The 115343-nt window shown below is 70.4% G+C and carries 87 protein-coding genes, 4 pseudogenes and 1 riboswitch (2 of these 92 only partly in view); of the genes and pseudogenes, 49 read left to right on the top strand and 42 right to left on the bottom strand.

Annotation, left to right across the window (positions count from 1 at the left end; translation table 11 throughout):
• From ACIP6N_RS10110 to ACIP6N_RS10100, 3 genes are all read right to left on the bottom strand, one after another.
• A protein-coding gene (locus ACIP6N_RS10110; RefSeq protein WP_401814351.1) for a DUF2637 domain-containing protein crosses the window boundary here: on the bottom strand, window positions 1-1208 show its 5' portion. Its footprint begins 355 nt before the window's first position; the window shows 1208 of its 1563 coding nt (coding positions 1-1208); the start codon lies at window positions 1206-1208; its stop codon lies beyond the left edge, outside the window.
• Between the two features lie 208 nt (window positions 1209-1416).
• Window positions 1417-2274, bottom strand: a complete 858-nt coding sequence (locus ACIP6N_RS10105) for a DUF3558 domain-containing protein (RefSeq protein ID WP_401814350.1) — start codon at window positions 2272-2274, stop codon at window positions 1417-1419.
• 123 nt (window positions 2275-2397) lie between these two features.
• A complete protein-coding gene (locus ACIP6N_RS10100) occupies window positions 2398-3363 on the bottom strand; it encodes a DUF3558 domain-containing protein (protein WP_401814348.1) in 966 nt (321 codons plus the stop codon).
• A 250-nt stretch (window positions 3364-3613) separates the two neighbouring features.
• On the opposite strand from ACIP6N_RS10100, the gene ACIP6N_RS10095 reads away from it, so the two are divergent.
• Entirely contained in the window at window positions 3614-4807 is a 1194-nt protein-coding gene (locus tag ACIP6N_RS10095) for an RtcB family protein (RefSeq protein ID WP_401814347.1), read from the top strand.
• A gap of 68 nt (window positions 4808-4875) precedes the next feature.
• Here ACIP6N_RS10095 and ACIP6N_RS10090 read toward each other — a convergent pair whose 3' ends face one another.
• From ACIP6N_RS10090 to ACIP6N_RS10080, 3 genes are all read right to left on the bottom strand, one after another.
• Window positions 4876-5091 carry a DUF397 domain-containing protein gene (locus ACIP6N_RS10090; RefSeq protein ID WP_401814346.1) on the bottom strand — a complete coding sequence of 72 codons (216 nt, stop codon included), beginning with the start codon at window positions 5089-5091 and terminating at the stop codon, window positions 4876-4878.
• A gap of 234 nt (window positions 5092-5325) precedes the next feature.
• Window positions 5326-6099 carry an SDR family NAD(P)-dependent oxidoreductase gene (locus ACIP6N_RS10085; protein WP_401814345.1) on the bottom strand — a complete coding sequence of 258 codons (774 nt, stop codon included), beginning with the start codon at window positions 6097-6099 and terminating at the stop codon, window positions 5326-5328.
• A 93-nt stretch (window positions 6100-6192) separates the two neighbouring features.
• Window positions 6193-6543, bottom strand: coding sequence for a YnfA family protein (locus tag ACIP6N_RS10080; protein WP_401814343.1), 351 nt, complete (start codon window positions 6541-6543; stop codon window positions 6193-6195).
• Between the two features lie 180 nt (window positions 6544-6723).
• Between ACIP6N_RS10080 and ACIP6N_RS10075 the strand changes: the two genes are divergently transcribed.
• Complete coding sequence (locus tag ACIP6N_RS10075) at window positions 6724-7317, top strand: DinB family protein (protein ID WP_401814342.1); 594 nt, start codon at window positions 6724-6726, stop codon at window positions 7315-7317.
• Between the two features lie 379 nt (window positions 7318-7696).
• On the opposite strand, the gene ACIP6N_RS10070 is transcribed toward ACIP6N_RS10075, so the two are convergent.
• The 6 genes from ACIP6N_RS10070 to ACIP6N_RS10045 all read right to left on the bottom strand — a co-directional run bounded on the left by ACIP6N_RS10070 (window position 7697) and on the right by ACIP6N_RS10045 (window position 33475).
• Window positions 7697-8887 carry a cytochrome P450 gene (locus ACIP6N_RS10070; protein WP_401814341.1) on the bottom strand — a complete coding sequence of 397 codons (1191 nt, stop codon included), beginning with the start codon at window positions 8885-8887 and terminating at the stop codon, window positions 7697-7699.
• Window positions 8888-9036: 149 nt separating this feature from the next.
• The gene (locus ACIP6N_RS10065; protein WP_401814339.1) at window positions 9037-15150 is read right to left on the bottom strand and encodes a type I polyketide synthase; all 6114 of its coding nucleotides are present in this window, start codon (window positions 15148-15150) and stop codon (window positions 9037-9039) included.
• 47 nt (window positions 15151-15197) lie between these two features.
• A complete protein-coding gene (locus tag ACIP6N_RS10060) occupies window positions 15198-32081 on the bottom strand; it encodes an SDR family NAD(P)-dependent oxidoreductase (RefSeq protein WP_401814338.1) in 16884 nt (5627 codons plus the stop codon).
• The gene (locus ACIP6N_RS10055; RefSeq protein ID WP_401814337.1) at window positions 32053-32583 is read right to left on the bottom strand and encodes an acyl carrier protein; all 531 of its coding nucleotides are present in this window, start codon (window positions 32581-32583) and stop codon (window positions 32053-32055) included. Before ACIP6N_RS10055 ends, ACIP6N_RS10060 begins: the two co-directional genes overlap by 29 nt.
• A gap of 171 nt (window positions 32584-32754) precedes the next feature.
• Complete coding sequence (locus ACIP6N_RS10050) at window positions 32755-33024, bottom strand: GDP-mannose 4,6-dehydratase (RefSeq protein ID WP_401814336.1); 270 nt, start codon at window positions 33022-33024, stop codon at window positions 32755-32757.
• On the bottom strand, window positions 32930-33475 hold the full coding sequence (locus ACIP6N_RS10045) for a GDP-mannose 4,6-dehydratase (RefSeq protein ID WP_401814335.1): 546 nt from the start codon (window positions 33473-33475) through the stop codon (window positions 32930-32932). Before ACIP6N_RS10045 ends, ACIP6N_RS10050 begins: the two co-directional genes overlap by 95 nt.
• A gap of 545 nt (window positions 33476-34020) precedes the next feature.
• On the opposite strand from ACIP6N_RS10045, the gene ACIP6N_RS10040 reads away from it, so the two are divergent.
• The 4 genes from ACIP6N_RS10040 (at window position 34021) to ACIP6N_RS10025 (ending at window position 38195) form a co-directional block, all read left to right on the top strand.
• The gene (locus ACIP6N_RS10040; RefSeq protein WP_401814333.1) at window positions 34021-35769 is read left to right on the top strand and encodes an ABC transporter ATP-binding protein; all 1749 of its coding nucleotides are present in this window, start codon (window positions 34021-34023) and stop codon (window positions 35767-35769) included.
• Window positions 35750-37558: an ABC transporter ATP-binding protein gene (locus ACIP6N_RS10035; protein ID WP_401814331.1), complete on the top strand. Its 1809-nt coding sequence runs from the start codon at window positions 35750-35752 to the stop codon at window positions 37556-37558. The genes ACIP6N_RS10040 and ACIP6N_RS10035 overlap by 20 nt, the downstream gene beginning before the upstream one ends.
• 69 nt (window positions 37559-37627) lie before the next feature.
• Entirely contained in the window at window positions 37628-37885 is a 258-nt protein-coding gene (locus ACIP6N_RS10030) for a hypothetical protein (RefSeq protein WP_401814329.1), read from the top strand.
• A gap of 43 nt (window positions 37886-37928) precedes the next feature.
• On the top strand, window positions 37929-38195 hold the full coding sequence (locus ACIP6N_RS10025) for a hypothetical protein (RefSeq protein ID WP_401814328.1): 267 nt from the start codon (window positions 37929-37931) through the stop codon (window positions 38193-38195).
• A gap of 233 nt (window positions 38196-38428) precedes the next feature.
• Here ACIP6N_RS10025 and ACIP6N_RS10020 read toward each other — a convergent pair.
• A pseudogene (locus ACIP6N_RS10020) lies at window positions 38429-38629 on the bottom strand (nuclear transport factor 2 family protein); the annotation flags it as partial.
• A 454-nt stretch (window positions 38630-39083) separates the two neighbouring features.
• Window positions 39084-39173: pseudogene (locus ACIP6N_RS10015) on the bottom strand (MBL fold metallo-hydrolase); the annotation flags it as partial.
• A gap of 233 nt (window positions 39174-39406) precedes the next feature.
• On the opposite strand from ACIP6N_RS10015, the gene ACIP6N_RS10010 reads away from it, so the two are divergent.
• Complete coding sequence (locus ACIP6N_RS10010) at window positions 39407-39670, top strand: GlsB/YeaQ/YmgE family stress response membrane protein (protein WP_401814326.1); 264 nt, start codon at window positions 39407-39409, stop codon at window positions 39668-39670.
• Window positions 39671-39824: 154 nt separating this feature from the next.
• Here the strand turns inward: ACIP6N_RS10010 and ACIP6N_RS10005 are convergent, their stop codons facing one another.
• A complete protein-coding gene (locus tag ACIP6N_RS10005; protein WP_401814325.1) occupies window positions 39825-40490 on the bottom strand; it encodes a histidine phosphatase family protein in 666 nt (221 codons plus the stop codon).
• Window positions 40491-40728: 238 nt separating this feature from the next.
• Between ACIP6N_RS10005 and cbiE the strand changes: the two genes are divergently transcribed.
• Entirely contained in the window at window positions 40729-41979 is a 1251-nt protein-coding gene (gene cbiE / locus ACIP6N_RS10000; RefSeq protein ID WP_401814324.1) for a precorrin-6y C5,15-methyltransferase (decarboxylating) subunit CbiE, read from the top strand.
• On the top strand, window positions 41976-42740 hold the full coding sequence (cobM, locus tag ACIP6N_RS09995) for a precorrin-4 C(11)-methyltransferase (protein WP_401814323.1): 765 nt from the start codon (window positions 41976-41978) through the stop codon (window positions 42738-42740). Before cbiE ends, cobM begins: the two co-directional genes overlap by 4 nt.
• Before the next feature lie 172 nt (window positions 42741-42912).
• On the opposite strand, the gene ACIP6N_RS09990 is transcribed toward cobM, so the two are convergent.
• Window positions 42913-44079 (bottom strand): cobalt-precorrin-5B (C(1))-methyltransferase, encoded by a 1167-nt coding sequence (locus ACIP6N_RS09990; RefSeq protein ID WP_401814321.1) that lies wholly within the window; start codon window positions 44077-44079, stop codon window positions 42913-42915.
• 20 nt (window positions 44080-44099) lie between these two features.
• Here ACIP6N_RS09990 and ACIP6N_RS09985 point away from each other — a divergent pair, with 20 nt between their 5' ends.
• Window positions 44100-44861: a cobalt-precorrin-6A reductase gene (locus tag ACIP6N_RS09985; RefSeq protein WP_401814320.1), complete on the top strand. Its 762-nt coding sequence runs from the start codon at window positions 44100-44102 to the stop codon at window positions 44859-44861.
• A 25-nt stretch (window positions 44862-44886) separates the two neighbouring features.
• On the opposite strand, the gene cobJ is transcribed toward ACIP6N_RS09985, so the two are convergent.
• From cobJ to ACIP6N_RS09970, 3 genes are all read right to left on the bottom strand, one after another.
• Entirely contained in the window at window positions 44887-46464 is a 1578-nt protein-coding gene (gene cobJ / locus ACIP6N_RS09980) for a precorrin-3B C(17)-methyltransferase (RefSeq protein ID WP_401814438.1), read from the bottom strand.
• Between the two features lie 188 nt (window positions 46465-46652).
• Window positions 46653-47303: a precorrin-8X methylmutase gene (locus ACIP6N_RS09975; RefSeq protein WP_401814318.1), complete on the bottom strand. Its 651-nt coding sequence runs from the start codon at window positions 47301-47303 to the stop codon at window positions 46653-46655.
• Window positions 47300-48781: a cobalamin biosynthesis protein CobG gene (locus tag ACIP6N_RS09970; RefSeq protein WP_401814316.1), complete on the bottom strand. Its 1482-nt coding sequence runs from the start codon at window positions 48779-48781 to the stop codon at window positions 47300-47302. Before ACIP6N_RS09970 ends, ACIP6N_RS09975 begins: the two co-directional genes overlap by 4 nt.
• A gap of 150 nt (window positions 48782-48931) precedes the next feature.
• A riboswitch (cobalamin riboswitch) is annotated at window positions 48932-49055 on the top strand.
• 32 nt (window positions 49056-49087) lie between these two features.
• Between ACIP6N_RS09970 and cobN the strand changes: the two genes are divergently transcribed.
• A complete protein-coding gene (gene cobN / locus ACIP6N_RS09965; protein WP_401814315.1) occupies window positions 49088-52699 on the top strand; it encodes a cobaltochelatase subunit CobN in 3612 nt (1203 codons plus the stop codon).
• A gap of 125 nt (window positions 52700-52824) precedes the next feature.
• Here the strand turns inward: cobN and ACIP6N_RS09960 are convergent, their stop codons facing one another.
• Window positions 52825-53907: a PucR family transcriptional regulator gene (locus ACIP6N_RS09960; RefSeq protein ID WP_401814314.1), complete on the bottom strand. Its 1083-nt coding sequence runs from the start codon at window positions 53905-53907 to the stop codon at window positions 52825-52827.
• 224 nt (window positions 53908-54131) lie between these two features.
• On the opposite strand from ACIP6N_RS09960, the gene ACIP6N_RS09955 reads away from it, so the two are divergent.
• From ACIP6N_RS09955 to ACIP6N_RS09945, 3 genes are all read left to right on the top strand, one after another.
• A complete protein-coding gene (locus tag ACIP6N_RS09955; protein ID WP_401814312.1) occupies window positions 54132-54743 on the top strand; it encodes a hypothetical protein in 612 nt (203 codons plus the stop codon).
• Between the two features lie 64 nt (window positions 54744-54807).
• Entirely contained in the window at window positions 54808-56886 is a 2079-nt protein-coding gene (locus tag ACIP6N_RS09950) for a flotillin family protein (RefSeq protein WP_401814310.1), read from the top strand.
• Window positions 56887-57142: 256 nt separating this feature from the next.
• On the top strand, window positions 57143-62074 hold the full coding sequence (locus ACIP6N_RS09945) for a DNA repair ATPase (protein ID WP_401814308.1): 4932 nt from the start codon (window positions 57143-57145) through the stop codon (window positions 62072-62074).
• A 58-nt stretch (window positions 62075-62132) separates the two neighbouring features.
• On the opposite strand, the gene ACIP6N_RS09940 is transcribed toward ACIP6N_RS09945, so the two are convergent.
• Window positions 62133-62708, bottom strand: a complete 576-nt coding sequence (locus ACIP6N_RS09940) for a hypothetical protein (RefSeq protein WP_401814436.1) — start codon at window positions 62706-62708, stop codon at window positions 62133-62135.
• A 117-nt stretch (window positions 62709-62825) separates the two neighbouring features.
• On the opposite strand from ACIP6N_RS09940, the gene hemL reads away from it, so the two are divergent.
• From hemL to ccsB, 7 genes are all read left to right on the top strand, one after another.
• On the top strand, window positions 62826-64157 hold the full coding sequence (gene hemL, locus ACIP6N_RS09935) for a glutamate-1-semialdehyde 2,1-aminomutase (RefSeq protein ID WP_401814307.1): 1332 nt from the start codon (window positions 62826-62828) through the stop codon (window positions 64155-64157).
• Window positions 64154-64837 (top strand): histidine phosphatase family protein, encoded by a 684-nt coding sequence (locus ACIP6N_RS09930; RefSeq protein ID WP_401814305.1) that lies wholly within the window; start codon window positions 64154-64156, stop codon window positions 64835-64837. Before hemL ends, ACIP6N_RS09930 begins: the two co-directional genes overlap by 4 nt.
• A 125-nt stretch (window positions 64838-64962) precedes the next feature.
• On the top strand, window positions 64963-66210 hold the full coding sequence (locus tag ACIP6N_RS09925; RefSeq protein ID WP_401814303.1) for a hypothetical protein: 1248 nt from the start codon (window positions 64963-64965) through the stop codon (window positions 66208-66210).
• A 96-nt stretch (window positions 66211-66306) separates the two neighbouring features.
• Window positions 66307-66924, top strand: a complete 618-nt coding sequence (locus ACIP6N_RS09920) for a TlpA family protein disulfide reductase (RefSeq protein ID WP_401814301.1) — start codon at window positions 66307-66309, stop codon at window positions 66922-66924.
• A gap of 4 nt (window positions 66925-66928) precedes the next feature.
• A complete protein-coding gene (locus ACIP6N_RS09915) occupies window positions 66929-67693 on the top strand; it encodes a cytochrome c biogenesis CcdA family protein (RefSeq protein WP_401814299.1) in 765 nt (254 codons plus the stop codon).
• 4 nt (window positions 67694-67697) lie between these two features.
• The gene (locus tag ACIP6N_RS09910; RefSeq protein WP_401814297.1) at window positions 67698-69461 is read left to right on the top strand and encodes a cytochrome c biogenesis protein ResB; all 1764 of its coding nucleotides are present in this window, start codon (window positions 67698-67700) and stop codon (window positions 69459-69461) included.
• Entirely contained in the window at window positions 69458-70549 is a 1092-nt protein-coding gene (gene ccsB / locus ACIP6N_RS09905; RefSeq protein ID WP_401814295.1) for a c-type cytochrome biogenesis protein CcsB, read from the top strand. Before ACIP6N_RS09910 ends, ccsB begins: the two co-directional genes overlap by 4 nt.
• 13 nt (window positions 70550-70562) lie before the next feature.
• On the opposite strand, the gene ACIP6N_RS09900 is transcribed toward ccsB, so the two are convergent.
• Window positions 70563-71630: a hypothetical protein gene (locus ACIP6N_RS09900; protein ID WP_401814293.1), complete on the bottom strand. Its 1068-nt coding sequence runs from the start codon at window positions 71628-71630 to the stop codon at window positions 70563-70565.
• A gap of 427 nt (window positions 71631-72057) precedes the next feature.
• On the opposite strand from ACIP6N_RS09900, the gene ACIP6N_RS09895 reads away from it, so the two are divergent.
• The 4 genes and pseudogenes from ACIP6N_RS09895 to ACIP6N_RS09880 form a co-directional block, all read left to right on the top strand.
• On the top strand, window positions 72058-72576 hold the full coding sequence (locus ACIP6N_RS09895) for an SMI1/KNR4 family protein (RefSeq protein WP_401814291.1): 519 nt from the start codon (window positions 72058-72060) through the stop codon (window positions 72574-72576).
• Between the two features lie 202 nt (window positions 72577-72778).
• Window positions 72779-73027, top strand: a complete 249-nt coding sequence (locus tag ACIP6N_RS09890) for a hypothetical protein (RefSeq protein WP_401814289.1) — start codon at window positions 72779-72781, stop codon at window positions 73025-73027.
• Window positions 73024-73140 carry a pyridoxamine 5'-phosphate oxidase family protein gene (locus ACIP6N_RS09885; RefSeq protein WP_401814287.1) on the top strand — a complete coding sequence of 39 codons (117 nt, stop codon included), beginning with the start codon at window positions 73024-73026 and terminating at the stop codon, window positions 73138-73140. Before ACIP6N_RS09890 ends, ACIP6N_RS09885 begins: the two co-directional genes overlap by 4 nt.
• A gap of 24 nt (window positions 73141-73164) precedes the next feature.
• Window positions 73165-73416 (top strand): annotated as a pseudogene (locus ACIP6N_RS09880) (pyridoxamine 5'-phosphate oxidase family protein); the annotation flags it as partial.
• A gap of 48 nt (window positions 73417-73464) precedes the next feature.
• On the opposite strand, the pseudogene ACIP6N_RS09875 reads toward ACIP6N_RS09880, so the two are convergent.
• Window positions 73465-73788: pseudogene (locus tag ACIP6N_RS09875) on the bottom strand (cysteine hydrolase family protein); the annotation flags it as partial.
• A 58-nt stretch (window positions 73789-73846) separates the two neighbouring features.
• Window positions 73847-74107 carry a PLDc N-terminal domain-containing protein gene (locus tag ACIP6N_RS09870; protein ID WP_401814285.1) on the bottom strand — a complete coding sequence of 87 codons (261 nt, stop codon included), beginning with the start codon at window positions 74105-74107 and terminating at the stop codon, window positions 73847-73849.
• A gap of 86 nt (window positions 74108-74193) precedes the next feature.
• Between ACIP6N_RS09870 and ACIP6N_RS09865 the strand changes: the two genes are divergently transcribed.
• Window positions 74194-75645 (top strand): menaquinone biosynthesis decarboxylase, encoded by a 1452-nt coding sequence (locus ACIP6N_RS09865; RefSeq protein WP_401814283.1) that lies wholly within the window; start codon window positions 74194-74196, stop codon window positions 75643-75645.
• Window positions 75642-76544: a menaquinone biosynthesis prenyltransferase MqnP gene (mqnP, locus tag ACIP6N_RS09860; RefSeq protein WP_401814281.1), complete on the top strand. Its 903-nt coding sequence runs from the start codon at window positions 75642-75644 to the stop codon at window positions 76542-76544. Before ACIP6N_RS09865 ends, mqnP begins: the two co-directional genes overlap by 4 nt.
• On the opposite strand, the gene ACIP6N_RS09855 is transcribed toward mqnP, so the two are convergent.
• A complete protein-coding gene (locus ACIP6N_RS09855; protein WP_401814435.1) occupies window positions 76534-77091 on the bottom strand; it encodes a rhomboid family intramembrane serine protease in 558 nt (185 codons plus the stop codon). The two genes, mqnP and ACIP6N_RS09855, sit on opposite strands and share 11 nt — an antisense overlap.
• Before the next feature lie 257 nt (window positions 77092-77348).
• Between ACIP6N_RS09855 and ACIP6N_RS09850 the strand changes: the two genes are divergently transcribed.
• From ACIP6N_RS09850 to ACIP6N_RS09820, 7 genes are all read left to right on the top strand, one after another.
• A complete protein-coding gene (locus tag ACIP6N_RS09850; RefSeq protein WP_401814434.1) occupies window positions 77349-77987 on the top strand; it encodes a UbiX family flavin prenyltransferase in 639 nt (212 codons plus the stop codon).
• Window positions 77988-78307: 320 nt separating this feature from the next.
• Window positions 78308-78760: an Lrp/AsnC family transcriptional regulator gene (locus ACIP6N_RS09845; protein ID WP_401814279.1), complete on the top strand. Its 453-nt coding sequence runs from the start codon at window positions 78308-78310 to the stop codon at window positions 78758-78760.
• 208 nt (window positions 78761-78968) lie between these two features.
• A complete protein-coding gene (gene mqnE / locus ACIP6N_RS09840) occupies window positions 78969-80147 on the top strand; it encodes an aminofutalosine synthase MqnE (RefSeq protein ID WP_401814277.1) in 1179 nt (392 codons plus the stop codon).
• Window positions 80148-80158: 11 nt separating this feature from the next.
• Window positions 80159-80695, top strand: a complete 537-nt coding sequence (locus ACIP6N_RS09835) for a GNAT family N-acetyltransferase (protein WP_401814275.1) — start codon at window positions 80159-80161, stop codon at window positions 80693-80695.
• A 67-nt stretch (window positions 80696-80762) separates the two neighbouring features.
• Window positions 80763-81059: a DUF4229 domain-containing protein gene (locus tag ACIP6N_RS09830; RefSeq protein WP_401814273.1), complete on the top strand. Its 297-nt coding sequence runs from the start codon at window positions 80763-80765 to the stop codon at window positions 81057-81059.
• 376 nt (window positions 81060-81435) lie between these two features.
• Entirely contained in the window at window positions 81436-82812 is a 1377-nt protein-coding gene (locus ACIP6N_RS09825; RefSeq protein ID WP_401814271.1) for a dicarboxylate/amino acid:cation symporter, read from the top strand.
• A 476-nt stretch (window positions 82813-83288) separates the two neighbouring features.
• On the top strand, window positions 83289-85259 hold the full coding sequence (locus tag ACIP6N_RS09820; RefSeq protein WP_401814269.1) for an AMP-dependent synthetase/ligase: 1971 nt from the start codon (window positions 83289-83291) through the stop codon (window positions 85257-85259).
• 316 nt (window positions 85260-85575) lie between these two features.
• Here the strand turns inward: ACIP6N_RS09820 and ACIP6N_RS09815 are convergent, their stop codons facing one another.
• The gene (locus tag ACIP6N_RS09815) at window positions 85576-85779 is read right to left on the bottom strand and encodes a cold-shock protein (RefSeq protein ID WP_003967102.1); all 204 of its coding nucleotides are present in this window, start codon (window positions 85777-85779) and stop codon (window positions 85576-85578) included.
• 628 nt (window positions 85780-86407) lie between these two features.
• On the opposite strand from ACIP6N_RS09815, the gene ACIP6N_RS09810 reads away from it, so the two are divergent.
• Window positions 86408-87220 (top strand): menaquinone biosynthetic enzyme MqnA/MqnD family protein, encoded by an 813-nt coding sequence (locus tag ACIP6N_RS09810; RefSeq protein ID WP_401814432.1) that lies wholly within the window; start codon window positions 86408-86410, stop codon window positions 87218-87220.
• Window positions 87221-87398: 178 nt separating this feature from the next.
• Entirely contained in the window at window positions 87399-88199 is an 801-nt protein-coding gene (locus ACIP6N_RS09805) for a putative protein N(5)-glutamine methyltransferase (protein WP_401814267.1), read from the top strand.
• A gap of 86 nt (window positions 88200-88285) precedes the next feature.
• Here ACIP6N_RS09805 and ACIP6N_RS09800 read toward each other — a convergent pair whose 3' ends face one another.
• The 3 genes from ACIP6N_RS09800 to ACIP6N_RS09790 all read right to left on the bottom strand — a co-directional run bounded on the left by ACIP6N_RS09800 (window position 88286) and on the right by ACIP6N_RS09790 (window position 90559).
• On the bottom strand, window positions 88286-89341 hold the full coding sequence (locus ACIP6N_RS09800; RefSeq protein WP_401814265.1) for a hypothetical protein: 1056 nt from the start codon (window positions 89339-89341) through the stop codon (window positions 88286-88288).
• Between the two features lie 26 nt (window positions 89342-89367).
• Window positions 89368-90003 (bottom strand): hypothetical protein, encoded by a 636-nt coding sequence (locus ACIP6N_RS09795; protein ID WP_401814263.1) that lies wholly within the window; start codon window positions 90001-90003, stop codon window positions 89368-89370.
• Window positions 90004-90205: 202 nt separating this feature from the next.
• The gene (locus tag ACIP6N_RS09790) at window positions 90206-90559 is read right to left on the bottom strand and encodes a hypothetical protein (protein ID WP_401814261.1); all 354 of its coding nucleotides are present in this window, start codon (window positions 90557-90559) and stop codon (window positions 90206-90208) included.
• A 109-nt stretch (window positions 90560-90668) separates the two neighbouring features.
• Between ACIP6N_RS09790 and ACIP6N_RS09785 the strand changes: the two genes are divergently transcribed.
• On the top strand, window positions 90669-90920 hold the full coding sequence (locus ACIP6N_RS09785) for a hypothetical protein (RefSeq protein ID WP_401814259.1): 252 nt from the start codon (window positions 90669-90671) through the stop codon (window positions 90918-90920).
• A 44-nt stretch (window positions 90921-90964) separates the two neighbouring features.
• Here the strand turns inward: ACIP6N_RS09785 and ACIP6N_RS09780 are convergent, their stop codons facing one another.
• Window positions 90965-95557 carry an FtsK/SpoIIIE domain-containing protein gene (locus tag ACIP6N_RS09780; RefSeq protein WP_401814257.1) on the bottom strand — a complete coding sequence of 1531 codons (4593 nt, stop codon included), beginning with the start codon at window positions 95555-95557 and terminating at the stop codon, window positions 90965-90967.
• 253 nt (window positions 95558-95810) lie between these two features.
• On the opposite strand from ACIP6N_RS09780, the gene ACIP6N_RS09775 reads away from it, so the two are divergent.
• On the top strand, window positions 95811-96110 hold the full coding sequence (locus ACIP6N_RS09775; protein WP_401814255.1) for a WXG100 family type VII secretion target: 300 nt from the start codon (window positions 95811-95813) through the stop codon (window positions 96108-96110).
• Between the two features lie 96 nt (window positions 96111-96206).
• On the opposite strand, the gene ACIP6N_RS09770 is transcribed toward ACIP6N_RS09775, so the two are convergent.
• The 7 genes from ACIP6N_RS09770 to ACIP6N_RS09740 form a co-directional block, all read right to left on the bottom strand.
• Window positions 96207-97166, bottom strand: a complete 960-nt coding sequence (locus ACIP6N_RS09770; protein WP_401814253.1) for a hypothetical protein — start codon at window positions 97164-97166, stop codon at window positions 96207-96209.
• A gap of 68 nt (window positions 97167-97234) precedes the next feature.
• Complete coding sequence (locus ACIP6N_RS09765) at window positions 97235-97897, bottom strand: hypothetical protein (protein ID WP_401814251.1); 663 nt, start codon at window positions 97895-97897, stop codon at window positions 97235-97237.
• Between the two features lie 331 nt (window positions 97898-98228).
• Window positions 98229-98783, bottom strand: coding sequence for a hypothetical protein (locus ACIP6N_RS09760; RefSeq protein WP_401814249.1), 555 nt, complete (start codon window positions 98781-98783; stop codon window positions 98229-98231).
• Window positions 98780-99448: a hypothetical protein gene (locus tag ACIP6N_RS09755; protein ID WP_401814247.1), complete on the bottom strand. Its 669-nt coding sequence runs from the start codon at window positions 99446-99448 to the stop codon at window positions 98780-98782. Before ACIP6N_RS09755 ends, ACIP6N_RS09760 begins: the two co-directional genes overlap by 4 nt.
• Window positions 99445-100020, bottom strand: coding sequence for a hypothetical protein (locus ACIP6N_RS09750; RefSeq protein WP_401814245.1), 576 nt, complete (start codon window positions 100018-100020; stop codon window positions 99445-99447). Before ACIP6N_RS09750 ends, ACIP6N_RS09755 begins: the two co-directional genes overlap by 4 nt.
• Before the next feature lie 38 nt (window positions 100021-100058).
• A complete protein-coding gene (locus ACIP6N_RS09745) occupies window positions 100059-101312 on the bottom strand; it encodes a putative T7SS-secreted protein (protein WP_401814243.1) in 1254 nt (417 codons plus the stop codon).
• Window positions 101309-101620 (bottom strand): hypothetical protein, encoded by a 312-nt coding sequence (locus tag ACIP6N_RS09740; protein WP_401814241.1) that lies wholly within the window; start codon window positions 101618-101620, stop codon window positions 101309-101311. The genes ACIP6N_RS09745 and ACIP6N_RS09740 overlap by 4 nt, the downstream gene beginning before the upstream one ends.
• 263 nt (window positions 101621-101883) lie before the next feature.
• On the opposite strand from ACIP6N_RS09740, the gene ACIP6N_RS09735 reads away from it, so the two are divergent.
• The gene (locus ACIP6N_RS09735; RefSeq protein ID WP_401814239.1) at window positions 101884-102525 is read left to right on the top strand and encodes a hypothetical protein; all 642 of its coding nucleotides are present in this window, start codon (window positions 101884-101886) and stop codon (window positions 102523-102525) included.
• Window positions 102526-102643: 118 nt separating this feature from the next.
• Here ACIP6N_RS09735 and ACIP6N_RS09730 read toward each other — a convergent pair whose 3' ends face one another.
• The 5 genes from ACIP6N_RS09730 to ACIP6N_RS09710 all read right to left on the bottom strand — a co-directional run bounded on the left by ACIP6N_RS09730 (window position 102644) and on the right by ACIP6N_RS09710 (window position 106860).
• Window positions 102644-103687, bottom strand: coding sequence for a hypothetical protein (locus tag ACIP6N_RS09730; protein WP_401814237.1), 1044 nt, complete (start codon window positions 103685-103687; stop codon window positions 102644-102646).
• A complete protein-coding gene (locus ACIP6N_RS09725) occupies window positions 103675-104331 on the bottom strand; it encodes a hypothetical protein (RefSeq protein WP_401814235.1) in 657 nt (218 codons plus the stop codon). The genes ACIP6N_RS09730 and ACIP6N_RS09725 overlap by 13 nt, the downstream gene beginning before the upstream one ends.
• Before the next feature lie 161 nt (window positions 104332-104492).
• On the bottom strand, window positions 104493-105068 hold the full coding sequence (locus ACIP6N_RS09720) for a hypothetical protein (protein ID WP_401814233.1): 576 nt from the start codon (window positions 105066-105068) through the stop codon (window positions 104493-104495).
• Window positions 105069-105172: 104 nt separating this feature from the next.
• Window positions 105173-106210 (bottom strand): hypothetical protein, encoded by a 1038-nt coding sequence (locus ACIP6N_RS09715; protein ID WP_401814231.1) that lies wholly within the window; start codon window positions 106208-106210, stop codon window positions 105173-105175.
• Window positions 106198-106860 carry a hypothetical protein gene (locus ACIP6N_RS09710; protein WP_401814229.1) on the bottom strand — a complete coding sequence of 221 codons (663 nt, stop codon included), beginning with the start codon at window positions 106858-106860 and terminating at the stop codon, window positions 106198-106200. The genes ACIP6N_RS09715 and ACIP6N_RS09710 overlap by 13 nt, the downstream gene beginning before the upstream one ends.
• Before the next feature lie 607 nt (window positions 106861-107467).
• On the opposite strand from ACIP6N_RS09710, the gene ACIP6N_RS09705 reads away from it, so the two are divergent.
• From ACIP6N_RS09705 to ACIP6N_RS09660, 10 genes are all read left to right on the top strand, one after another.
• Window positions 107468-108184 carry a hypothetical protein gene (locus tag ACIP6N_RS09705; RefSeq protein WP_401814227.1) on the top strand — a complete coding sequence of 239 codons (717 nt, stop codon included), beginning with the start codon at window positions 107468-107470 and terminating at the stop codon, window positions 108182-108184.
• Window positions 108185-108214: 30 nt separating this feature from the next.
• Entirely contained in the window at window positions 108215-109048 is an 834-nt protein-coding gene (locus tag ACIP6N_RS09700) for a hypothetical protein (RefSeq protein ID WP_401814225.1), read from the top strand.
• Window positions 109045-110352: a CpaF family protein gene (locus tag ACIP6N_RS09695; RefSeq protein ID WP_401814223.1), complete on the top strand. Its 1308-nt coding sequence runs from the start codon at window positions 109045-109047 to the stop codon at window positions 110350-110352. Before ACIP6N_RS09700 ends, ACIP6N_RS09695 begins: the two co-directional genes overlap by 4 nt.
• Window positions 110353-110362: 10 nt before the next feature.
• The gene (locus ACIP6N_RS09690; RefSeq protein ID WP_401814221.1) at window positions 110363-111346 is read left to right on the top strand and encodes a type II secretion system F family protein; all 984 of its coding nucleotides are present in this window, start codon (window positions 110363-110365) and stop codon (window positions 111344-111346) included.
• The gene (locus ACIP6N_RS09685) at window positions 111343-112272 is read left to right on the top strand and encodes a type II secretion system F family protein (RefSeq protein WP_401814219.1); all 930 of its coding nucleotides are present in this window, start codon (window positions 111343-111345) and stop codon (window positions 112270-112272) included. Before ACIP6N_RS09690 ends, ACIP6N_RS09685 begins: the two co-directional genes overlap by 4 nt.
• Window positions 112273-112310: 38 nt before the next feature.
• On the top strand, window positions 112311-112556 hold the full coding sequence (locus ACIP6N_RS09680; RefSeq protein WP_401814217.1) for a hypothetical protein: 246 nt from the start codon (window positions 112311-112313) through the stop codon (window positions 112554-112556).
• An 8-nt stretch (window positions 112557-112564) separates the two neighbouring features.
• Window positions 112565-113011 carry a TadE family protein gene (locus tag ACIP6N_RS09675; protein WP_401814215.1) on the top strand — a complete coding sequence of 149 codons (447 nt, stop codon included), beginning with the start codon at window positions 112565-112567 and terminating at the stop codon, window positions 113009-113011.
• A 137-nt stretch (window positions 113012-113148) separates the two neighbouring features.
• A complete protein-coding gene (locus ACIP6N_RS09670; RefSeq protein WP_401814430.1) occupies window positions 113149-113580 on the top strand; it encodes a TadE/TadG family type IV pilus assembly protein in 432 nt (143 codons plus the stop codon).
• Entirely contained in the window at window positions 113577-114056 is a 480-nt protein-coding gene (locus ACIP6N_RS09665) for a pilus assembly protein TadG-related protein (protein WP_401814213.1), read from the top strand. The genes ACIP6N_RS09670 and ACIP6N_RS09665 overlap by 4 nt, the downstream gene beginning before the upstream one ends.
• A gap of 38 nt (window positions 114057-114094) precedes the next feature.
• On the top strand, window positions 114095-115343 hold the 5' portion of the coding sequence (locus tag ACIP6N_RS09660; RefSeq protein ID WP_401814211.1) for a BTAD domain-containing putative transcriptional regulator. It continues 1691 nt past the right edge of the window; the window shows 1249 of its 2940 coding nt (coding positions 1-1249); the start codon lies at window positions 114095-114097; its stop codon lies beyond the right edge, outside the window.

The following is a 115343-nucleotide window of genomic DNA, read 5'->3' as shown; positions in this document are numbered from 1 at the left end:
TACGGGCCCTCCCTGCGCGGACCCTGCACGCCGATGGGCGCTCCGCCGAGCGGGCGGGTGCGGCCTCCGGCGCCGTAGGGCACCGTCACGGGACCCGGCTCCAGGCCCTCGTCGTACGCGGGGTTGTACGAGCCTTCGTACGGGGCCTCGGGCGCGACGTGCGGCGTCGCGAACCAGGGGCTTCCCGAGTTCGCCGGGGCCGCCTGGGCGGGGTCCTGGGGGTTGTTCCGGGGCGGGCCTTGCTGCTGGCCCTGCTGTCCTTGAGGACCTTGCTGACTCTGCTGCGGGCCGGGCGGGCCCTGCGGCCCTTGCTGCTGGCCCTGTTGCTGCTGGTGGCCCTGGTGCTGGGGCTGCTGCTGCGCGTTCTGCCCCTGGCCGTTCCCCTGGTCCTGCTGCTGTCCCTGCTGGTCCTGCTGGTCCTGCTGGTCCTGCGGCTGGCGCGTCGCGTCGGCTGCGGGTATCCCGCCCTGTCCTGGCGGGAGTTCGGCCGTGACCACCGGCGCGGGCGGCAGCAGCATCGGCTCGACGCCCGCGGCCGCGAGACCGGCGGGAGCGGTGTCCGCGAGCGGTACGCCGTACTTCGCGAGCCGCAGCGGCATCATCGACTCGACGGGCGCCTTGCGCCGCCAGTTGCGGCCGAACCTGGCCTGGAGACGCGACTGGTAGATCAGCCGGTCCTGTTCGAGCTTGATGACCTGCTCGTAGGAACGCAGCTCCCACAGCTTCATCCGGCGCCACAGCATGAAGGTCGGTACGGGCGAGAGCAGCCAGCGGGTGACCCGCACGCCCTCCATGTGCTTGTCGGCGGTGATGTCCGCGATCCGGCCGACCGCGTGGCGCGCGGCCTCGACGGCGACGATGAAGAGGAGCGGGATGACCGCGTGCATGCCGACGCCGAGCGGATCGGGCCAGGCAGCCGCGCCGTTGAAGGCGATGGTGGCGGCCGTCAGGATCCAGGCGGACTGGCGGAGCAGCGGAAAGGGGATGCGCATCCAGGTGAGCAGCAGGTCCAGAGCGAGCAGCACACAGATGCCCGCGTCGATGCCGATCGGGAAGACGTACGCGAAGTTCCCGAAGCCCTTCTTCAGGGCGAGTTCGCGTACGGCGGAGTAGGACCCCGCGAAACCGATCGCGGCGATGACCACCGCTCCGGTGATCACGACCCCGATGAGTATCCGGTGCGTGCGTGTGAGCTGCATCGCGGCCACCCGCGGTCCCCTCCCGTAGTGGGTCTCAGGTACTCGACTGCTCGACATCTGGCGGGCACAGCCTGGCACATGTGTGCGGGCGGCGTGTCGTGGGGAGGCTGGACCGGGGTATGTGCTGCGGTATGTGCCGGTGGCCGGGCGCGCGGGAGACGCGGGCAAACCGCGCGTAAAGCGCGCCCGTGGTCCAGCTCGTCCTGGCCGCGGCCGGTTATGCGGCCTTGGTGGCGCTCTCCTTGGGAGCGGGCGACTTCGTGGAGCTGTTGTCCGGTGCCGCGCCGGCTCCCGAGTCCGCGTCGGAATCCGAGCCGGAAGGCGAAGCGGAGCCGGAACCGGAGTCCGAGCCGGAGGCGGATCCGGAGCCGGAGCCCGGGCCGGCCTTCGTGACCGCTGCGACGGCTTCCTTGGCCGCCGACACCGCGTCCGCCGTCAGGTCGGAGACGCTGGGGGATTTGGCGCCCGCGTATCCCGCGCCGTTGTAGTTCAGCGTGATGACGACGTTCTCCGTACGGGCCACGACCGTGGCGTAGGAGAAGTCCGCGCCCGTCTTCTTGAGCGTGTACGAGACGACGGTCGCCTGGTCGCCGATGCCGCTCGACGGGGTCGTCTTGACCGACGCGGCACCCTCCGTGCCCTTGGCGTCCGTGACCTCGTCCGCGTAGTGCTTCCCGGCTCGCGCGGCGCCGCTGCCGAGCGCCTGGTCGGAGTCGTAGCGCATGAGGGAGATGTCCAGCCAGCGGTACTGCGAGCCCTTGACGCCCTGGTCCTGCAGGCCGTTCCAGGAGCAGCTGCCACGGGTGGAGATGTCGGCGGAGTTGCCGGGCGTGCCGTTCTTGGACTTGGCCTTCGGCACGAGCTTGCCGGTCGTCTTGCCGTCGAGCGCCTTGCACGCTTCGGGCAGGTCGATGTACTTGGCGGGCTCGACGGTCGGCTGCGCCGGGGCGCTGGGCTCGGCGGTGGCCGTGTCCTTCTTGTCGTCGGAGCCGGACGAGCAGCCGGCCACGACGAGCATGACCGGAACGGCTGCGCAGGCGAGGAGGCGGGGGAGTCGCGAGGCTGATCGGTGCATGGTTCCTTCAGTAGCTTGTCGTACGGTCCGATCGGCCACGGTAACCGCCTCGCTCGGCTCGCGGACCCGCGATCCGTACTCCCGCCCCCGCGCGCGCACCATCGCCGGCGGGGGCGGGACACGTCATTCGTTCAGCCGCTCGGCGAGCTTCTGGGCCAGACCCTGTGCCTTTTCCTGCAGTTCTTTGCTGTCGGGGATCACGGAGGAGACGGAGGGCTGCTCGGTGTACCGGACGGTCACGATCACATTCGATGTGCGGAAGACCACGCTCACGGTGCGGTTCTGGGTGGCGGAACCGGGGCCGGAGAGGACATCGTTCAGGAACGCGGCGTTGCCGAGGCCGTTGAGCAGACGTGGGTCGAGGCCGGGATCGGACGAGTCGCCGGACGGCGTGCCCGGCGAGGCGCTCGTGCTGGGGGACGCGCCGGTCGACGGTGGGGCCGCCGGGGCGCCGGACCGCCGCGCCGGGGGGCCGGATCCGGCGGCCGCGTTGGAGTGCGCCGACTTGGCCGCGTCCTTGGCGGGGTCGTCGGCGGGGTCCTCCGGGGAACCCTTCGAGGGGTCCTTCGCCGGGTCGGACGCGGCAGAGCCCGAGGGGGCGGACACGGGTCCGCTCGGCGGCGCCGTCACCGTCCCCGAGGGGGCGGGGGAGGGCAGGTCCGCGGCCTTCTCCTTCTGCGCGTAGACCTCCTGCGCCTGGCTGTCGTCGCTCACCGCCGCGTCGTACGACACGACGCGCTCGACGTCGATCGCCAGCTGGTGCGACGCGTCGGAGCCGTCTGCGCGCCAACTGCAGCCGACCCGCCGGTCGGTGTCGTACGTGACGGCCGGGGTGCCCCGGTACACCGTCTCCTGCTGGTCCCTCGGCAGCGTCTCCACGCCCGGCAGCAGCTCCTTCAGGGCGGAGCGCGGTACGGAGCCGCAGGGCTCGGGCAGTGTGCGGTACCTGCCCGGCAATGGGGCCGACGCGGTGGGGCTGCCGGGCTTGGCGTCGGCGGTGGAACCGTCCTCGCCGCCGCCGGCCGTGCAGCCGGGGACGAGCGCTACGAGAAGCACCGCCAGGCCGGGTACGTACGCCTTTCGCGCCATTCGCTGCACAGTCCCGGGCTCCCTTCGTCACAGGTGGTCTTGGGTGATCGCGGGTGATCACGGGTGGTCACAGACGGTTGCAGGGGATTCCACGCGGGGGTTCACGCGCGAAAACCGCTTGCCGCCGTATGACGGTCGCTGGACACAATGTCTATCGCACACGCAGCCGTTGACGCTGGTCCGCTGTCTCTTATGACGGCACCGGTTCCGGCTTTTGCGTTTTCATACTTCATGGGGGAATAGAGGGGTTATGTCGTACGTCGAGATACCGGGCGCGCAGGTCCCGATCCGTATGTGGGCCGATCCCGCGACGGTCGAGGGCGCGGCGATGCAGCAGTTGCGCAACGTGGCCACCCTGCCGTGGATCAGGGGCCTCGCCGTGATGCCGGACGTGCATTACGGCAAGGGTGCGACGGTCGGTTCGGTGATCGCGATGCAGGGCGCGGTCTGCCCGGCGGCGGTGGGCGTGGACATCGGCTGCGGAATGTCGGCCGTGAAAACCTCGCTCACGGCGAACGATCTCCCGGGCGATCTCTCCCGGCTGCGCTCCAAGATCGAGCAGATGATTCCGGTGGGCCGCGGGATGCACGACGAACCCGTCGATCCGCGCCGGCTGCACGGCTTCGGCACGGCGGGCTGGGACGATTTCTGGGCGCGGTTCGACGGCATCGCCGATGCGGTCAAATTCCGTCAGGACCGTGCGACGAAGCAGCTGGGAACGCTCGGCGGAGGAAATCATTTCATTGAATTCTGCCTCGACCAGTCGGATTCCGTCTGGCTGATGCTGCACTCCGGCTCCAGGAACATCGGCAAGGAACTGGCCGAGCATCACATCGGCGAGGCCCAGAAGCTCCCGCACAATCAGGGTCTCGTGGACCGTGACCTGGCAGTCTTCATCGCGGACACTCCGCAGATGGGCGCGTACAGAAACGATCTCTTCTGGGCGCAGGAGTATGCCTCGCACAACCGCGCGATCATGATGAAACTCTTCCAGGATGTGGTCAGCAAGGAGTTCAAGAAGGCCAGGGTGACGTTCGACCCGGTCATCTCGTGCCACCACAACTACGTCTCGGAAGAGCGTTACGACGGAATGGATCTGCTCGTCACGCGAAAAGGCGCGATCCGCGCGGGTGGCGGCGATTTCGGGATCATCCCGGGGTCGATGGGCACGGGTTCGTACATCGTGAAGGGCCTCGGAAACGAGGCGTCATTCAACTCCGCGTCGCACGGAGCGGGCCGCAAGATGAGCCGTGGCGCGGCGAAGCGCCAGTTCACGACGCGGGACCTGGAGGAACAGACGCGGGGCGTGGAGTGCCGGAAGGACTCCGGCGTGGTGGACGAGATCCCGGGCGCCTACAAGCCGATCGAGAAGGTCATCGATCAGCAGCGGGATCTGGTCGAGGTGGTGGCGAAGCTGAAGCAGATCGTGTGCGTGAAGGGCTGAAGCGTTTTCGCGCGGCGACGCGGGCCCCGCTGCCGATCGGGCAGTGGGGCCTTCTGCGCGTGAGTGGGTCAGGCGGCCGGGAACTCGTGTGTCCTGGCGGCGGAGACGAATGAGGTCCAGGCGTTCGCGGAGAAGATGGTGGCGGGGCCTTCTGGGGTTTTGCTGTCGCGTACGGCGGCGATTCCAGGGAGGCTGTCCGCTATCTGGACGCAGTCTCCGTTGTTGCCGCCGCTGTAGCTGCTCTTGCGGCATGATGCGGCGCGCGGGTTGCGTTCAGTCGGCATGTGCGAACTCCTTCGCCGCTGCCTCGATCCAGAGTGAGCGACGCCTCGCGCGGCAGCGCGGCGGGCCCTGAGGAGGCCGTAAGACCACTGGCACTTCGCGACCGTGGCCGGATCATCCAAGAGCTGCCCGGCGTGAGGGGCTTCGGCCTCGATGCACCGGTGGAGCGTGGAGGCCGAAGGAGCCTACGACCTGTCGCGGGGCGACTCGGGGATCCGCTGAAGAAGGCGGGAGGTTCAAAGCTCCCTGTGGACCTTGGAGTTGGAGGCCTGGGCGCGGGGCCTGACCACCAGCAGGTCGATGTTGACGTGGCTGGGGCGGGTGACGGCCCAGGTGATGGTGTCGGCGACGTCGTCGGCGGTGAGGGGTTCGGCGACGCCCTCGTACACCTTCGCCGCCTTCTCGGTGTCGCCGCGGAAGCGGGTGGTCGCGAAGCCCTCGGTCTTGACCATGCCGGGCGCGATCTCGATCACCCGGACCGGGGTGCCGACGATCTCCAGCCGCAGGGTCTCGGCGAGGACATGGGCACCGTGCTTGGCGGCCACGTATCCCGCGCCGCCCTCGTACGTGGCGTGCCCGGCCGTGGAGGAGAGAACGAGGACCGTGCCGTCGCCGCTCGCGGTGAGCGCGGGGAGCAGGGCCTGCGTGAGGTTGAGCGTGCCGATGACGTTGGTCTCGTACATCTGGCGCCAGTCCTCGGGGGAGCCGGTGGCCACGGGGTCGGCGCCCAGGGCGCCTCCGGCGTTGTTGATCAGGACATCGACCGACGGGAAGCTGTCGAGGTGCGCGGCGAAGGCGTCGACGGCCTGGCGGTCGGTGACGTCGAGCGCGTACGCGGTGGCCCGGTGTCCCGCGTCGGTGATCTCCGCGGCGAGCGCCTTGACGCGGTCCTCGCGGCGGGCGGTGACGACGACGTGGAAGCCCGCGGCGGCGAGCCGGCGCGCGGTGGCCGCGCCGATGCCGCTGCTCGCTCCGGTGACGACGGCGATGGGGGTGTCGGCGGCGGTCATGGCGTACTCCTCGCGCGGGTGATCGAACGTCCGCCCAGGATAGGCGTGGCTCGTGGGGTTACGAGTGGGAGGAGGGACCTGAGGGGCCCGGATTCAGTGGCCGCGCGGGCCGTACACGATCACGGCCATACCGGCCAGGCAGACGAGGGCGCCCGTGATGTCCCAGCGGTCCGGGCGGAAGCCGTCGGCGACCATGCCCCACACGATCGACCCGGCGACGAACACCCCGCCGTACGCGGCGAGAACGCGGCCGAACTGCCCGTCGGGCTGGAGCGTCGCGACGAATCCGTACACGCCGAGCGCGATGACCCCGGCGCCGATCCAGATCCAGTTGCGGCTGCTGTTCGCCGCGTCGCCGCGCACGCCCTGCCAGACGAGCCAGGCGCCGCCGATCTCGAAGAAGGCGGCGAGGATGAAGAGGGCTGCGGAGCGGAGAACGAGCATGAGTACAGCCTGCCATGCAGGTGAGAGGGGGTTTGGTGGGGTTGGTGACGGGGGTGAGGTGGCCGCGTGGGACGGCCGCGAGGGAGCGGGGGCGCGCCCCGCCGGCACGCGCTACGCGCTACGCGTTGTCGACGGTAAACCCACGCGACACTGTCAGCAGGCGATGCGAGACTCGGCCCCATGAAGCCCGACGATCCTAAGGACGACCTGCACCGCTACCTCAAAGCGGCCCGCGAAGCCATCATCTGGAAGCTGGCCGGATTGTCCGAGTACGATATCCGCCGCCCTCTGACGCCGACCGGCACCAACCTCCTCGGCCTCGTCAAGCACCTCGCCGGCGTCGAGCTCGGGTACTTCGGCCCGACCTTCGGCCGCCCGCACAACGAGTCCCTCCCCTGGCACGAGGAGGGAGCCGAGCCCAACTCGGACATGTGGGCACCCGCCGACGAGTCGCGCGAGGACATCCTCGGCCTTTACCACCGCGCCTGGGCACACGCGGACGCGACGATCGAGGCACTGCCGCTCGATGCGATGGGCCACGTCGCGTGGTGGGGCGACAACGGCCACGTGACGCTTCAGCGGATCATGCTGCATATGACGGCCGAGACGAACCGGCACGCCGGCCACGCCGACATCGTCCGCGAGCTGATCGACGGCAAGGTCGGCATGCGGGATACCAACAGCAACATGGACGGCGGTGACGAGGCCTGGTACCAGGAGTACTGGAACAGGCTGGAGGCGTCCGCCAAGGAGGCCCAGGCCGAGCCGAGTTGAGCTGAGCTGAGTTGAGTTCGTTCGGAGAGGTGGGGGCTTGCCCTGGTAGCCCGCGTTGTTGCGTACCTCCCCGCCCCCATCGCATGAGGGTGCCGTCCGTTCCGCACGTTGATGACGCGAGCAGCGCGTCATGACGGCGTGGTCCCCGTCTGCTGCCGATCGGAGCGGCGTGCGATGGCGGCGGCGCAGGCGGCCCGGTATCCGGCGGGCGCCTTCTGCCACGTGACGGCGACTTGGAGGTGGATGCCGGGCACGCGGGCCGGGACCGCGGCCGGGACTTCCTTGGCTGAGCCTTCTCGTTCGGCCCCGCGTACGGGAAAAGCGGCGGCCCCCACTCGTCAGGCAGTGGGGGCCGTCGCCGGTCTCGGGTGGCGGGGTCTCACCAGGTGACGAGGAGTTCGGTGAGGCCGCCGTTGAGCTGGCCGGACGTCACCTGGAGCTCCTCCACCGGGCGTGCCAGCTTCAGGCCGGGCAGCTTGGTGAACAGCTGCGTGTAAGCGGTCTTCAGCATCATCCGGGCCAGCGGCGCCCCGACGCAGTGCCAGATACCGTGCCCGAACGTCAGGTGCTCGTTGGGCGAGCGGCGGATGTCGAAGACCTCCGGCTCGTCGAAGACCGCCTCGTCGAAGTTGACCAGCGTGAAGTCGAGCAGCACCAGGTCGCCGGTGTGCATGGTGACGTCGCCGATGGTGATGTCGTCGGTGGCGTAGCGAGGCAGCGCGGCACCCGAGCCGCCGGCCTTCGCGGCCCGGAGGATCTCCTCGACGCCGCTCCTCATCAGCTTCTCGTCGGCAAGCGCGTCCTGCAGCTGGTCCGGGTACAGCGTGAACATCACGACGCCCAGGTCGACATGGCTGGCGACGCTGTCCAGTCCGGCGAAGAGCAGGGCCGCGGCGATGGGGCCGACGCGCTCGTCCTCCGGAAGCACCTGGCACAGCTGGGAGATCACGTCCTCCTGCGGCTCGGCCCGCCTGCGGCCGGCCAGTTCGGCCAGCATCCCGTACAGCTCCGCCTGGCTCTTGGCGACGCCCTCCGCGTCGTTCAGCGTGCCCATCGCGCCCAGCGCCGCCAGCAGTCGGCCCTGCTCCTCCACCGGGATGCCGATCAGGGCGCACAGCACGGTCAGCGCGTACGGCAGCGAGAAATTGGCGCGCAGGTCGGCGGGGCGCTCCTGGGCCGCGAGGCCGTCCAGCATCTGCCCGGCGATCTCCTCCACCACGGGCATCATGTTCAGCACCCGGCGGGCGGAGAACTGCGGAGTGAGCACGGACCGCAGCTCGGCGTGCGCGGCGCGGGACGCCTCGATGTCGTCCGAGATGAGCAGGTCCATCAGCGGGCTCTTGACGAAGCGGGGCGCGTTGGCCGGGTCGGCGTGCGCGCGGGCCAGGCGTTCGTCGTGCAGCAGCTGCTTCAGTTCCGCGTGCCGGGTCACCAGCCAGCCCTCGTCACCGGCCGGGGTCGTGATCTTGGTGATCGGAGCGCGCATCTGGAGCTCGCGGAGCAGCGGGCTGAGACGGAGCACCGAGGACTCGCCGCCCTCAAGAGAGGTGGGGAGAGTGGGGTTGACCATAAAGCTGCAGCTCCTTGGGGGTAGTGGTGTGCGCGGCCCCGGCTGAGGGGCCGCTGCCGCCTCCGGGGCGACGCCGTGGTGCGAGGCGGCGCCCCGGAGGGGAGGGAGGAGGGCCCCGGCCGGGCGGGCACGCACCGGCCGGGCCCTGCTCAGGAGTCGCCGGCCGGCAGTTCGGCGAGCCAGTTCTCGATGGCGTCGGCGGTCAGCTCCGAGTGCTCCTTGGCCAGGGACAGGTGGTCTGCCTCGATGTCGCGTACCACGTCGGCCGGCACCGCGGCGGTGTCGAGTTTGAAGCCGTTGTGGGTCTTCGTGGCGCGCAGGAGCAGGACGGGGGCGGTCGTGGGGGGTGCCTCGATGTCCGTCATCGCCATGAACCAGTGCGCCATCGCGGACAGCCGGGCGCTGTTGAGCGTCACGGACGGCGAGTCGATGTCGGCCAGGTAGAACTGGGTCGTCTCCTCGAGGTTGTTTCCTTCCGAGGGGTCGTACCGGATGGACCCCGTGTCGAGCAGGACGACGCCCTCCGGCTTCACGCCCCAGGTGTCCTCCAGGACACCTGTCGCGAGGTAGGCGAGGGATCCACCGGTGGAGTGGCCGACTATCACGAACGGTTCGCCGTCGCTCGCCAGCAGGACGCTCTCGGCGACGATCCGGGCCGCCGCCTCACTGGTGGCCGGCAGCAGCTCGCCGGGGGCGAACCCCATCAGCGGCAGCGCCGACACGTGACGCTTGCCCCGGAAGTGGGCGGCGATGCGGGCGTACTGGTGGACGCCGCCGGTTGCGCCGGGCGCGCTGACGAAGATCAGCCGCGGGGAGCCGGGACCGGTGGCCAGGGTGACGGGCTCGGACAGCTCCTCCAGGTCCGCGGGTGTTTCGAAGGTGGGCCGGGTGTTGGCGACCGCCTTCAGCATCCGCATCGCCTCGACGAGCTTGCCGCCGCGCACCGCGTTGTCGAACAGGCCGACCAGCGTGTCGTCGGGGTGCACCGTGGTGCCGGCGACGGCGGTGCCGGACGCCTTGCCGGGACCGGAAAGCTCCCCCAGTTCCTCGTTGAGGTGGCGGGCCAGCTTCACCGGCGTCTTGCTGTCGAAGACCACCGACGTCGGCAGGCGCAGCCCGAGGAGTTCGCCGAGCTGGTTGCGCAGGCTGACCGAGACCAGCGAGTCGAAGCCCAGTTCCAGGAAGCCCCGCTCGGGGTCGACGGCGGCCGGGTCGGCGTGGCCGAGCAGGCCCGCGGTGAAGCCGACGACCAGCTCGGTGAGCAGCCGCTCCCGGCCGCTGGTGTCGAGCGTGCGCAGCCCGTCGATCACGGTCTTCGGCGAGCGGTCCGCGGCGGCGGCGCGCCGGGTGCGCGGCACCAGGTCGCGCCAGAGGGCGGGCAGCGTCTGCTGGACCTGGAGTCCGGCGACGTTGATCCGCGTGGGTACGAGCACCGGCTCGGAGCGGTCGAGGGCGGCGTCGAACAGGGCGAGGCCGTCCTCGACGCTCATCGGCGGGGTGCCGCCGCGCTCCATCCGCCCCAGGTCGGTGTCGCTGACCTGGCTGGTCATGCCGCTGCCCCGGCCCCAGGGGCCCCAGGCGAGGGACACACCGGGCAGACCGGACGTCCTGCGCCGGTGCGCGAGCGCGTCGAGGAAGGCGTTGGCGGCGGCGTAGTTGCCCTGGCCGGGGCCGCCGATGACGCCGGAGAGCGAGGAGTACATCACGAAGGCGGCGAGTTCCTGGCCGAGGGTCGCCTCGTGCAGGTACAGGGCCGCGTCGGCCTTGGGACGCAGCACACCGGCCAGTTGTTCCGGGGTGAGCGAGCCGATCAGGGCGTCGTCCAGGACACCCGCGGTGTGCACGACGGCGGTCAGCGGGTGCTCCGCCGGCACCGAGGCGACGAGCGCGTCGACCGCGCTGCGGTCGCCGACGTCGCAGGCCGAGACGGTCACCTGGGCTCCCAGGCCGGTCAGCTCGGCGACCAGTTCGGCCGCGCCGGGCGCCTGCGACCCGCGACGGCCGGCCAGCAGCAGGTGCCGGGCACCCCGGGCGGTGACCAGGTGACGGGCGAGCGCGGCTCCGAGACCACCGGTGCCGCCGGTGATCAGGACGGTGCCGTCGGGGTTCCAGGCGGCGGGGGTGTCGTGAGCGGTGCGCGGCAGACGGGCGAGCCGGGCGGCGCGCACCTTGTGGTCGCGGACCACGAGCTGCTGCTCGTCGAGCGTCAGGATGTCGGGCAGCACTCCGGCGGACAGGAACGTGTCGTCGAGGTCGACGAGCAGCAGGCTGCCGGGGTTCTCGGTCTGCGCGGAGCGGACCAGGCCCCAGACGGCCGCGCCGGCCGGGTCGAGAATGTCCTCGTCGCCGAGGGCGACGGCGCGGCGGGTGACGAAGACGAGACGCGAGCCCGCGAGCTGCGGCTCGGACAGCCACTCCTGGAGATAGCCGAGAACCCGGGCGGTGAGGGCGTGCACGCCGTCCGCTCCGGCGTCCTCCTCCCCCGCGAGCGGGATCAGGAACACGTCGGGCGCGACACCGCTGTCGCCGATGGCACCGCCCAGGGTCTCCGCATAGGCGGTGACGGCCTCGTCCGCGCGGTGCATGGCGTAGCCGAGGTCGAGTTCGTCGGCGCCGACGACCGCCCAGCGGGTGCCGGTGGCGCGGGAGGACGCCGTGACGGGCGTCCACTTCAGCGCGAACAGGTCGCCCTTGCCGATGGCGGCCGGGGCTCCGGCGGCGCCGTCCGGAGTGCCCAGACGCACGGTCTCGGCGGTCAGGACGGGGTTGCCCGCGAGGTCGGCGGCGGTGAGGGTGAGCGTGTCGGGCCCGGTGGTGCTCAGCCGTACGTGCAGCGCGGTGGCGCCGGTGGCGTGCAGCGTGAGCCCGTCGAAGCCGGTCGGCTCGGGCACCGGGGCGCCGTCGAGGGCGGTGGCGCGCAGGGCAGTGCTCAGCAGCGCGGGGTGCAGTCCGAAGCCGCTGTCCGCTCCCGCGGGCAGCTCGATTTCGGCGAACACCTCGCCCTCGCGCCGCCACACCTCGGTCAGGCCGCTGAACAGCGGACCGAGGGTGCGCCCGTCGGCGGCGGCCTGCTTCGCCAGCTCCTCGACCGGGACGGGCTGTGCGCCGGCGGGCGGCCACTCCACGAGTCCCCCGGTGGTGTCCTCGGCGCCCTCGTCGGGGGAGAGGAGACCACGGGCGTACGTGGTCCAGGGGGCGGCGTCGCCCGCGGACGCGGGACGAGCGTGCACGGAGAGCGTACGGTTCCTGGAGTCGTCCGCGGGGCCGACGCGTACCTGGAGCTGGACCGCGTCGCGGTCGCCGATGGTCAGCGGGGCGAGCAGGTCGAGCCGTTCCAGGCGCGGAGTGCCGCTCTCGTCGCCCGCCCGGATCGCGATCTCCACGAGGGCGGTGCCGGGGACGGTGATCCTGCCGCCGACGCGGTGCTCGGCGAGCCAGGGGTGGCTCAGCGCCGAGAGGCGGCCGGTGAGGACGGACTCGTCGGCGTCGGCGAGGGCGACGGTGGCGCCCACCAGCGGATGCGCTGCGGCGCCGAGGCCCAGTCCCGCGGGGTCGACGGAGCCGGCGCGGACGTTGGGCCAGTACCGGTTGCGCTGGAAGGCGTACGTAGGCAGGTCCACGGAGTCCGGACGTCCGGGGAGGGTGCCCTCGAATACGGCGTCCCAGTCGGTCCGGGTGCCCCGGGTCCACAGGGTGCCGAGCGCGGCGAGCGCGGCGGCCTCCTCCGGCTGGTTCTTGCGCAGTGCGGGCACGGCGCAGACGTCGGCGTCCTGCGTGCTCTCGCCGACGAGCGCGGACAGCACGCCGTCCGGGCCGAGTTCGAGGAAGGTCCGCGCGCCTTCGCCGACGAGTGTGCTCACGGCGTCGGCGAAACGGACGGCCTGCCGGGCGTGGCACACCCAGTAGTGCGGCGTGGCCAGTTCCTCGGCGGTGACGACGGTGCCCGTGAAGGTGGAGACGACGGGGACCGACGGCTCACCGAAGGTGAGTTTCGCGACGACGTCCCGGAACGCGTCGAGCATCGGGTCGACGAGCGGCGAGTGGAAGGCGTGGCTCACGGAGAGCCGGTTGGTGCGCCGTCCCTCCTGGCGGAAGCGCTCGGCGATGGCGAGGACGGCGTCCTCGTCGCCGGAGATCACCACCGACTCGGGGCCGTTGACCGCGGCGAGCGAGACCCGCTCGTCCAGCAGCGGCCGCACCTCGGCCTCGGTGGCGCGCAGCGCGACCATGGCTCCGCCGGCCGGCAGGTCCCGCATGAGGCCGGCGCGGGCGGCGACCAGCGTGCAGGCGTCCTCCAGGGACAGTGCGCCGGCCACGTGCACGGCGGCGATCTCACCGATGGAGTGTCCGGCGAGGTGGCCGGGGCGCAGACCCCAGGAGGCGAACAGGCGGTAGAGGGCGACCTCGACGGCGAACAGAGCGGGCTGGGTGTGGCCGGTGTCGTCGAGGGCCGCCTGGTCGTCGCCCCACATGACGTCGCGCAGCGAGTGGCCGAGGCGCTCGTCGAGCAGGGCGAGGGTCTCGTCCAGGGCGGCGGCGAACACGGGGAAGCGGGCGTGGAGTTCACGGCCCATGCCGAGGCGCTGGGCGCCCTGGCCGGAGAAGAGGACGGCGAGGCCGGGGCGGTCGCCGGAGGGGACAGTGCCTCGGGCCGCCTCGGTGAGCCCGCCGTCCGCGGCGACGAGCAGGGCCCGGTGCTCGAAGGGGGTGCGGGTGACGGCCAGCGCGTGGCCGACGGCGACGGGAGCGGCGCCGGCCTCGGCGAGCGGCCGCACCCGCTCCAGCTGGGCGTCGAGGGCGGTGGCGGTACGGGCCGACACGGGCCAGGGCACGGCGCGCGGGACGACCGGCGCGGGCTGCGGCTCGGCGTCGGTGTCCTCCTCGGCCGCGGGGGCCTCTTCGAGGATGACGTGGGCGTTGGTGCCGCTGATGCCGAAGGACGACACACCGGCCCGGCGCACCTGCTGGCCCTCGGGCCAGGGGGTGGCCTCGGTGAGCAGGCTGACGTGGCCGGATTCCCAGTCGACGTGCGTGGAGGGCGCGTCGACGTGCAAGGTGCGGGGCATCAGCCCGTGGCGCAGGGCCAGGACCATCTTGATGACGCCCGCGGCACCGGCGGCGGCCTGGGTGTGGCCGATGTTGGACTTCACCGTGCCGAGGCGCAGCGGGCGGCCCGCGTCGCGGTCCTGCCCGTAGGTGGCGAGCAGGGCCTGTGCCTCGATGGGGTCGCCGAGGGTGGTGCCGGTGCCGTGCGCCTCGACGGCGTCGACGTCGGCGGGCGAGAGCCCGGCGGAGGCCAGCGCGTCGCGGATGACGCGCTGCTGGGCGGGCCCGTTGGGGGCGCTGAGACCGTTGGAGGCGCCGTCCTGGTTCACGGCGGAGCCACGCAGCACGGCAAGCACCGGGTGGCCCTTGCGCCGGGCCTCGGAGAGCCGCTCCACGAGGATCATGCCGGCGCCCTCGGACCAGCCGGTGCCGTCGGCGGAGTCGGCGAACGCCTTGCAGCGGCCGTCCGCGGCGAGGCCGCCCTGGAGGCTGAAGCCCGCGAAGCTGGACGAGGTGGTCATGACGGTGACACCGCCGGCCAGCGCGAGGTCGGTTTCGCCGGAGCGCACGGACTGTGCGGCCAGGTGCAGGGCGACCAGGGCCGAGGAACACGCGGTGTCGAGGGTGACGGCGGGTCCTTCGAAGCCGAGTGCGAAGGACAGCCGGCCGGACATCACGCTGGCGGCCAGGCCGTTGCCCGCGTAGCCGCCCATGTCGTCGTCGGAGGCGAGGACGAGATGGGCGTAGTCCTGCGAGTTGGTGCCGACGAAGACACCGGTGCGGCTGCCGCGCAGGCTGCCGGGGGCAATCCCGGCGCGTTCCACGGCCTCCCACGCGGTTTCCAGCAGGAGCCGCTGCTGCGGGTCCATGGCCAGCGCCTCGCGCGGCGAGATGTCGAAGAAGCCCGGGTCGAAGTCGGCGACGTCGTGCAGGAATCCTCCCTGCTGCGTGCTGCTGCGGCCCTCTCCGTCACCGGCGAGCGTCTCCAGGTCCCAGCCGCGGTCGGCCGGGAACCCGGAGATGGCGTCGCGGCCGTCGCTGAGCATCTCCCAGAGGTCCTCAGGGGATCGCACACCGCCCGGGAAGCGGCACGCCATGCCCACGATCGCCACGGGCTCGTGGTGGCCCGCTTCGGCTTCCTGGAGGCGTCTGCGGGTCTGGTGGAGATCCGCCGTGACCCACTTCAGGTAATCGACGAGCTTGCTTTCGTCCGGCATCGTCCGTGACCTTCCTCTGTTTCGCGCGTGGGTGGGGTGGGCCTGGGTCAGGAGTCCGACGACCGGCCGAGTTCGTTGTCGATGAAGGCGAAGATCTCCTCGGCGCTCGCCGCCTCGATCTGTTCGCCGACGGCCGGTTCGTCACCGTCCGAACCGGTGGCGTCCCAGGCGGCCAGCAGCCCCCGCAGCCGGCCGGCGACGCCGCGGCGGGTGGCCTTGTCCATGCCGTCGGCGGACAGTTCCGCCTCCAGACGGTCGAGCGCCGCCAGCGGGGACGCGGCGGTGCCGCTCTGGTCCCCGCCCGCCAGGGAGTCGGCCAGGTGCCGGGCGACGGCGGTGGGCGTCGGGTGGTCGAACACGAGGGTGGACGGCAGCCGCACGCTGGTGGCCGCGGAGAGCCTGGTGCGCAGTTCCACCGCCATCAGCGAGTCGAAGCCCAGCCGGCTGAAGTCCCGGTCGGCGGGGACCGCGTCGGCACCGGAGTGGCCGAGCACGCCGGCCGTCTCCTGGCGGACCAGGTCGACGAGGGCTTCGTGCCGCTGCTCGGCGCCGAGGCCGGCCAGCCGGCGGGTGAGCCCGTCGGCACCGGCCGTGGCCGCCGCGCGGCGCCGGGTGCGGACCAGCGAACGCAGCAGCGCGGGAACCGCGTCGGCGTCGGGGGCCGTGGCGGACCGGGAGACCCGGACCGCCACGGCGAGTGCCCCGCCGTCGCCGTTCGCCGCGTCGAACAGGGCGAGGCCCTGGCGTTCGGTGAGCGGCGGCATCCCGGAGCGCTCCATGCGCTCGATGTCGGCGTCGGTGAGCGTGCCGGTCATGCCGGCCCCCTGACCCCAGGGTCCCCAGGCGAGCGACAGGGCGGGCAGGCCCTGGGCCGCACGGTGCGCGGCGAGCGCGTCGAGGAACGTGTTGGCGGCGGCGTAGTTGCCCTGTCCGGGGCCGCCGGTGATGCCGGCCACGGAGGAGTACAGGACGAATCCGGCCAGCGGCAGAGCCCGGGTCGCCTCGTGCAGGTGCCAGGCGGCGTCCGCCTTGGGCCGCAGCACGGTCTCGAGCCGGTCGGCGGTGAGGGTGCCGATCGTGGCGTCGTCGAGGACACCCGCCGTGTGCACGACCGCGGTCAGCGGATGCTCGGGCGGCAGTCCGGCGAGCAGCGCGTCGACGGCGGACCGGTCGGAGACGTCGCACGCCCGTACGGTGACCTCGGCCCCGAGCGCGGAGAGTTCCTCGCGCAGGGCGGTGGCGCCGGGTGCGTCGGGTCCGCGGCGGCCGGCCAGCAGCAGGTGCTTGATGCCGTGGCCGGTGACAAGGTGGCGGGCGAGCAGGGCCGCGAGGCCGCCGGTGCCGCCGGTGATCAGTACGGTGCCGTCGCGGTCCCAGGCACTGACCTGGTCCGCGGCCGGGGCGGTCTCGGCCTCGGCGCGGGTGAGGCGGGCGACGGTGAGCGCCCCGCCCCGGACCGCGGCCTGCGTCTCGCCCGCGTCCAGCAGGGCGGGCAGGGAGGCCAGGACGTCGGCGTCGGTCGCGTCGGCGCCGACGGCCGGGTCGAGATCCAGGAGCAGGAAGCTGCCCGGGTTCTCGGACTGGGCGGAGCGGACCAGGCCCCAGACGGCCGCCGCCGCCAGGTCGGTCACGTCCTCCCGGCCGGCCGCGACGGCGCCGCGGGTGACGATCACGAGGCGGGAGTCCGTGGTGCGGGTGTCGGAGGTCCAAAGGCGCAGCACGTCGAGCACCGGCAGGGTGGCGGCGCGGACCGCTGCGGGCAGATCGTCCCCGGCGGCGGGGTCGCCCTCGACCGGCAGGAGCATCAGGGGCGGCAGCGGTGCCTCGCTGTCCAGCAGCGCGGTGAGCGCGGAGTCGCGGGTGGCGAGGACGGTGTCCGCCGCGGCGAGCGCGGTGTCCAGGTCGGGCAGCCGGTCGCCGAGCACCGTCCACGGGATGTCACCGCCGGCGCGCGGGGCCGGGGCGGGCGCCACCCAGTCCACGGTGAGCAGTGCGGCGTCGTCCGCGGCGGTGGCGTCGGCGCCGTGTTCGGAGGCGGTGGCGCCCAGGGTGAGCGAGGCCACCGAGAGGACGGGGCCGCCCTGCGGGTCGCTCGCCTCCAGCGCCCAGGTGTCGTCGCCGGTGGCGGTGAGCCGTACCCGCAGAAGGGCGGGGTGCGCGGCGTGCAGGACGAGCCCGTCCCAGGCGACGGCGTCGAGGGTGTCGTCGCCGTCGACGAGGGCGGCGGCGCGGACCGCGGTGTCCAGGAGCGCCGGGTGCAGGGCGTACGCCTGCTCGGCCGTGCTCTGTTCGGTGATCTCGACCTCGGCGAAGAAGTCGCCGCCGCGCCGCCAGGCGGCGCGCAGCACGGCGGCGCCGGAGGGTTCGGGCAGGTCCTCGACCGGGGTGGCGTCCGCGGGCGGCCACGCGGTGCCGGCCGCGGCGGGGGCGGCGGGCGCGTCGGTGAGCGCCGCGGTGGCCCGCTCGATCCACGGGGCGCCGTCGTCGCCGTCCGCGCGGGTGTGCACGGTGAGGGTGCGCCGGCCGGTCCCGTCGGGAGCGGCCACCAGTACCTGGAGGCGCTGGGGGCGCTTCCCGGTGAGCACCAGGGGTGCGTGGACGGTGAGGTTCTCGACGGTGGTGCGGTCGCAGGCGTCGGCGGCGTGCAGCGCGAGTTCGGCGAGGACCGCGGTGGGCAGGGTGGTGGTGCCGTCGTTCCCGCGGCCGGCGAGCCAGGGCTGCGCGGCGGCGGACAGGCGTCCGCTGAGCAGCGTCTCGTCAGAGCCCGCGACCGCCGTGGCGGCAGCGAGCAGCGGGTGCCCTCCCGCGTCCAGGCCCAGTCCGCCCGCGTCGCTGGGGGCGGCGGTGGTGTCGGGCCAGAAGCGGGTGCCCTGGAAGGCGTACGTGGGCAGCGGCACCCGGCGGGCGCCGGTGCCGTCGAAGACGGCGCTCCAGTCGGCGTCGGCGCCGGTGGTGTGCAGCCGGGCCAGGGCGGTGAGGGCGGAGGCGGTCTCGTCGCGGTCCTTGCGCAGTGCCGGTACGACGACCGTGCCGGTGTCGGGCAGGGATGCGGCGGCGAGGGCGGAGAGTACGCCGTCGGGGCCGATCTCCAGGAAGGCGGTGACGCCCCGGTCGGCGAGTGCGCGGATTCCGTCGGCGAACCGTACGGCCTCGCGGACATGACGTACCCAGTACTCCGGGTCGGTCAGCTGTCCGTCGGCGGCGACGGAACCGGTCAGGTTGGACACGACGGGGATGCGCGGCTCGTGGTGAGTGATGTTCTCGGCGACGGTGCGGAACTCGGCCAGCATCGGCTCCATCAGGTCCGAGTGGAAGGCGTGGCTCACCCGCAGCCGGGAGACCCGGCGGCCGGCCGACTCCAGGCGGGCGACGACCTCGCCGACACCGTCCTGCGGGCCGGAGACGACCACGGAGGTGGGGCCGTTGACGGCGGCGACGGCGACGCCGTCGGTGAGCAGCGGCAGGACCTCTTCCTCGGTGGCCTCGACGGCGGCCATGGCGCCGCCCTCGGGCAGCTCGTCCATGAGACGGGCGCGGGCGGCGACCAGCCGGCAGGCGTCCTCCAGCGAGAACACCCCGGCGACGTGCGCGGCGGCTATCTCACCGATGGAGTGACCGGCCACGTAGTCCGGTGTGACGCCCCAGGACTCCACCAGGCGGAACAGGGCGACCTCGACCGCGAACAGCGCGGGCTGGGTGCAGCGGGTGCGGTTGAGCTGTTCGGGGTCCTCGCCCCACATGATCTCCCGCAGCGAGAAGCCGAGTTCGGCGTCGAACAGGTCCAGCACGGTGTCCAGGGCTTCGGCGAACACCGGGAATCCGGCGTGCAGTTCACGTCCCATGCCGAGGCGCTGGGCGCCCTGCCCGGAGAAGAGGAACGCCGCTGTACGGGCGCCTGCCTCGGCGCGCGCGGCCTCGGTGACACCGTCGGGGCCCGCCAGCAGCACGGCCCGGTGCTCGAAGGAGGGCCGGCTCGTCACGAGGGACAGGCCGATGTCGGCGCCGGACGCCTCCGGGTGTGCGGCGGCGTGGGCGCGCAGCCGCTCCAGCTGGGCGTCGAGCGCCTGCTCGGAGCGGGCCGAGACGACCCACGGGATGACGGCGGGGGCCGCGGTGTTCTCGGCGGGGCGCTCGTCCGCGGCGGACTCGGCGGCGTTCTCGAGAATGACGTGGGCGTTGGTGCCGCTGATACCGAACGACGACACACCGGCCCGGCGGACCCGTCCCGTCTCCGGCCAGACGGTCTCCTCGGTGAGCAGCCGGACGGCGCCCGTGGACCAGTCGACGTGCGAGGACGGCTCGGTGACGTGCAGGGTCCGCGGGAGCAGGCCCTTGCTCATCGCCATGACCATCTTGATGAGGCCGGCGGCGCCGGCGGCGGACTGGGTGTGGCCGATGTTGGACTTCACGGAGCCGAGCAGCAGCGGCTGCTGCGGGTCACGGTCGGAGCCGTACGTGGCGAGCAGGGCCTGCGCCTCGATCGGGTCGCCGAGCGGGGTGCCGGTGCCGTGCGCCTCGACCGCGTCGACGTCGCCGGGCCGCAGGCCCGCGTTGGCCAGCGCCTGGCGGACCACGCGCTGCTGGGAGGGGCCGTTGGGGGCGGTCAGGCCGTTGGAGGCGCCGTCCTGGTTGACGGCGGAGCCCCGTACGACGGCGAGGACGCGGTGTCCGGCGCGGCGGGCGTCGGAGAGGCGCTCCAGGACGAGTACCGCCGCGCCCTCGGACCAGCCGGTGCCGTCGGCGGAGTCGGAGAACGCCTTGCAGCGGCCGTTCTGGGCGAGACCGCCCATCCGGGAGAACCCCGCGAAGTTGGCGGGGGTGGTCATGACGGTGACACCGCCGGCCAGCGCCATCGTGCACTCGCCGGACCGCAGTGCCTGGGCGGCGAGGTGCAGGGACACCAGCGAGGAGGAGCAGGCCGTGTCGACCGAGAGGGCCGGACCTTCGAGGCCGAGCGTGTAGGAGAGGCGGCCGGAGACGACGCTGACGGCGAGCCCGGTGGTGGCGTGGCTCGCGATGTCGTCACGGGAGCGCATGACCAGTCCGGAGTAGTCCTGGCCGCTGACGCCCATGAAGACACCGGTGTGGGTGCCGCGCAGGGCGGTCGGGTCCAGACCCGCGCGCTCCACCGCCTCCCAGGCCACTTCGAGCAGGATGCGCTGCTGCGGGTCCATGGCGACGGCCTCGCGCGGCGCGATGCCGAAGAACCCGGCGTCGAAGGAGGCGATGTCACGCAGGAATCCGCCCTGTCCGGACAGGTCGCCCGGCTCGCCTCCGATCATCGACGATTCCCACTCGCGGTCGGCGGGGAAACCGGTGATGGCATCGGTGCCCGACGCCACCAGGTCCCACAGTTCCTCGGGCGACTCGACACCGCCCGGGAAGCGGCAGCTCATCCCGACGATGACCACGGGGTCGTCGTCGGACGCGGCGGCGGTCTGCGGGGCGGTGAAGGCCTCCGCCGCGTCGGCGCCGAGCAGTTCGTCCAGGAGGTGCTCGGCGAGCTGCTGGGGCGTCGGGTAGTCGAAGACGAGCGTGGCGGTCAGGGTGAGGCCGGAGGCCTTGCCGAGCCGGTTGCGCAGCTCGATCGCGGTGAGCGAGTCGAATCCGATGCCGCGGAACTCGCGGCGAGCGTCCACGGCGTCGGCGGACCCGTGCCCGAGGACCGAGGCGGCCTCGGCACGGACCAGGTCGACCAGGAACGGCAGGCGCTGCTCCTCGGGCAGGACCGCGAGACGCTCGGCGAGTCCGGCGCGCGAGACCGCGGCGGCGCCGGCCCGTGCCCGGCGTCCGCCGGTGCGGACCAGTCCGCGCAGGATCGCGGGGACGCTCATGCCGGAGGGCAGCGCGCCGCCACCGCCGAGGTCCAGGGGCACGACGAGCGGTTCGTCGGCGAGCGTGGCGGCGTCGTACAGGGCGAGGCCGCGCTCGACGGACAGCAGCGGCATGCCGCTGTTGTCGTTGATCCGGCGCATGTCCTGGTCGCTGAGGCCGCTCGTCATCCCGCCGCTCTGCTCCCAGGCGTTCCAGGCGAGCGAGGTGGCGGGCAGGCCGAGGGCCTGGCGGTGGGCGGCGAGGGCGTCGAGGAAGGTGTTGCCCGCGGCGTAGTTGGCCTGTCCGGGGCTGCCGAAGACGCCGGAGGTCGAGGAGTACAGGACGAAGGCGGCGAGGTCGAGGTCGCGGGTGAGGTCGTGCAGGTGCCAGGCGGCGTCGACCTTCGGCCGCATGACGGAGTCGAGGCGGTCGGGGGTGAGGGAGGCGAGGATGCCGTCGTCGAGGACGCCCGCCGTGTGGACGACGGCGGTCAGCGGGTGTTCGGCGGGGACGGAGGAGAGCAGTGCGGCGACGGCGGACCGGTCGGAGACGTCGCAGGCGGCGACGCCGGCCTCGGCGCCGAGATCGGTCAGTGCCTGTACGAGGTCGGCGGCGCCGGGGGCGTCGGGTCCGCGGCGGCTGGTCAGCAGCAGGCGGCGGACGCCGTGCTCGGTGACCAGGTGGCGGGCCAGTTCGGAGGCGAGACCACCGGTGCCGCCGGTGACCAGGACGGTGCCCTCCGGATCCAGCGGCCGGGGCATGGACAGCACGATCTTGCCGATGTGCTTGGCCATGCTCATGAAGCGGAAGGCCTCACGGGAGCGGCGGACGTCCCAGGCACGGACCGGCAGCGGGGACAGCGCGTCCTGTTCGAAGAGGCCGACGAGGTCGAGCAGCATCTGCTGGATGCGGCCGGGATCGACCATGCCCAGGTCGAAGGACTGGTAGGTGACCCCGTCCGGCGCGGAACCGGTGTCCCGGATATCGGTCTTGCCCATCTCCAGGAACCGGCCGCCCGCACCCAGCAACCGCATCGACGCGTCGATGAAGTCCCCGGCCAGGGCGTTCAGGACGACGTCAAGACCGCCCTCACCCGCGACCTCGGCGAAGGCCGCCTCGAAGTCGAGGGAGCGCGAGGAGGCGATGTGGTCGTCGGCGACCCCGAGGGAGCGGAGTACATCCCACTTGCCCTCACTGGCCGTCGCGAAGACCTCCGCACCGAAGTGCCGGGCGACCTGGATCGCCGCCATACCGACACCGCCGGCACCGGCATGGATCAGGACCTTCTCTCCCGCCTTCAGCCCGGCGAGATCCTTCAGCGCGTAGTAAGCGGTGAGGAACACCAGCGGCACGGACGACGCGGTCTCCCAGGACCAGTCGTCGGGGATGCGCGTCAGCAGACGCTCATCGGCGGCGCCCAACGGTCCGAACCCGCCGAACACCATGCCCATGACGCGGTCGCCGGGGGCGAGCCCGGTGACGTCCGGGCCGACCTCGGTGACGACGCCCGCGCCCTCGGATCCGAACAGACCCGCCTCGCCGGGGTACATACCGAGAGCGTTGAGGACATCGCGGAAGTTGAGGCCCGCGGCGCGAATCCCGATGCGCACCTGCCGTCCGGCCAGCGGCTCCGCCACCTCCGGATACGGCAGCAGGGCGAGACCGTCGAGGCTCCCCTTGACGCGGCTGCCCAACCGCCACGGTGTCCCGGCCGGCGGAACGAGAGAGACACCGGACTCCAGCCGGGCGAGACGGGCGACACGCACAGTGCCCTGACGGACCTGCGCCTGCGGCTCATCCGCATCGAACAGCCCGGCCAGCAAAGGCAGTCGGGCCATGGACTCGGCCGTGTCATCGACATCGGCGAGCAGCAGCCGGCCGGGGTTCTCGGACTGGGCGGAGCGGACCAGACCCCAGACCGGGGCCGCCACGAGATCGAGCGGGCCACGCTCGCCGTCGGCGACAGCGTCCCGGGTGACCAGGACAAGCCGGGAAGAGGTGAAGGCGGGTTCGGCCAGCCACCCCTGCACCAGAGCGAGCACCTCGCGGGCCACCTCGTGGGCGGCTTCGGGTCGCTGGTCGGCCTCACCGCGGATCGTCACGGCGACCATGTCCGGTGCGGCGCCGCTCCGTGCGGCCAGCTCTTCGAGCGTGGCGGCCGGGGGGTGCACGCCCGCGACGGCCTCGGAGTCCGCGGCGAGCACGGCGGTCAGACCGAACGGGTCCTCGCCCAGCACGGCCCAGGTGGCAGGGGCGGCGGGGGCGGCGACCGTACGAGGGGTCCAGTCGACACGGAGCAGGGAGTCGGCGTCATTGCGGAGCGGCTCGGCACCGGCTTCCGGGCCCGCGGCACGCACCGTCAGCGACGCGACGGAGACAACGGGCTGGCCCTGCGGGTCGACTGCGGCGATCTGCACCGCGTCCTCACCGCACGAGGTGATGCGCACCCGCAGGGAGGCGGCCCCGTCCGCGTGCAGGGACACGCCCTGCCAGGCGAACGGCAGCATGCTGCGGTTGTCGCCCTCGGCGGACAGGAAGACCGTGGAGTGCAGGGCGGCGTCGAAGAGCGCCGGGTGCAGACCGAAGGCGCCGGCGTCCTCGACGGAGTCGGGCAGCGCGACCTCGGCGTAGACGGTGTCGTCCTGGCGCCATACGGCACGCAGCCCGCGGAACACCGGGCCGTACTCCAGGCCGTCGGAGGCGTAGCGCTCGAAGAGGCCGTCGATGTCGACGGCGTCCGCGTCGCGCGGCGGCCACACGGTGGTGTCGAAACCCAGGACCGGCTGCTCGCCGGCTCCGATGCGGCCGGTGGCGTGCTGGCTCCACTCGGCGTCCTGGTCCTCCCCGGACCGCGCGAAGAAGCGCAGGTCGCGGGAGCCGTCCTCGTCGGCGGCGCCGACGGCGATCTGCACCTGGACGGCGCCCGTGGGCGGCAGCACGAGCGGCGCGGCGATCATCAGTTCCTCGACCCGGTCACAGCCGGCCTGGTCGGCGGCGCGCACGGCCAGCTCCAGGAATCCGGTGCCGGGGAAGAAGATCATGCCGCCCACCACGTGGTCGGCGAGCCACGGGTGGGTGGCAGCCGACAGGGCGCCGGTCAGCAGGAGTTCGTCCGACCCGGCCACCGACATGGCGGCGCCGAGCAACGGGTGGTCCGCCGAGGTCAGCCCGAGTCCGGCGGCGTCCAGGGCGGCAGGGGCCGCCTTGGGCCAGTAGCGCTCGTGCTGGAAGGCGTAGGTGGGCAGTTCCACGATGCGGGCGCCGGTACCGGACAGGGGGGCCGACCAGTCGGCGTCGGCGCCGGTGGTGTGCAGCCGGGCCAGGGCGGTGAGGGCGGAGGCGGTCTCGTCGCGGTCCTTGCGCAGTGCCGGTACGACGACCGTGCCGGTGTCGGGCAGGGATGCGGCGGCGAGGGCGGAGAGTACGCCGTCGGGGCCGATCTCCAGGAAGGCGGTGACGCCCCGGTCGGCGAGTGCGCGGATTCCGTCGGCGAACCGTACGGCCTCGCGGACATGACGTACCCAGTACTCCGGGTCGGTCAGCTGTCCGTCGGCGGCGACGGAGCCGGTCAGGTTGGACACGACGGGGATGCGCGGCTCGTGGTAGGAGAGGGTCTCCGTGACCGCCCGGAACTCCTCCAGCATGGGGTCCATCAGCGGCGAGTGGAAGGCGTGGCTCACTCGCAGGCGGGTGGTGCGGCGGCCCTGCGCGGCGAGCTGTTCGGCGACCGCGAGGGTGGCCTGCTCGTCGCCGGAAACCACGACGGAGGTGGGGCCGTTGACGGCGGCGATGGCGACGCCGTCGGTGAGCAGCGGCAGGACCTCGTCCTCGGTGGCCTCGACGGCGACCATGGCACCGCCGGGCGGCAGCGCCTGCATCAGTCCGGCGCGGGCGGTGACCAGCCGGCAGGCGTCCTCCAGCGAGAACACCCCGGCGACGTGCGCGGCGGCTATCTCACCGATGGAGTGACCGGCGACGAAGTCGGGGATGACACCCCAGGACTCCACCAGGCGGAACAGGGCGACCTCGATCGCGAACAGCGCGGGCTGGGTGAACGCGGTGGCGTTCAGGGCCGCTTCGTCGGTGCCCCACATCACGTCGCGCACGGACGTACCGTGCCCGGTCTCCAGGAGGGCGGCGACGGAGTCGAACGCCTCGGCGAACACCGGGAATCCGGCGTGGAGTTCACGTCCCATACCGAGGCGCTGAGCCCCCTGCCCGGAGAACAGGAAGGCGGTACGGCGCGGTTCGGCCACACCCCGGGCGACCTCGGTGAGGGTGCCGTCGGCGGCGAGCAGGACGGCCCGGTGCTCGAAGCTGGAGCGGCCGGTGGCCAGGGTGTACGCGGTGTCGAGGGCGGGCAGCGTGTCGGCGGACTCCCGCAGCCGCGCCAGCTGGTCGTCGAGTGCGTCCGCGGACTTCGCCGAGACGGGCCAGGCGACCACCCCGGGCACCGGCCGGGCAGCAGCCGGCGCGGGCACCGGCTCCTCGGGAGCGCCTTCGAGAATGACGTGGGCGTTGGTGCCGCTGATACCGAACGACGACACACCGGCCCGGGGCGCCCGTCCCGTCTCCGGCCAGACGGTCTCGTCGGTGAGCAACTGGACGGCGCCCGTGGACCAGTCGACGTGCGAGGACGGCTCGGTGACGTGCAGGGTGGGCGGGAGCACCCCCTTGCTCATCGCCATGACCATCTTGACGAGGCCGGCGGCACCCGCCGCGGCCTGGGTGTGGCCGATGTTGGATTTCACCGAGCCGAGCAGCAGCGGCTGCTGCGGGTCACGGTCGGAGCCGTACGTGGCGAGCAGGGCCTGGGCCTCGATCGGGTCGCCGAGCGGGGTGCCGGTGCCGTGCGCCTCGACCGCGTCGACGTCACTCGTGCTCAGGCCCGCGTTGGCCAGCGCCTGCCGGATGACACGCTGCTGGGAGGGGCCGTTGGGGGCGGTCAGGCCGTTGGAGGCGCCGTCCTGGTTGACGGCGGAGCCCCGCACGACGGCGAGGACGCGGTGTCCGGCGCGGCGGGCGTCGGAGAGGCGCTCCACCACGAACACGGCCGCGCCCTCGGACCAGCCGGTGCCGTCGGCGGAGTCGGAGAACGCCTTGCAGAGGCCGTCCTGGGCGAGACCGCCCATCCGGGAGAACCCCGCGAAGTTGGCGGGGGTGGTCATCACGGTGACACCACCGACCAGCGCCATCGTGCACTCGCCCGACCGCAGTGCCTGGGCGGCGAGGTGCAGGGACACCAGCGAGGAGGAGCAGGCCGTGTCGACCGAGAGGGCCGGACCTTCGAGGCCGAGCGCGTAGGAGAGACGGCCGGAGACGACGCTGACGGCCAGGCCTGCCGTGGCGTGGCCCGCGACGTCGTCACGGGAGCGCATGACCAGACTGGAGTAGTCCTGGCCGTTGACGCCCATGAAGACACCCGTGCGGCTTCCGCGCAGGGCGGCCGGGTCGACGCCGGCGCGCTCGACGGCCTCCCAGGCCACCTCGAGCAGGATGCGCTGCTGCGGGTCCATGGCGAGGGCCTCGCGCGGCGAGATGCCGAAGAACCCGGCATCGAAACCGGTGATGTCACGCAGGAATCCGCCCCGCCCGGACAGGGCGCCCAGCTCGCCTCCGAGCGTCGACGATTCCCACTCGCGGTCGGCGGGGAAACCGGTGATGGCATCGGTGCCCGACGCCACCAGGTCCCACAGCTCCTCGGGCGATCCGACGCCACCCGGGAAGCGGCAGCCCATCCCGACGATCACGACGGGATCGTCGGCTGCCTCGGCAGCGGTCTGCGGGGCGGCGAAGACCTCGACGGCGTCGGCGCCCAGCAGTTCGTCCAGGAGGTGCTCGGCGAGCTGCTCGGGTGTCGGGTAGTCGAAGACGAGCGTGGCAGGCAGGGTGAGGCCGGTTGCCATGGCGAGCCGGTTGCGCAGCTCGATCGCGGTGAGCGAGTCGAAACCGATGCCGCGGAACTCGCGGCGGGCATCGACGGCATCCGCCGAACCGTGTCCCAGAACCGTGGCGGCCTCGGCACGGACCAGATCGACGGCGAACGGCAGGCGCTGCTCCTCGGGCAGAACGGCGAGACGCTCGGCCAGTCCGGCACTGGCGACCGCGGCGGTGGCTGCCCTGACCCGGCGTCCACCGGTACGGACCAGTCCGCGCAGCAGAGCGGGAACCCCGGCACCGGCAGGCAGCGCGCCACCGCTGCCCAGGCCCAGGGGCACGACGAGCGGTTCGCCGGTGAGCGTGGCGGCGTCGTACAGGGCGAGGCCCCGCTCGACGGACAGCAGCGGCATCCCGCCGGCATCACTGATCCGGCGCGCGTCCTGGCCGTTCAACTGGCCGGTCATGCCGACGCCCTGCTCCCACGCACCCCAGGCGAGCGAGGTGGCGGGCAGGCCGAGGGCCTGGCGGTGGGCGGCGAGGGCGTCGAGGAAGGTGTTGCCCGCGGCGTAGTTGGCCTGTCCGGGGCTGCCCATGACACCGGCCGTCGAGGAGTACAGGACGAAGGCGGCGAGGTCGAGGTCGCGGGTGAGGTCGTGCAGGTGCCAGGCGGCGTCGACCTTCGGCCGCATGACGGAGTCGAGGCGGTCGGGGGTGAGGGAGGCGAGGATGCCGTCGTCGAGGACGCCCGCCGTGTGGACGACGGCGGTCAGCGGGTGTTCGGCGGGGACGGAGGAGAGCAGTGCGGCGACGGCGTCGCGGTCGGAGACGTCGCAGGCGGCGACGCCGGCCTCGGCGCCGAGATCGGTCAGTGCCTGTACGAGGTCGGCGGCGCCGGGGGCGTCGGGTCCGCGGCGGCTGGTCAGCAGCAGCCGGCGGACGCCGTGCTCGGTGACCAGGTGGCGGGCCAGTTCGGAGGCGAGACCACCGGTGCCACCGGTGACCAGGACAGTGCCCTCCGGATCCAGCGGCCGGACGTGGGACTCACCGGACTCCAGCCGGGCGAGCCGGGCGACACGGACCGTGCCCTCGCGGACGACCGCCTGCGGCTCATCCGCATCGAACAGCCCGGCCAGCAAAGGCAGTCGGGCCTGCGAGTCGGCCGCGTCGTCAATATCTGCGAGCAGCAGCCGGCCGGGGTTCTCGGACTGGGCGGAGCGGACCAGACCCCACACGGGGGCGGCGGCCAGATCGAGCGGGCCACGCTCGCCGTCGGCGACAGCGTCGCGGGTGACCAGAACCAGCCGGGAGGAGGCGAAGGCGGGTTCGGCCAGCCACTCCTGCACCAGAGCGAGCACCTCACGCGTCAGCGCACGAGCAGCCTCGGGGCCCTCATGAGCGTCGCCGCACACCGTCACGGCGACCATGTCCGGTGCGGCGCCGCTCCGGGCGGCCAGCTCTTCGAGCGTGGCGGCCGGGGGGTGCACGCCCGCGACGGCCTCGGAGTCGGCGGCGAGCACGGCGGTCAGACCGAACGGGTCCTCGCCCAGCACGGCCCAGGTGGCGGGGGCGGCGGGGGCGGCGACCGTACGAGGGGTCCAGTCGATGCGGAACAGTGAGTTGGCGTCGGCGGAGCGCGACGCGGCACCGGCTTCCGCGGCACGCAGCGTCAGCGACGCGACGGAGATGACCGGCTGACCCGCCGGGTCCACGGCGGCGATCCGCACCGCGTCCTCGCCGCAGGAGTCGATCCGCACCCACAGGGTGCTCGCCCCGTCGGCGTGCAGGGACACGCCGTTCCAGGCGAAGGGCAACAGGGGTCCGCCGTCGCCGTCGCCGGGCAGGAAGACGGTGCCGTGCAGGGCGGCGTGGAGGAGCGCCGGGTGCAGACCGAAGGCGCCGGTGTCCTCGACGGAGTCGGGCAGTGCGACCTCGGCGTAGACGGTGTCGTCCTGGCGCCATACGGCACGCAGCCCGCGGAACACCGGGCCGTACTCCAGGCCGTCGGAGGCGTAGCGCTCGAAGAGGCCGTCGATGTCGACGGCGTCCGCGTCGCGCGGCGGCCACACGGTGGTGTCGAAGTCAAGAGCCGGCTGCTCGCCGGCTCCGATGCGGCCGGTGGCGTGCTGGGTCCACTCGGCGTCCTGGTCCTCCCCGGAGCGGGTGAAGAAGCGCAGGTCGCGGGAGCCGTCCTCGTCGGCGGCGCCGACGGAGATCTGCATCTGCACGGCGCCCGTGGGCGGCAGCACGAGCGGCGCGGCGATCGTCAGTTCCTCGACCCGGTCACAGCCGGCCTGGTCGGCGGCGCGCACGGCCAGCTCCAGGAATCCGGTGCCGGGGAAGAAGATCCTGCCGTCGACGCTGTGGTCGGCGAGCCACGGGTGGGTGGCGAGCGACAGGGTGCCGGTGAGCAGGAGTTCGTCCGACCCGGCCACCGACATGGCGGCGCCGAGCAACGGGTGGTCGGCGGAGGCGAGGCCGAGGCCGGTGGCATCGACGGCGATCGCGGTCGCCTTGGGCCAGTAGCGCTCGTTCTGGAAGGCGTAGGTGGGCAGTTCGGCGGTGGTGGCGCCGGTGCCGGCGTGGAACGCCGCCCAGTCGACGGTGACGCCCGCGGTGTGCAGCCGGGCCAGCGCGGTGACGGCGCTGTGCTCCTCGGGGCGGTCCTTGCGCAGGAACGGGACGGTGACGGCGGTGGCGCTCTGCTGGGCCAGGGCCGCGAGCACGCCGTCGGGGCCGATCTCCAGCAGGACGTCGGCCCCGGCGTCGGCGAGCGCGCGCACGCCGTCGGCGAACCGCACGGCCTCGCGGACATGGCGCACCCAGTAGTCGGGGGTGGTCAGTTGTCCGTCGGCGGCGAGGGTGCCGGTGAGGTTGGAGACGACCGGGATCTGCGGCTCGTGGTAGGAGAGTGTCTCGGCGACCGTGCGGAAGTCGTCGAGCATGGGGTCCATCAGCGGCGAGTGGAAGGCGTGGCTGACGCGCAGGCGGGTGGTGCGGCGGCCCTGCGCGGCGAGCTGTTCGGCGACCGCGAGGGTGGCCTGCTCCTCGCCGGAGATGACGACGGAGGTGGGGCCGTTGACGGCGGCGACGGCGACGCCGTCGGTGAGCAGCGGCAGGACCTCGTCCTCGGTGGCCTCGACGGCGACCATGGCACCGCCGGGCGGCAGTGCCTGCATCAGTCCGGCGCGGGCGGCGACCAGCCGGCAGGCGTCCTCCAGCGAGAACACCCCGGCGACGTGCGCGGCAGCTATCTCACCGATGGAGTGACCGGCGACGAAGTCGGGGATGACGCCCCAGGACTCCACCAGGCGGAACAGGGCGACCTCGATCGCGAACAGGGCGGGCTGGGTGAAGCCCGTCTCGTTCAGCGGGGCTTCCTCGTCGCCCCAGATGATGTCGGCGAGGGAGGCGCCGAGTTCCTCGTCGAGCAGGTTCAGGACGCGGTCGAGAGCCTCGGCGAACACCGGGAAGCGGGCGTGGAGTTCACGGCCCATGCCGAGACGCTGGGCGCCCTGCCCGGAGAACAGGAGGGCGCTGCGGGTGCGGCCGGCGGGCTGGCCCTCGTGGGCGTCCGGGGCGGTGCCGCTCGCCAGCCAGGAGGCGAGCGTCTCGCGGCCGGCGGCGCCGTCCGCGCCGGTGACGACGGCGAGCCGGTGCTCCAGGGAGGCGCGGGTGGTGGCCAGCGAGAGCGAGGTGTCCAGTGCGCTCGGGGCGCCGGCGGTGTCCAGGTGGGCGAGGAGGGCGGCGGCCTGATCGCGCAGGGCGGCGGCGGAGCGTGCCGAGAGCAGCCACGGCAGGACACCGGCGGTGCGGGGCGCGGCCGGTGTCTCCTCCGGCTGGGCGGCCGGGGTTTCGGGTGCCTGCTCGACGATGACGTGCGCGTTGGTGCCGCTGACGCCGAAGGAGGAAACGCCGGTGCGCCGGGGGCGGTCGGGCGAGGTGGGCCAGGGGCGGCTCTCGGTGAGCAGCTCGACCTTGCCCTGGGTCCAGTCGACGTGGCTGGAGGGCCGGTCGACGTGCAGGGTCTCGGGCAGCACCCCGTTGCGCATCGCCATGACCATCTTCATGATCCCGGCGACGCCGGAGGCGGCCTGGGTGTGACCCATGTTGGACTTGATCGAGCCCAGCAGCAGGGGCTGTTCGCGGTCCTGGCCGTAGGTGGCGAGGATGCTCTGGGCCTCGATGGGGTCGCCGAGCGGCGTGCCGGTGCCGTGCGCCTCGACCACGTCGACGTCGCCGGCGTTCAGGCCCGCGTTGGCCAGGGCCTGCCTGATGACACGCTGCTGGGAGGGGCCGTTGGGCGCGGTGAAGCCGTTGGAGGCGCCGTCCTGGTTGACGGCGGAGCCGCGCACCACGGCGAGCACGGGGTGGCCGTTGCGCTGGGCGTCGGAGAGGCGCTCCAGGACGAGCACGCCTGCGCCCTCGGACCAGCCGGTGCCGTCGGCGGAGTCGGAGAACGCCTTGCAGCGGCCGTCGCTGGCGAGACCGCCCTGCCGGCTGAACTCGACGAGGGAGCCCGGCGTCGACATCACGTTGACGCCGCCGGCCAGAGCCAGGGTGCACTCGCCGTTGCGCAGCGACTGCACCGCGAGGTGCAGCGCCACCAGCGAGGAGGAGCAGGCGGTGTCGACGGTGATCGCCGGCCCCTCCAGGCCGAAGGTGTACGACAGCCGGCCGGAGGCGGCACTTGCGGCGATGCCGGTGCCGACGTCGCCGGTGGCGTCGTCCAGCGACCGCACCAGCAGGTAGGCGTAGTCCTGGCCGTTGGTCCCGATGAACGTGCCGGTACGGGTGGAGCGCAACTCGGTGATGTCGATGCGGGCGCGCTCGATCGCTTCCCAGGAGGTCTCCAGCAGCAGGCGCTGCTGCGGGTCCATGGTGACGGCCTCGCGCGGCGAGATCCCGAAGAAGCCGGGGTCGAAGTCGGCGATGCAGTCGAGGAACCCGCCGCGCTGGCTGACGGAGGTGTCCCGGGCGTCGGTGCCGCTGTTACGCAGCGCCTCCAGGTCCCAGCCGCGGTCATCGGGGAAGCCGGAGATCACATCGGTGCCGCCGGCGACCATGTCCCACAGGGCCTGCGGGGAGTCGACGCCGCCGGGGAAGCGGCAGCCCATGCCGACCACGGCGATCGGCTCCCGGGCCGCGGCCACGATCATCCGGTTGCGCCGGCGCAGCCGTTCGGTCTCCTTGACCGCTGCGCGCAGTGCCTCAACTACGTTCTCGGTGGGGGCGTTCATGGTCTGCTCCATCACACTTCACGCACATCGCGGTTACAGGTCGTCGGACTGGCCGTTGAGCGCGGCCCGCATCAGGTCTGCCACTGTCATCGAGCGACGGACTCGTCTTCTTCGTCGTCGGCCCCACCGCCCCGTCCGGCGAGCTGGAGAAGTGGCTCCAGAACACCGATCTCACGCAGCTGGCCGAGTGGTACTGAGGCCAGTACGGCCCTGATCTCGGTCTCCTCGCCGGACACTTCCGGCTCGTCGGGGACGAGCCGGCGAGGACGAACTCACCCAGCGCCGGCGGCGTCCGGTGGTCGGAGACCCGTGTCGCGGGCAGGCTCGGACCGGTCACGGCACCGAGCTGGTTGCGCAGCCCGACCGCACCGAGCGAGTCCACCCCGAGGTCCCGGAAGGACCGTTCGGCGCCGGCGGCGTCGCTGTCCGGATAGCCGAGCACCTGCGGTGCACGGGTGCGCACCAGGTCCACGACGGTGTCCGGCCGGCGGGCCGGTGCCATGGCCGCCAGCCGGTCGGCCCTTGCGGGGAGAAGCCATGGGGCGAGTTTGGCCGGAACTCCGGCAGGAAATCCCTAGTCCTTGGGGGGCTTTCGCCCGTAACCAGCTGTGCGTCAGCAAAAGGTCGCAGAGTTCATTTTCACGCGAGACCTGCGCGAGGCCGGCGTCGGCCGTCATCCGCATGAGCGCGGAGAAATCGACGTCGGGCTTCCGGCCGAGCTCTGCCCGTGCCTTGGAGCTGACGGCGCACAGCACCTCGGCCTCGGCGGGCCGGGCACCTCGACCCCGGCGGGCCGCACGGGCCCGGAGTGGATGAAGACGTGGTCCTCCCGGTCGAGGCCCGCGTGGTCAAAGGCGCAGCGGACCGCGTCGCGCACCGAGTGCGTCCGGCCGGTGCCGATCACGCAGTCGTCGGCCTCGTCCTGCTGGAGCATCAGACGCATGGCGCGGACGTAGTCGCCCGCGCAGCCCCGGTCGCGGAGCGCGTCCATGGTGCCTGGGGCCTGTCTGGAGACCGAGCTTGATGCGGGTCACCGCGAGAGAGATCTTGCGGGTCGTGAACTCCTGGCCGCGACGCGGCGATTCGTGGGCGCACAGCGTTCCGGAGACCGCGGCATGCCAAACGACTCGCGGTAGTTGCGGGTGATGAAGTGACCGTACGTCTTGGCCCGTGCCATAGGGGCTGCGCGGGTGGAAGAGCGTGATCTCCCGCTGCGGCGTCTCGGCGGCCTTGCCGGAGATCTCCGAGGAGGACGCCTGGTAGAAACGGCCCCTCGGGGCCCGCCGTGCGGGCGTGCTCAACCCGCTCGCCATGCGGATGGCCTCCAGGACGCGCTGCACGCCCATGCCGTTCACTTCGGTGACCAACCCGGCCTGCTGCCAGGACCGAGGCATGAAGGAGATCGCGCCGAGTTTTGTACACCTCGTCGGGCTGCACCGTGTCGATGGCGGAGACCGGGCTGCGCTCGTCCATGAGGTGCCGTCCACAGAGGACGGGCCGGAGGCGAGCCGGCTCACCGGGACTCGAGCGGGTTGGCCGGGCCACGGATGAGGCCCCATACCTGTCACCCCTGCGACAGCAGGTGTTCCGCCGGACAGGACCGTCCTGACCGGTAATTCCGGTGATCAGTGCGCGCTTGGGAATTCATCCCCATCTCGACCGCAAAGAGACCGTCCAAACGCTGTGCTCAGTCGATGACCTGGCGTGGAGAAAGCAGTCCGGACGATAGTCACCGGAACGCTCGCAAACCGCAGAAGTCGATGTCAGCGCTTTCCGGGCTTAGTGGGGGATTCCCGAATCCTGGGCGGCTCAAGACGACCGAGAAGGCCGAACTTTAGGGAAATCCGGGTGTCGTGTACGGTCCACTGATTCTGTCGGCGTGCTGGCCGGCTCCATTCCAACGGGCGGCTGCGGCCGTCGTCAACCGGGGTGTCCTTCCGTGCTGTTGAGACTCCTACGCATACAACTGCGCCCTTATGCCGGCTCCGTTGTCGCGCTGATCGTCCTGCACCTGGTGCAGATCCTCGGCACGCTGCTGCTGCCGACACTGGGGGCCACACTCATCAACGAGGTGGTTGTCCGCGAAGACAGTGGTCGCGTCGGCAGCATCGGCGTGGCGATGGCGGTGATCGCGGTGGTGCAGATCGCCGCCTCGCTCGGTGCCGCGGCACTCGGCGCGCGCACCTCCACCGCCGTCGGCCGGGACCTCCGGTCCGCCGTCTTCCGCCGCGTGCTGGACTTCTCCGCCCGCGAAATAGGCCGCTTCGGCACCCCGTCGCTGCTGACCCGCTCGGTGAACGATGTGCAGCAGGTGCAGAACCTCACCCAGTCCGGGCTCGGCATCTTCGTCGCGGCCCCCCTGATGTGCCTGGGCAGTGTGGTGCTCGCGCTGCGCCAGGACGTGGTGCTGGCCCTGATCCTCATCCCCATGGTGGCGGTGGTGGGCATCTACTTCAGTCTGCTGCTGGCCCGCATGGCCGCCTTGTACGCCCGGCTCCAGCAGACGCTGGACCGTGTCGGGCGGCTGCTGCGCGAGCGGATCACCGGGGTGCGCGTGGTGCGCTCCTTCGCCCGCGACTCCTACGAGGGCGAGCGCTTCACCCGCACCAACGAGGAGCTCTTCGGCCTGTCCATGGGGGTGGGGCGGCTCATCGCGGTGATGCTGCCGACGGTCCTGCTGCTGATGAACCTCTTCACCCTGGTTCTGCTGTGGGTGGGGGCCCGGCGGATCACCTCGAGCAGCATGCAGATCGGCGCGCTCAGCGCCTTCCTCAGCTATCTGTCGCTCATCCTGATGTCCGTAGTGATGCTCGCCTTCGTGTTCCTGAACGTGCCGCGGGCCCGGGTGTGCGCGGAGCGGATCAGGGAGGTCCTCGACGCGGAGACCAGCGTCGTCCCGCCCGCCGAGCCGCGTCCCATGGCGGCTCCCGCCGGGCAGATCGAGCTGCTGGGCGCCGAGTTCCGCTACCCGGGCGCCGAGAACGCCGTGCTGCAGGACGTGTCGCTGACGCTGCGGCCCGGTGAGCGGGTGGCCGTCCTCGGCAGCACCGGCTCCGGCAAGACCACGCTGCTGCATCTGGTGCTGCGGTTGGTCGACGCGACCGCGGGCGAGGTACGGATCGGCGGCACGGATGTGCGCGAACTGGACCCGTCGGTGCTGGCCGCCGCCGTGGGCTACGTACCGCAGCGGGCGTATCTGTTCGCAGGGACCGTCGCGACCAATCTGCGCTTCGGGCGGCCGGACGCCACGGACGAGGAGCTGTGGGAGGTGTTGCGGGTCGCTCAGGCGGACGGCTTCGTGACCCAGCTCGGCGGCCTCGACGCGGAGATCTCCCAGGGCGGCACCACCGTCTCCGGCGGCCAGCGCCAGCGGCTGGCGATCGCACGGGCGCTGCTGCGCCGCCCCGCGATCTTCCTCTTCGACGACTCCTTCTCGGCGCTCGACCAGAGCACGGAGGCGGCACTGCGGGAAGCCCTCGTGCCCTACCTGGCGGACGCCACCGTGATCACCGTGACGCAGCGCGTGGCCTCCGTACACGACGCCGACCGGATCGTCGTCCTGGACCAGGGGGGCATCGCGGTCACCGGTTCCCATGACGCGCTGCTGCGCGACAGTCCCACCTACCGCGAGATCGCGCTCTCGCAGCGCACCCGAGAGGAAGCCACTCATGGCGCCGGACAATCCTGAGGAGCACGCAACGGACCGGCCGGTCCGCCGGCTCGCCGGACTGATGCGCCCGCACCGCCTATCCGTCATCCTTGCCCTGGCAGCGGGCGTCGTCGGCAGTTTCCTCAACGGTTTCGGTCCGCTGCTGCTGGGCCGCGTCACCGACCTGATCGCCGACGGGGTCCTCGGCAAGGGCGGACCGGCCCCCGGCATCGACTTCGGGTCACTCGGCAGGCTGCTGCTGATCCTGCTGGTCCTCTACCTCGCGGCCTCGGCGTTCATGCTGATCCAGAACTGGCGGGTGGCCTCGGTGGTCCGCCTGATCATCCATGACCTGCGGCACCGGACCCAGGAGAAACTGGCGCGGCTGCCGCTGCGCCACTTCGACCGGCAGCCGGCCGGCGAGACGCTCAGCCGCGCCACGGACGACGTCGACAACCTCCAGCAGACACTCCAGCAGACCCTGACCGATCTGATCAGCTCCATACTCTCGCTGGTCGTCATGCTGACCCTGATGCTGAGCATCTCGCCTTCGCTGGCCGGGGTGATGCTGCTGAGCGTCCCGGTGTCGGGGCTGCTCTCCGCCTGGATCGCCAAGCGGGCCCAGCCGCGGTACGCCGCCCAGTGGGACGCGAGCGGCAAGCTCACCGGGCACGTCGAGGAGATGTACGCCGGGCACGCGCTGGTGAAGGCGTTCGACCGGCGCGCGGAGGCCGAGCAGCGCTTCGACGAACGCAACGAGGCGGTGTACCGGGCCGGTGCCGGAGCGCAGTTCTCGTCCGGCGCGATCGAGCCCGTGATGATGTTCGTCGCCAACCTCGGCTATGTCGCGGTCGCCGTCTTCGGTGCCTGGAAGATCGTGGACGGCGCCCTGACCCTGGGCGAGTTGCAGGCGTTCATCCTGTACGCGCGCGGGTTCAGCCAGCCGATCGTGGAGATCGCCTCGGTCGCGGGCCGCCTCCAGTCCGGGGTGGCCTCCGCGAAGCGGGTGTTCACGCTGCTCGACACGCCGGAGCAGGACCCCGAACCGCGCCGGCCGCTCACCCTGGAGCGCGCCGAGGGCCGGGTGGAGTTCCAGGACGTGTCGTTCCGCTACTCCCCCGACGTGCCGCTCATCGAGGGGATGTCCCTGTCCGTGGAACCCGGCAGCACGGTGGCGATCGTCGGCCAGAGCGGCGCCGGCAAGACCACGGTCGCCAACCTGCTGATGCGCTTCTACGAGATCGACTCGGGCCGAATCCTCCTGGACGGCACCGACACCGCCGGGATGAACCGCGACGACCTGCGCTCCCGCTTCGGCCTCGTCCTCCAGGACACCTGGCTGTTCAACGGGACGATCGCCGAGAACATCGCGTACGGCGTCCCCGGCGCCTCCCGCGAGGAGGTCGTGGAGGCAGCCCGCGCGACCTGCGCCGACCGCTTCATACGCACCCTGCCCCAGGGCTACGACACGGTCCTGGACGACGAGTCCGGCAGTGTCAGCGCCGGGGAGAAGCAGCTCATCACGGTGGCGCGGGCGTTCCTCGCCAGGCCGAGCGTCCTCATCCTGGACGAGGCGACCAGCTCCGTGGACACCCGCACCGAGCTGCTCATCCAGCGCGCCATGAACACCCTGCGGGGGGACCGGACGAGCTTCGTCATCGCCCACCGCCTGTCCACCATCCGGGACGCGGATCTCATAGTCGTCATGGATTCCGGCCGGATCATCGAGCAGGGCACCCACGACCAGCTCATCGCGGCGGACGGCGCCTATGCCCGGTTGTACGCCGCCCGCGTCAACGCGCCCTCCGCCGACGTGGCGGTCGGCTGACCGGCGGAGCCAGCTCCCCGCGCACGCGGGGGATGGACCTGCCCCAGAAGTGACAGAAGGAGCCGCGCAGTGAGTGCCCAGCCCGACTATTCAACGGATCCCCGGATTCACGCGATCCCGCATACGATCGACGCCGTAGCCGCGGTTCTCGTCGGCGCCAAGCGGATGGCGTTCTACGCGGAGATCGGCCAGGCGGAGGAGGGGGAGCAGATCAACTCGGTTCTGCGCAAGTGGTGGATGGAGGCCATGTTCGACAGCCGCCCAGGCCGTGAACAGCGCCTCGCCGACACTGACGCGGGACACCGGCTGGTCTCCCTGCCGAGCTGACAAGCGGTGAGCAGTGAGCAGCCCCGGTCCCCGAGGGTGGACCATGGTCTGCAACGAGGACTCGGCGAACGTCCTGGAAGCGATGCGTCGCACCGGTAATCCCGAACTTCACGACCAAATCGTGTTCTTCCTCCGGGCACTCGCCATCGAGGCCGGCGCAGCTTTCGACGCCGACAAACCCTTACCTGGCTTACCCATGGGAGACGGGCGCTACAACGTCGAGGTCCCCCGGCTGCCCGTCCTGATCAGCTACACCCACTACCCAGGCTTGCGGGAGTTCCGCGTGACGGATCTCCTCTGGCTGGGCTGACTGAACTGATGCCCGCGAACGACCTCCGGCAGGGAAAGCGCCGGGGGTCGTTCGCGTCTGAGAGTACTGCCCGTTCCTCCTGCGGTGTCTCGACTCCGGTGGTGGCCGTCAGGTCCGCCCGCATGCTGGTCAGCGTGAATGCGGCCCGGTGGAGCGGCTGTTACCTGCGCCCCCGGGGATACGCCCCTGATCCCAGGCAGTGACAGAACGAGCGGACGAGATCGGCCCCCAGGTCACGCCGTCATCGCCTCGCGGACCTTCGCCGTGTCCACGAATTGTTCAAAGCGGACGATGCGGCCCGCTCGGACGGTGAAGTGGTGGGCGGCGCGGACGTTGATGTCCTTGGCGGTGGCCTTGTTGGTGGCGGTATAGCGGGCCAGGACCACGGCGTTCTCGCCGTCGACTCTTCGGCGGGCGGCAGAGGAACGGGTGGTGGATGGGCGGGCGTGTGCCCGGCTCCGCCGGAGGCTGTTGCAGTTGGTGGAGCCCCGCTCCGGACCGAGGGGGAAGGGAGGGGCGGAAGAGGTAGGGGCGGCCGGGCAGGTATTCCGTACTCAAGCCAGAAGGGTGGCGGCGGCTGGCCGTTCCGGGCGAACGCCGGCTGGGTGGCGGTCGGTTGCGGCTCGGCCCCGGGCCAGGCCGCCCCTTATCGATCCGGCGCAACGCCGGGGGAGGCAGCGTGAGCCGCAGGTGAGGGCAGCCGACCGCTGGATGCCCCCGCGTTCCCGACGGCCGCCCCCCAATGCGGTCACGACTGTGAACGGCAGCCACAGGAGGGCTCGTTCACGCGTCGCTCCTCGCACTATTCATCGGGCTCGCTCTCGCGAGGAGCACGGGCCGGGCGGTGCCGAGCGGTAGGGGCGCCCGTTACCGGCCCGTGTGGGCAGTTCAGCCCCAGGTCATTTCGCCCTTGGCAACCTTCGCGCCGAGCTGCGCGGCGATGGGTATCCCCGCGTCCGGGTAACGGACGACCAGTGCCACCTGTTCGGGGTGAAGCCGCTCGACATCGACGAGATCGTGCGCGACTGGAGCGAGCGGCGGGCGGGCTGACCGCCCCCGAATTCGCTTCCCGCTGCCCTCAACCGGCCCCCAACCAACCTTTCCCGAAACGTGACTGGCGACCTGTCGCCATACCGGACTGAACCGGTGTTCGAGCGGGCAACTTCTCGATACGCCGACAGCGCGACCGATGCGGCGAAGAAGGAGCGGACATGGAAATCTCCGGTGTCATCACGGCCATCGTGATCGGCATTGTCATCGGCATTCTGGGGCGGCTCGTCGTGCCCGGGCGCCAGCACATCGGTGTGTTCTGGACGATCGTCGTCGGCATCGTCGCGGCGCTGATCGGTACGGCGATCGCGGCGGCGTTCGGTGTCGCCGACACCAGCGGTCCCGACTGGGTCGAGTGGGGCATTCAGATAGTCCTGGCGGCGATAGGTGTCGCCGCGCTGGACCGCGCGAAGACTTCGCGCTGAGGGCTGGGCTTCGCCTGGAGGCCTCGTCGGACGCCTCGCCGGGGCGGGTCCTGCGCCGGGCGGGTCTCGCGCGGCGCGGGCGTGCCCGGAGGGCTCGGGCTTCAGGGAGCACGCGGCTACGTGTCGCCAGGTATCGGTAGGCGTCGCCGTGTGGCTATACCCCGCTGTGCAGAGGACGGCCGCTGAGCAGGTTCCAGCGACCGTCCCTGCCGCTCAACTCCGTGACGGAAAGCGGTCGTACGTCGATCCGCCAGAACGCCTGAGGCCCCGCGCCGAGCGCGTGTACGGCGGCGGCGCGGACGATGTCCGGTTCCGCGACGGCGACGACGCGACCCTTCGCCGGGGTGGCGCGGGTCGCCTGGCCGGAGGTCAGTCCGTCGAGCCATTCGCCTGCGCGGGCGAGCAGCGCGAGCAGCGGTTCTCCGCCGTGCGGTGCGGAAGCGGGGTCCGAGAGCCAGGCAGCCACCGACTCCGGTTCCGCTGCGGCCACTTCGTCCAGCGTCCTGCCCTGCCAGCGGCCCATCGCGCACGGAGCGAGACCGGGCAGCGACTCGGCTTGCAGACCGAGCGCTTCTGCGGTCTCGCGGCAGCGCCGGGAGGGGGAGACGTACAGGGTGGCGGTCGGCGCGACCATCGCCTGGGCACTGCCCCGTGCCGCTTCGGCCTGCCGCAGTCCGGCGGAGTCGAGCCCGCCGCGTGGGCCGACGGGTCGGTCCGCTGAGGCGTCGAGCCCATGGTCTGCGGCGTCGGGTTCGCCGAAGCGGGCTTCGCGCAGGGCGGGGCCGAGAGCCGGCGCGATGAACAGCACCCGGGTGGTCATTCGGCGTTCCTCGCTGTGCGGTGGCTTTCGCCTCACGGTACGTGCCAGTCCGGTGCCGGTGGCAGCGGCGGTCGTCCGGGGGAGCGAGGACAGGCCCGGGAGGTGGGGACCGGTCGGGGCGGTGGGGACCGGTCGACCGACGCGGGCGTTCTCGGAGAGCTGTCGCCCGACGCGGGCCGGGCGCGGGCCGCGAAGTAGAGTTCGGTTTGTCCTTTCCCCAGCTCAGAGGTGTACGACAGTGAGTCAAGGACCCCCCGATCCCGCGCTGACCGTCGTCGGGATCGGTGCCGACGGCTGGCAGGGGCTGGCGGAACCGTCGCGTGACGCCCTGCGCGACGCCGAGGTGGTGATCGGCGGGCGCCGGCAGTTGGAACTGCTCCCGCACGAGTGCGCGGGCGAGCGCGTGGCATGGCCGTCGCCGCTGCGGCCCGCCGTGCCGGGGCTGCTCGCGGCTCACGCCGGGCGCCGGGTCTGCGTGCTGGCGAGCGGGGACCCGATGTTCTACGGCATCGGGCGCGCGCTGTTCGAGGAGACGGGCGCCGGGGCGCTGCGCGTGCTGCCGCATCCGTCCTCCGTGTCGTACGCCTGTGCCCGGCTGGGCTGGCCGTTGGAGGACACCGAGGTGGTCACGCTGGTCGGCCGCCCGGTCGGCCGGCTCGCCGCCGTGTTGTACGACGGCCGCCGGGTCCTCGTACTCAGCGCGGGCGCCACGACGCCCGGCGACGTGGCGGCGCTGCTGCGCGAGCGCGGGTACGGGCCGAGCCCGGTGTCCGTACTCGAACAGCTCGGCGCGGAGGGTGAACGGCGTGTCGACGGTACAGCGGAGACGTGGGACGTGCCTGCGGGCGACCCGTTGAACGTGGTCGCGGTGGAGTGCCGCCGGGCGGCGGACGCGTTGCGGCTCGGAGCCGTACCGGGGCTGCCGGACGCCGCGTACGAACACGACGGCCAGCTCACCAAGCGCCACGTACGCGCCGCCACGCTCTCCGCGCTCGCGCCCGCGCCGGGGGAACTGCTGTGGGACATCGGGGGCGGGTCGGGTTCGATCGCGGTCGAGTGGCTGCGGACGCACCGTACGTGCCGGGCAGTGTCGGTCGAGCGCGACCCGGTGCGCGCGGAGCGGATCGGCCGCAACGCGCACGCGCTCGGCGTCCCCGGCCTGCGCGTCGTCACCGGCGCCGCGCCCGCTGCCCTGGCGGAACTGCCGGTGCCGGACGCGGTGTTCATCGGCGGCGGCCTGACGGTCCCGGGGCTGCTTGCGGCGTGCTGGGAGGCGTTGCCGGTGGGCGGGCGACTGGTCGCCAACACGGTGACGCTGGAGTCCGAGGCGCTGCTGGCCGACTGGTACCGCCGCTTCGGCGGTGAGCTGGTACGACTGTCGGTCGCGCACGCGGTGCCGGTCGGCGGCTTCACCGGCTGGCGGCAGGCGATGCCCGTCACGCAGTGGTCGGTCACCAAAACCAACTCAGCCTCTGGAGAAGAACGATGACCGTGTACTTCATCGGCGCAGGACCCGGCGCCGCCGACCTGATCACGCTGCGGGGCGCGCGCAGGCTGGCGGAGAGCCGGGTGTGCCTGTACGCGGGCAGCCTGGTGCCGCGCGAACTGCTCGCCGAATGCCCCGCGGACGCGCGGCTGATCGACACCGCGCGGATGGATCTGGACGGCATCACGGCGGAACTGGTCCGCGCACACGAGGAGGGCCACGACGTCGCACGGCTGCACTCGGGCGACCCGTCGGTCTTCAGCGCCGTCGCGGAACAGATGCGACGGCTGGACGCGGCGGGCGTGCCGTACGAAATGGTCCCGGGCGTACCGGCGTTCGCAGCGGCGGCGGCCGCACTGAACCGCGAACTGACGGTACCGACGGTCGGCCAGACGGTCATCCTCACACGCGTCGCCCAGCAGGCGACACCGATGCCGGAGGGCGAAGACCTGGCCACCCTGGGCAGAAGCGGCGCGCTGCTGGTGCTGCACCTGGCGGCGAGGTACGTGGACCGCGTGGTGGACGAACTGCTCCCGCACTACGGCGCGGACTGCCCGGCAGCGGTAGTGGCGATGGCCAGCCGCCCGGACGAACTGGTGCTGCGCGGCACCCTGGCCGACATCGCGTCCCAGGTAAAGGCGGCGGGCGTGGTCCGCACGGCGGTCATCATGGTCGGCCGCACGCTGGGAGCGGAACAGTTCCGCGACAGCCACTTGTACTCGTCGGAACGGGAACGGGGGGATGGTGGGGCGCGGGTTGCGTAGGGACGCCGAGCACGGGCCGGGTGTTATGAGTGATATGCCGGAGTCGGCGAAAGTTGCTGAAAACGGCGAGGGTTGCTCGTAAACTCCCAGGTCGGAGAGTCTGCTCCCCGCGCGTGCGGGGATGGACCCCACGACGGCCAGACGCTCACCGACCCGCACGCCTGCTCCCCGCTCACGCGGCCCCCCGCACCCCGCTGCGCCCCACCACCGTCCCCGCCCTGTCGATGCAGATCACGTCCACCGCCACCGGCGCCCCCCGCAGCACGCTCAGCGCCTGGTCGCGGGCCGTCGTTGCCACCGCGTCGCCCAGGGGGATGGCCCCGGCCTGGCACAACTGGAGTGCTGCCAGGCCCGTGTTGGCCTCCGCCACTTCGGCCGTCAGAGACGCGTTCGCGCCTGCTTTCGCGGCCAGGCCGGCCAGGAACGCCTTGTCCACCTGGGAGCGGGCCGAGTGGAGGTCCAGGTGGCCCGCCGCGAGTTTGGAGAGTTTGGCGAAGCCGCCGCAGATCGTCAGGCGGTCCACCGGGTGGCGGCGTACGTATTTCAGTACCGCGCCCGCGAAGTCGCCCATGTCCAGCAGCGCGTCCTCGGGCAGCCCGTAGGTCGCCACCACGGTCTTCTCCGACGTCGAGCCCGTGCAGCCCGCCACATGCGTACGGCCCGCCGCGCGGGCCACGTCCACGCCTCTGCGGATCGAGTCGATCCAGGCCGAGCAGGAGTACGGGACCACGATGCCCGTCGTGCCGAGGATCGAGAGACCGCCGAGGATGCCCAGGCGCGGGTTCCACGTCGAGCGGGCGATCTCCTCGCCGTTGTCGACCGAGATCGTGATCTCCACGTCTCCCGTGCCGCCGTGCCGCTCCGCCACCTCCGCCACATGGGAACGCATCAGCCGGCGCGGTACGGGGTTGATCGCCGGTTCGCCGACGTCCAGCGGGAGTCCGGGGCGGGTGACCGTCCCCACGCCGGGGCCCGCGCGGAAGACCACGCCCGCGCCCGGCGGCAGCAGGCGTACCGTCGCGCGGACCAGGGCGCCGTGGGTGACGTCCGGGTCGTCGCCCGCGTCCTTGACCACCGCGGCCATGGCCCGGTCGGGGGACCGTTCCTCCATCGCCAGCGCGAACGCCGGGGTGTGGCCCTTGGGGAGCGTGATGGTGACCGGGTCCGGGAAGTCGCCGGTGAGCAGCGCCGTGTACGCGGCTGTCGTCGCGGCCGTCGCGCACGCACCGGTCGTCCAGCCGGAGCGGAGGCCGGTGTGCTTGAGTTGGGCGTCGCGGCCACCCGCGCCGCCCCCCGTACGGCCGCCTCCGGCGCCCGTGCCCGTACCCGGCTCAGTCATGGGAAGACCTGGAAGATTCGATGGACGAGATGTCCCATGTGCTGATCCTCGGCGGGACCACCGAAGCCCGCCGCCTCGCCGAAGCCCTCGCGGAGGCTCCGTACGGAACGTTCCGCGTCACGACCTCCCTCGCCGGACGCGTCGCGCGCCCCGTGCTGCCGCCCGGTGAGGTGCGGATCGGCGGGTTCGGGGGCGCGGACGGGCTGGCCCGATGGCTGTACGAGCACCGTGTGGACGCGCTCATCGACGCCACCCATCCCTTCGCCGGAACGATCAGTTTCAACGCGGCACACGCGGCCGCCCGTGCCCATGTTCCTCTGCTGGCGCTCCGCCGGCCTTCCTGGGTCCCGGCCGACGGCGACGACTGGCACCCGGTCGGCTCACTGGACGAGGCGGCCGCCGCGCTGCCCGCGCTGGGCCGGCGGGTGTTCCTGACCACCGGGCGCATGGCGCTCGCGGCCTTCGCGCGGGTCGACGCGTGGTTTCTCGTACGGTCCGTGGACGCGCCCGAGCCGCCGTACCCCGACCGCATGGAGACGCTGCTCGACCGCGGCCCCTTCACCCTGGACGGCGAGCGGGAGCTGCTGCGCCGCCATCGCATCGACGTCGTCGTGACGAAGGACAGCGGCGGGGCCGCCACCGCTCCCAAGCTCACCGCCGCGAGGGAGGCGGGGCTGCCGGTCGTGGTCGTACGCCGGCCGCCCGTGCCCGAGGGTGTCGCGGTCGCGGCCACGGTCGCGGAGGCGGTCGCCTGGCTCGGCGACCGCGGCCAACGTCCCTGACACCGCCCGCACGCGAGTGAGGAGGTCAGGCCCCGGGTGCCGGGACCGACCCGGACCCCGCCACGGACCCGGCCCCCGGAGCCGACCCGGCCTCGGGCACGGGCGCCTCCGGGTAGCGCCTCGGCGTCCACACCACCTGCTCGCCGTCGCCCCTGCGTACCGTCACCGTCTGCGTCGACCCGACCAGCAGGATCGTGCGCATGTCCACCTGCGACGGGTCCAGGTCCGCGAGCCGGACGATCCGTACGCGCTCCTCCGGGCCGCCGACATCGCGCGCGAGCACGACGGGCGTGTCCGGCGTGCGGTGTTCCAGCAGCAGTTCGCGGGCCTTGCCCACCTGCCACGTACGGCTGCGCGAGCCCGGGTTGTAGAGCGCGAGGACCAGGTCGGCCGCGGCGGCCGCGTGCAGCCGGGCCGAGATGACCTCCCATGACTTGAGCCGGTCGGAGAGGGATATCACCGCGTAGTCGTGGCCGAGCGGCGCGCCCGCGCGTGAGGCCGCCGCGTTGGCGGCGGTGAGGCCCGGGAGGATCCGTACCGGCACGTCGCGGTACGGATCGGCCGACGCCACTTCCAGGACAGCCGTGGCCATCGCGAAGACGCCCGGATCGCCGGACGAGACCACCGCCACCCGGTGCCCGCGCCGCGCCAGGTCGAGGGCGAATTCCGCGCGCTCCGACTCGACCTTGTTGTCCGAGGGGTGGCGGCGCTGGCCCGGACGTACCGGAACGCGGTCCAGATAGGTGGTGTAGCCGACGAGGTCCTCGGCGGCGGCCAGTTCACCGCGCGCCTCCGGCGTCAGCCAGAGCGGTCCCGCAGGGCCGGTGCCGATGACGACCACTTCGCCGTGACCACCGGGGCCGCTCACATCACCGTGGTCGGCGGACGATACGGCCTCGGGCACCGGCACCGACGTAGACGCAGGCACCGGCAGCGCGGCGACGCGGCTCGGCAGCACCGCCACCGAGAAGTACGGCACCGACTCCGGGTCCGTGTCGGCGAGGGCGCCGGTGCGCTCGCCGCTCATCGTCGCGCGTTCGACATAGCGCGCGTCCGCGAGCCGTCCCGAGCGCTCGATCGCGCGCCGCACCGTGGGGAACGTACGGCCGAGCTTCATCACCACGGCGGAGTCCGTGGACGCCAGGCGGGCCGTCAGTTCCTCCTCGGGCAGCGTGCCCGGCAGGATCGTCAGCACCTCCTCGCCCTCCACCAGCGGCGCGCCGAGCCGGGCCGCGGCCGCGCTCACCGACGTGACGCCCGGTATGACCTCCGTCGGATAGCGGCCGGCGAGCCGCTTGTGCATGTGCATGTAGGAGCCGTAGAAGAGCGGGTCGCCCTCGGCGAGCACGGCGACCGTGCGCCCGGCGTCCAGGTGCGCGGCGAGCCGGGCCGCCGACTCGGCGTAGAACTCGTCCATCGCGCCCTGGTAGCCGCCGGGGTGGTCGGTGGTGCCCGTCGTGACCGGGTAGACCAGCGGTTCTTCGATGTGGTCGGCGCGCAGGTACTCCGCCGCGATGGAACGGGCGATGGAACGGCCGTGCCCGGCGCTGTGATAGGCGATGACCTGGGCTTCCGTGATGATCCGCACGGCCCGTACGGTCATCAGCGCGGGGTCGCCGGGACCGAGGCCGACGCCGTACAGCCGGCCGACACCCGCGAGATCGCCCGCGCCCGCAGCAGAGTCCACGCCCGCGCCCGGAGCCGAGTCCACGCCCGCAGCCGGGCCCGCACCCGCGCCCGCATCCCCGTTCACACCGGCACTCACACTCACCGTGTTGCTGTTCTCGCTCACTACTCTTCCTCGCTCGCGATCGCGTTGACGGCCGCCGCCGCCAGGGCGCTGCCGCCGCGGCGGCCCCGTACCACCAGGTGGTCGAGGGCGGCGGGGTGCGCGGCCAGCGCGTCCTTGGACTCGGCGGCGCCGATGAAACCGACCGGCACGCCGATGATGGCCGCCGGGCGCGGGGCGCCGTCCTCGATCATTTCCAGCAGGCGGAAGAGAGCGGTCGGCGCGTTGCCCACGGCGACCACCGCGCCGCCCATCCGCTCGCGCCACAGCTCAAGGGCGGCCGCGCTGCGGGTCGTTCCCATCTCGGCGGCCAGCGCGGGCACCGAAGGGTCGGAGAGGGTGCATATGACCTCGTTGTCCGCGGGCAGCCGCTTGCGGGTCACACCGCTGGCGACCATGGCGACATCGCACAGGATCGGCGCGCCGGCGCGCAGGGCCTCGCGGGCGCGGGCCACCACACCGGTGGTGAAACCGAGGTCGCGCACGAGGTCGACCATGCCGCAGGCGTGGATCATGCGGACCGCGACCTGCGAGACGTCTGCGGGCAGGCCGGAGAGGTCCGCCTCCGCACGGATGGTGGCGAAGGACTGGCGGTAGATCGACGCACCGTCCTTCTCGTACTCGAACGCTGTGGACACTGAGGTCTCGCTCATCTCGTCATCGTGGTGGTCCGTGCCGTCGCGACCGCGTCGGCGAGTTCTGTTCGTGTGTGGGTGCGCGCGATGGGCGCCGATCCCCGTACGGCCCGTACACCCCGTACGGATATCTCGTAGCCCCCCTCGCCCGTCGCGACCACGTCGACATGATCCCCCTGGGGACGGCCGCAGCGCCGTTCGCAGCCCGACCAGTAGACGGGCAGCAGCCCTACCGGTCCGCCCGCCGACGGCACGTCCGACGACACCGCCGCCGCGTCCGCCCGTACGTCCGAGAGCGACTTCGCGCACCCCGGCCGTCCCGTGCAGGCGCCGACACCTTGCCAGACGGAGTCGGGGGCGGTGACCAGGCCGGCCGTACGGAACCGGTCCAGCAGGTCGCGGGCCGCGCCGGGGTCCAGGCCGGGAACGAGGACGATCACCCCGCGCCACGGAGTCACCCGAAGCGTGGCGTCCTCCATGGCGAGCATCCGCCACTGCGCCACGCTCAGCCGCCCCAGCGGCGCGTAGACGGAAAGGGCCGCCGTCCGGCCGTCGGGGGAGTGGACCAGCCCCGGAGCGGGACCGCCTGCCTCCGGGCCGTCCTCCAGGCCGGTTTCCGGGCCGCCTTCCGAGTCCGTTTCACGTTCGCGGTCCGGCGGTACGGACTCCGCCGCGATCCCCGCCCCGGCCAACGCGGACGCGATCGCGGCCTCCAAGCCGCCCCCGGACCCGTCCGTGAACCCGGACCCGTCCGTGAACCCGGACCCGTCCGTGAACCCTGCCCCGTCCGTGAACCCGGCCCCGTCCGTGAACCCGGACCCCGCAGGAAGCTCCCGCACCCGCCACGCGCCGGTCCCGCACGCCGCCGCCACCGTGAGAAACGTCTCCGCCGCCAGCAGCGCCGCGCGCGGTGCGTCGGCCGCGGACACCCGCAGACCCGGGCGATTCGCCCCGGTACGCAACTCCGCCGTCCCCGCGCTCCGTGCGAGCAACGTCACATCCGCGCCCAGCCCCGCCACATCCCCGCGGCCGTCGTCCAGCGCGAACAGGAACCGGCCGGAAAGTGCCGTCGCCTCCGGGCTCGCGCACAGCAGCGCGTCCAACTCCCGCGCCCACGCCTGCACCTCGCCGAACCCGCGACCGTCAAGGCCCGCCAGGGGCGACGCCACCACATTGCGGACCCGCTCGTGCTCCTCCGACGGCAGCAGGCCCGCGCCGTGCAGCAGCGCGGCCAGCTCGCCCCCGCAGCTCTCGCCGAGGCCGCGCAGCTGCACATTGCCGCGCGAGGTGATGTCCAGCCGCCCGTCCCCCAGGCGCTCGGCCGCGTCCGCGAGCACCCGGGCCTGCCGGGACGTCAGCACCCCGGCCGGCAGCCGCAGTCGGGCCAGCCGGCCGTCGTCGGCGGCATGCAGCCGCAGCGCGCCGGGGCAGGCGTCGCCGCGCTCGCGGACGGGAGCTTCGTCCCGGTTCACGGGCGTTGGCGAAGTGGGTGACATGGCGGCGAGCATACCCACGTACGTTCGACCTCCCACCAGACTGGCGAGCACTCGCCACGGCCGTTTCCGGCAGCTCGCCGCGGGCAGCCTCCGGGCGTCCTCCCCGCCCGTGACCTGCAGCACCTACTATGCAGACGGCGGTCCGACAGGTCCGTCATCGCCAGCGACGGCGTCTCGGGGAGGAAGCCGGTGAGAATCCGGCGCGGTCCCGCCACTGTGAGCCCGGCACCTGCCGGGTGAGTCAGGAACTCCCGCCGTCCCACATCACCGCCCGGGGCGCGGACCCCGAGGAAGGCCAGACGCCGCATGATCCTGCTCCTGTCGACGTCCGACACCGACCTGCTCAGCGCCCGTGCGGCGCAGGGCCCGGTGCCGTACCGCTTCGCCAACCCGTCCCGGCTCGCACTCGACGACCTGCCCGCGCTGCTCGACGGCGCCGACCTCGTGGTCGTACGCCTCCTCGGCGGCCTGCGCGCCTGGCAGGACGGCATCGATCACCTCCTGGGCGACGGCTCCTCCGGCACGCCCGTCGTGGTGCTCACCGGTGAACAGGCCCCCGACGCGCAGCTGATGGAGGCGTCCACCGTCCCCATAGGCATCGCGGCGGAAGCGCACGCCTATCTGGCACACGGAGGCCCCGCAAACCTCGAACAGCTGGCGCGTTTCCTGTCCGACACGGTGCTCCTCACCGGCCACGGCTTCGAGCCGCCCGCCGCCGCGCCCACCTGGGGCCCGCTGGAGCGCACCGCGCGCGCCGACGCCTCCGGGCCGCTGATCGCCGTCCTCTACTACCGCGCGCATCACATGAGCGGCAACACCGCGTTCGTGGACGCCCTGTGCTCGGCGATCGAGGACGCGGGCGGCCGGGCCCTCCCGCTGTACGTGGCCTCCCTGCGCGCCCCCGAGGCCGAGTTGTTGGACGCGCTGGGCGCGGCCGACGCACTGGTCACCACCGTCCTCGCCGCGGGCGGCACGAAGCCCGCCGAAGCGTCGGCCGGCGGTGACGACGAGTCGTGGGACGCGGGCGCGCTCGCCGCCCTGGGTGTGCCGATCCTCCAGGCCCTGTGCCTCACCAGCTCGCGCGCCGACTGGGAGGAGAACGACGAAGGGCTCTCGCCGCTGGACGCGGCGGGCCAGGTGGCCGTGCCCGAGTTCGACGGCCGCCTCATCACCGTCCCGTTCTCCTTCAAGGAGATCGACGAGGACGGCCTCCCCTCGTACGCCGCTGACGCCGAGCGCGCCGCGCGCGTCGGCGGGATCGCCGTGCGCCACGCCCGCCTGCGGCACATCCCGAACCCCGACAAGCGCCTCGCCCTGGTGCTCTCCGCGTACCCGACCAAGCACTCCCGGATCGGTAACGCGGTGGGGCTCGACACCCCCGCGAGCGCCGTCGCGCTGCTGCGCCGCCTCCTTGCGGAGGGCTACGACTTCGGTACGGAAGAGGTCCCGGGCCTGGAGTCGGGCGACGGGGACGAGCTGATCTACGCCCTGATCGAGGCCGGCGGCCACGATCAGGAGTGGCTCACCGAGGAGCAGTTGGCCCGTAATCCGGTCCGTATCCCGGCCGCCGACTACCGCCGCTGGTACGCGCAGCTCCCCGCCGACCTGCGCGAGTCGGTCGAGCGGCACTGGGGCCCGCCGCCCGGCGAGATGTTCGTGGACCGCAGCCGCAACCCCGAGGGCGACATCGTCCTGGCGGCGCTGCGCCGGGGCAATCTGCTGATCCTCATCCAGCCGCCGCGCGGCTTCGGCGAGAACCCCATCGCGATCTACCACGACCCCGATCTGCCGCCCTCGCACCACTACCTGGCCGCGTACCGCTGGATCCAGGCGACCCGCGAGGACGGCGGGTTCGGCGCCGACGCCATGATCCACCTCGGCAAGCACGGCAATCTGGAGTGGCTGCCGGGGAAGAACGCGGGGCTTTCCGCCTCCTGCGCCCCGGACGCGGCGCTCGGCGACCTGCCGCTGATCTACCCCTTCCTCGTCAATGACCCCGGCGAGGGCACGCAGGCCAAGCGGCGTGTGCACGCCACGCTCGTGGACCACCTCGTACCGCCGATGGCGCGCGCCGAGTCGTACGGCGACATCGCGCGCCTCGAACAGCTTCTGGACGAGCACGCGGCGATCGCCTCCATGGACCCGGCGAAGCTGCCCGCGATCCGCGCGCAGATCTGGACGCTGATCCAGGCGGCCAAGCTCGACCACGACCTGGGCCTCGAAGACCGCCCGGACGACGACGGCTTCGACGAGTTCATCCTGCACATCGACGGCTGGCTGTGCGAGATCAAGGACGCGCAGATCCGCGACGGCCTGCATGTGCTCGGCGGCGCGCCGACCGGAGAGGCGCGCGTCAATCTGGTCCTCGCGATCCTGCGCGCCCGGCAGATCTGGGGCGGTACGACCAACCTCCCCGGGCTGCGGGAAGCGCTCGGTCTCGACGAGTCGGCCGCCACCCGCACCGCCGCCGACGAGACGGAGGAGCGCGCCCGCGCGCTCGTCCAGGCGATGGAGGACGCGCAGTGGGACCCGGCCGCCGTCGCCCGCGTCGCGGAGGGACACCCGCGGGCCGTCGCCGACATCCTCGGCTTCGCGGCGCGCGAGGTGGTGCCGCGGCTGGCCGGTACGACGGCCGAGATCGACCACGCGGTCCTCGCGCTGAACGGCGGTTTCGTGCCCGCCGGACCTTCGGGCTCCCCGCTGCGCGGCCTGGTCAACGTGCTGCCGACGGGCCGTAACTTCTACTCCGTCGACCCCAAGGCCGTTCCCTCGCGCCTCGCCTGGGAGACGGGCCAGGCCCTGGCCGACTCCCTCCTGGAGCGTTACCGCACGGACAACGGCGACTGGCCGACCTCGGTCGGTCTCTCCCTGTGGGGTACGAGCGCGATGCGCACCTCGGGCGACGACATCGCGGAAGCGCTCGCGCTGCTGGGTGTCCGGCCGGTCTGGGACGACGCCTCGCGCCGGGTGACGGGTCTTGAGGCCGTGTCCCTGGACGAGCTGGGCCGCCCGCGCATCGATGTCACCCTGCGCATCAGCGGTTTCTTCCGTGACGCGTTCCCGCACGCCATCGCGCTGCTGGACGACGCCGTACGGCTGGCCGCCTCGCTGGAGGAGCCCGACGACGCCAACTTCATCCGGGCCCACGCCCAGGCGGATCTGGCGGCCCACGGCGACGAACGCCGCGCGACCACCCGGATCTTCGGCTCCCGGCCCGGCACGTACGGCGCGGGCATCCTCCAGCTCATCGACAGCCGCGACTGGCGCACGGACGCCGACCTCGCGGAGGTCTACACGGTCTGGGGCGGCTACGCCTACGGCCGCGAGCTGGACGGCCGGCCGGCCAGGGACGAGATGGAGACCGCGTACAAGCGCATCGCGGTCGCCGCCAAGAACACCGACACCCGCGAGCACGACATCGCGGACTCCGACGACTACTTCCAGTACCACGGCGGCATGGTCGCCACCGTGCGCGCGCTCAAGGGCACCGCCCCCGAGGCGTACATCGGCGACTCGACCAGGCCCGAGACGGTCCGTACGCGCACGCTGGTCGAGGAGACGTCCCGCGTCTTCCGCGCCAGGGTGGTCAACCCCCGCTGGATCGAGGCGATGCGCCGCCACGGCTACAAGGGCGCCTTCGAGCTGGCCGCGACGGTCGACTACCTCTTCGGGTACGACGCGACGACCGGCGTGGTCGCCGACTGGATGTACGACAAGCTGACGGAGACGTACGTCCTGGATCCGGAGAACCGCGCGTTCCTCCAGGAGGCCAATCCCTGGGCGCTGCACGGGATAGCCGAGCGGCTGCTCGAAGCGGAGTCGCGCGGGATGTGGGCCAAGCCGGATCCGGCGGTGCTGGACGCGCTGCGGAAGGTGTTCCTGGAGACGGAAGGCGAGCTGGAGGGCGAGGACGACTGACGTTCACGGGTGCCGGGACGACTGACGGTCGTCGGCGGCCCGGCGGTGGAACTCCCCTGGATCCCGGGTGAGTTCCGCCGCCGCCCCGAGTCACGTCCGCCGCCTCGGAAGCCCTTCGAGGCGCCTCAGAGGTCCTTCGCGGGCCAGTTGAGCAGCCGCGCCCCGATCGCCGCCGTCTGGAGCGTGTACCGGTGCTCGGGGCGCGCCGGGTCGGCGCCGGTCAACTGGTGTATGCGATCGAGCCGGTAGGTGAGCGCGCGGACGCTCAGCGACATCCGGCGGGCCGCCTCGGCCGCGACGCAGCCGGAGTCGAAGTAGCACACGAGGGTGTCGACCAGCGTCTGCGCGCCGCCGCGCGCCTGCTGAAGCGGGATGAGCGTGCTGCGCACCAGATCCGCGAGGGCTTCCCGGTCGCGTGAGAGCACGGGATAGACCAGCAGATCGGCCGCGTGCAGGACCGGCCCCCCGAGGTCCAGGAGGTCGCCCAGTTCGAGGGCGTTGAGGGCTTCCTCGTAGCTGTGGACCACGCCGCCCGCGCCCGGGTGCGAGCGGCCGATGGCGACGCGCCCGCCGTCCGTGGCGGCATACGCGTGCTTCGCGAAGTAGGTGAGGACGTCGTCCTGGTTGCCGGGCGCGACACAGATCAGCCGGCCGTCCTTGGTGGTGAGCAGGATGCGGCGGTTCCCGAACCGGCCGATGAGGGCGAGTTCCACCGTGCGCGCGGCCGGATCGGTCTCGGTGTACTCGTACGGCCCCTGAGCGACGGCGACCGCGTGCGCCTGGGAGAGCCGCAGCCCGAACCGCTCGGCGCGCTCGGCGAGCCTGCCCAGGTCGCTGCGCCCGTACAGCAGGTCGTCGACGAACTCGCGGCGGGCGGCCTCCTCCTTGCGTACGGCGGTGCTCTGGGCCCGCTCGTACCCCTCGGCGAACGCGTCGACCGCCTGCTCCACGGCCGCGAGCAGCCCGGCGGGAGAGGCACCCGCAGGCCATGACTCGCGGGTGACGGCCAGGTGCCTGCTGACCAGGGCGCGCAGCCCGAGGCCGTCGGCGGCGGCCCGTTCGCCGAGCGTGCGGCGCGTTTCGAGTTCGTCCCTGGTCGGACGGCGACCGGTCGCGGCGACCTCCGCGATCATCTGGGCGTATCCGTCCAAGTACGCGGCGAATCTCTCGTTTTCCCCGTGTATCACCGGTATCCCCCGGTTCGTCATATGTTCCCCCGCCCCTAGGACCCCGCCGCGTCGGCGGGTGTTCGCGCGTGGATCCGGCACCGTATCGACGTAAAGATTGCCGGAATCCGGCAATGCGCGGATACCGCATGTACTGCAAAAATGTATATCGCACCAACGGGGGAGTGGCTGCGGTGCCGGAACGCGGAAGCGCGAACCGGAACCGCGGCTCTCGCGCCGGCGTCCCCCGGTCAAAGGGGGATGCGATGAACGAGTTCCTGGGCGCCGCCACCGGCTATCCGGCTGTTCTGTTCGGTGCCGCGCTTCTGGTGGTGGTCGTCTTCTGGCTGCTGGTCCTGGCCGGCGCCGTCGAGCACGACGCCTTCAGCACGCACACGGACTCGGACGCGTTCGACGCCGGTGGGGTTCCGGTCACCGTCCCGGTGTCGCTGATGATCGTGCTGGCGTGGTTCGCGAGCCTCGCGGGCTCGGTCCTCGTACGCCGCTCCGACGCGACGGGCACCACCCGCACGCTTCTCCTGACCGCCGTGCTGGTCGGCGCCCTGCTGCTCGCCCGGCTCCTCACCCGGCTGCTCCTCCGTCCGCTGCGCGGCCTGCTGGCCGCCCAACTACCTCCTTCCCGGCTCGACTTCGTCGGGCTGACCTGCACGATCCGCACCGGTTCCGTCTCCCGGGACTTCGGCCAGGCCGAGGTCGCCGCCACAGACGGATCGACAGCGCTTGTCCAGGTCAGGCAAGACGGAAACGACCCGCTTCCGTACGGAAGCACCGCCCTGCTGTACGCGTGGGACGACGACGGCGAATTCTTCTGGGTCGCGCCCTACGACGCGGCGCTCGACCCGCGCAACGCCGTCTGAGCCTCGCCGCCCGGCCCACCGCTCAGCTCACCCGCTCTGTTCCTCCGCACCTCAAGGAATGTTCATGGACGCCATATCCCTGGGCATCGGTGTGCTCGTCGCCGTTGTCCTGCTCATCGCAATCGCACTGCTGCTGGTGTTCAGCCGGCTGTTCCGCAAGGTGGAGCAGGGCCGCGCGCTGATCATCTCCAAGACCAAGAAGGTCGATGTCACCTTCACGGGCGCCGTCGTGCTGCCCGTGCTGCACAAGTCCGAGTACATGGACATCTCGGTGAAGATCATCGAGATCCGCCGTACCGGGCGTGAGGGGCTGATCTGCCAGGACAACATCCGAGCGGACATCCACATCTCGTTCTTCGTACGCGTCAACAAGACGGTCGAGGACGTCATCAAGGTCGCCCAGTCGATCGGTACGCAGCGGGCCAGCGACAAGGCCGCCATCCAGGAGTTCTTCGCCGCGAAGTTCTCCGAGGCGCTGAAGACCGTCGGCAAGCAGTTGGACTTCGTCGACCTCTACACCAAGCGCGAGGAGTTCCGGGACCGGATCATCCGCGTCATCGGCACGGACCTCAACGGCTACCACCTCGACGACGCGGCGATCGACTTCCTCGAACAGACGCCGATGACGCAGCTGGACCGCGCGAACATCCTGGACGCCCAGGGCATCCGCAAGATCACCGAGCTGACGGCGATCGAGCACGTCAGGACGAACGAGTTCGAGCGTACGGAGCAGAAGGAGATCACCCGGCAGGACGTCGACGCCCGGGAGACCATCCTGGAGCTGGAGCGCCGCCAGGCCGAGGCGGAGATCAAGCAGCGCCGCGAGGTCGAGTCGCTGCGGGCCCGCGAGGAGTCCGCCACCGCCAAGGTGCAGGAGGAGGAACGGCTCGGCGCCCAGACCGCGTTCCTGCGCACCGAGGAACAGCTCGGCATCCAGCGCGAGAACCAGGCCCGCGAGATCGCCGTCGCGCAGAAGAACCGCGAGCGGGTCATCGCCGTCGAGAACGAGCGGATCGAGAAGGACCGGCTGCTGGAGGTCATCGGGCGCGAGCGCGAGACGCAGCTGTCCCAGATCGCCAGGGACAAGGAGGTCGAGGCGCAGCGCCGCGAGGTCGCCGAAGTCATCCGTGAGCGGATCGCGGTGGACCGTACGGTCGCCGAGCAGGAGGAGTCGATCAACAAGCTCCGCGTGGTCGAGGAGGCCGAGCGCACCCGCCAGGCCCTCATCATCGGCGCGGAGGCGGAGGCCCAGGAGCAGCTGGTCAAGGACATCAAGGCGGCCGAGGCCGCCGAGGTCGCGGCCACGCACCACGCCGCCGAGCAGCTGACGCTCGCGGAGGCCAGGCTCAAGTCCGCCGACCTCGACGCGCGCGCCAAGCTGCGGCTCGCCGAGGGCATCCAGGCCGAGGAGGCCGCGATCGGTCTCGCCCAGGTGCAGGTGCGCGACAAGGAGGCGGAGGTCACCGAGAAGGCGGGCCGCGCCGAGGCCGAGGCCACCGAGGCCAGGCTGCGGGCGGAGGCCGAGGGCAGCAAGCTCAAGGCGCTGGCCCACGCGGAGGGTACGCGGGCCCAGGCGACGGCGGACGCCGCGATGATCGGCGAGAAGCTGAAGGCCGAGGCGGAGGGCCTGACGGAGAAGGCGGCGGCGATGGCCGCGCTGGACGACGCGTCGCGCGGCCACGAGGAGTACCGGCTGCGGATCCAGGCGGACAAGGAGGTACGACTCGCGGGCCTCGACGTCCAGCGGCAGATCGCGGAGGCGCAGGCCACCGTACTCGCCACCGGTCTGGAGAACGCCGACATCAGCATCGTCGGCGGCGAGTCCGTCTTCTTCGACCGGCTGATGTCGTCGATCGCGCTGGGCAAGGGCGTCGACGGGTTCGTGCAGCACTCCGAGACGGCTCAGACGCTGGTCAAGCCGTGGCTGGACGGTTCGGCCAGCTTCCCGGAGGACCTGACGAAGATCCTCGGCTCGGTGTCCACCGCCGATGTGCAGAACCTGACGGTGTCCGCGCTGCTGATGAAGCTGATGAAGAGCGGCGGCGCGCAGTCCGGGCAGCTGAAGCAACTGCTGGAGCAGGCCGACCGGCTGGGTCTCGCGGACACCCCGCTGGCCGCGCTGAACGGCGCCGTCAAGGCCTGAACGGCCCACCGGCCCCGGGAGAGTCCGCTCGGCTCTCCCGGGCCGGTGGAGCGCCCCACAGCGACCGCACGCACCAGCCGCACGCACCATCCGCACACGGCGGTCACAGGCACCGGCTGTACGCACCGGCCGCACGCACCAGCCGCACGCACCGGCCGCACACGGCGGTCACAGGCAGCGGCTGCACGCACCGGCCGCACACCGCAGCCGTACGCACCGGCCGCACGCACCGCCCTGAACGGAGAGAAGACGAGCCATGGAGACCGACGTGGAGACCGGCGCGAACACCGGGGCTCAGACAGGCGGGGACGCCGCGAACACCGACGTGGACGCCGGTACGTACGAGGTGCTGCGCGACCGCCTCAGCGCACGCGCCGGTGAACTGGCCCGCAGGGCACAGGCGTTGAACGCGCGCCGGATCGAGGCGTTCGGCTCCATGGAGCTGGCCCTCACCACGACCGGCAGCGTGCGCACCGAACACCCCAGCGTGCCCCGTGACATCGTCTCCGTCGCGGACCGCCTTCTCTTCGGCTACCACTCCTCCTCCGGCACCCGTTCCGGCACGGCCGTCGGTGACGTCCTCGCGCTGTACGACCGTGAGCTGAACCGCCTGCCCGACGACGCCGTTCCCGGACTGCTCAACGACCCGGGTTTCCTCAAGGAGTTCGCGGACCTCCACCGCTACTTCCGCGACGCCCGCCTGCTCCAGCTCCGTACGGTGGACGGGAAACTGCTCGCCGTCTTCCGGACCGGCGAGAGCGCCGACGACATCAAGGTGCTGCGCTGGGCGCTCGCCGCCGACGGCACCGCCGCGTTCCTCGACGGGCGCGGCGACCGCGACCACGTCTTCCCGCCCTCCTTCGACGTCACCTGGACGGCGACCACCCGCGAGGACCACGTCCTCGGCCGCCATCCGCACATCTCCGTCGACGGCGAGATCTTCGTCGCGACGGCCGGCGGCGCGCTCACCGTGAAGCTGGACGACAACACCGAGACGGATCAGGGGATTTACACGGAGCCGGTCGTCGAACCGCTCCAGTCGCTGGCCGACGCCGAGGTCGAGTACGCGCGGACCGGCGTGCTGATCCTGCTGCGCGTCCGTCCGTACAAGGAAGAGGCCGACCGCCACCTGGTCTTCAACACCGTCACGAAAACGGTCGTACGGCTCGACGGCATCGGCCAGGCGTGCCTGAGCCTGCCGGAGGACCAGGGCATCATCTTCCCCGGCGGCTACTGCCTCGCCACCGGCGCGCACAAGACGTTCGACCTCGACACCACGGGCCTGGAGTTCGAGCGGATGCTCCGCTCGCCGAACGGCGAGGACGTGCTGTACGCCTTCCACGCGCGCGCCGCCGGCCGGAGCCTGCTGCTGTCGTACAACCTGATCCGCGAGGAGGTCGCGGCTCCGCTCTCCTGCCACGGCTACGCGGTCTTCGAAGACGGCACGCTCGCCGTACTGCGCGCCGAGTCCGGGGAACCGTCGCACGTCCACCCGTTGCAGCTCTGGGGCTCCCCGTACGTCTCCGACACCTACGCGGCCGCGCAGCCCCCGGGCGAGGGGCCGCTCGCCCGGATCGGCAACGCCGACCTGGTCCGGGGCATCTCCGACTGCCTGTCGCTGGCCCGCGCCGTCATCGAGACGACGGCCCCCACCACCGCCGTGTACGAGACGCTGGCCGCCGCGTGCGTCCGGGCCACCGACACCTACCACTGGCTCGGCGAGGCCGACACGGGCGACCTGCGCGAGCCCTTGGACGAGGTACGGGCCACCGCCGAGCAGGTGCTCACCGAGTTCGAGACCGTCCAGACCCTGACCCGGCAGGCCACCGAGGCGCTGGACGGGACGGCGGCGCGGATCACCGCGCTCGTACGGCGGCTGCGCGGCGAGGCGCCGCACTCGGCCGCCGCGTGGGTGGAGCGGCTGACCGAACTGCGCCGCGCGCACGGTCATGTGCTGACCCTCAAGGAGCAGCGGTACGCCGACACCGGGCGGATCGACGCGCTCGCCGCCGAAACCGAGGCGGACATCGCCACGTTCGGGCGGCGCGCCGTGGAATTCCTGGCGCGCCCGGACGCCTTCACCGGCCACCACGAGGAGATCGGCCGGCTGACGGCCGACGCGGAGGCCATCGCCACCGCCGCCGAGGCGCAGCCGGTCACCGCGCGCCTCGGTGAACTGGCCGACGGGCTGCGGACCGTGACCGAGGTCGTCTCGGGCCTCGACATCGGCGACGCCACGGTCCGCACGTCCATCCTGGAGGGGATCGCCGAGGTCCTGGGCGCCGTGAACAGCGCCCGCGCCACGCTCGACGCCCGCCGCCGCGAACTCCTCGACCACGAGGGCCGGGCCGAATTCGCAGCCGAGACCGCCCTGTTGGGGCAGGCGGTGACCGGTGCGCTGGCCGCCGCGGACACCCCGGAGGCATGCGACGACCAACTCGGCGGGCTTTTGCTGCGGTTGGACGGCCTCGAATCGCGCTTCGCGGAGTCCGACGCCTTCCTGGCCGAACTCGCCACCCGGCGCACCGAGATCTACGAGGCGTTCTCGGCCCGCAAGCAGACGCTCCAGGACACCCGCGCCCGGCGCGCGCAGCGGCTCGCGGACGCGGCCGTCCGGGTCCTGGAGACGATCGCGCGCCGCGTCGCGTCCCTCGGCTCGGCCGACGAGGTCAACACGTACTTCGCCTCCGACCCGATGGTCACCAAGGTACGCCGCACCGTGACGGAACTGCGGGAACTCGGCGAACGCGTCAGGGCGGAGGAGCTGGAGGGCCGGATCAAGGCCGCCCGGCAGGAGGCCGCACGCGCGCTGCGCGACCGCGGCGACCTGTACGCGGACGGCGGAGCGCTCATCCGGCTCGGCCGCCACCGCTTCGCGGTCAACTCACAGCCGCTCGGCCTCACGCTCGTACCGCACGGAGAAGGCCTCGCCTTCGCCCTCACCGGCACCGACTACCGCGCTCCGGTCACCGACCCCGCGTTCGCGGCCACCCGCCCGTACTGGGGCCGGACGCTGCCCTCGGAGTCGCCGGAGGTCTACCGGGCCGAGTACCTGGCCGCGCGGCTGCTCGCCGAGCACGGCGTCGCCGCGCTCCAGGGCGCCGATCTGCCCGCTCTCGTACGGCAGTCGGCGCAGGCCGCGTACGACGAGGGCTACGAACGCGGCGTGCACGACCACGACGCCGTCCTCATCCTCGGCGCGCTGCTGCGGCTGCGCGCCGAGGCGGGACTGCTGCGCTACCCGCCCGCCGTACGTGCCGCAGCCCAGCTGTTCTGGGCACACCGCGCCCCGGCGCGCGACCGGGAGTCCTGGACCCGCAGGGCCCGGTCCATGGCGCGTGCCCGCGAGACGTTCGGGCTCGCGCCCGCGATCGGCGCGCTCCAGGCCGAACTGGCCGCCGCGATAGCCGGTCCCGGGACAGCCGATCCCGGGACCACCGGACCGGAGATCACCGGACCCGAGGCCGCCCGCGCCGCCGAGTACCTCTTCGAGGAACTGACCGGCGGCCCCGACGGCTTCGTCACCAGCGCGGGCGCGCGCACTCTCCTCGACAAGTTCCGCAGGGCTGTGGGCACTTCGGCCTACGACGAGGATCTGGCCGGGCTCGGCGACGACCTGGCCGCGCGGAGCCAGCTCGTGGAGACGTGGCTCACCGCGTACAGCGCGGCGGGCGGCCAGGACACCGAACCGGGCGACCTGGCCGAGGCGGTGGCCGTCGAGTTGTGCCAGGACCTGGCCCGCTACGAGGCCACGGCGCCGCCGGCCGAGACCGTGGACGGTCTCCTCGGCAGCCACCCGCGTGTCGAGCGCCGCTCGCTCCCCGTCCGCCTGGACGAACTCCTCGCCCGCACCGCCGACTTCCACGAACAGGACGCCCCGGGCTTCCGCGCGTACCAGCGCGGCCGCGACGCCCTGGTCGCGGCGGAACGCGCGCGGCTGCGGCTGGACGAGTTCCGGCCGCGCGTGATGCCGGCCTTCGTACGCAACCGCCTCATCGACGAGGTCTATCTGCCGCTCATCGGCGACAACTTCGCCAAGCAGCTCGGCACGGCGGGCGAGACCAGGCGGACCGACAGCAACGGCCTGCTGCTGCTCATCTCGCCGCCCGGCTACGGCAAGACCACCCTCATGGAGTACGTCGCCGACCGGCTCGGCCTGGTCCTCGTCAAGGTGGACGGACCGGCCCTGGGCCACGACGTCACCTCGCTGGATCCCGAGCGGGCGCCGAACGCCACCGCGCGCCAGGAGGTCGAGAAGATCAACTTCGCTCTGGCGGCGGGCAACAACACCCTGCTGTACCTGGACGACATCCAGCACACGTCGCCGGAACTGCTCCAGAAGTTCATCTCGCTCTGCGACGCCCAGCGCCGCATCGAGGGGGTCAGGGACGGCGAAGCCGTCACGTACGACCTGCGCGGCAAGCGGTTCGCGGTGTGCATGGCGGGCAACCCGTACACGGAGTCGGGGCAGCGCTTCCGGATCCCCGACATGCTCGCCAACCGCGCCGACGTCTGGAATCTGGGCGATGTGCTGACCGGCAAGGAGGACGTCTTCGCGCTCAGCTTCGTGGAGAACGCGCTGACCGCCAATCCGGTGCTCGCCCCGCTCGCCGGCCGCGACCGCGCCGATCTGGACCTGCTCGTACGCCTCGCGGCGAACGATCCGACCGCGACCCCGTCCCACCTCCAACACCCGTACGCCCCGGCCGAACTGGACCGTGTGCTGGCCGTCCTGCGGCACCTGCTGACGGCCCGTGCGACGGTCCTCGCGGTCAACGAGGCGTACATCGCCTCCGCCGGGCAGTCGGACGCCAACCGTACGGAGCCGCCGTTCCAGCTCCAGGGCTCGTACCGCAACATGAACAAGATCGCGGCCCGGATCGACGCGGTGATGAACGACGCCGAACTGGCCGCCGTGCTCGACGACCACTACACGAGCGAGGCCCAGACGCTCACCACGGGCGCCGAGTCCAACCTGCTCAAACTGGCCGAGCTGCGCGGCACGCTGACCACTGAACAGGCCGCACGCTGGGCGGAGATCAAGGCGGCCCACCTCAGGACGCAGGCCCTGGGCGGCCCCGAGGGCGACCCGCTGACCCGAGCGGTCGCGGCCCTCGGCCTGCTCGCCGACCGCGTGGCGGCCGTGGAGACGGCGATCACGCGCGCGACGTCCGGCGATCAGCGGTGAGTTGACGCGCGCCGGCCGGCCCCGCGAAACCGCGGTGAGTTGAAAGGAACCGGCGGGGTCAGGGCCACACCAGGCAGTACGGCTGGTGGCCCGCCTCGTGCAGGCGGTGGCTGAAGTCCTGCCATTCGTGCAGCAGTTCGTAGACGTGGTACGCGTCGCGCGGGCCGCCCCTGTCCGGGACCGTCGACCAGATGAAGGCCGCCGCGCCCACCGATTCCTCACCGATGTCACGCAGCGGATCGACCACGGTCATGGGGAGTTTGACCACGGCGTAATCGGGATGCAGAACAACCAGTTCCAGCGGGGGAACCTTGTTCAGCGGCATGCCCTGTATTCCCGTCAGGACCATGGCCGCTATCGTCTCGGGCTTGATCTTCGTGAACATGCCACCCATGCCCAGCTCATCGCCGCCCAGCTCTTCAGGGCGCATGGAAATGGGGACACGCGCCGCTGTCGCTCCGTCGGGCGCGCCGAAATATTTGTACGTCACCCCCACCCGACCACCGCTCCTGCTTTCCGGATTTCCCGGAGCTTGTTCCCGTGTCTCTCGCTCACCTCGGCGGTGCTTTCCACGCCGGGCAGGCTCGGGACCGAGATCGTCGGTCCCCTCGCCAAGTCCGCCACCGCGATGCATATTCTCCACCCGACCACTCGCGGCCACAGCCGCGCAACCCGATCATCGTGACAGTGACCTCCCCCACGAGCCAGCCGTGAAACACCTGTCCGCAAGAACGTCCGAGCCTCTGACACCATGGATTCCGTGAGCTTCCCCTATAACGCCCCAGTTTCGCAGACGCTTTTCGACCGCGCGGCCCTTGTGACGCCCGGCGGAGTGAACTCTCCGGTGCGCGCCTTCGGCGCCGTGGGCGGTACGCCCCGGTTCATGGTGTCCGGTAACGGTCCATACCTCATCGATGCGGACGGTCGCGAATATGTCGACCTCGTATGTTCCTGGGGGCCGATGATCCTCGGGCACGCCCATCCCGAGGTCATCGCCGCAGTTCAGGAGGCGGTCGCCCGCGGTACGTCCTTCGGCACGCCCGGTGAGGGCGAGGTCGCGCTCGCCGAGGAGATCGTGGCCCGCGTCGCCCCCGTGGAGCAGGTACGGCTCGTGTCGTCGGGCACCGAGGCGACCATGTCCGCGATCCGCCTCGCCCGCGGATTCACCGGCCGCGCGAAGATCGTGAAATTCGCCGGTTGTTACCACGGCCATGTTGACGCGCTGCTTGCCGCGGCGGGTTCCGGCGTCGCGACGTTCGGGCTTCCGGACACCCCGGGCGTCACCGGCGCGCAGGCCGGCGACACGCTCGTACTGCCGTACAACGACCTCGACGCCGTACGCGCGGCGTTCGCGGCGCACCCCGGCGAGATCGCCTGTGTGATCACCGAGGCGTCGCCGGGCAACATGGGCGTCGTGCCGCCGCGTGACGGGTTCAACGCCGGTCTCAAGGAGATCTGCGCGGCCGACGGCGCGCTGTACATCTCCGACGAGGTCATGACAGGGTTCCGTACGTCGAAGGCTGGCTGGTTCGGCGTGGACGGCGTCGTGCCCGACCTGATGACCTTCGGCAAGGTCATGGGCGGCGGTTTCCCCGCTGCCGCGTTCGGCGGGCGCGCCGACGTCATGAACCGCCTCGCCCCCTCGGGCCCGGTCTACCAGGCGGGCACGCTCTCCGGGAACCCGGTCGCCACCGTGGCGGGAGTCGCCCAGCTGCGGCTGCTCGACGACGCCGCGTACGCGAAGGTCGACGCGGTGTCGCAGGAGATCCGGGGCCTGGTCGCCGCCGCGCTCACCAAGGAGGGCGTCGCCCACCGGGTGCAGCGGGCGAGCAATATGTTCTCCGTCTTCTTCACGGCCGACGAGGTCCGTGACTACGAGGACGCGAAGCGGCAGGAGTCCTTCCGCTACACGTCCTTCTTCCACTCGATGCTGGCCGACGGCGTCTACCTGCCGCCGTCGTCCTTCGAGTCCTGGTTCGTGTCCACCGCCCACGACGAGCGCGCCGTCGAACGGATCGCCGCCGCCCTGCCCGCCGCCGCCCGCGCGGCGGCGGAAGCCACCCAGCCGGAGAACGCAGCATGAGCAACGCAAGCGAGATCACCGTCGTCCACCTCCTGCGCCACGGCGAGGTGCACAATCCGGACGGCGTGCTGTACGGCCGCCGCCCCGGCTTCCACCTCTCCGAGCTGGGCCTCAAGATGGCCGACCGGGTCGCCGAGCACCTGGCCGACCGTGACATCACGCACGTCGTCGCCTCACCGCTGGAGCGTGCCCAGGAGACCGCGGCGCCGATCGCCACGTCCCACGGGCTGACCCTCGACACCGACGCGCGGCTCATCGAGGCCATGAACGTCTTCGAGGGCAAGACCTTCGGCGTCGGGGACGGCGCGCTGCGCAGGCCCGCCAACTGGAAGTACCTGACCAACCCCATGCGGCCGTCCTGGGGCGAGCCGTACGTGGACCAGGTCGTACGGATGATGGGCGCCCTCACCAAGGCGCGTGACGCGGCCAGGGGGCACGAGGCGGTCTGCGTCAGCCATCAGCTGCCGATCTGGATCGTCCGGAGTTTCATCGAGAGGCGTAGGCTCTGGCACGATCCGCGCCGCCGGCAGTGCACCCTCGCGTCCCTGACGAGCGTCACTTATCAGGGGGACCGGATCGTTTCGGTCGGTTATTCGGAGCCGGCTCGCGATCTCGTACCGGCGCATCTTCTCGCCGGGGCCAAGCCGGTCAAGGGCGGAAGCAAGGCCTTCGGGGCTTAATCGCGCAAGTAAAAATATGACAATAACTGGAACCTCCGCCTTCCGTACGACATCTCACGTGTTGTGGCTTGTAAAAATTGTCAGGGCCAGCACACGGACGAGCGGTAAGCGCGGATGGGGACGGTATGCGGCACATCAGTCGACGGGGTCTGCTCGGAGCGGGAATCGGAGCCGCCGCCGCGATCGGGATCGCGGCGTGCGGTCGCCAGAGCGGGAGCACACCCCGTGACTCCGCTCCGGCCGGCGGAAAATCCGGTGGCGACGGAAGTACGAAGCCTCCTCCCCGTAATGAGGCACGTCTGATCGGTGACGGTTCCACCTCCGACACCGGAAAACAGCCGCACCAGCCTCCGGCGCCGGTCCCGCTCGAACCGGGCGAGACCCCGCCGCAGTTCGTGGTCTTTTCCTGGGACGGCGCGGGAGAGGTCGGCAACGGCCTCTTCCCCCGCTTCCTCGAACTCGCCAAGGACCACGACGCGGCGATGACGTTCTTCCTCTCCGGTCTCTATCTGCTGCCGGAATCGAAGAAGACGCTCTACCGGCCGCCCAACAACGCGCCGGGCGCCTCGGACATCGGTTACCTCACCGACGCCCACATCAAGGAAACCCTCAAGAACGTCCGCCAGGCATGGCTCGACGGCCATGAGATAGGCACGCATTTCAACGGGCATTTCTGCGGCGGCAACGGCACCGTGGACCGCTGGACCCCGCAGCAGTGGCGCAGCGAGATAGACCAGGCCGTCTCCTTCGTCACCGAGTGGCGCACGAACACCGGCTGGACCGACCTCGACCCGCTGCCCTTCGACTACCGCAAGGAACTTGTCGGCGCCCGCACCCCCTGCCTGCTCGGCCAGGAGCGGCTGCTCCCGACCGCCGCGAAGCTCGGCTGGCGCTACGACGCCAGCTCGCCGGGCGGCCTCCAGAAGTGGCCGGACAAAATAGGGGACGTCTGGGATTTTCCGCTCCAGTCGATCCCGTTCCCCGGGCACAGCTTCGAAGTGCTCTCGATGGACTACAACATCCTCGCCAACCAGTCGCAGAATTCGACCAAGGGAATGCCGTCCCGCTATCCGGGCTGGCGCCAGCAGGCCACCGACGCCTATCTCGGCGGTTTCCACCGGGCGTACGAGTCGAATCGCGCACCGTTCTTCATAGGCAACCACTTCGAAGAATGGAACGGCGGAATATACATGGACGCTGTGGAGGAAACCCTGAAGCGGGTCGCGGACCAGAAAGACGTACGGCTCGTATCGTTCCGCCAGTTCACCGACTGGCTCGACGTCCAGGACCCCGCCGTACTCGCCAAGCTCCGCACGCTGGAGGTCGGTCAGGCCCCGGCCGGCGGCTGGAACTCTTTCTTTAAGGCGGCCTGACAACGGGCTTACGGGGCTTTGGGGGGCCTTGCGGCGTTTTACGGTCAGGGAGGGGGGTGCGCAAGATCCCCGAAAGGCACATGCGAAACTTTTCACATGAACTTTGGCAGCGCCCTCCGACGCTCCCGCCGTCCGCTGCGCGTGGTCCTGCCGGTCGCCGTCGCGGCGATGGGGCTGGCGCTCTCGGCGTGCGGTGGCGGCGGTACGTCCGGCGGCGGTGGTAACACCAACTTCGTGGCGAGCACCAGCGGTATCGACACCGTCGCCAAGAACGGCCGCAAGGCCGTCGACGACATCTCGGGGCAGACCCTCGAAGGCAAGAAGCTCGACGTCGCCTCGCTCAAGGGCAAGGTCGTCGTGCTGAACATCTGGGGCTCCTGGTGCCCGCCCTGCCGCGCGGAGGCCCCGCACTTCGCCAAGGTCGCCAAGGAAACCGAGGCCAAGGGCGTCCAGTTCGTCGGCATCAACACCCGGGACGCCAACAAGGGCTCGGCGATCGCCTTCGAGAAGGACTACGGGGTCGGCTACCCCAGCCTGTACGACCCGACGGGCAAGCTCATCGTCGAGGGCTTCCCGAAGGGCACCCTCAACCCGCAGGCCATCCCCTCCACGATCGTGCTCGACCGGGACGGGAAGATCGCCGCCCGCTCGCTCACCGCGCTCGGTGAGACGGAGCTGCGCAAGATGATCGACCCGCTGATCACGGAGAAGTGACGCCGTGCAGGCGCTCATCCAGGCGGCAGGGGTACAGGAGACGATCTTCAGCGGCGCGCTGCTGATCGCGCTGCCGGTCGCGCTGCTCGGCGGGCTCGTCTCCTTCTTCTCGCCGTGCGTACTGCCGCTCGTACCCGGCTACCTCTCGTACGTGACCGGCGTCACCGGCACGGACCTCGCGCAGGCCCGCCGCGGCCGGATGGTCGTGGGCGCGTCGCTCTTCGTGGTCGGCTTCACCGCCGTCTTCGTCTCGGGGGGCGCGCTGTTCGGCTTCTTCGGCGCGACGCTCCAGGAGTACCGGGGCGTGGTCTCCAAGGTGCTCGGCGCGCTCATGATCCTGATGGGCGTGTTCTTCATGGGCATGATGCCCTGGCTCACCCAGCGCGAATTCCGCTTCCACAAGCGGCCGGTGACGGGCCTCGCGGGCGCGCCGCTGCTCGGCGCGCTGTTCGGCATCGGCTGGACGCCCTGCCTCGGCCCGACGATCTCGGCGGTCCAGGCGCTCGCGATCAACGAGGCGAGCGCCGGGCGCGGGGCGATACTGACCGTCGCGTACTGCCTCGGCCTCGGCGTGCCGTTCGTGCTCGCCGCGGTCGCGTTCCGCAAGGCGCTCGGCGCCTTCGGCTGGGTCAAGCGCCACTACGCGTGGGTGATGCGGATCGGCGGCGGGATGATGATCGTGACCGGACTGCTGCTGCTGACCGGTGCGTGGGACAGCATCGTCCAGCAGACGCAGTCCTGGTCCAATGGCTTCACGGTGGGGATCTAGTTCCATGAGCAAGACAGAGACCGGCAGCACGGCGGAGACCGAAGGCACGGCGGAAGGCGGGGTCGGTACGCCCGAGACCGCCGCGGAGGCCGAGGCCGCGAACGCCCGCGAACTCGGCGCCGCCGGCACCCAGCTCTCCACCGCGCCCCGCGAGGACTCCCTCATCGGCGGCCCCACGCTCGGCGTCATCGGCTGGGCCCGCTGGTTCTGGCGGCAGCTCACCTCGATGCGCGTCGCGCTCATCCTGCTCTTCCTGCTCTCGCTCGGCGCGATCCCCGGTTCGCTGATCCCGCAGAACAACGTCGACGAACTCAAGGTCCAGACCTTCAAGGCCGCGCACACGACGGTCACGCCCGTCTACGAGCGCCTGCAACTGTTCGACGTCTACAGCTCGGTGTGGTTCTCCGCCATCTACATCCTGCTGTTCATCTCGCTCATCGGCTGCATCATCCCGCGCACCTGGCAGTTCGTCGGCCAGCTGCGCGGCCGCCCGCCGGCCGCGCCCAAGCGGCTGACCCGGCTGCCCGCGTACACCACCTGGCGCACCGAGGCCGAGCCCGAGGCGGTACGCGCGGCCGCCGCCGCGCTGCTGAAGAAGCGCCGCTTCCGCGTCCAGGCCACCGGCGACGCGGTCGCCGCGGAGAAGGGCTACCTCCGCGAGACCGGCAACCTCATGTTCCACATCGCGCTGATCGTGCTGCTGGTGTCCTTCGCCAGCGGGCAGCTGTTCAAGTCCGAGGGCGGCAAGCTGATCGTCGAGGGCGACGGCTTCGCCAACACGCTGACCCAGTACGACGACTTCAGGTCCGGCTCGCTGTTCAGCACCGACAACCTCGCCCCGTTCAGCTTCAGCCTGGACAAGTTCACCGGCACGTACGCGCGCAGCGGCCCCGAGGTGGGCACGCCCCGTACGTACGAGGCTGCCGTCACCTACTCCCCGGGCCCCGGTGAGAAGGAGCGCAAGGCGGTCATCGAGGTCAACAAGCCGCTCGTGGTGGACGACTTCAAGGTGTATCTGAACGCGCACGGATACGCGCCCGTCGTCACGGTCAAGGACGGCCGCGGCAAGGTCGTCTTCCACGGCGCGACTCCGCTGCTGCCCATCGACAACAACGTCTCGTCCACCGGCGCCATCAAGGTGATGGACGGCTACCGCGACAAGAACGGCAAGCGGGACCAGCTGGGCATCGCTGCCTTCTTCGTACCGACCTACGGAGGCGGCAAGGGCGAGGGGCGGATGTTCTCCCAGTTCCCCGCGCTCGACTTCCCGGTCCTCAACGTGGGCCCCTACCACGGCAGTCTGGGCGTCGACGCGGGCCTGCCGCAGAACGTGTACCAGCTGGACACCCGGAAGATGACCCCGTTCAAGGACGCCGACGGGAAGCAGCTGAAGAAGACGCTGCTGCCCGGCGAGACCCTGACCCTCCCGGACGGCGCAGGATCGATCACCATGGACAAGGAGATCAAGGAGTGGGCGAGCTTCCAGATCTCCCACCAGCCCGGCGGTCTCTACGCCCTGATCGGCGCCATCGCGGCCATCGCGGGCCTGGCGGGCTCGCTCTTCATCCAACGGCGCCGGATCTGGGTCCGGGCCGCGCGGGGGACGGACGGCGCGACCGTCATCGAGATGGCCGGACTCGGCCGCAGCGAGTCCGCGCGGCTCCCCGAGGAGCTGGGCGAACTCGCCGTCACCCTCCATGCAGAGGCGCCCACCGCGCCTGACCCGAAAGCTCATCCCGCCGAGACTGTTGAAGGGGCTGGCAAGTGAATCTCGCCGCCACAGCGACCAATGAGAGCCTGGCGCACACCAGCAATGTGCTGATCTATTCATCCATGGCCGTCTACACGCTGGCCTTCTTCGCACACATGGCCGAGTGGCTGTTCGGCAGCAGGAGCAAGGTCGCCCGTACGGCGGCCGCGCTGACCAGCGGCACCAAGGGCGCCGCGGCCTCCGGTTCGCCGCGGATCGAGGTCAGGGGCGGCGCGGGCACGGCCGTCCTGGACCGGCCGAAGGTCATCACCCGCTCCGCCACCGGCGCCCGCGACGTCCCGGACGGTCCCGGCGCGCACGGCGACGACGTCCAGGGCGACCTGTACGGCCGGGTCGCCGTGTCCCTCACCGTCCTCGCCTTCGGCATCGAGGCGGCCGGTGTGATCGCCCGCGCGATGTCCGTGGGGCGGGCGCCGTGGGGCAACATGTACGAATTCAACATCACCTTCTCCTCGGTGGCGGTCGGGGTCTACCTCGTCCTGCTCCTGCTGAAGAAGAACATCCGCTGGCTCGGACTGCCGCTCGTCACCACGGTCCTGCTCGACCTCGGCCTCGCCGTCACGGTCCTGTACACCGCCAGCGACCAGTTGGTGCCCGCTCTGCACTCGTACTGGCTGTGGATCCACGTCTCCACCGCGATCTTCTGCGGCGCCGTGTTCTACGTCGGCGCCGTCGCCACGGTGCTCTACCTCTTCCGTGAGCGCTACGAGTCCAAGCTGGCCGCCGGCCTCAAGCCCGGCTCGTTCGCCACCTCCGTCATGGAACGGCTTCCCGCCTCCGCGACACTCGACAAGCTCGCCTACCGCGTCAACGCGGCCGTCTTCCCGCTCTGGACGTTCACGATCATCGCGGGCGCGATCTGGGCGGGCGACGCCTGGGGCCGCTACTGGAACTGGGACCCGAAGGAGACCTGGTCCTTCATCACCTGGGTCGTGTACGCGTGTTACCTGCACGCGCGCGCCACGGCGGGCTGGAAGGGCCGCAAGGCCGCCTACCTGGCGCTGATCGCCTTCGGCTGCTGGCTGTTCAACTACTACGGCGTGAACATCTTCGTCACCGGCAAGCACTCGTACGCGGGCGTCTGAGCGCCTTCCGCCTTCACCCGACAGCACCGCCCGCGCCCCGATCCGCAGGGGGCGCGGGCGGTGCTGTCGTCGTGTGAAGGCAGTCGCGGCATTTTCCTGGCGCGGGTGCGCGGTAGGCGCGGTCGCAGTCTTCGCAGTTCTGGAGCGGATCGGGACGGGCCGCCCTCGTGGCTGCCGGGAGCGGCGGCGGCAGCAGGTCGGTGAGGCGGTGGGCGAGGAGTGCGGCGGGGTGGCGTGGTTCGGTGGGGAGGCCGTTGGTGAGGGTGTGGTGTACGGCGTCGGGGGTGGCGCCGCGTTCGAGCCAGGCGGCTACGGCTGGGGCGAGGCGGTGTACGTCGCGTTCGGGGAGCAGGAGTTGGGGTGCGTCGCGGTGGAGGCCTGCCAGGAGGGTGATGGCGGTGGTGTGACGTTCGGGGTCGTGGGCCTGTGGTGCGGGCAGCGGGGGCGGTGTGGGGCGAGCTTGCGCGGACGGTGCTGGCGCTGGCGCTGGCGCGGGTTCGGGTTCTGGGGCGGCCGGGGCTACGAGGGCTGGTTCCGGTTCTGCGGGCGCGTGTAAGGGCCCGGTTGGCCGCGCGGGACGGGACGGAGCCGGTCGCTGGGCGGCCCGGGGCGCAGGCGGTGCCGTCGGACCACCGCGCACGGCGCGCGAGCGCTGGTGGCGTCGGGCAGGCGCGCCGGACGAGGGCCGGGCAGGCGCGGCGGACGACGAGCGGGCGGCGGGCCTGGGACCGACGGGCTTCGCCTGCGCCTGACCGGTGCCGTGCGCGGCCGCTTCCAGCGTCAGACGGGCGCGGGTGGACTCCGGGTGGTTGTACGAGATGGTCCGCGTGACGATCCGGCCCTCGGGCGTACGCTCCCGCACCCGTTCGAGATAGCCGTGCGCCTCCAACTCCCTCAAGGCGGAAGCTACTCGGTTCCTGCCCTCCGCGAACTTCCCGGCCAGAGTGAGGATGTCGACGGACGCGCCTTCGGGCAGCGACTGGATGTGTGTGGCCAGTCCGATCGCGGTCAGGGAGAGCTCGCGGTGCTGGGCGAGGTGGTTGCCGATGATCGTGAACCGCTGGCGGTGCGTTTCGTTCATCTTGGTGACTCCACGGGGGGATCGTGGAACCACGCGTCGGGCGCGCGAGGGCGCGCTAAAGTTCTGTTCAGCCATCGGGAAGCGCTTCTTCCTTGGTGGTCAGGCCTCCGATCGGGATCTCTAGTCCCGGCCGGGGGCCGTTTCGTTTTGCGGTTGTTTGGGCTGAGCTTGCCCCGCCGATGGCCCTCGGCGCCAGCTGAGTTGGGTGAGATCACCCGTGCGAGTGACCGAGAACCCGAGGCCAAAGACGGCGGGGTTGGGTTGGGTGGGTTGTTTCTTTCTCTTTTCTTTTCTCTGTAGGTAGACGCACCGCCGCACCGTCGAACCAGCCACCGTCCTACAGCTTTTCGGCGACCGGTTCACGGGCGCCCGGACACCTCAGAGAAAGGCCCCAATCCAGATGCACCCCGCCGTTGAACGCCTTACCGTGCTGATTCCTCCTGCCGGCCCCCGCCGCTCACGGGACTGGGCCGCCGTAGAGCAGCAGCTCGGCACCGCCCTGCCGCAGGACTACAAGGAACTCATCGGGACCTACGGAGGCGGAGTTTTCGACGAGGAGATCTGGCTCTTGGACCCCGAAAGCCTCGACAAGGGCTACAACCTTCTCGACGAGGCCAAGGCGCGTGCCGAGATCTTGGCCAACTTGTGGCAGGTCGAGCCCAAGCCACCGCAACTCCTGCAGGACGACGGGGCCACGGTGCTGCCCTGGGCGTACATCGAGGGCAGCGGCGCCATGCTGTACTGGCTGCGCCGGCCCGGGCAGAATCCGGAGGAGTGGACCACCCTGTTCAACGAGGGCCGGGGCCCGGAGTGGGAATACCATCCCCACTCCTGCGCGCACTTCCTCTTCTCCGCTCTCACCGGAGAAGCGGACACGATTTACTTCGACGAATTCCCCCTCGACGAGCATGAGTTCAAATCCAACGACGAAATCCTCGCATCGTGAACACCGTTATCGCGGGTGCTGAGCTTTTCCGATCTCTCTTGTGGCGAGTGAAGAGGGCGGCTGACCTCAGGTAGCGGACAGTTCCCAAGTCCGCTGCAGCCGGATCAGCTTCTTCAACGTGCACGCACGGCACGCCGACACGAGACGGTGCCGTTGCCGCTGCGGAGGGAACTCGACGCTCTCCGGCACACGTTGGTCCTTCATGGGACCGCGGGCCGAGTCGGCCCGGGAGCTGGCACTGTGGTGTGCTGACAGGCTCGACGCGGTGTTCGGCGTCCGCGCCGAGGCGCGTCGCGGAAAGCTCGCGCTCGTGCTCGTCCGGCCGGACGGCCACGTGGACCGGATTGCCAGGGACGTCCCCTCGATGCGGGCACGGCTCACGGCCCTGTTCGGTCCCGTGCTCGGGGCCCGACGGGACGAACAAGAGAAAGTGAAGGAACACACGGTATGAGTCTCATTCCCGACAGCCATAAGGATTTACTGGAGCGGCCGCTCTTCGGCCATCTGGCCACGATCCGGGCGGCGGATGGCGGGCCGCAGGTGAACCCGATGTGGTTCTCCTGAGACGGCGAGTACGTCCGCTTCACCAACACCACGGTCCGCTACAAGTACAAGAACATAACGGCCGACCCGCACGTCTCGGTGTCGATCAACGACCCGGAGCAGCCGTACCGTTACCTGGAGATCCGTGGCGAGGTGGAGCGGATCGACGACGACTCCTCCGGCGAGGTCTTCGCGCAGCTCGCGGAGCGGTACGGCATGAAGCTGGACGGCCCGCCGCCGGACGTCGCGCAGCGCATCGTGTACGTGGTCAGGCCAACGGCGGTCAGCTACCAGTGAACCGGCCGGTCCGGGGCCGGCTCACGCCGAACCGCCGCGGCCGCGCCGTCAGTTCCCGCCGGCCTCGGCGGCCACCAGGTCCGCGGTCAGCTTGGTGCGTGCGCCGAGCGCGGTGAGCCGGCCGAGTGCCGCGCGGTGCTGCGCCTCGTCCACGCCGGCGGTGGCCGCGACACCGTGCGCGGTGGACAGCCCGGCGCCCACGACATCGGTGACGCCTTCGCGGTTCAGGTGGTCGTGGAGGTCGGTGCCCTCGAAAGCGTCGAGGCCGTGCTTGGTCACCAGGTGTTCGCCGGCTCGCGGTTCAAGACCGGGGACCAGCCGGTTGGGGCCGGCGTCGATGCCGCCGTCGGCGCCGTCGTCCCGAACGTCCCGAACGTACCGGACGAGGACGACGGTCGAGGAGCCGCGTTCATGAGGCGTTCGACGGCGGTCAGGCCTTCGGAGGCGTGTCGCCGAGGGAGTTGAGGAAGTCCGGGTTGTCGTCCGGCGCGATCCAGCCGCGCCGCGCGGCCTGCCGGTCCTTGCCCGCGATCAGCCAGGAGAGGGACGCGACGAGCGGGAAGATCAGCACCAGGATGGCCCAGAGGGGCTTGGGGAGAAGGCGGATCTCCTTCTCGTCGGTGCTCAGACAGTCGATGAACGCGTAGACGCTGAGGCCCAGTGGCACCAGAATCATCAGCACCCGAAGCATGGCGGTCCCCCTCGTACATGAAGATCGAGACCGGATCGCGGCCCCCCTGAAGGCTCCAGGGTAGCGAGTGACCGATACTGGACGGCATGGCTTACGACGATCTTCGCTCGCTGCTCCGGGCCCTGGAGCGCGAGGGCGACCTCAAACGCATCAAGGCAGAGGTCGACCCGTACCTCGAAGTCGGGGAGATCGTCGACCGGGTGAACAAGGCCGGCGGACCCGCGCTGCTGTTCGAGAACGTCAGGGGCTCCTCGATGCCGCTGGCCATGAACGTGTACGGGACGGACCGCCGGCTGCTCAAGGCGCTCGGCCTGAAGTCGTACGCGGACATCAGCGACAAGATCGGCGGCCTGCTCAAGCCGGAGCTGCCGCAGGGCTTCGTCGGTGTGCGCGAGGCGTTCGGCAAGCTCGGCACGATGGTGCACGTACCGCCGAAGAAGGTGAAGGACGCGCCCGTCCAGGAGGTCGTCCTCACCGGCGACGACGTGGACCTGGACCAGTTGCCCGCGCTGTTCACCTGGCCCGAGGACGGCGGGTCCTTCTTCAACCTCGGCCTCACGCACACCAAGGACCCCGTCAGCGGCGTACGCAACCTCGGCCTCTACCGCCTCCAGCGTCACGACCGGCGCACCATCGGGATGCACTGGCAGATCCACAAGGACAGCCGCAACCACTACCAGGTCGCCGCCAGGCGCGGCGAGCGGCTGCCGGTCGCGATCGCCTTCGGCTGTCCGCCCGCGGTGACGTACGCCTCCACCGCGCCGCTGCCCGGTGACATCGACGAGTACCTGTTCGCGGGCTTCGTCCAGGGCAAGCGGATCGAGATGGTCGACTGCAAGACCGTCCCTCTCCAGGTACCGGCCAACGCCGAGGTCGTCATCGAGGGCTGGCTGGAACCGGGCAAGACGCTGCCCGAGGGCCCCTTCGGCGACCACACCGGCTTCTACACGCCGCAGGAGGAGTTCCCCGCGCTCACCATCGACTGCGTGACGATGCGCAAGCGTCCGCTGCTCCAGTCGATCGTGGTCGGCAGGCCGCCGACGGAGGACGGGCCGCTGGGACGGGCGACGGAACGCTTCTTCCTGCCGCTGCTGAAGATCATCGTGCCGGACATCGTGGACTACCACCTGCCGGAGGCGGGTGGTTTCCACAACTGCGCGATCGTCTCGATCGACAAGAAGTACCCGAAGCACGCGCAGAAGGTGATGCACGCGGTCTGGGGCGCGCACATGATGTCGCTCACCAAACTGATCGTGGTCGTGGACGCCGACTGTGACGTCCACGATCTGCACGAGGTGGCCTGGCGCGCGCTCGGCAACACCGACTACGCGCGCGACCTCACCGTGGCCGAGGGCCCGGTGGACCATCTCGACCACGCCTCCTACCAGCAGTTCTGGGGCGGCAAGGCGGGGATCGACGCGACGAGGAAGCTCCCCGAGGAGGGGTACACGCGGGACGGCGGCTGGCCGAACATGGTCGAGTCCGACCCGGAGACGGCGGCGACGGTCGACCGCCGCTGGAAGGAGTACGGGCTGTGACCAGCGCCGCGGCGGCCATGCCGCAGTCGGGCAGGACCAAGTCGTTCCTGCGGCTCGTGTTGATCGAGCACTCGGTCTTCGCGCTGCCCTTCGCGTACATCGCGGCACTGACGGCGATGGCCCAGCTCGACAACAACATCCACTGGGGCCGGTTGCTGCTGGTCACGGTGGCCATGGTGGGCCTGCGTACGTTCGCGATGGCGTGCAACCGCATCATCGACCGCGAGATCGACGCGCGTAACCCGCGCACCGCGGGCCGCGAGCTGGTGACGGGCGCGGTGTCGGTGCGGTCCGCGTGGACCGGCGCGGGCATCGCCGTGGTGGTCTTCCTGGGCGCGGCCGCGCTGCTGGGACCGCTGTGCCTGGCGCTGGCGCCGGTTGCCGTCGTACCGATGGTGGTCTACCCGTACGGCAAGCGGTTCACGAACTTCCCGCACGCCATCCTCGGTATCGCCCAGGCCATCGGCCCGATCGGCGCCTGGATCGCGATCACGGGGGAGTGGTCGTGGAGCGCGGTGATCCTCGGTTTCGCGGTGGGCGTCTGGATCGGCGGCTTCGACCTGATCTTCGGCTGCCAGGACGTGCAGGCGGACCGCGCGCACGGCGTGAAGTCCGTACCGGCGCGCTTCGGCATCCCGGCGGCGCTGTACGGCGCGCGGGCCGCGCACGTCGTGACCACCGGGCTGCTGGTCTGGTACGCGCTGGAGACCGGCGCCGGGGTGTTCTTCTGGATCGGTCTGGTGATAGTCGCGGGCGCCTTCCTCTACGAGCACTCGATCGTGAAGCCGCACGACCTGTCGCGCCTGAACCGCGCGTTCTTCAGCACCAACGGCTTCATCGGCATCGCGCTCTTCGTCTGTGCGCTGCTGGACCTGCTGGTACGCGGCCTCACGGTATGAGCGCGGCGGCGGGCCCCATCGGTGCCCGCCGCGCACGCTCGCGGAACAGGAACGCGGCGAGTACGCCGCCGAGCAGTCCGAAGAGATGACCCTGCCAGCTGATGGACGGGTCACCGGGCAGCACGCCCCACAGCACCGAGCCGTACACCGCCAGCACCAGCAGTCCCACCACGAGGTCCCGAGCCCGGCGGTTGACGAAGCCCCGGACGAGCAGATAACCGAGCAGGCCGAAGATCACCCCGGAAGCCCCCACCGTGTTCGAGTGGTCGGGGGCGGTGAGCCAGACGCCCAGGCCGCCGACGACCATGATGGTCAGGGCGACGGAGACGAGGCGGCGCAGCCCGCTCAGCGCGACCAGGAACCCGAGGACCAGCAGCGGCACGGTGTTGGACACCAGATGCCCGAAGCCGTGGTGCAGGAACGCCATCGGGATGACGTCGCGCAGTTCGCCGGGGCTGCGCGGGCTCAGTCCGTACGTGTCGAGCGAGCCGCCCGTGGCCGCGTCCACGATCTCGAGCACCCAGAGCAGCGCGATCCAGCCGACCATCACCGCGGCGGCCGTCTTCACCCGGCCTGCCCGTGCGCCGGTGGTCGTGGTGGCGGCGGTTCTCGGATACGACACGTGCGGACCCCCTCCGGTCTCGTCACTCCCCTGTCTGGAACGTCCGGGGCACGGTCGCCGGTTCCGGCTCGGAGGCGCCGGATAGGCTCGGAGCCGTGAAGCCCGGAGCGTACGCAGACCAGCACAGCCCGCCACAGCCGGCTCGGGGGTCGGCGCCTGGGCCCGAGCCGCGCCGGCCCTGGATCGTCGGGGTGTCCGGCGCGTCCGGGACCCCGTACGCCGCGGCGGTGCTGCGCGGGCTGCTGGACGCGGGCGAGAGCGTGGACCTGGTGGTCAGCAGGGCGTCGCGGCTGACGCTGCTGGACGAGACGGGGATCGCGTTCCGGGACGCGCACTGGCGGGAAGACCTGGGGACCTGGCTCGCGCGGGGCGCGGACGGCAGGCCGGACACGTTCGCACCGGACCTCTCCGGGGTGCGGCACTGGACCGCGGGCGACCTCGCCGCGGGGCCTTCCTCGGGGTCGTATCCGGTCAAGGGAATGATCATCGTGCCGGCGTCCACGGCGGGGGTGGCCGGGGTGGCGCTCGGTCTGTCGAAGGATCTGCTCCAGCGCGCGGCGAGCGTGACGCTCAAGGAGCGGCGGAAGCTGGTGGTCGTCGTCCGCGAGACACCTCTGAGCGGACAGACCCTGAAGCACCTGGTGGCACTGGACGAGGCGGGCGCCGTCGTACTGCCCGCCTCACCGGCCTTTTACGCGGGGGCGACGCACATCCAGGACCTGGTGGACTTCGTCGCCGGGCGGGCGCTGGACGCGGCGGGGGTGCCGCACCGGCTCTACCGCCGCTGGGAGGGGGAGCTCGGCGGCTCTCGCGGGGACTGACGTCAGTACGGAGAGCCGTGGGCCGAGATCGGGGGCTGCTCCGGTCAGCGCTTCTTGGCGTGACGCGAGGCGCGGGCGGCCTTGGGGGCGCGCGGAGCCGCGGCCTTGTGGGCACGCGAGCGATCGGCCAGCTCCTGCAGTGAACGCATGTGTGCGTAAGCCATCTCGATCGTGTACATGAGTGAAACTCACTCCTAAGCTTTCGTGGTTCGAAGGACTATCGTCGATTGTCTGAGAGATTCGCAGGGTCTCACCCCTGCATGCCTTAGATTCTACTACTTATTTTGCGAGCACGCTGAACAATGGAAGGCTCAAGGCATATGGACGCCGTGGACAGGCAGCTCATCCAGGCCCTCAGAGAGAACGGCAGGGCCTCGTACGCCGAGCTGGGCCGGCTCGTCGGGCTCTCCGGGCCCAGCGTCACCGACCGCATCAACCGGCTCGAAGCGGCCGGCGTCATCACCGGCTACCGCGCGACGGTCGACGCGGCCTCGCTCGGCCTCGGCGTTACCGCGCTCATCGGGATCTCGCTCTCGGACGCCGCCGACCACGAGGACGTGGCGCGCCGGATGAGCGACCTCTCGGAGATCGAGGACTGCTGGTTCATCGCGGGCGACGACTCGTACATGCTCAAGGTGCGGGCGGACAACGTCGACGGCCTGGAGAAGACGATCGGCCGGCTGAGCAAGACGGAGGGCGTGTCCAGGACACGCACCACCATCGTTCTCTCCACGAAGTGGGAGAACAGGGTGGGCGAACTCCCCGAGGAGTGAGGCCGGCGCGGCCCGGGGGCGAGGGGCGGGCCGCCTGGGGAGGAGGCCGCGCGGCCCGGGGAGCGACGCCCGCGCGGCCTCGTGACGAGGGCCGGGCCGCCCGTGTGGCGAGGGTCCAGCCGTCCCCGGGCGAGGCCAGCGTCGGACTTGTCCGACCGAGGGCGTACGCTCGTCTGGCCCGGTTGGTAGACGTATGGGAGGCGGCGGGATGACTGCATCTGTCCAGGATGTGGGCTTCAAGCGCGAGCTGGAGGAGAAGGTCCGCGCCGGAGAGCGGCTGAGCCGCGAGGACGGCGTCGCCCTGTACGAGACGGACGATCTCGCCTGGCTCGGCGGGCTCGCGCATGAGGTGCGTACGCGTAAGAACGGCGACGTCGTGCACTTCAACGTGAACCGCCACCTCAATATGACGAACGTGTGCACCGCGTCGTGCGCGTACTGCTCGTTCCAGCGCAAGCCGGGCGAGAAGGACGCGTACACGATGCGCATCGAGGAGGCCGTCCGCCTCGCGAAGGCGATGGAGGGGGAGAACCTCACCGAGCTGCACATCGTCAACGGACTGCACCCGACGCTGCCGTGGCGGTACTACCCGCGCTCGCTCAGCGCCCTCAAGGAAGCTCTCCCGCAGGTCTCGCTGAAGGCGTTCACCGCCACCGAGATCCACCACTTCGAGACGATCTCGGGCCTGAGCGCGTCCGACATCCTCGACGAGCTGATCGAAGCCGGTCTGGAATCGCTGACCGGCGGCGGCGCGGAGATCTTCGACTGGGAGGTCAGGCAGCACATCGTCGACCACGCCACCCACTGGGAGGACTGGTCGCGCATCCACCGCCTGGCGCACGAGAAGGGGCTCAAGACCCCGGCGACGATGCTGTACGGGCACATCGAGGAGCCCCGCCACCGCGTCGACCACGTGCTGCGTCTGCGCGAGCTCCAGGATGAGACCGGCGGCTTCCAGGTCTTCATCCCGCTGCGCTACCAGCACGACTTCGTGGACATGAAGGACGGCAAGATCCGCAACCGCCTTCAGGCCCGTACGACGATGGCCACCGGCGCGGAGGCGCTGAAGACCTTCGCCGTCTCCCGGCTGCTCTTCGACAACGTGCCGCACGTCAAGGTGTTCTGGGTGATGCACGGCGTGCAGACCGCGCAGCTCGCGCTCCAGCACGGCGCGGACGACATGGACGGCTCGGTCGTCGAGTACAAGATCACGCACGACGCGGACAACTACGGCACGCCGAACAAGCTGGGCCGTGAGGATCTGCTCGACCTGATCCGCGACGCGGGCTTCCGTCCCGTCGAGCGGAACACCCGTTACGAGATCATCCGCGAGTACCCGGGACCCGACGCCGACCGGCGCGAGACCCCGCAGGCCATGCGGGTCTGAGGGGTCGTCACGTGGCGCTCATATTCGAGCTGGATCCGAAGGCCGACCGGTCCCTGTCCGACGGTGTCGTCGCGCTCTGGACGGACGTCTCCAACGGGGGCGGCGCCGTCGGTTTCATACCGCCGGTGACGGAGGCCGACGTACGGCCCGAGTGGCTGAAGCACCTCACGGCCATGGGCGAGGGCCGCGCGCGGCTGCTGGTCGGGTACGACGAGGAAGGCGCCGTCGCGGCGACGGCGTTCCTCACGTACAACACCCACCGGCTGATGCGGCACTGGATCTGGCTGTACACCGTGATGGTCCACCCCAGGCACCAGGGCAAGGGCTACGGCCGCGATCTGATGGCCGCGGCGGCCGAAGCGGCCTCGGACCCGGCGCGCGGGTTCGAGGGCATCGAGGCGATCCGGCTGACGTGCCGCGGCGGCACGGGCGTGGACCGGTTCTACGCGTCCTGCGGTTACAAAGAGGTGGGGCGCGTACCCGGCGCGATCAGGGTCGGGCCCGGCGACGACCGTGACGACATCGTCATGCTGCTGCCTCTGGCATGACGCTGCCGTACCAGTGAGCGCTGCCGTACCAGCGAGCGTTCGAAGACAGGAAGAGAGAAGGCCCGTTGTGACCACTGCGAAGCCAGGCGCCACCGTCCGCTACACCTTGATGCGCTTCGCCATCTTCGTCGGCTGCTTCGTCGTGGCCCTCGCCCTGGTGCAGTTCGGCATACTGCCGAAGGGGCTCGGTGACTCCAACTTCATCTGGCTGCTGCTGCTCGCCATCGTCATTTCGGCGCCGCTCAGTCTCGTCCTGCTGCGCAAGCAGCGCGACGAGATGTCGGCCCAGATCGTCGGCAAGGTCGACGGCGCGAAGGCCCGGCTGGAGGCCAACCGGTCCCAGGAGGACAGCGCGGCCGAGTAGTTGGCCCGCCGCCCCACGCACATCACCACGACAGCGCCCCGGCCCGAGCCGGGGCGCTGTCGTGCGTGTCGGCGGCCCGACGCCGTGCGGCCCGGTGCCCGTCCGCGCGTCTCACCCCAAGGCGATCTTTGAGTTGGTCAAAGTTGAAGTGTTAATGTGTCGACATGAAGACAGCAGCGCGCCCTCGCCACGGCATGAGCATTCCGCTCGTGGCGCGCCTGCATGTCGATCTCTGCCGCTGCATGTCCGCGGTCTGTTGCCGCACGGCCTGACCCTGGCAGCATGCGGCGCCGTACGTCTCACAACACCCCCCAGCGCACGGGCGCCGCCACCCCGTCCCCGTAGGTCCCCGATTCGTCATGTCTGGAGTGTGTTCGTGTCCGCGAACTCCGCACCGCCCGCTTCCGCCGGTTCCGAAGCGTCCGAGGGCTCGCCGGGATCCGGCAGATCCGGCTTCCGCATACCGCGCGTCCCCTTCTGGGCGCAGATCGTCGCCGGTCTGGCGCTCGGTGTCCTCCTCGGCTGGCTCGCCCGCAGCCAGGACATCCACTGGCTGTACACGACCCTGGACGAGGTCGGCAGCATCTTCGTCCAGCTGCTGAAGCTGGCCGTCGCCCCGCTGGTCTTCTTCGCGATCCTCGTGTCGATCACCAACCTCCGCAAGGTCAACAACGCGGCGAGGCTCGCCTCCCGCACCCTGCTCTGGTTCATGATCACGTCACTGATCGCGGTCGCCATCGGCCTGCTGATCGGCCTGATCACCAACCCGGGCGCCGGTACGGGGCTCACCCCGAAGGACGGCCAGCTGCCGAAGCACTCCGGCTCCTGGATCGACTTCCTGACCGGCATCGTGCCGACCGACATCATCACGCCGTTCAGTGAACTGAACGTCCTGCAGATCGTCTTCATGGCGGTGGTCGCCGGTATCGCCGCGCTCAAGCTCGGTGACCGTGCCAAGCCGATCCTCTCCATCAGCGAGGCCGTGCTCGAACTGCTCCAGAAGGCGCTGTGGTGGGTCATCCGCCTCGCCCCGATCGGCACCATCGGCCTCATCGGCTTCGCCATCGCCGACTACGGCTGGGACCTCATCGGCAAGTACGCGACCTTCACCGCCGACGTCTACATCGGCTGCGCGCTGGTCATCTTCGGTGTCTACCCGCTGCTGCTCGCGACGGTCGCCAAGGTCAACCCGCTCCAGTTCTACAAGGGCGCCTGGCCCGCGCTCCAGCTGGCGTTCGTCTCCCGCTCCTCCGTCGGCACGATGCCCGTGACCCAGCGGGTCACCGAGCGGCTGGGCGTTCCGAAGGAGTACACGTCCTTCGCCGTGCCGTTCGGCGCGACGACGAAGATGGACGGCTGCGCCGCGATCTACCCGGCGCTCGCCGCGATCTTCATCGCGCAGATCTTCGACGTACAGCTGGGCATCCAGGACTACCTGCTGATCGCGTTCGTCTCGGTCGTCGGCTCCGCGGCCACCGCCGGACTCACCGGCGCGACGGTCATGCTGACGCTGACCCTCTCCACGCTGGGCCTGCCGCTGGAGGGCGTGGGCCTGCTGATGGCCATCGACCCGATCCTGGACATGATGCGGACGGCGACGAACGTGGCCGGCCAGATCGTCTCCCCGCTGATCGTCGCGGCGCGCGAGAACATCCTCGACCGCGTCAAGTACGACTCGGCCTCGGCGTCCCCGGTCGACGACCTCGACCGTGACGAGTCCGTGCACGAGACGAAGGTCCCGGTCGCGGCCTGACGGTCCCGCGCTGGGCTGTCCGGCCCGGACGGTTCGACGCCGGGCTGTCCGGCCCGGACAGTCCGGCGTCCGGTTTTCCGGCCTGACGGTCCCGCGTCCGGCGCCTCGCCGCTGCGCGCCGCAGCCCCTGACGGGCCCCCTCCTCCGATCATCGGAGGAGGGGGCCCGTTCGCGTTCCCGGTCAGCTTCGCCCGCCTTTTCCTGACCGGGTGCCAGTCCTTCCGCCGGAGTCATAGGCTTGCCCGGCGCCGGGGGGCGACGGAGGCGCGAACCGCGCTTCCCTGAAGGAGCCTTCGAGCGGATACGTGACGGATCCCTGTCGGGGGGGGAGTTCAGAGAGGCCGGGATGCTTGAATCTCACGACCCGATCCCCGCGCCACCCGATCCCCTTGCGCCACCCGATCCTTCGCGCCACCGGACAACCCGTGTCCCCCCACCGCCCCCTTCACCTCCCCCACCGAGACGAGGAGCCGCACGTGCCCGCTGCCGTGCCCGCCGATGGCCTGCCCGTACAGCTGATCGAGCCCGAGAAGCTACGTGTCGGCGGGGTCGTCAGAGAAGTGGCCGTACGCCCCAACACCCCGCAGGTCCTGCGCGGTTCACTGGCGGACATCCCCTTCGACAACGCCTGCGAGGAGCCCATGGCGGCCGTCATGAGCAGGAAGCGGCGGCAGCGGACCACGGCGGACAGATGGGCGGAGGTCCCCAAGGGGTCGAAGGACGACTGGGAGGACGTCACGGCCGTGCAGTTCGCCGACGACGTCCGCGCGGTCGCCAAGGGGCTGATAGCGAACGGGCTGCGGCCGGGCGACCGGCTCGCGATCATGGCGCGCACGACGTACGAGTGGACCGTACTCGACTTCGCCTCCTGGGCCGCCGGACTGGTCACCGTCCCCATCTACCCGACCAGCTCCGCCTTCCAGGCCCGCTGGATCCTCCAGGACTCCGGGGCGGTCGCCTGCGCCGTCGAGGACGCGCAGCAGGCGCAGCTGATCGGCCAGGAACGCTCGCAGCTGCCCGGACTCGACCACTTGTGGATGTTCGACGGGGGTGCCATGGACGGGCTCCGCCAGGCGGGCGAACACCTCCCCGACGAGGCCGTGCTGGAACGCCGTGCGGGCCTCACCCCCGACTCCATCGCGACCCTCATCTACACCTCGGGCACCACGGGACGTCCCAAGGGCTGTGTCCTCACCCACGGCAACTTCTTCGCCGAGGTGGACAGCGCGATCCAGCTCCTGCACCCCGTCTTCAAGTCGGTCAGCAAGGAGCCCGCGTCCATCCTGCTGTTCCTGCCGCTCTCGCACGTCTTCGGCCGCATGGTCGCGATCGGCTGCCTGCGTGCCCGCGTACGGCTCGGGCACGCGCCGTCCATCAGGACCGACGACCTGCTCGCCGACCTGGCGGGCTTCCGGCCGACGTTCATGCTGGCCATCCCGTACGTCCTGGAGAAGATCTACAACACGGGCCGCGCCACCGCGGAGAAGGCCGGCCGTCTCTCGTCGTTCGACCGCGCGGCGCGGATCGCCAGAAAGTACGGCCAGTCCGTGGAGGAGGCCGAGCACGGCACGGGTCCCGGGCCGTCACCCGCGCTGCGTGCGGCGCGTACGTTCTACGACCCGCTGGTCTACCGGCGGATCCGGGCGGCGCTCGGCGGCCGCGTGAAGCAGGTGATATGCGGCGGCTCCCCGCTGGGACGCCGCCTCGCGTCCTTCTACGCGGGGGCGGGCATCGAGATCTTCGAGGGGTACGGCCTGACGGAGACGACCGCCGCGGCGACCGTCACACCGCCGCTCAAACCCCGTATGGGCACGGTGGGCTGGCCGCTGCCCGGCACGTCCGTATGGATCGCCGACGACGGCGAGGTGCTGCTGCGCGGCGGCCAGGTCTTCCGCGGTTACTGGGACGGCGTCCGGAGCGAGGCCGTGCTGCAGACGGAGGCGGAGACGGAGAACGGCGGCGGCTGGTTCGCGACCGGTGACCTGGGCGCGCTGGACGACGAGGGCTACCTCACGATCACCGGCCGCAAGAAGGACGTCATCATCACGACGGGCGGCAAGAACGTGGCTCCCGCGCCGCTGGAGAACTGGCTGCGCGCGCATCCGCTGGTGGCCGAGTGCCTCGTACTGGGCGACAACCGCCCGTACATCACGGCCCTGATCACCCTGGAACCGGACGGGCTCGACCACTGGCGGCAGATGAAGAAGAAGCAGGACGTGCCGCTCGGCGAACTGGTCAGGGACGAGGAGCTGCTGAGTTCCCTGCAACGGGCGATCGACGAGGCGAACAGGCTGGTGTCCAGGGCCGAGTCGATACGGCGCTTCCGCGTGCTGACGGTGAGCTTCACGGAGGGGAGCGGGCATCTGACGCCGTCGCTGAAGGTGCGGCGGGCGGCGGTCACGGCGGACTTCGCCAAGGACATCGAGGAGATGTACACGACGCGCTGAGGTGAGCACGTCGGGCGCCGGGTGTGTGGTGCGTCGGTGGCATGCGGTGCCGGGTGTGGGGCGCCGGGCATGCGGTGCCGGGTGTGCGGTGCCGCGTGTGGCGCGTGGTGTCGGGTCTGCGGTGCCGGGTGTGCGGTGCCGCGTGTGGCGCGTGGTGTCGGGTCTGCGGTGCCGGAGGCGTTGCGCGTGGCGCCTGACGTCCGGCGCGTGGTGCGTGGCGCGGAAAGGCAGGAGCCCTGCGTCTCCCACCCGAGTGGGGGACGCAGGGCTCCTTGGGTACTGCGTAAGTCGTTCGCGATCGCCGACCCGGTGGCAACTAGGCCGGGGTGACGTTCTCCGCCTGCGGGCCCTTCGGGCCCTGAGTGACGTCGAAGTTCACGACCTGGTTCTCCTCGAGAGAGCGGAAACCAGACGCGTTGATCGCGGAGTAGTGGACGAAGACATCCGGGCCGCCGCCGTCCTGGGCGATGAAGCCGAAGCCCTTTTCAGCGTTGAACCACTTGACGGTTCCGGTAGCCATAAGCCCTCCTTGGGCCAAAGGGTTGCCCTGCTCCAGAACCTGCAAACAAGTCTGAAAAACAAAAGCCTGCGGGTCACATGCTCCGCAGGCTCTGTACTGCAAGGGAAACCAAACTGCAACTTGCGAGCGAGCCTAGCACGCAGCTCAGGCGCAGCGGTAGAGGGAAAGATCACTTCACCCGGACGTTTGACGAGCTCCTCACCCGCTGACGAACCGGCCGCCGGGCCGGCCCCCTGATCAGGCCTCTGACCAGGGAGGGAACCGTACCTGCGAGCCGACGGCGGACCAGGTGCGCGGCGGCTTTCCCACGACTCCCGGCAGTCCCCCGGACAGCTCTGGTCCTGGCCTGTCACCGGCCCCCGCGATCGGCCGCCGCGCCTCCGGGGCTAGCCTCGCCCATGTGGACAGTCCCGTAGAAAACGCAGCAGCAGCCGCAACAGAAGACGCGGCGACAGGAGCGGCACCGAGCGCGACACCCCGCGCGGGCGCCACCGGAGCCGCTGAGGCCGCCGGAGCCACCGCCGCCGGAGCCACCGTCCCCCGAGCTGCCTCCGGCGACGTCACCGCCGCCGGAGCCACCGCCGTCACTGGAGGCGCGCACCGGCGCGTCCGGCCGCGGGTCGGCCATATCCAGTTCCTGAACTGCCTGCCCCTCTATTGGGGTCTCGCCAGGACCGGCACCCTTCTCGATCTGGAGCTGTCGAAAGACACTCCCGAGAAGCTGAGCGAGCAGCTGGTCCGGGGCGAGCTGGACATCGCGCCGGTCACCGTCGTGGAATTCCTCCGCAACGCGGATCAGCTCATCGCCTTCCCCGATCTGGCGGTCGGCTGCGACGGACCCGTGATGTCGTGCGTGATCGTCTCGCAGCTCCCGCTCGAACAGCTGGACGGCGCGCGGGTGGCTCTCGGCTCCACGTCCCGTACGTCGGTGCGGCTGGCCCAATTGCTGCTCGCGGAGCAGTACAAGGTCACGCCGGACTACTACACCTGCCCGCCCGACCTCGGCCTGATGATGCAGGAGGCCGACGCGGCCGTCCTGATCGGCGACGCCGCCCTGCGCGCCTCGCTGCACGACGCGCCGCGGCTCGGCCTCCAGGTCCACGACCTGGGGCAGATGTGGAAGGAGTGGACGGGCCTGCCGTTCGTCTTCGCCGTGTGGGCGGCCCGCAAGGACTTCCAGGAGCGCGAACCGCAGATGGTCAGGAAGGTGCACGAGGCGTTCCTCGCGTCCCGTGACCTCTCCCTGGAAGAGGTCGCCAAGGTCGCGGAACAGGCGGCGCGCTGGGAGGCATTCGACGCGGAACTGCTCGAACGCTACTTCACGACGCTCGATTTCCGCTTCGGCGACGAACAGCTGGCAGGCATCAGGGAGTTCGCACGCAGGACGGGACCGACGACGGGCTATCCGTCCGATGTGCACATCGAACTGCTCAAATCCTGACTCCGCGGACTCGGGTAATGTGTCGCTCCCCAGCAGTGGAAGCGACCGAGGAGGTGGGACCCATCACCGCTGTATCAGCAGGCCGGGTGCTCCCTTCTCACGCCCGTACGGTCCGCCGGACGTACATCCGGACATAGGTGACCGGGGGAGTGCCCTCAGGCAGTCCCGAAAGGTTTCCATGTCTTCTCACCAGTCACCCCTCGCGCGCTCCGGCATCATCGCGCGACTGCGCGCCGCCGGCTGCGTATTCGCGGAGGACGAGGCGCGGTTGCTCCTCTCCGCGGCGAGCGATCCGGCCGAACTCGACGCCATGGTGGACCGGCGTGCCGCCGGTCTCCCGCTCGAACACATCGTCGGCTGGGCGGAGTTCCACGGCCTGCGGATCGCGGTGGACACCGGGGTCTTCGTACCCCGGCGCCGCACCGAGTTCCTCGTCACCCGGGCCATCGCCCTCGCCCCCTCGGGGCCCGGCGCCGTGGTCGTCGACCTCTGCTGCGGCTCCGGCGGCGTGGGCGCGGCGCTGATCGCGGCCCTGGACAGCCCGGAGCTGCACGCGGCGGACATCGACCCCGCCGCCGTACGCTGCGCCCGCCGCAACATCACCGAGGCCCGGGGCCAGGTGTACGAGGGCGACCTCTACGACCCCCTGCCCGGCCGACTGCGCGGCCGTGTCGACATCCTGGTCGCCAACGTCCCCTACGTACCCACGAAGGAGATCGTCCTGCTCCCGGCGGAAGCCCGCGAACACGAAGCGCGGGTGGCCCTCGACGGCGGCAAGGACGGACTCGACGTCCTGCGCCGCGTAACCGCCGAAGCGGCCAACTGGCTCACGCCGGGAGGCCACTTGCTCTTCGAAACCAGCGCCCACCAGGCCGCCCAAGCCCTCACGGCGGTGACCAGCGGCGGCCTGACCGCCCACGCGTGCACCTCGGAAGACCTGCCGGCCACAGTCATCACCGGCACCCGCCCGGCCCCCTGAACGCCCGAATCCGCCTTACCCGTTGGGGCGGATTGCGTCAGCGGATCCGCCATAGCCGTTGGGGCGGGTGCCGTCGGCGGATGCCGTCAGCGGTTGACGGACTGGATTTCCTGGACGTTCATGTCCTGCGTCGTCTCGAACGTCCCGCTGGGCAGCGTGTCGCCCGAACCCCCGGACCCCTTCCAGGTGATCTGCCAGGTCACCGACGCCTTGAGCGAGTACGGCGCGCCCCCGCTCGCGCGCAGGTAGGTGATGCCGCACGGCGGGTTCCGCGCCGCGCTGCCCTCGGCGTACGGAGTGCCGATGCTGCCGTCCGCGTTGATCTCGCACTCGCCGGAGGCGGGTGACGTCTCCGCGTCCGGGGTGCCCGGGTCCAGATGCAGGCTGACCGGTTTCGCGGTGGTTTCGGCCCAGAGACCGGTGTGAGGCAACTCGGCGCGGACGGTGACCTCCTGGAAGGTTCCCTTGTCCAGCCACACCCAAGTAGGCAGGTTCACCGTGGACTTCGCGGCGGGCTTCAGCTCGATCTCGGTGTCCGGCACCCGGATCTTGTCGTAAGCGAACTCCGCCAGCGTCTTCGCGGTCGGCGCGTGCGGGACGTCGGGGATCCGTCCGGGAGCCTGCCAGAACATGATCCGGCCGCAGTCCCACGACGCCGGGGCGCTGGGATCGGGCGCGACACTGCGCCAGAAGTAGCCGCCCTTGCCGATGTTGTAGTCCTTGTAGCCGTCGGCGGTGCTGTACGCGTCGTCGAAGTTGTGCCCCGGCTTGCCGTCCTGGTAGTGGTCGGTCCACAGGGACTTGCCGTACCACGACTCATGGATGCCGACGTCACCGCTGCCGTCCGTCCTGTCCACGAACGCCTTGAGCTGCTCGGGCGTGAAGACGGGCTCGTACCAGCACGCGGGTGGCTCCCAACTGCTGTCGACCGGAGCGAGGTTGCCCTTCTTCCCGGTCCCGCCGCTGCCCCGCACCTGCCGCACGGTGATCCGGGAGTGCGAGGCGTAAGCGACGAGGTCCTGGTCGTGGGCGCCGCCGCCGGGGCCGCTGGGGTTCGAGCTCTCAGTGTCGGTCTCGTCCCCGAAAGCGTAGGCGGAGTGTCCCGCCGCGACGAGCAGGATCGCGGCTGCCGCCGACGTCATGACCGCTCTGCGGATGGACCGCACCTTCAGCACCCGCCTCGTTTGGTCTCGACTGTTGCCGTCTTCCAGACGCCCTCGGGGTTCTTCGTCACCCCGGTCATGTAGAGCACGTGGGGATTGACACCTTTGGGGGTGCCCTTGACCGCTCCGGTCTTACGGTCTTTCGTGGAGCCCTGCCCCTCGTCCATGCAGTAGAAGAGCGTGGCGCGCTGCTTGCTCAGGAAGTCGACCTTGGGGTCGGAGATGATGGCCTTTCCAATGAGGGTCACGTTGTCGTCCATGTAGTCCTTCACGTACGCACGGCCCGTCGTCAACGCGTTGCCGCTGCTGTAGAACTCCATGGGGGCTGTCGTCGGCTGGTCGGCGATGATGGCCGCGTGAACGGCGCGGAGCCGTTCTTTGCCGTCGTTCATGACGGCCTGCTTCTCCGGGTCTGTGCTGGTCCAGCCCTGGAATTCCATCTGGAAGGTCGCCGGCAGCGAGATCTCCGGGCGGCCGTCGCTCGGCGCCGCCGAGCGCGATGCCGACGGGCTGCTCGATGTCTGGTCCACCCCCTTGACCTTGTCCGAGGAAGACGCGTCGCCGCCGCCACCGCACGCGGTGAGCAGCAGCGCCGCGCCGGTGGCGAGCGCGGTGGTGACGGGCAGGGCGCGGCGGTTCACGGTTGTTCTCCCCCTGGGTTCAGCGGCGTTCAGGATCTGGGCAGTCGAGCCTGCGCAATCGAGCCCGCGCAGTCGGGAACGAAGCTACCAGCGGACCGTAAAGGCCCAGAGGGGCTGCCGTGACAGGGGCGTGTCGTTCGAGGCGCGGCGTTGTCCGTGCAGGCGTGCAGGCGTGCAGGTCACTCGGCCGGATGCCCCACGGCTAATCCGCCTTGCCCGCGCCCGTCCCGCCGCCGGAGCCGCCGTTGCCCTTGTCCTCGACGGCTTTGTTGATCTCCTTGGTGAGGTCGTCATCCAGCTTCGTGAACTCGCGTACGACCGCGTCGGACATATCGGCCAGCGCGGTGAGCTGCTGGCTGATGTCCTCACGGCCGTCTTCCCAGTTCGACTCGAAGACGTCGAGAGCGTCGTACACAACCTTGTCGCCGACATCGTCGCGGTAGGACTCGAAGAGCTTTTTCGTTCGGTCGAGCCGCGTCTTGATGGAACGCAGCCGGCTCCCGAAGTCCTCAAGCTCGCTGAGTGGGAGTACGAGATCGCTCTTGCCCTTGCCCATGCGGGTTCCTCTCTGGTCGCAGCGATTATCTGAAGCGGTACGGACTTCCGAACGTGCCATCAGCCGGAGCCCGGAGACTCGTCACCGTGGACGCGGATACGGTGCCGTCATGCCTCTCTCACCTGATGACGAGCTCCCGGGCCGCGACGACTTCGTCGCCTTCCTCCACGACCTCCGTCGTGACTTCGAACAGCGGGGTGGTGAGTGGGAGAACGCGACCCTTGACCGCTTCCTGGAAGGCATGGCGTCATGGGTCGCGAGCTCAGACGGCTGGTACCGGAACTTCGGCAGGGAACTGCCGCCCGGCGGCGACTGGACCTTTTTCGCCCGCGCGCTCATGGCGGCGAGGATCTACGAGTGATCGCAGCCCTCCGCCGCCAATCCGCCCACGCCGGTCCCATCCGCTCACAGCGGTGTGACAACCGTCCGGTACTCGCCGCCTCCCAGGTGCAGCAGCCCCCTGCCCGGGGTGACCGGGTCGCCGACCATGCTCCGGGTCGTGCGGATGCCGATCAGTTCACCGCTGGCGGTGTCCTGCGGTGACAGCAGTAGTCCGCGGCGCGCCTTCTTCGCCTCGACCTGCCAGCCGCTGAAGCCGCTGCACACGTCCTCCTCGTCGCCCGCGATGACCAGGGACAGGCCGCGGTCGGCGCCGCGCTGGATGATGCGTTTGAACGCCGGGCCCGCGTCGCAGTCCTCCAACTGCTCACCGTCGTCGATCAGCACCATGACGGGCGACTCGGGCGTCGCCGTGTCGGTGTACTCCTCCAGGTCGTCCTGCTCGATGTCGTCGCCGGTGAAGACCTTCAACACGCCTTCCTGGCCGTCCAGTTCACGCATCGGCGAGGGGCGGGGCGCGGCGACAACGAGGCGTACGCCCTGGGCGAGATAGCCGCGCGCCAAGTTCATCAGCACCGTACTGCGTCCCGATTTGGCCGGGCCCGCGACGACGAACGCCGGCACACCCTGTGCCAAGTCCGGTCCGAAGGCGGTGAGTTCGTCACCGCCGATGCCCACAAGGCCCCACAGCCTGGAGCGTGAGGCCTCCGGGTCGCGCAGCGCCCACGCCTCGTCGAAGGAGATCCGGCTCGGCAGTACGTCCACCCGGAACGGACGCCGGGAGCGCGGCAGTTCCGGCTCGCGTTCACGCGCCGCCTCGCCGATGACGCTCAGCGCGGCGGCCTGGCCCTGGCCCGTGACGTCGTCGGACAGCAACGCGAACTGGATCTCCGTCGCGGTCTCACTGCGGAACGCGCGTCCCGGTGGGATCTCCTCGGGAAGCTTCCGTGCGCTGATCCCGATGAGTGAGAAGTCGGAGCGGTCCGCCAGCCGCAGGCTCAGCTTGTCCTCGGTCATCGTGCTCATCCGCCCGTTGACCAACTGCCGGTCGCCGGTGATCACCATGTGGATTCCGACGCTCGCACCTTCGCGCATGATCACAGTTATCTGATCGGTCAGCTCACCGTGGTCGACCTCGCCCAGCGAAGTCAGCCAGCCCTCCCACCGGTCGAGCAGTACCACGATGTGCGGCAGCCGGCCCTCCGGAGCCGCAGAGGTGCGCTGTTCACCGATGTCGGCGATGCCACGCTCGGCCAACAGCTCCTGCCGACGGGTGAGTTCCGTCTGAAGCCGGTTGATGAGCCGGACGGCGCGCTCTGTCTGGGCGCGCCCGATGACCGCGCCGCAGTGCGGCAGGTTGGTCAGGGCGTTGAGCGCGCCGTTACCGCAGTCGATCCCGTACAGGTGGACATCGGCGACCGAGTGCGTACGGGCCAGCGAGCCCGCGAGCGTACGCAGCACCTGGGAACGGCCGCTGCGCGGCGACCCCGGGATCAGCAGATGCCCGAAGGTCGCGAAGTCGACCGCGACAGGACGCCGTTCCTGGTTCGCGGGCAGATCCTCGACGCCGAACGCCGCCACCGGCAGCGAACCGGACGACCGTACCGGTGGGATCGAGTCCAGCAGCAGCATCTCGTCCAGTGCGGGCAGCCACGGGCTGTGCTGGGCCGGGATGCCGAGGCGGGTATTGGCCTCACGGACCGCGTCCACCAGGACCTTGAGGTCGGTGATCTCCTCTTCGTCACGAGCCTGCGCCTTCGGCTTCACCAACGCCTGACGGCCCAGGCTCTCCCACACGAGCGGCGCCGACCAGGGCGCCAGCGCCTGCGGATCCGCGGCCCCCGGCCGGCGGCCGCCGACACGTCCTGACTGGAACGGAACGAGAGAGGCGTGTCCGAGCCGCACATACGCGCGCCCCGGCGTCGACTTGGAGATGTGCCCGGCCTCCGGCGAGTCGATGACATCGCTGGACTCACCGCCGTCGGTGACGCGCAGCGCGATGCGCAAGTTCGTGTTGGCGCGGATCTCGGGCGAGACGACACCACTTGGACGCTGCGTGGCGAGCAGCAGATGGATACCGAGGGACCGCCCTCGCTGGGCGATGTTGACCAGGCCGGTGACGAAGTCGGGCAGATCGCGGACCATGGACGCGAACTCATCGATGACGATGAGGAGTCGGGGGACCGGCTGGCGCGACGGATCACGCCGTACCAGATCCTGGTAGTCCTCGATGTCCTTGGCATCGGCGGCGGCGAGGATGTGTTCGCGGCGCTTCAGCTCCGCACCCAGTGACTCCAGGGCGCGCTCGACCAGGTGCGCGTCGAGGTCGGTGACCATACCGACCGTGTGCGGCAGGTTCACACAGTCCTTGAAGGCTGCGCCCCCCTTGTAGTCGACCAGCACGAACGTCATGTTCTCCGGGGTGTTGGCCACCGCGAGCGCCGCGACGATCGTCTGAAGCAGTTCCGACTTGCCCGAACCCGTCGTACCGGCGATCAGGCCGTGCGGTCCGTCCCGCCGCATGTCGATGCCGAAGGGGCCGTCGTACGACTCGCCGACCACCGCCATGGTGGACTGCCCGCTCATCCGCCAGCGTGCCGCGACGGCGTCACCGGTGGGCGGTTCCAGCTCAAGTACGTCCAGGAGGCGGCTCGATGACGGCAGAGCCGAGTCCTCCGTCTCGCCGCTGATGTCGCGCAGCGCGGACAACGACCGGGCGAGCCGCAGACACCATGACGGCGATACGAAGTCCGGCCGTACGTTCTTGACGCGGGCGACGCCCGTCTCCTCGACGCGCAGGCGCAGTTGGGGCAGATCGCTCTCGGACTGTTCCACGGGCTGGGAATGCCACGCCTGGAATGAAGGGAACCCGCCGACGGCCTGCTGTGCGCCTCCGCTGAGGCCTGCCCCTGTGCCGCTTGCCTGCCGCGCGGCGGCGTCTCCCGCGCCTCCGGCCCCGGAGCCCGGGTACTCCTCGGGTTTCGGCTCAGCGATCACCACGCCCTGGCACTCACCGGGCAGGAATCGCTCCTCGGCATCCAGACAGACCGAGTACATGTGCGCGGCGGGACCCTCGCGCAACAGCCGTACGACACCCGGCATCGAGCGCAGTCGGCGCGAGCCGTCCCACACGATCACGATGTCCGGGTCGGTGAACGCCGCGCCCTGGCTCTGGTTCTCCTTCATCGTCTTCACTCGGGCGTCGAGTACCTGCGTGAGCTCCCCGATACGGGCGCCTACGGTCTCCGCGTCCGTTCCGATCAGCACGTTCGCATCCTGGCCGCCGGACGGCCGGCTGTGCGGCAGCCACCGCACCCAGTCCCAGCCGGGTCTGGCGGCGGCTTCGGTGAGAACGTAGAGCTGTACGTCCATCGGGCTGTGCAGCGTCGCGGACTGGGCGACGGCCCAACGGCCCAGCGCCTGCGGGGAGTCTCCGGGGCCCGCCATCCCGATCACGCCGAGGTGGCGGAGCGAGAGCGCGACGGGCGAGTCCGAGATGTCCCAGGTGACCTGACGGCGGTGCTCGTCACGCTCGGGATCGGTGACAACCACCTCGGACGGCAGCTTTCCGGTACCGAAGCGCAGCAGCAGATGGTCGCCGTCGGTGCGCCGCCGCTCCCACACCCGGGTACGCGGGCCGGTCCCGAGGTTCAGCACGGTCGCGGGGTCGGGAACGGCACGACGGCGGTCGTTCCGCTCGGCCACCAGCGCGTCCTCGGCGTCCTTCTCGATACGGGCCTTGTGCTCCTCGTATTCCTTCAGGAGCTTGGCGTGCGACTTCCGCCCGTTCTTCTTGTCCATGAAGTAGTTGGCGAACAGGATGACCGGGCTGAAGGCCGCCATGATCAGGTAGTACCAGCGGCCGAAGACCATCGCCGTGACCACCGCCGTGACAAGCGGGGTGGCCGCCATCAGCCAGGGGATCGGGCGCGCGTCCTGGTCGCCGGGCCGCTTGGGCAGACTGAACCGGGTCTCGCGGTCCGGTGGGCGGAGCCGGGGCGGGCGGTTGTAGTCGAACGCGCTGCCGTCGTCGGACCACTTCAGTGCGGCATCGGGCGGCGAGTAACGGGCCAGTTCCAGCAGGGTATTGGCGATCGAGAGCTGATTGCCGAGCGGCCAGGAGTCTCCGTCGAGCTTTTCACCGTCCATGAGGACCGCGTCGCGGTCTCCGGTTATCTGCACCTGACACGTACCGTCGATGGAGACCGCGATGGTCAGCGCGTGGTCGGCCAGCTCCGTGTCGTCCTCAATACGTACATGCTGCCCGGCCCCGCGCCCCACCCCGTACCGGCCGACACCGAGCCGGTGCACGGCCCCGGCCCCCGGCCCGCCCGCCACGCGCAACTCCACGAGCCCACCGGGCTCCCCCGGCCAGCAGCCGGCCGGATCGTTGAGGCTGACCACGGCGCCCTCGCGCAACGGCGAACCCAGGACGGTGGCGTCCGCTCGCAGTTCGGCACCGTCGACAAAAAGCCGCGGCGTTCCATCGCCGGCCCCCCGCGAAGCACCAATGGGAATCACTTGAGCAACGTTGCTGCTCCCCATCCGTTCGCTCAGCTCACGCGCGACGTCGCCGACGACAGTCTCGGCCTCGGCTTCGAGCACAACATCGGTGCTGGAACCGGCGAACGGATCGACGACAGTCAGTGTCAGGCGCACAATCGTCCTCCCCCGTATATGGATGCGCGGTCACCAACTGATCGCGGGCCGCAAGCACCTGCGACCTTAGCGGCTGTCTGTATCACACCGGCAACGGCCCGGACTCGGCCTCGCGCGGCCGCCATGCCAAACGGGGCTGTGCAACCGCACCCACTCTCGTAAGCTGCTGCGCGGGTGCGAATAAGCACATGATCCGCACCTGTAGAGCCACGGGGGTTGGCCCTGCGGCACCCAGTGCAGAGGAGAGAGCAGCATGGCCAAGGACCTTGACGTCACATATGAGGACATGCGGAATGCGGCCAAGCACGTGACCCGCGAGAAGGAAAAGATCGACGAGAAGCTTCACGGCCTGAGGACCTACATCCAGAATCTGGTCGAGGGCGGCTACGTCACCAAGAGCTCGTCGAAGGCGTTCGACAAGAACTTCGATGAGTTCATCCGCGGCGCGAAGGAGACCATCGAGGGTCTGATCGGCATGGGTGACTACCTCACGATGGCTGCCGACAAGTTCGAGCAGATCGACGAGGAACTGGCCAAGTCCGCGCAGAGGTAGCGGATCCGCGGTTGGTGCGGCGATTCGCCGCACCAACCCGGAGAGCGGGCCCACGAGCGGGCTCGCTGCGTCGTTCGGGCGGGCCTTCGCTGTGAATCAGCGATTGACGGCCTGGACTTCCTCGACGATGACGTCTTGTGCGGTGCCGAAGGTGCCGTCGGGGAGGCCGCCTCCCGGCACGCCGGTGCCCGTCCAGTGAATCTTCCATGTGACGGTGGCGCGGAGTTCGAAGGGGGCACCACCCGTGGCGCGGAGGTAGGTGATCCCGCACGGGGGCGTTTTCTCGGCATCACCCTTCCTGAAGGGAGTCCCGATAGAGCCGTTCATGAGCGGGCATTCGCCGGCCGGGGGCAGCAGTTCGGCGTCGGTGGTGCCGGGTTGAAGGCTCAGGGATACGGGCGTGGCCGTGGTGGTCGCGCTGATCCCGATGGACGGAAGCGAAGCCGTCACGGAGACAGGCTTGAATTCTGCTTTATCGAGCCAGGCCCATGTTGACAGGTTCACCTTCGTGGTGTCGGCGGGGGCCAGAGTCACCTTGGTGTCTGGGACCTGAATTCTGTTGTAAGCGAGCTGGGCGAGAACGTCAGGAGTTACTGCGTTCTTGACGTCGGGGGCGTCCCCGTTCAGGGCCCATGCCGGGGGATTACTGCATTCCCACGAGGCAGGATCGTTCTCTCTGGCAGGGTCCTGGACGGCAATCCACCACTTCCCTTCGTCTGCCTTGTCAAGGTTGTAGTTCTTGTACTTGCCGTCCTTGTATGTTTTCCGGTACTGAGCCACGGCGTTTTTCGCGTAGCTGTGCTGTCCGGGATAATTGACGGTTTCTTCGTACATCTCCTCCATATAGGCCTCAAAATCTTTGGCGGATCGCGGCTCGTACCAGCAAGCGGGTGGAGACCAGTTGCCGGCGGGGGTGAATTTTCCGCCGTCCTTGGCGCTGCTGCTGCCGCCGGCGGTGCCGCGGAACTCAATCTGGGACGTGAGTTGCTTTCCGCTCCGGCCGCCGCTGGGTTTGACTGCCGAGTTGTTTCCCCCTTGCCCGGTCAGGTCGGCCACTGCCGTACCCGGTGACAACGCACAGAAGGCCGCGACGGCGCCTACAGCCAGCCATCTACCTCGTCTGCTCATCGTCTGCAAGTCTCGTTCCCCCGCTCCGACGTGAGGTCTGTGGTCTGCCAGATTCCCTGGGCGTTCTTTTCCAGCCGGGTGCTGTACAGCAAATAGGAATTGGCAGTCACAGGAGTCTTTGTCACCTTCTCGGTCTTGCGATTCTTGCTGAACGCCTTGCTCTCGTCGGAGCAGTAGACGACCCCGGCGGATTTTTCGTCAAAAACGGTAATCTTCGGGGCGTAGTAGCGGATCGTTCCCGAATAAGTTGCGCCCTGGTCGACAAACGATTTCACGTAGTCCATGCTGCCGACGAGGGCGTCCTTGCTCTGGTAGAAGGAGAGGGCGGAAGATTCGACACTGCCTTGAGTGACGGCGTAGGTGACGGCAGATTGAGCCCTCCCCGCGTCAGCCAGAATCGCGTCCTTCGTTGAATCGCCGGTCTCCCAGCCGTCGAAATTCTCTTTGATGTCGCTGGGAAGTGCCATCGCAGGTCGATTTGTCGCGGCTGACGGGCTCGTGCTCGCGCTCGGCGAAGCCGGTGTTTCACCGGCGTCCCGATCCGCGCCTGCGATCTTGCCGGAGTCGTGGGCCGGCTCGTCGCTGCTGCCGCAGGCGGACAGGAGAAGAACCGCTGTCGCGCTGAGGGCGATGGCGAGTGGGAGGGGGCGGCGATTCACGGTCGGCTCCAGGTGGGGCAGGGATTGACGTGGTGAACCGACGCTATCCGAGGAGCGGTTGATTTCACCAGGCGTACTTGCGGACTTGAGCGCCGACCGAGAGCGGTCAGCGAAATAAAGGTGGCAGCACGCGGCTTTGGACTCTCCGTGGCACTCTCGAAGGTCGCTTCCGCCGCCGGAAACTCAGCCACGGTCTTTCGACGCCGCGTCGGGGCCGCGTTGTGTGAGGCTCCGTGAGCGCCTTACTCAGACCCTGCCCATCGGAGTCCGAAAGATATGACTCCAGAGGTAACTGTGCATGTGCGCCCAAGTTTCCCCAGGCCTCCTGCGACTATATCCAGCGCAACGAATGGGCCATGGACTCGCAGAGCCGGGCCATGGGGCCTGTTGTCCCGCTGAGCGGGATGGAGAACGAGAGCATCAAGTAGCCGACGTCTCCGGGCATATGGACGTGGAAATCCATTGTGGTGTCGGTAAGCACGCGCACGGTCTCACCGGCCGGCAGGGTGACGACGGAGACCTCCGCGGTCTCTCCCCTTCGGTCGGCCAGGACCTCGGCGAGCCGCTGCGGGGCGGCCGGTTCTCCGTCGGGGGCGTGCAGGAGAGAGATCAGCAGCGTGGCCGGGTACGGTGCTCCGCCAGGGGAATCCGTTCTGAGGAAGAGTTCCAGAGCCCCGTGTGCCACTCCTGCCTCAGCCAGGTTGCGCAGCGTCGCCCAGATTTCCCGCTTGGTCTCCGCAGGCACGTCCTTGCCCGCGGATTGCTGGTCCATGAAGGTCTTGAGCTGCGGGCGCCAGCGTTCCTGCGTGAGGTCGATACGGAACCAGTCGCGCGGTACGAGCATCCGGTAGTCGCTCGGAGCCTCATGGCGGGTGGGAGCGGTCATCTCGGCATCACGAGGAGCGTTCCGTCGGAGTCGAACAGGCGCAGACTCTTCACCACGCCTGCGAACATGGAGGAGAAGACGTCCCAGCCCTCCGGCGTAGGAGTGCCCAGCTCCAGCACAAGCACAGTGGCGTTGGTGAGCGGCACCTGTACCTGAATGAACGAGGTCCAGACCGGCTCGGCGGCTCCGGAGGGCGTGAGTGAGCCGTCGACCGTGGTCTGACGGGTGCCTACGCAGGAAACCGCAGGGCCGCAGGGGAGCTTGATCTCGGCCACCTCACCCATCTCCAGGCCGCGCATCGCGGCGGCGATGGCGTGGACGGGCTTGCCCGCGATTGAGTCGTCCAGGTCCATGAGGGACACGTTGACGGTGGCGGTGCAGCGGACGCCGTCGACCTCAGTGACCACGAAGCCCGCGTACTGGACGCCCGCCTCGGCGAAGGTGTCCAGGTTGGCGGCGAACATGAGTGCCAACTGGACCTGAATTTCGCTGTCGGCACCGGGGAGGATTTCCCTGCCCAGCGTCACCATGCGATCGGCCAATTCATCGATGCTGTCGGCGTCCAGGGGGATTTCGAAGAAGCCCTCTGGCATCACCCACCGGACGTCGATTGCCGAGTCGATACCTGAAGAGTGGAACTGGCTTTCGGAGGTTGACGCAGTCATTGCAGGTTCGTCTCCGCAGGCAGGTCAATCTCTTCCGCGTCGGCGTGAAAGTTCGCGGCGAACGGGTACGGGCCGTAGTGCGGGTAGTGCTTGGGAATCTTAGCGCCGGCGGCACGGGCGACGTGGGCGATCTTGCGGTACTCGCGAGCGCGTGCCCGTACTTTCTGACGCCCGTGATTGCTCCAGTGCCGGATCGCAGTGACGACGAAAAGAATAAACATCGCACCCACCACGCAGCCGCCTGCAGCGTAGTAAATCGTCTGATCCTTGCTCGACTCCCAGTATCGGACGTAGGCTCCCCAGTAGAGGGCGAATCCGGCAAGCAGAATAGCCAGTGGGAACCCGACCTTCATTCCGGTGCTGAACAATTTTGCTTCGTCCAGGTGGCGAAGTCGGAGCATTTTAAGGACGGCATGGTCGTCCAGGAAATCGAATTGAACGGCTCGCCCCGCCTCTTCAGCGGCCTTTCGGGCGGCAGGGACGGAAGTAAGTACTTCGCCAGGAACAAGTTTCCTGACGATATCTGCTCGAGCGTTGTACTCCCACTCGCCGAGTTCATTTTCATCGGCCATGCGAAGTGTGCTCCTTCATGGTGGTGTGCGCGCTCGGTTCAGGTGGTGAGTGCGTTGTGGAAAGGCAAGCTCGATGGCTTGACCGGGAGCGGAGGGGACGGGATTCGTGTGACAGTGGGAGCAGGCGGAGCGGGCGGCTGGGCCTTCGTGTCGCCAGGGTCGCCGGTGGAGGATCCGATGCCGCCGTGTGCCACTTTGTTGATGGCACTGGCCAGGCCTGTTCCCTTGATCAGCCCCGTGATGTTTCTGCCGGCGATCGGGACGAAGTTCTTTGGGCCGTACTTCATCAGGATCCCGTTCGTTGCTTTGACGGCGATACCGTTCATGAATTTTTCACCGACGCCCTTGGCGGCGCCCATTCCGCTGAACTTCAACCCGCGCAGTTTGGAAAGGCCCTTGAGGCCCTTGGCAGCCCGAATCCCCTTGAGGGCGCCCATTCCGGGAACAATTCCGACCCCGTCAAGGATCAGTCTGAAAACGTCGAGCTTGGCGCCGCGAACGGTCATGTCGTAGGCGTGGCCGGCCAGAGCAAGTGCGCTGGTGAGTACCGCGAGTCCAGCGAAAATGGGAACCAGGAATTGCAGTGGCGGTACGAATGCGCAGATCACGGCCAATACGGAGAAGACTGCGGAGAGATTGGAAAGCCCGTCTGCCCAGTCCGCCAAGAGATTCATGAATCCGCCGGGATCCCGGACACCGTCATGGTGAATGATGTTCTTGATCCTCTTGGCCGCAGCGCTTGCCGCATCGTCGCGGATGTCGATCGCGCGGCGAATCTCGCTGTGGCAGTGGCGGATGATGTCCCACGAGTGTTCGAGGTTCTTGTCGAGGCGATTGCGGTCCGTGATGGCTTCCTGGGTGGGCGGTTTCCCGTCGGACGAGACAGGGTTCTTGTACTTCTCAAGGCCTTGCAGGGCCGAATCCCGGTCGGCCTCCGCCTCGCGGAAGTCGCGCAGGGCCTTGTCCGCCACCTTCTGAGCTCGGTGCAGCTCGCTCGCGTACTCCTTCGACTCGCCTTCCATGACCTTCGTGCCCACGGCCTTGGAGGCTTCGTCGTAGCGTTCGTAGGAGCGCTTGAGCCGGCCCGACGTGCCGTCCGCTATGTCGTGGAACGCGCGTCCGGCATCACTGTCCCAGCCGTCGACGGACGACAGCGCTTCGATGTTCTTGGCCTGCTTGTCGATCTCGTCGGCCATTTTACGAAGTTCGCGGCCCAGCTTCGCGACGCCTTCCGGGTCGCCGGGCACGGGGTCGGACTCGTGGAGCGGGTGCCATTCCGTCGGCCTGCTCATGACTTTCCCTTGCCCTTCTTGCGGGCGTCGCGCAGCGCCTCGGCCAGCTTGCGGTCGACGTCGTCGTACGTGTCAGCGGCCGTGGCGGTGAACTTGGCCAGGTTCTCGATGTCCTTCATCAGCTTCTTGCGCGTCTTTTTCCATGTGCCGGAGAAATCGTCGAAGACATCGCGCAGCTTCTCGTTCCCGAGGTCATCCCCGTATCCGTCGGCCGGATTCCCGTGCTCCTGGAACTCGCGGTGGATGGCCTTCAGGGAATCTGAGCAGTCCCTGATCATGTCGAGATCGGCTTGGGTCCGGTCACTCACTTGTTCCCCCGTGTGAACTGACGCTGCGTCGTGCCTGCGCGGCGGCCGGGACGGAACCTCTGAGGTTGTCACGACCGGGTTCAGGCGGATCGACGTTAGCGATGGGACCCATGGTTACGCCAGTGCGAATGACCGGGCAGAGCAGGGCAAATGTCCCCGATCGGTATCAACCCGTTAGGTGATCAGGCTTCGTCGGCGGTCCTGGGACCCCCGGCTCCTACGGGCTCTTAGGGTGAGGGGAGTCGAGGCAGGGGAGGGGCGGCGTGGCCCGCTACATGGAGGCGCTTACCGTCGAGCGCGGGGGTTTCCGCATCAAGGTGCCGGAGTCCTGGTGGGAGTTCGACGTACGACCGGAGACGCGCGACGACAGCATTCACCGGATGGTCCGCGAACGGATACGTCAGCGACCGGAGCTGGAGCCGTACCGCGACGTTTTCACGGACTTCCTGCGGAAGGCGGCGCGAGAGGCGTGGCAGTCCGGCGCGCTGTACTGCGGGTGCATGGCGGAGGCGTTCGGCGGGGACACGCCGATCACCGGCTCGGTGACCGTGTCGCTGGTCGGCGCCAGGACACAGAGCGGAGAGGTGCTGCCGACCGATCCGGCGGCGATCGTCCGTCAACTGTCCGTACGGGAGGGCAAGCGTGAGGGTGACGCGTGGCGGAAGGTGGCCACGGTCGACATCCCCGAGGTCGGGACCGCGGCGCGCACGTACGGCGTCGAGGACATCGAGATCCCCGGGGACACCCGCACGATCCGCGCCGTACTGATGCAGACGTTCATCCCGGTGCCGGGGCTCGAGGGGAAGGTCGCCCTGGTGTCGGGAAGCAGCCAGGTGCTGGATCTCGCGGACTCGTTCTTCGACATGTTCGACGCGATCACCTCCACATTCCGTTTCGTGGAGTAGAGCCGGCTCCTCCGGCCGGCTCCCCGAGCAGGCCCCGCGCCCCTCACGGCAACTGCCGACCGCGACAGGCTGCCCGTATCTTCGGGGAGCTCGTCGTGGGCCCCGGAAACGTTCTTCATCAGTTGAGGGCCTGGATTTCCTCGACGGTGACATCTTGGGTGGTGCCGAAGGTGCCGTCGGGGAGGTCGCCCCCGGGTGCGGCGTTACTTGTCCAGCTGATCTCCCAGGTGATGGTCGCGCGGAGTTTGTACGGCCCGTTGTCGCCCGACGCGCGCAGGTACGTGAGCCCGCACGGCGGGGTTTTGTCGGCGTCGCCGTGCCTGTACGGCGTGCCGATGTGGCCGTTGACGATGGGGCAATTCCCGGATGCCGGGAAAAGCTCCGCGTCCGCCGTACCGGGTTCCAGCGTCAGAGAGACCGGCGTGGCGGTGGTGGTCGCCTGAATGTCGAGGACCGGGACGGACGCGGTGACGGATACCGGCTTGAAGTCGGCCCTGTCGAGCCAGGCCCACGTCTGCAGGTTCACCTTGGTGGTGGCCTTCGGCGCGAGCGTGACTTCGGTGTCGGGCACGCGGATTTCGGCGTAGGCGAGTTGCGAAAGGATCTCGGGGGTGATGGCCTCGGGTACGTCCGCCGGAGGCGGGGTGCCTGTGTCGACCCAGAAGATGGGCTTGAAGGAGCAGGCCAGGAAACCGGGATCGCCGGCACGGGAGTCGTCGACGTAGGAGTCCCACCAGTACCCCTTGCCGGTCTTGGCCTTGTTGAAATCCTTATAGGGGTGGCCGTTGACATACCGGTCGCGCTGAGCGGCGTCCCATTCGGGGCCCGTGGATCCGGCCTCCCAGATCGGCTCGACGTAGGCCTGGAACTGGGCGGGTGTGTACTTCGGGGCGAACCAGCAGGGGGGCGGCGACCAGTTGCCGGCGGGCGCGAGGGGACCGACGGCTGCGCCTTTGCCGTTGTGGGAACGTTCGAAGACGACGCCTGCGGTGGCTGAGATGGAGCCGTTGCCGTCCGAGTCGCCGGATGCGTCAGGATCCACCGGGTTCTGCGTGTTGCCCCCGATGGTGTCGTCGGCGAACGCCTGCCCCGCGGACAGGAGCGTGATACCGAGGGCAATCGCCGGTACGGCCCCTCTCCATGTACGGCTCAAGGCTGGCACCTGGCACTCCCACTCTGCGAGAGAATTTTCTGAATGACCCAGACACCCTGCTCATTCTTGTGCAGCGCGGTGTCGTAGTTCACGTAGCTCTTCTCGGTGACCGGCGTCTTGTCGATCTTGTCGTCCGCGAGGTGCTTGACGTAAGCCTTGCCCTGGTCTTCGCAATAGCTGAAGGTGGCGTTGTCTCCCTCGGCGAGCGACAAGGATTCGTTGTAGAAGCGGTAGTGCCCCGTAGTGCGGGCCTTGGCATCGACGTAGCGCTTGATGAAGGCGTCCGTCCCCGCTGCCGCCTCGCCTTCGTAGTAGAACTGATAGGCCTTGTCTTGTGAGTTCTGCTTGGCGATGGCCATATCGACTGCCTTGATGGACTGTTCTCCGTCCGACAGGACCGCGTCTTTGTCCTTGTCGCCTGTCTTCTTCCAGTCGAAGGTGTACGTGATGTCTGCCGGCAGTTCGATCTTCGGACGGCCCGGGGCCGCAGGAGCGGTCGGGGACGGGGAAGTGGGCTTCTCGGTCGGGTCGTCGGCGCCGGCGATCTTGTCCGGGTCCGCAGGCTTGCTGTCGTCGCCGCTGCCGCAAGCGGACAGCAGCAGAGCGCCCGTCACCGCGATTGCGGCGGCGGCCGACGTGGAACGGCGGTTCACGTGTACTCCTGTTGGGCAGTTGTGGTCGTGGGTGAATTGACGCTATCCACGGGGCTGTTGGTTTCGCCACCATGAACCTCGGTACTGAAGGCGAGGGCGGACGAGGCAAGGTCAACCGAGTGCAGCCCACGGGGCCGCACTCCGTAGACGAACGCGGCTGGTCAGCCGTTTCGCGAGGCCTGATTGCGCAGGCAGTCCGTGTCGACGTTGGCGACCAGCGTCTGCGAGATCTTGCCGGAGCTGAGACGGAACGGATACGCGGAGACGCTGACCGTGCCGCGGGTTCCTGGGTTCTTCAGGTGCGTGATGACGCCGTCGGGGTGGCCTGCGGGAGATGTCTCATGGCGCTTTTCCACCCGCCAACCCAGTCCGCGCAGGCGGTTCGCCACGCTGCCGACCAGGGTCGCGGGTGTACGCGTGTCCGACGGATCGCCGGGCATGCTGATGATCGCCGAGGCGATGCGTCTGCTCGCGTCCTTGCCGTCAAGGACGTCGGCCCCTCCACAGTCCCGGGTGCTGCCGGGGTCCTCTTCGGGCCGCACCGCGGGCATGGTCGCCTTCATCGCGCTCAGGGTGTCCGGATACATGGCGTCCATGGCCTGCCGATAGGTAGGGCCCGACAACCTGCCGTTGGTCTTTTTGCCGGAGCCGGACGAGCCGGAAGTCGCTGAGCAGCCGCAGGCCGCGAGCACGACCAGGAGGGCCGGTGTGATCGTCCGCAGACTGCGGGTGCGCATCTGGGTCTTCCTTCGCGGAGTGAGGCTACGACCCTGCTCGCGCCGACGGCCCTGTCACGTGTGGGCGGCTGACGATTGCCGCCCGCGGCCGCGGGCGGATCGGGTCATCGGTTGACGGATTGGATCTCCTGGACGGTGATCGGCTGGTCGCTGCCGAAGTTGCCGTCGGGGAGGTCGCCGCCGGCGGCGACGTTGCTCGTCCAGCTGATCTTCCAGGTGATGGTGGCGCGCAGGTTGAACGTGCCGTCGCCTGAGGAGCGCAGGTAGGTGATGCCGCACGGCGGGTTCTTGTCGGCATGGCCCGGGGTGTATTTGGCCCCGATGGAGCCGTCCGCGCCGAACTCGCACACGCCGGAGGCGGGGTACGTGGTCGCGTCCGGCGTGCCGGGCTCCAGCTTGACGGAGACGGGCGTGGCGGTCGTGGTGGCCGAGATGCCGAGGGCCGGCACGCTTGCCGTGACGGAGACGGGGTGGAACTCGCCCTTGTCCAGCCAGGCCCAGGTCGGAAGATTGACCTTGGTGTTCGCGGCGGGAGAGAGGGACACCTTCGTCGTCGGGACGACCACCTTCTCGTACGCGAGTCCGGCGAGCGTCTCAGGCTTGATGATCTGCGGGTAGTTCGGGGGCGGATCGCCCTTGTCGACCCAGAAATCCTGCTTCGTGCAGCCGTCCCAGCCGGGCGGGAAGCTCTCGTTGGCGTGCGAGGACCACCAATAGCCCTTGCCGGCCTTGTCCTTGTTGAAGTCCGTGTAGGGCTTGCCGTTGACGTAACGGTCGCGCTGCGCGGCGTCGAATTCCGGCCCTGTGGAGTCCACGTTCCAGATTGCTTCCTGCATTTTCTGGAATTCCGCGGGGGAGTACATCGGGGCGTACCAGCAGGGCGGTGGCGTCCAGGTGCCCTGCGGGACCAGGGGGCCGGCGGACGCGCCCTTGCCGTTCTTCGCGGTGTTGTAAGAGACGCCTCCGGACTCCACCATGGCTGAGAGGTTTTGGCCCTTGAGGTCGGCGGATGCCTTTTGGCCATTCCTGACGCCGTCCTGAACCCCGTTGCTGGCGAAGGCCGACCCCGAAACAAGGAGCAGTGTTCCTAGTGTCGCGGCGCCGATCAGTGCTGACTTGTGTGGCGGGCTTACGGCTGACATTCGGCGCTTCCCCTTTCGCTGAACAGCTCGGTAGTGACCCAGATTCCCTGTTGGTTCTTCTTCATGGCGGTGTGATAAATGACGTAACTGTCCGCATTTACGGGCGTCGTGTAGATCTTCTGAGTCTTGACGCTCATATCGAAGGCCTTCGCCTGGTCCTGGCAGTAGACAAGGGCGGCCTGAGTGGGGCCACTGACTGTCACGGATGCCTTGTAATAGCGATATTTACCCGTAATGCGTTTTCCTTCATCGACGTAGGCTTGAATGTATGACTGGCTGGAGGCTGCCATCTTGCCCTCCGTGTACAGGCGGTAGCCCTTGTCCAGAGGATCCTGTTTCACGATGGCGTAGTCCTCCGCCCTGATGAACTGCTCTGCGTCAGCCAGCACCGCGTCCTTCGTCGCGTCCCCCGTCTTCGGCCAGTCGAACGTGTAGCTGATGTCCTCCGGGAACGTGAACGTGGGCCGCCCGGCGGCCGATGTGGGTGACGGCGACGGGGACGGTGACGCCGGCGGCTTGTTGCTCTGGTCTGCTCCGGCGATCTTGTCGGGGGTCTTGGGGTTGTCGTTGTCGCTGCCGCCGCAGGCGGTCAGCAGCAAGGATGCCGACGCGATGAGCGCTGCGGCTGCCGGCAAAGAGCGGGGATTCACGGAGTCTCCCAGTGGGGCGGGATGGGGCGGGGTGGCGGGTGTCGAGTGAGTGACAGTCGATTGACGCTATCCAGCGGGGCCTTGGTTTCGCCACCGGGAACCTGGTGTTCCGTTACCGGGGCGGATACTTGGGACTTTGGCGGGGCCGATATCGGACCCGGAGCCGGCTCGTCGCCGGGACAAGTCGCAGCCGTCGGCGGATCGATGAGCGGGCGATAAGGGCGTCGGATGGCGTCAGGCGTCGTGCGTTCATGTTGCGTGGTGCGCGGTGGGGCCGGGTGAAGGTCTTGTGTGCCGCGAGTGAGCGGTGTGTTGCATGGTGGTAACAGACGGGTCCCGTACGGCTTTCGAGGGCCGCCAGTTACTCCCGTTTTGCCGCGATCCTGGTGGTGCGCGGCGGGATGGCGATCCTTAACGTGTCTTGAGGCGCTTAAGGGCTGCTGCTACGGTGCGATGACTTGACAGCTTCCGGTGACCAGGGTTCTGAACCGGACAGATGGCGGCGAAGTCGAACTCGAAGGTCGAACTCGAAGGTCGAAGTCGAAGTCGGACTCGAAGTCGAAGTCGAACGCACAGAAGTCGCAGCGAATTAACGGGGAGCAGTGGCGTGAAGGTCCAAGAGCGCACGGGTGCCGGAAACCACAGGGTTCCCGCGCCCGCCCATTCGGCCGGTGAGCGGCTGCCGACCCCGACGCGCGAGCGCAAACCGGCCCTGGCCGCGCTGGCCGTCCTGCTGATTCTTGTCGGTGCGCTCGGGGCCACCATCCTCGTGCTGCGCGCGGGTGACCGCGTCGAAGTCGCCCAGCTGAGCAGCGACATCGAGGCGGGAGCGCCCGTCGAGCGAGGTGACGTCACCTCGGTGCTGGTCGCGGAGGACGCCGCCGTCAACTACATCAAGATGACGCAGATCGACCAGGTCGCCAGCACGCTGCGCACCAAGAGCGCCCTGTACAAGGGGACCGTGCTGGTCGGTGAGATGTTCACCGGCGCCAAGGGGCTTCCCGCGGGCAAGGCGTCGGTCGGGCTCTCGCTGAAGGCCGGTCAGTACCCCGCCGGTATCAAGAACGGCGACCTCGTCGCCGCGTACCGCGTGAAGAGTTCGTCGGGCAGCACCGGCACGACCGGCAGCGCCGGTACGGACTCCAACGACGTGATCGTGGACAAGGCCACCGTGAGCGCCGTCGTGAATCCCGAAGCCGGGACGATCAGCAGTGGCAACCTCCCCGTCACGCTCACCGTCGACTCCGCCGACGTCGCCGCGCTCACCCAGGCGTCGTCCGCCGGTGAGGTGGCGATCGTGATCGTGCCCTCCAGCAACAGCTGACCGCCGAGCCCATAGAGGATCTCAGAAGATATGGCGCTCATCGCCCTTGCCGCAGACAAGGGATCTCCCGGTGTCACCACCGCTGCCCTTGCCCTCGCCGCCGTATGGCCCCGGCGTTCGCTGCTCGCCGAAGCCGATCCGGTCGGCGGGGACCTGATCTACCGCACCACCGCCGCGTCCGGCGGGCCGCTCAGCCCCAACACGGGGCTGCTGTCGATCGCCGCGGCCGCGCGACGCGGGCTGGCGGCCGACCAGTTGTGGGACCACGCCCAGCCCATGTCCGGCGGGCTGGAACTGCTCGTCGGGCTCGGTTCCGCTGAGCAGGCCGCCGGGCTCGTCGGCGTGTGGCCGACGCTCGGACGGGCCTTCGCGACGCTCGGTGACTCGCCGCACGCGCCCGCCGATGTGATCGCCGACTGCGGTCGTATCGCCGGAGGTTCGCCGGCGATCGAGCTGCTGCCGCACGCCAGTCTCGTCCTGCTCGTGTCCCGTGCGGAGCCCGAGCACATCGCGCGCGTACGGGACCGTGCCGCCGCGCTCTCCGCTCAACTGCACGGCGGACAGCGCGGGATGTCCCAGCTGGCCACGCCTCTCATCGGGGTGCTGCTCGTCGCCGAGGCGAACAGCTCCGCCAAACTGGCCCACCAGGTCAACGACATGCTGGTGGCGGGCCAGACCGGCGCCCGGGTCATCGGCACACTCGCCCAGGATCCGGCGGGAGCCGCGCTGCTGTCCGGGCGCGGGCGCGGCCGGCTCGACAAGTCGCTGCTGATCCGCAGCGCCCGCAAGGTCGCGGCCGACGTGTACCAGCAGTTCGGCGCGGCCTGGGCGCAGCCCGCACCCGCGCCGGGAGGCGGCCGGTGAGCGCCGTCGACCACCAGCTGGTCAAGCGCTACCGGCAGGAGGCCGGCGACCGGATCGCCGAACAGCGCCGTCTCGACCAGGTCAGCGGTACGCCCGCGATGTCCGGGGAGGACGAGCGGCAGTACGCCCGCGCCGTCATCGCCCAGATACTGGAGGAGTACGCGCGCACCGAGATCAACGCCGGGCGCACCCCCTTCGACGCGGAGACCGAGGAGCAGTACGCGGCCGCCGTGCACGCCGCGCTCTTCGGCGTCGGGCGGCTCCAGCCGCTGCTGGACGACCCCGAGGTCGAGAACATCGACATCAACGGCTGCGACCAGGTCTTCGTCGGTTTCGCCGACGGCCGTGAGGTGCGCGGTGACCCGGTCGCGGAGTCCGACGAGGAACTGATCGAGCTGATCCAGGTCCTCGGCGCGTACTCCGGCCTCTCCTCGCGCCCCTTCGACTCCGCCAACCCGCAGCTCGACCTGCGTCTTCCCGACGGCTCGCGACTGTCCGCCGTCATGGAAGTCGCCCGCAGGCCCGCGCTGTCCATCCGCCGCGCCCGCATGGGCAAGGTCTTCATGGCGGACCTCGTCGGAAACGGCACGCTCACACCGGAGTTGGCGCACTTCCTGGCCTGCGCGGTCAGGGCCCGTAAGAACATCATGATCGCCGGGGCCACCAACGCCGGCAAGACAACGCTCCTGCGGGCCCTCGCCAACGAGATCCCGCCGCTGGAACGCCTGGTCACCGTCGAGCGGGCACTGGAGCTGGGACTCGACCAGTTCGCGGAACTGCACCCGAACGTGGTGGCGTTCGAGGAGCGGCTGCCCAACTCCGAGGGCCTCGGCGCCATTTCGATGGCCGAGCTGGTGCGCCGGTCGCTCCGTATGAACCCCTCCCGCGTCATCGTCGGTGAGGTGCTGGGCGACGAGATCGTCACGATGCTCAACGCGATGTCGCAGGGCAACGACGGTTCGCTCTCCACGATCCACGCCAACAGCTCCAGCGAGGTGTTCAACCGTATTTCCACCTACGCGCTCCAGGCCAACGAGCGGCTGCCCATCGAGGCCAGCCAGATGCTCATAGCCGGAGCCGTCAACTTCGTCGTCTTCGTCCAGCGCCGTAACAACTTCGAGAGCGGCGGGCGGCTTCAGCGCATGGTCACCTCGGTCCGTGAGGTGAACGGCGTGGACGGACGCGTCCTCTCCAGTGAGGTCTTCGCCGAGACGCCGGACGGACGCATCGCGCCGCACGCGCCGATCGAGTGCGTCGAGGACCTCGCCGTGTACGGCTACCGGCCTTCCGGGGCCTGGGGGTGAACGGGTCGCTATGAGTGGCATCTCCTCGTTGGGCGGCATCTTCGCGCCGCAGACGCTGTACGCGCTCCTGTGCGGCATCGCCGCGGGCGGCGGCCTCGCCCTGCTCGTCCTCGCGCTCTACGGTGTGGAGCCCAAGCCGGGCCATGTGAAGGCCGAGCGCGGTCAACGCGTCTCGGAAATGGTGCAGTTCGTCGGCAAGCGCGGCTCGATCGCGGTCGGTGTCGGGCTGGTCGTCCTGCTGCTGACCCGCTGGACCGTGGCCGGTGTCGCGGCGGGGCTGCTGGTCTTCTTCTGGAACCGCCTCTTCGGCGGCGCCGCCGCGGAGAAGATCGGGATGCGCCGGGTCGAGGCGCTGGCCGGCTGGACCGAATCGCTGCGCGACACGATCGCCGGCGCGGTCGGCCTCGAACAGGCCATACCCGCCTCCGCCCGTGCGGCGGCGCCCGCGCTGCGGCCGCACCTGGACTCGCTGGTGGACCGGCTCCGCGCCCGAATGCCCCTGCCGGAAGCTCTCCAGCATCTCGCCGACGAGATCGACGACGCGTCGGCCGACATCATCGTGGCCGCACTGATCCTCAACGCCCGGCTGCGCGGCCCCGGTCTGCGTCAAGTACTCGGCGCGCTCGCCAAGTCGGCGCGTGAGGAGATCGACATGCGCCAGCGCGTGATGGCGCAGCGCTCGTCCACCCGGCGCAGTGTGCAGATCGTCGTCGCCGTGTCGGTGGCGTTCGTGCTCGGACTCGCCGTGTTCAACCGGGAGTTCGTGGAGCCGTACGGCAGCCCGATAGGCCAGCTGGTGCTGGCCTGCGTGTGCGGTCTGTTCGCGCTCGGCTTCTGGTGGCTGCGCAAGCTGTCGGTGATCGAGACCCCGGAGCGTTTCCTCGTCCGGGACGAGCGTGAAGTCCGCTTCGTGCGACCGGAGTCGGCGCCCGGAACCGGGGCCGCCCACGGCGCCCCGCAGGCCTCGCCGATCAGCCAGGGGGGACCGCGATGATCGACACCTTGACCGCACCGGTACTGGTCGGGGCCGTACTGGGCCTCGGCGTCTACGTCTTGGTGCGCGCGCTCGCGCCGTCGAAGCGTTCGGCCGTCTCGCAGGTCGCGCGCATCGACGCGCTCCGTGCGTCCGGCAGGTCGTACGAGCGCCACACCGCCTCGGAGGCGGACGACGGCCGGCTCGGCTCGCTGCGGGCCAGGACGGGGAACCGGATCGCCGAGCTGTACGTCCAGCAGGGCTGGGAACAGCGCTCGCTCAGGTCCGACCTGGCGGTGCTCGACCGCGGCTGGGAAGGGTTCCTGGCCACGAAGGTGCTGCTCGGCGCCGCCGGGCTGGTCTTCGGACCGATGCTCTTCGCCATCGCCTGGGCCATCGGCTTCGGCAGCGGTCCGATCGTCCCGGTCTGGCTGGCGCTGGCCTGCGCCGGTGTCTTCTTCTTCCTGCCCGACCTGGAGGTACGGCGCGACGCCGCTGCCAAGCGCAAGGACCTGCGGCGCGTCATCGGCGCGTACCTGGACCTGGTCTCGATGAACCTGGCGGGCGGGCGCGGTCTGCCCGAGGCGCTGATGGCGGCCGCCGAGGTCAGTGACGGCTGGGCGCTGCGGCGGATCCGCAACGCGCTCGCCGACGCCCGTATCACCGGCACCAGCCAGTGGGTCGCGCTCGGCAGGCTCGGTGAGGAGCTGGGCATCGAGGAGTTGAAGGACCTCTCCTCGTCGCTCGCGCTGGTCGCCGACGACGGCGCCAAGGTGCGCGAGTCGCTGGCGTCCCGCGCCGAGACGATGCGCCACCGCGAGATGGCGGAGATCGAAGGCGCGGCGGGCGAGAAGTCGCAGTCCATGCTCGTCGCCCAACTGCTGCTCTGTGCGGGCTTCCTGGTCTTTCTGATCTACCCGGCCGCGATGCGCGTCTTCCAGATCTGAACCCGTACCCCACCGCTTCCACCAGAGAGGAACATGTCATGCGCGGATTCCGCTTCACCAACCCGGCTGCCGAATTTCTGATCACCTTCCTTCGGGGGCGCGTCCAGCGCGCCCGGTCCGGCGAACTCGACCGCGGTGCCTCGGCGGTGGAGTGGGTCATCATCTCCGCGGTCGTCGTGGCGATCGTGGGCGTCGTCGCCGCTGTGCTGAACGAGGCGCTGAACACGGGCGCCACGAAGGTCGGCAACTGCATCAAGGGCGCCAGCGCCAGCGGTACCTGCTGAGCCGGCCGGTGCACGACAGGGTCAGAGCGTTCGTACGCCGCAGGGCGGAGGCAGCCTCCGCCCGCGGCGACTCCGGCGTGACCGCGATCGAGTTCGTGTTCCTGACCCCGATCCTCTTCTTCATGATATTCGCGACGGTGCAGTTCGCGCTGTACTTCTTCGCCGACCACGTGGCCCAGGCCGCTGCCCAGGCGGGCGCGCGCAAGGCGCGGGCCGTGGCCGACGAGAACCCGGGCGGCTGGCGCGGAGAAGCGGGCGAGGTCGTGGACAGCTACATACAGCAGCTCGGCTCGCAGCTGGTGCTCTCGCCGCAAGTGACGATGCTCCAGCCCAACAGGAACACGGTCGGCGTCGAGATCGCGGCGCGCGTGCCGAACGTCTTCCCGGGGCTCGGCCTGACCGTGCACGCGCAGTCGCGCGGGCCGGTCGAGCGGTTCGTACGGGACGACGAGTGACGGGACGGAAAGTGAACGGGGGCGGGTGGAAGATGCGTTGGCGGGTACGGCAGCTCGTACGCTCCCGGCTGCGCGGGGAGTGCGACGCGGGGATCTCCTCACGCGACGCGGGGATCCCGACCCGTGATGCGGCGACCCTGCCCCGTGGCGCGGAGTTCGCGGCGCGTGGCGCGGAGTTCGCGACCCGCGACGCGGGCATCTCGACCATCGAGGTGGTCATCCTCGCGCCCATCATGATCCTTTTCATCCTTGTCCTGGTGGGCTTCGGCCAGTTGGTCGACGGCCGCGGCGCCGTCGACAGCGCCGCGCGCGACGCGGCGCGCGCGGGTTCCATCCAGAAGGACGGCGCCGTCGCGGTGGCCGAGGCGCGCAGGGCGGCGGAGGCCGACCTCGCCGACGTCTGCTCGGGTCCCGTCTCCGTGACCGCCAACGGCTTCGAGAGAGGCGGCCTGTTCACCGTCGAGGTCAGCTGCCAGATCCGCGGTCTGGCGATGCTCGGCCTGAACATACCCACCACCCTCGAAGGCCGTTCCACTTCGCCCATCGATCCCTACCGGAGGACGGTATGAGGCCGCCGCGCGCCGTCGGAACGGCCCTCCGCCGATGGCTCGGAGCACGGACCGGCCGGCTGGACGACCGCGGTTCCGGCGCCGGTGCCGTCATCATCTTCGCGCTGCTCTTCCTGTCCCTGTCCGCCTTCGTCATCGACGGCGGCCTGTCGATCTCGCAGCGCGAACGCGCCGCCGACATCGCGGAACAGGCCGCGCGCTACGCGGCGCAGGACATAGACAAGGAAGCCCTGTACCGCGACGAGGGCGGCCCCGCGCCGATCAACTACCAGAACTGCGACGCCCGCGTACGCGCCTTCGCCGCCGAAATGGGCATGACCGGCGGCGACATCGGCGCCTCGCACTGCACCACCGCCAACGCCCAGGAGGTCGCGGTGGAGGTCCAGCTCACCTACCAGCCCGTGCTGACCGGCCTGTTCTACAGCAACTCGATCACCGTGCACGGAACGTCCACCGCCGAATCCGTCGTCGGCTAACACTCTGTACGCATGCCGCCAGGAGAGACCGGTCCACGATGAGCAGTAACCGCCGAACACCGGCCGTACCCCGTCCGTCCGCCCGCCGTCGTTCCCCCGCGGACTTCGTCAAGGCGTTCCTCGCCTTCCTCGCACTCGTCGTGCTGCTGGTCGCCGTGCCGGGGTCGCTCGCGGTCTTCGTGGGGTGGCCGCTGCCGCACACCATGCCGTCGTTCGAGATGGTGCAGCAGCAGATCACGGTCGATACGTTCATCCACATCCTGACCGTGGTGGTCTGGCTGGCCTGGGCGCAGTTCACCGCCTGCGTGATCGTCGAGATCAAGGCCGCGATCTCCGGGGTCGGACTGCCCTCGCGGATCCCCGGCGCCGGAGCGAGCCAGCTGCTGGCGCGCCAGCTGATCGCCATGGTGCTGCTCGTCACTGCCACGGCGGCGAGCTTCGCGCCCGGCCTCGCGCAGCTCGGCCAGGTGATGGAATCCACCAACAACCCGACCGTCGCGGCCGCCCAGCAGACCCCGGGGTCGATCGCGTCCCTCCAGCAGACACAGCTGGCCCAGGCCGTGCAGGCGCAGGCCGACGTCCAGTCGGAGCAGGCGGTGCACACCGGGCACACGGCGCAGGGCGGTGACGAGGCGGGGACGAAGTTCTACCGCATCCAGCCGCCCGAGGGACGGCACCACGACTCGCTGTGGGAGATCTCGGCACGGCACCTCGGTGACGGCCGCCGCTACAAAGAGGTCTACGAGCTCAACAAGGACCGGGTGCAGCCCGACGGTACGAAGCTGTCCGAGGCCAGTCTGATCCGGCCCGGCTGGATCATGGAGATGCCGGCGGACGCGCACGGCGGCGATCTGGTGGAGATGCCGGACGCGGCGCCGAAGGTCTCCGAGGAAGTACGTCAGCAGATCGCGGACTACGACAAGTCCGGCGACCACCACCAGGCGGCCCACCAGAGCGCCGGCAAGAGCGACACCCCGACGACCGAGATCTCCGTGCCGGCCCGGCACGGGTCCGCGTCCCCGGCGGCCGACACGCAGGCACAGACACCGGCACACACCGCGGAAGCCTCCTCGTCGTCCTCCTCCGGCTTCGGTCTGCCCGAGGCCCTCATCGCCTCCCCGCTGCTGGCCGCCGGACTGCTCGGCGCGCTGGGCAGGCGCCGCCGGATGGCACTGTGGCAGTCCGCGATGACAGCGGTCGCCGGGCGCAGCGGCATGGAGCCACCGGTGCCCACGGGCACCGAGGCCGACGTCCACGACGCGCTGCTGGTGGGCGCCGACCCCGGCG

The organism is Streptomyces sp. NPDC088725 (assembly GCF_044751305.1).
GTDB lineage: Bacteria > Actinomycetota > Actinomycetes > Streptomycetales > Streptomycetaceae > Streptomyces.
The sequence above is the reverse complement of the archived record's forward strand: the minus strand, read 5'-3'. Positions and strand labels throughout refer to the sequence as shown.

What these genes read in the sequence shown, in the direction of transcription:
- ACIP6N_RS09990 (WP_401814321.1), bottom strand. Translation starts at nt 44,079, where the DNA reads ATGACTGAGCCGGGTACGGGCACGGGCGCCGGAGGCGGCCGTACGGGG.
- ACIP6N_RS09960 (WP_401814314.1), bottom strand. Translation starts at nt 53,907, where the DNA reads ATGACGAACCGGGGGATACCGGTGATACACGGGGAAAACGAGAGATTC.
- cobJ (WP_401814438.1), bottom strand. Translation starts at nt 46,464, where the DNA reads ATGACCGTACGGGCCGTGCGGATCATCACGGAAGCCCAGGTCATCGCC.
- ACIP6N_RS10095 (WP_401814347.1), top strand. Translation starts at nt 3,614, where the DNA reads ATGTCGTACGTCGAGATACCGGGCGCGCAGGTCCCGATCCGTATGTGG.
- ACIP6N_RS09700 (WP_401814225.1), top strand. Translation starts at nt 108,215, where the DNA reads ATGGCGCTCATCGCCCTTGCCGCAGACAAGGGATCTCCCGGTGTCACC.
- ACIP6N_RS10090 (WP_401814346.1), bottom strand. Translation starts at nt 5,091, where the DNA reads ATGCCGACTGAACGCAACCCGCGCGCCGCATCATGCCGCAAGAGCAGC.
- ACIP6N_RS10010 (WP_401814326.1), top strand. Translation starts at nt 39,407, where the DNA reads ATGGAAATCTCCGGTGTCATCACGGCCATCGTGATCGGCATTGTCATC.
- ACIP6N_RS09715 (WP_401814231.1), bottom strand. Translation starts at nt 106,210, where the DNA reads ATGTCAGCCGTAAGCCCGCCACACAAGTCAGCACTGATCGGCGCCGCG.
- ACIP6N_RS09785 (WP_401814259.1), top strand. Translation starts at nt 90,669, where the DNA reads ATGCCTCTCTCACCTGATGACGAGCTCCCGGGCCGCGACGACTTCGTC.
- ACIP6N_RS09690 (WP_401814221.1), top strand. Translation starts at nt 110,363, where the DNA reads ATGAGTGGCATCTCCTCGTTGGGCGGCATCTTCGCGCCGCAGACGCTG.
- ACIP6N_RS09665 (WP_401814213.1), top strand. Translation starts at nt 113,577, where the DNA reads ATGAGGCCGCCGCGCGCCGTCGGAACGGCCCTCCGCCGATGGCTCGGA.
- ACIP6N_RS09750 (WP_401814245.1), bottom strand. Translation starts at nt 100,020, where the DNA reads ATGGCCGATGAAAATGAACTCGGCGAGTGGGAGTACAACGCTCGAGCA.
- ACIP6N_RS09790 (WP_401814261.1), bottom strand. Translation starts at nt 90,559, where the DNA reads ATGGGCAAGGGCAAGAGCGATCTCGTACTCCCACTCAGCGAGCTTGAG.
- ACIP6N_RS10075 (WP_401814342.1), top strand. Translation starts at nt 6,724, where the DNA reads ATGAAGCCCGACGATCCTAAGGACGACCTGCACCGCTACCTCAAAGCG.
- ACIP6N_RS10105 (WP_401814350.1), bottom strand. Translation starts at nt 2,274, where the DNA reads ATGCACCGATCAGCCTCGCGACTCCCCCGCCTCCTCGCCTGCGCAGCC.
- ACIP6N_RS10060 (WP_401814338.1), bottom strand. Translation starts at nt 32,081, where the DNA reads ATGAACGCCCCCACCGAGAACGTAGTTGAGGCACTGCGCGCAGCGGTC.
- ACIP6N_RS09910 (WP_401814297.1), top strand. Translation starts at nt 67,698, where the DNA reads ATGAGCAAGACAGAGACCGGCAGCACGGCGGAGACCGAAGGCACGGCG.
- ACIP6N_RS10100 (WP_401814348.1), bottom strand. Translation starts at nt 3,363, where the DNA reads ATGGCGCGAAAGGCGTACGTACCCGGCCTGGCGGTGCTTCTCGTAGCG.
- ACIP6N_RS10045 (WP_401814335.1), bottom strand. Translation starts at nt 33,475, where the DNA reads ATGCCTCGGTCCTGGCAGCAGGCCGGGTTGGTCACCGAAGTGAACGGC.
- mqnE (WP_401814277.1), top strand. Translation starts at nt 78,969, where the DNA reads ATGACTGCATCTGTCCAGGATGTGGGCTTCAAGCGCGAGCTGGAGGAG.
- ACIP6N_RS09845 (WP_401814279.1), top strand. Translation starts at nt 78,308, where the DNA reads ATGGACGCCGTGGACAGGCAGCTCATCCAGGCCCTCAGAGAGAACGGC.
- ACIP6N_RS09885 (WP_401814287.1), top strand. Translation starts at nt 73,024, where the DNA reads ATGAGTCTCATTCCCGACAGCCATAAGGATTTACTGGAGCGGCCGCTC.
- ACIP6N_RS09925 (WP_401814303.1), top strand. Translation starts at nt 64,963, where the DNA reads ATGCGGCACATCAGTCGACGGGGTCTGCTCGGAGCGGGAATCGGAGCC.
- ACIP6N_RS10050 (WP_401814336.1), bottom strand. Translation starts at nt 33,024, where the DNA reads ATGCGTCTGATGCTCCAGCAGGACGAGGCCGACGACTGCGTGATCGGC.
- ACIP6N_RS10025 (WP_401814328.1), top strand. Translation starts at nt 37,929, where the DNA reads ATGGTCTGCAACGAGGACTCGGCGAACGTCCTGGAAGCGATGCGTCGC.
- hemL (WP_401814307.1), top strand. Translation starts at nt 62,826, where the DNA reads ATGGATTCCGTGAGCTTCCCCTATAACGCCCCAGTTTCGCAGACGCTT.
- ACIP6N_RS10035 (WP_401814331.1), top strand. Translation starts at nt 35,750, where the DNA reads ATGGCGCCGGACAATCCTGAGGAGCACGCAACGGACCGGCCGGTCCGC.
- ACIP6N_RS09940 (WP_401814436.1), bottom strand. Translation starts at nt 62,708, where the DNA reads ATGCATCGCGGTGGCGGACTTGGCGAGGGGACCGACGATCTCGGTCCC.
- ACIP6N_RS09950 (WP_401814310.1), top strand. Translation starts at nt 54,808, where the DNA reads ATGGACGCCATATCCCTGGGCATCGGTGTGCTCGTCGCCGTTGTCCTG.
- ACIP6N_RS09890 (WP_401814289.1), top strand. Translation starts at nt 72,779, where the DNA reads ATGGGACCGCGGGCCGAGTCGGCCCGGGAGCTGGCACTGTGGTGTGCT.
- ACIP6N_RS10005 (WP_401814325.1), bottom strand. Translation starts at nt 40,490, where the DNA reads ATGACCACCCGGGTGCTGTTCATCGCGCCGGCTCTCGGCCCCGCCCTG.
- ACIP6N_RS09815 (WP_003967102.1), bottom strand. Translation starts at nt 85,779, where the DNA reads ATGGCTACCGGAACCGTCAAGTGGTTCAACGCTGAAAAGGGCTTCGGC.
- ACIP6N_RS09685 (WP_401814219.1), top strand. Translation starts at nt 111,343, where the DNA reads ATGATCGACACCTTGACCGCACCGGTACTGGTCGGGGCCGTACTGGGC.
- ACIP6N_RS09855 (WP_401814435.1), bottom strand. Translation starts at nt 77,091, where the DNA reads ATGGTCGGCTGGATCGCGCTGCTCTGGGTGCTCGAGATCGTGGACGCG.
- ACIP6N_RS09955 (WP_401814312.1), top strand. Translation starts at nt 54,132, where the DNA reads ATGAACGAGTTCCTGGGCGCCGCCACCGGCTATCCGGCTGTTCTGTTC.
- ACIP6N_RS09930 (WP_401814305.1), top strand. Translation starts at nt 64,154, where the DNA reads ATGAGCAACGCAAGCGAGATCACCGTCGTCCACCTCCTGCGCCACGGC.
- ACIP6N_RS10055 (WP_401814337.1), bottom strand. Translation starts at nt 32,583, where the DNA reads ATGGCACCGGCCCGCCGGCCGGACACCGTCGTGGACCTGGTGCGCACC.
- ACIP6N_RS09985 (WP_401814320.1), top strand. Translation starts at nt 44,100, where the DNA reads ATGGACGAGATGTCCCATGTGCTGATCCTCGGCGGGACCACCGAAGCC.
- ACIP6N_RS09680 (WP_401814217.1), top strand. Translation starts at nt 112,311, where the DNA reads ATGCGCGGATTCCGCTTCACCAACCCGGCTGCCGAATTTCTGATCACC.
- ACIP6N_RS10085 (WP_401814345.1), bottom strand. Translation starts at nt 6,099, where the DNA reads ATGACCGCCGCCGACACCCCCATCGCCGTCGTCACCGGAGCGAGCAGC.
- cobM (WP_401814323.1), top strand. Translation starts at nt 41,976, where the DNA reads ATGACCGTGTACTTCATCGGCGCAGGACCCGGCGCCGCCGACCTGATC.
- ACIP6N_RS09920 (WP_401814301.1), top strand. Translation starts at nt 66,307, where the DNA reads ATGAACTTTGGCAGCGCCCTCCGACGCTCCCGCCGTCCGCTGCGCGTG.
- ACIP6N_RS09800 (WP_401814265.1), bottom strand. Translation starts at nt 89,341, where the DNA reads ATGACGTCGGCGGCAGCCGCGATCCTGCTCGTCGCGGCGGGACACTCC.
- ACIP6N_RS09945 (WP_401814308.1), top strand. Translation starts at nt 57,143, where the DNA reads ATGGAGACCGACGTGGAGACCGGCGCGAACACCGGGGCTCAGACAGGC.
- ACIP6N_RS09755 (WP_401814247.1), bottom strand. Translation starts at nt 99,448, where the DNA reads ATGACTGCGTCAACCTCCGAAAGCCAGTTCCACTCTTCAGGTATCGAC.
- cobN (WP_401814315.1), top strand. Translation starts at nt 49,088, where the DNA reads ATGATCCTGCTCCTGTCGACGTCCGACACCGACCTGCTCAGCGCCCGT.
- ACIP6N_RS09720 (WP_401814233.1), bottom strand. Translation starts at nt 105,068, where the DNA reads ATGCGCACCCGCAGTCTGCGGACGATCACACCGGCCCTCCTGGTCGTG.
- ACIP6N_RS09865 (WP_401814283.1), top strand. Translation starts at nt 74,194, where the DNA reads ATGGCTTACGACGATCTTCGCTCGCTGCTCCGGGCCCTGGAGCGCGAG.
- ACIP6N_RS10070 (WP_401814341.1), bottom strand. Translation starts at nt 8,887, where the DNA reads ATGGTCAACCCCACTCTCCCCACCTCTCTTGAGGGCGGCGAGTCCTCG.
- ACIP6N_RS09900 (WP_401814293.1), bottom strand. Translation starts at nt 71,630, where the DNA reads ATGAACGAAACGCACCGCCAGCGGTTCACGATCATCGGCAACCACCTC.
- ACIP6N_RS10065 (WP_401814339.1), bottom strand. Translation starts at nt 15,150, where the DNA reads ATGCCGGACGAAAGCAAGCTCGTCGATTACCTGAAGTGGGTCACGGCG.
- ACIP6N_RS09805 (WP_401814267.1), top strand. Translation starts at nt 87,399, where the DNA reads ATGTCTTCTCACCAGTCACCCCTCGCGCGCTCCGGCATCATCGCGCGA.
- ACIP6N_RS09870 (WP_401814285.1), bottom strand. Translation starts at nt 74,107, where the DNA reads ATGCTTCGGGTGCTGATGATTCTGGTGCCACTGGGCCTCAGCGTCTAC.
- ACIP6N_RS09975 (WP_401814318.1), bottom strand. Translation starts at nt 47,303, where the DNA reads ATGAGCGAGACCTCAGTGTCCACAGCGTTCGAGTACGAGAAGGACGGT.
- ACIP6N_RS10080 (WP_401814343.1), bottom strand. Translation starts at nt 6,543, where the DNA reads ATGCTCGTTCTCCGCTCCGCAGCCCTCTTCATCCTCGCCGCCTTCTTC.
- ACIP6N_RS09745 (WP_401814243.1), bottom strand. Translation starts at nt 101,312, where the DNA reads ATGAGCAGGCCGACGGAATGGCACCCGCTCCACGAGTCCGACCCCGTG.
- ACIP6N_RS09775 (WP_401814255.1), top strand. Translation starts at nt 95,811, where the DNA reads ATGGCCAAGGACCTTGACGTCACATATGAGGACATGCGGAATGCGGCC.
- ACIP6N_RS09760 (WP_401814249.1), bottom strand. Translation starts at nt 98,783, where the DNA reads ATGACCGCTCCCACCCGCCATGAGGCTCCGAGCGACTACCGGATGCTC.
- ACIP6N_RS09970 (WP_401814316.1), bottom strand. Translation starts at nt 48,781, where the DNA reads ATGTCACCCACTTCGCCAACGCCCGTGAACCGGGACGAAGCTCCCGTC.